The organism is Methylotenera sp. L2L1, assembly GCF_000744605.1.
Classification (GTDB): Bacteria; Pseudomonadota; Gammaproteobacteria; order Burkholderiales; family Methylophilaceae; genus Methylotenera.
The window spans coordinates 2,536,762-2,641,989 of sequence record NZ_JQMG01000001.1 but is presented as its reverse complement, the minus strand read 5'-3'; the positions used below and the strand labels follow the sequence as shown (position 1 = coordinate 2,641,989).

General features: G+C 43.4%; 76 protein-coding genes, 1 tRNA gene and 1 pseudogene. 67 read left to right on the top strand and 11 right to left on the bottom strand.

Annotation, left to right across the window (positions count from 1 at the left end):
• Positions 1-212 (bottom strand): annotated as a pseudogene (locus FG24_RS12335) (transglutaminase-like cysteine peptidase); the annotation flags it as partial.
• Between the two features lie 220 nt (positions 213-432).
• Here FG24_RS12335 and FG24_RS12330 point away from each other — a divergent pair.
• From FG24_RS12330 to galE, 10 genes are all read left to right on the top strand, one after another.
• Complete coding sequence (locus FG24_RS12330; RefSeq protein ID WP_036303737.1) at positions 433-621, top strand: hypothetical protein; 189 nt, start codon at positions 433-435, stop codon at positions 619-621.
• Complete coding sequence (locus tag FG24_RS12325) at positions 618-926, top strand: hypothetical protein (protein WP_036303734.1); 309 nt, start codon at positions 618-620, stop codon at positions 924-926. The genes FG24_RS12330 and FG24_RS12325 overlap by 4 nt, the downstream gene beginning before the upstream one ends.
• Before the next feature lie 85 nt (positions 927-1,011).
• On the top strand, positions 1,012-1,251 hold the full coding sequence (locus FG24_RS12320; RefSeq protein WP_081880991.1) for a VCBS domain-containing protein: 240 nt from the start codon (positions 1,012-1,014) through the stop codon (positions 1,249-1,251).
• A 45-nt stretch (positions 1,252-1,296) separates the two neighbouring features.
• Positions 1,297-1,674 (top strand): hypothetical protein, encoded by a 378-nt coding sequence (locus tag FG24_RS12315; protein ID WP_036303731.1) that lies wholly within the window; start codon positions 1,297-1,299, stop codon positions 1,672-1,674.
• Positions 1,671-2,060 (top strand): VCBS domain-containing protein, encoded by a 390-nt coding sequence (locus FG24_RS12310; RefSeq protein WP_036303730.1) that lies wholly within the window; start codon positions 1,671-1,673, stop codon positions 2,058-2,060. Before FG24_RS12315 ends, FG24_RS12310 begins: the two co-directional genes overlap by 4 nt.
• Positions 2,061-2,245: 185 nt before the next feature.
• Positions 2,246-2,845: a VCBS domain-containing protein gene (locus tag FG24_RS12305; RefSeq protein ID WP_036303728.1), complete on the top strand. Its 600-nt coding sequence runs from the start codon at positions 2,246-2,248 to the stop codon at positions 2,843-2,845.
• Positions 2,846-2,946: 101 nt separating this feature from the next.
• Positions 2,947-16,824: a VCBS domain-containing protein gene (locus FG24_RS12655; protein WP_036303726.1), complete on the top strand. Its 13,878-nt coding sequence runs from the start codon at positions 2,947-2,949 to the stop codon at positions 16,822-16,824.
• Positions 16,825-17,412: 588 nt separating this feature from the next.
• A complete protein-coding gene (locus FG24_RS12295) occupies positions 17,413-19,254 on the top strand; it encodes a TolC family outer membrane protein (RefSeq protein WP_432205669.1) in 1,842 nt (613 codons plus the stop codon).
• 267 nt (positions 19,255-19,521) lie between these two features.
• Positions 19,522-19,608 (top strand) — tRNA-Leu (locus tag FG24_RS12290).
• Positions 19,609-20,235: 627 nt separating this feature from the next.
• Positions 20,236-21,255 (top strand): UDP-glucose 4-epimerase GalE, encoded by a 1,020-nt coding sequence (gene galE / locus FG24_RS12285; RefSeq protein ID WP_036303723.1) that lies wholly within the window; start codon positions 20,236-20,238, stop codon positions 21,253-21,255.
• Between the two features lie 102 nt (positions 21,256-21,357).
• Here galE and FG24_RS12280 read toward each other — a convergent pair whose 3' ends face one another.
• Complete coding sequence (locus FG24_RS12280) at positions 21,358-22,791, bottom strand: DUF839 domain-containing protein (RefSeq protein WP_036303721.1); 1,434 nt, start codon at positions 22,789-22,791, stop codon at positions 21,358-21,360.
• A 298-nt stretch (positions 22,792-23,089) separates the two neighbouring features.
• On the opposite strand from FG24_RS12280, the gene FG24_RS12275 reads away from it, so the two are divergent.
• The 14 genes from FG24_RS12275 (at position 23,090) to FG24_RS12210 (ending at position 36,125) form a co-directional block, all read left to right on the top strand.
• Positions 23,090-24,481 carry an undecaprenyl-phosphate glucose phosphotransferase gene (locus FG24_RS12275; protein WP_036303719.1) on the top strand — a complete coding sequence of 464 codons (1,392 nt, stop codon included), beginning with the start codon at positions 23,090-23,092 and terminating at the stop codon, positions 24,479-24,481.
• Between the two features lie 187 nt (positions 24,482-24,668).
• Positions 24,669-25,208, top strand: coding sequence for a DUF4114 domain-containing protein (locus tag FG24_RS12270; protein ID WP_051901553.1), 540 nt, complete (start codon positions 24,669-24,671; stop codon positions 25,206-25,208).
• Between the two features lie 191 nt (positions 25,209-25,399).
• Positions 25,400-26,539, top strand: a complete 1,140-nt coding sequence (locus FG24_RS12265; protein WP_036303716.1) for a sugar phosphate nucleotidyltransferase — start codon at positions 25,400-25,402, stop codon at positions 26,537-26,539.
• Between the two features lie 108 nt (positions 26,540-26,647).
• Positions 26,648-27,100 (top strand): type II secretion system major pseudopilin GspG, encoded by a 453-nt coding sequence (gene gspG, locus FG24_RS12260; RefSeq protein ID WP_036303715.1) that lies wholly within the window; start codon positions 26,648-26,650, stop codon positions 27,098-27,100.
• Positions 27,101-27,110: 10 nt separating this feature from the next.
• Positions 27,111-28,292 carry a type II secretion system F family protein gene (locus FG24_RS12255; protein WP_036303713.1) on the top strand — a complete coding sequence of 394 codons (1,182 nt, stop codon included), beginning with the start codon at positions 27,111-27,113 and terminating at the stop codon, positions 28,290-28,292.
• A complete protein-coding gene (locus FG24_RS12250) occupies positions 28,289-30,040 on the top strand; it encodes a GspE/PulE family protein (protein WP_081880989.1) in 1,752 nt (583 codons plus the stop codon). The genes FG24_RS12255 and FG24_RS12250 overlap by 4 nt, the downstream gene beginning before the upstream one ends.
• Positions 30,021-30,836 carry a hypothetical protein gene (locus tag FG24_RS12245; RefSeq protein ID WP_051901552.1) on the top strand — a complete coding sequence of 272 codons (816 nt, stop codon included), beginning with the start codon at positions 30,021-30,023 and terminating at the stop codon, positions 30,834-30,836. Before FG24_RS12250 ends, FG24_RS12245 begins: the two co-directional genes overlap by 20 nt.
• Positions 30,833-31,381, top strand: coding sequence for a hypothetical protein (locus tag FG24_RS12240; protein WP_036303712.1), 549 nt, complete (start codon positions 30,833-30,835; stop codon positions 31,379-31,381). Before FG24_RS12245 ends, FG24_RS12240 begins: the two co-directional genes overlap by 4 nt.
• A gap of 4 nt (positions 31,382-31,385) precedes the next feature.
• Entirely contained in the window at positions 31,386-31,955 is a 570-nt protein-coding gene (locus tag FG24_RS12235) for a hypothetical protein (protein ID WP_051901551.1), read from the top strand.
• Entirely contained in the window at positions 31,955-32,587 is a 633-nt protein-coding gene (locus tag FG24_RS12230; RefSeq protein ID WP_051901550.1) for a hypothetical protein, read from the top strand. The genes FG24_RS12235 and FG24_RS12230 overlap by 1 nt, the downstream gene beginning before the upstream one ends.
• 12 nt (positions 32,588-32,599) lie before the next feature.
• Entirely contained in the window at positions 32,600-34,666 is a 2,067-nt protein-coding gene (locus FG24_RS12225; protein ID WP_081880988.1) for a secretin N-terminal domain-containing protein, read from the top strand.
• Positions 34,663-35,169, top strand: coding sequence for a type II secretion system protein (locus tag FG24_RS12220; RefSeq protein ID WP_036303710.1), 507 nt, complete (start codon positions 34,663-34,665; stop codon positions 35,167-35,169). The genes FG24_RS12225 and FG24_RS12220 overlap by 4 nt, the downstream gene beginning before the upstream one ends.
• A 52-nt stretch (positions 35,170-35,221) precedes the next feature.
• Positions 35,222-35,632 (top strand): type II secretion system protein, encoded by a 411-nt coding sequence (locus FG24_RS12215; RefSeq protein ID WP_051901549.1) that lies wholly within the window; start codon positions 35,222-35,224, stop codon positions 35,630-35,632.
• Positions 35,619-36,125, top strand: a complete 507-nt coding sequence (locus FG24_RS12210; protein ID WP_088178475.1) for a type II secretion system protein — start codon at positions 35,619-35,621, stop codon at positions 36,123-36,125. The genes FG24_RS12215 and FG24_RS12210 overlap by 14 nt, the downstream gene beginning before the upstream one ends.
• Positions 36,126-36,218: 93 nt before the next feature.
• On the opposite strand, the gene FG24_RS12205 is transcribed toward FG24_RS12210, so the two are convergent.
• Positions 36,219-36,731, bottom strand: coding sequence for a hypothetical protein (locus FG24_RS12205; RefSeq protein WP_036303705.1), 513 nt, complete (start codon positions 36,729-36,731; stop codon positions 36,219-36,221).
• A gap of 232 nt (positions 36,732-36,963) precedes the next feature.
• Entirely contained in the window at positions 36,964-37,551 is a 588-nt protein-coding gene (locus tag FG24_RS12200; protein ID WP_235189777.1) for a lytic transglycosylase domain-containing protein, read from the bottom strand.
• Between the two features lie 153 nt (positions 37,552-37,704).
• Here FG24_RS12200 and epsA point away from each other — a divergent pair, with 153 nt between their 5' ends.
• On the top strand, positions 37,705-38,556 hold the full coding sequence (gene epsA / locus FG24_RS12195; protein ID WP_081880987.1) for an XrtB/PEP-CTERM-associated transcriptional regulator EpsA: 852 nt from the start codon (positions 37,705-37,707) through the stop codon (positions 38,554-38,556).
• Positions 38,557-38,606: 50 nt separating this feature from the next.
• Here the strand turns inward: epsA and FG24_RS12190 are convergent, their stop codons facing one another.
• Positions 38,607-39,344, bottom strand: coding sequence for a DsbC family protein (locus FG24_RS12190; RefSeq protein ID WP_036303701.1), 738 nt, complete (start codon positions 39,342-39,344; stop codon positions 38,607-38,609).
• A 547-nt stretch (positions 39,345-39,891) separates the two neighbouring features.
• Between FG24_RS12190 and FG24_RS12695 the strand changes: the two genes are divergently transcribed.
• The 32 genes from FG24_RS12695 (at position 39,892) to FG24_RS12950 (ending at position 87,682) form a co-directional block, all read left to right on the top strand.
• Entirely contained in the window at positions 39,892-40,752 is an 861-nt protein-coding gene (locus FG24_RS12695) for a PEP-CTERM sorting domain-containing protein (protein WP_036303700.1), read from the top strand.
• 107 nt (positions 40,753-40,859) lie between these two features.
• Entirely contained in the window at positions 40,860-42,377 is a 1,518-nt protein-coding gene (locus FG24_RS12180; protein WP_036303699.1) for a hypothetical protein, read from the top strand.
• Positions 42,378-42,567: 190 nt separating this feature from the next.
• Positions 42,568-53,511 (top strand): filamentous haemagglutinin family protein, encoded by a 10,944-nt coding sequence (locus FG24_RS12175; protein WP_036303698.1) that lies wholly within the window; start codon positions 42,568-42,570, stop codon positions 53,509-53,511.
• Between the two features lie 127 nt (positions 53,512-53,638).
• On the top strand, positions 53,639-55,318 hold the full coding sequence (locus FG24_RS12170) for a ShlB/FhaC/HecB family hemolysin secretion/activation protein (protein WP_051901548.1): 1,680 nt from the start codon (positions 53,639-53,641) through the stop codon (positions 55,316-55,318).
• 64 nt (positions 55,319-55,382) lie between these two features.
• Positions 55,383-57,059: a DUF2341 domain-containing protein gene (locus FG24_RS12165; protein ID WP_036303697.1), complete on the top strand. Its 1,677-nt coding sequence runs from the start codon at positions 55,383-55,385 to the stop codon at positions 57,057-57,059.
• Between the two features lie 28 nt (positions 57,060-57,087).
• Positions 57,088-57,498, top strand: coding sequence for an ExbD/TolR family protein (locus FG24_RS12160; protein WP_036303695.1), 411 nt, complete (start codon positions 57,088-57,090; stop codon positions 57,496-57,498).
• A 4-nt stretch (positions 57,499-57,502) separates the two neighbouring features.
• Positions 57,503-57,907 carry an ExbD/TolR family protein gene (locus FG24_RS12155; RefSeq protein WP_036303694.1) on the top strand — a complete coding sequence of 135 codons (405 nt, stop codon included), beginning with the start codon at positions 57,503-57,505 and terminating at the stop codon, positions 57,905-57,907.
• Positions 57,907-58,611, top strand: coding sequence for a TonB C-terminal domain-containing protein (locus FG24_RS12150; protein ID WP_036303693.1), 705 nt, complete (start codon positions 57,907-57,909; stop codon positions 58,609-58,611). The genes FG24_RS12155 and FG24_RS12150 overlap by 1 nt, the downstream gene beginning before the upstream one ends.
• An 18-nt stretch (positions 58,612-58,629) precedes the next feature.
• Positions 58,630-60,393, top strand: a complete 1,764-nt coding sequence (locus FG24_RS12145) for a putative porin (RefSeq protein WP_235189776.1) — start codon at positions 58,630-58,632, stop codon at positions 60,391-60,393.
• A 16-nt stretch (positions 60,394-60,409) separates the two neighbouring features.
• Positions 60,410-61,105, top strand: coding sequence for a hypothetical protein (locus FG24_RS12140; RefSeq protein ID WP_036303692.1), 696 nt, complete (start codon positions 60,410-60,412; stop codon positions 61,103-61,105).
• A gap of 247 nt (positions 61,106-61,352) precedes the next feature.
• Entirely contained in the window at positions 61,353-62,468 is a 1,116-nt protein-coding gene (locus FG24_RS12135) for an HAF repeat-containing PEP-CTERM protein (protein ID WP_081880986.1), read from the top strand.
• Between the two features lie 110 nt (positions 62,469-62,578).
• Positions 62,579-63,253, top strand: a complete 675-nt coding sequence (locus FG24_RS12130) for a CAAX prenyl protease-related protein (protein WP_036303691.1) — start codon at positions 62,579-62,581, stop codon at positions 63,251-63,253.
• On the top strand, positions 63,253-64,449 hold the full coding sequence (gene epsL / locus FG24_RS12125; RefSeq protein WP_051901546.1) for an XrtB/PEP-CTERM-associated polysaccharide biosynthesis outer membrane protein EpsL: 1,197 nt from the start codon (positions 63,253-63,255) through the stop codon (positions 64,447-64,449). The genes FG24_RS12130 and epsL overlap by 1 nt, the downstream gene beginning before the upstream one ends.
• A gap of 131 nt (positions 64,450-64,580) precedes the next feature.
• On the top strand, positions 64,581-65,174 hold the full coding sequence (locus FG24_RS12120; RefSeq protein ID WP_036303689.1) for a PEP-CTERM sorting domain-containing protein: 594 nt from the start codon (positions 64,581-64,583) through the stop codon (positions 65,172-65,174).
• Between the two features lie 155 nt (positions 65,175-65,329).
• Complete coding sequence (locus tag FG24_RS12115; RefSeq protein ID WP_036303688.1) at positions 65,330-66,349, top strand: EpsD family peptidyl-prolyl cis-trans isomerase; 1,020 nt, start codon at positions 65,330-65,332, stop codon at positions 66,347-66,349.
• A 49-nt stretch (positions 66,350-66,398) separates the two neighbouring features.
• Positions 66,399-67,469, top strand: a complete 1,071-nt coding sequence (locus tag FG24_RS12110; protein ID WP_235189775.1) for an SLBB domain-containing protein — start codon at positions 66,399-66,401, stop codon at positions 67,467-67,469.
• Positions 67,470-67,477: 8 nt separating this feature from the next.
• Positions 67,478-68,878 (top strand): chain length determinant protein EpsF, encoded by a 1,401-nt coding sequence (gene epsF / locus FG24_RS12105; RefSeq protein WP_036303687.1) that lies wholly within the window; start codon positions 67,478-67,480, stop codon positions 68,876-68,878.
• 10 nt (positions 68,879-68,888) lie between these two features.
• Positions 68,889-69,770 carry a chain length determinant protein tyrosine kinase EpsG gene (gene epsG, locus FG24_RS12100; RefSeq protein WP_036303686.1) on the top strand — a complete coding sequence of 294 codons (882 nt, stop codon included), beginning with the start codon at positions 68,889-68,891 and terminating at the stop codon, positions 69,768-69,770.
• A gap of 9 nt (positions 69,771-69,779) precedes the next feature.
• Positions 69,780-70,688 (top strand): exosortase B, encoded by a 909-nt coding sequence (gene xrtB, locus FG24_RS12095; RefSeq protein ID WP_051901545.1) that lies wholly within the window; start codon positions 69,780-69,782, stop codon positions 70,686-70,688.
• Complete coding sequence (gene epsI, locus FG24_RS12090; protein ID WP_036303685.1) at positions 70,685-71,383, top strand: exosortase-associated protein EpsI, B-type; 699 nt, start codon at positions 70,685-70,687, stop codon at positions 71,381-71,383. The genes xrtB and epsI overlap by 4 nt, the downstream gene beginning before the upstream one ends.
• A gap of 86 nt (positions 71,384-71,469) precedes the next feature.
• Positions 71,470-72,990: a hypothetical protein gene (locus tag FG24_RS12085; protein ID WP_036303683.1), complete on the top strand. Its 1,521-nt coding sequence runs from the start codon at positions 71,470-71,472 to the stop codon at positions 72,988-72,990.
• Positions 72,980-74,518 (top strand): lipopolysaccharide biosynthesis protein, encoded by a 1,539-nt coding sequence (locus FG24_RS12080; protein WP_036303681.1) that lies wholly within the window; start codon positions 72,980-72,982, stop codon positions 74,516-74,518. Before FG24_RS12085 ends, FG24_RS12080 begins: the two co-directional genes overlap by 11 nt.
• A gap of 11 nt (positions 74,519-74,529) precedes the next feature.
• Complete coding sequence (locus tag FG24_RS12460) at positions 74,530-75,600, top strand: nitroreductase family protein (protein WP_051901544.1); 1,071 nt, start codon at positions 74,530-74,532, stop codon at positions 75,598-75,600.
• Positions 75,601-75,647: 47 nt separating this feature from the next.
• The gene (locus tag FG24_RS12070; protein WP_036303679.1) at positions 75,648-76,886 is read left to right on the top strand and encodes a polysaccharide pyruvyl transferase family protein; all 1,239 of its coding nucleotides are present in this window, start codon (positions 75,648-75,650) and stop codon (positions 76,884-76,886) included.
• Positions 76,883-77,878: a glycosyltransferase gene (locus FG24_RS12065; RefSeq protein ID WP_036303677.1), complete on the top strand. Its 996-nt coding sequence runs from the start codon at positions 76,883-76,885 to the stop codon at positions 77,876-77,878. Before FG24_RS12070 ends, FG24_RS12065 begins: the two co-directional genes overlap by 4 nt.
• 30 nt (positions 77,879-77,908) lie before the next feature.
• On the top strand, positions 77,909-79,024 hold the full coding sequence (locus FG24_RS12060; RefSeq protein ID WP_036303675.1) for a hypothetical protein: 1,116 nt from the start codon (positions 77,909-77,911) through the stop codon (positions 79,022-79,024).
• A gap of 18 nt (positions 79,025-79,042) precedes the next feature.
• The gene (locus tag FG24_RS12055) at positions 79,043-80,239 is read left to right on the top strand and encodes a glycosyltransferase family 4 protein (protein WP_051901543.1); all 1,197 of its coding nucleotides are present in this window, start codon (positions 79,043-79,045) and stop codon (positions 80,237-80,239) included.
• Positions 80,236-81,354 carry a glycosyltransferase family 4 protein gene (locus tag FG24_RS12050; protein WP_036303674.1) on the top strand — a complete coding sequence of 373 codons (1,119 nt, stop codon included), beginning with the start codon at positions 80,236-80,238 and terminating at the stop codon, positions 81,352-81,354. The genes FG24_RS12055 and FG24_RS12050 overlap by 4 nt, the downstream gene beginning before the upstream one ends.
• Entirely contained in the window at positions 81,351-82,481 is a 1,131-nt protein-coding gene (locus FG24_RS12045; RefSeq protein WP_235189774.1) for a glycosyltransferase family 4 protein, read from the top strand. Before FG24_RS12050 ends, FG24_RS12045 begins: the two co-directional genes overlap by 4 nt.
• Positions 82,478-82,840, top strand: a complete 363-nt coding sequence (locus FG24_RS12040; protein WP_051901542.1) for a VanZ family protein — start codon at positions 82,478-82,480, stop codon at positions 82,838-82,840. Before FG24_RS12045 ends, FG24_RS12040 begins: the two co-directional genes overlap by 4 nt.
• Positions 82,841-83,006: 166 nt before the next feature.
• Positions 83,007-84,506, top strand: coding sequence for a choice-of-anchor I family protein (locus tag FG24_RS12035; RefSeq protein WP_036303672.1), 1,500 nt, complete (start codon positions 83,007-83,009; stop codon positions 84,504-84,506).
• A gap of 557 nt (positions 84,507-85,063) precedes the next feature.
• Entirely contained in the window at positions 85,064-87,682 is a 2,619-nt protein-coding gene (locus FG24_RS12950) for a methyl-accepting chemotaxis protein (protein WP_036303670.1), read from the top strand.
• A 110-nt stretch (positions 87,683-87,792) separates the two neighbouring features.
• Here the strand turns inward: FG24_RS12950 and FG24_RS12025 are convergent, their stop codons facing one another.
• Positions 87,793-88,104, bottom strand: a complete 312-nt coding sequence (locus FG24_RS12025) for an ArsR/SmtB family transcription factor (protein WP_036303666.1) — start codon at positions 88,102-88,104, stop codon at positions 87,793-87,795.
• A 112-nt stretch (positions 88,105-88,216) separates the two neighbouring features.
• On the opposite strand from FG24_RS12025, the gene FG24_RS12020 reads away from it, so the two are divergent.
• On the top strand, positions 88,217-89,323 hold the full coding sequence (locus FG24_RS12020; RefSeq protein ID WP_036304368.1) for an NADH:flavin oxidoreductase/NADH oxidase: 1,107 nt from the start codon (positions 88,217-88,219) through the stop codon (positions 89,321-89,323).
• A 169-nt stretch (positions 89,324-89,492) separates the two neighbouring features.
• On the opposite strand, the gene FG24_RS12015 is transcribed toward FG24_RS12020, so the two are convergent.
• Complete coding sequence (locus FG24_RS12015) at positions 89,493-89,861, bottom strand: Mth938-like domain-containing protein (RefSeq protein ID WP_036303663.1); 369 nt, start codon at positions 89,859-89,861, stop codon at positions 89,493-89,495.
• A gap of 121 nt (positions 89,862-89,982) precedes the next feature.
• Here FG24_RS12015 and FG24_RS12010 point away from each other — a divergent pair, with 121 nt between their 5' ends.
• The 7 genes from FG24_RS12010 (at position 89,983) to FG24_RS11985 (ending at position 96,052) form a co-directional block, all read left to right on the top strand.
• Positions 89,983-91,230 carry a pyridoxal phosphate-dependent aminotransferase gene (locus tag FG24_RS12010; protein WP_036303661.1) on the top strand — a complete coding sequence of 416 codons (1,248 nt, stop codon included), beginning with the start codon at positions 89,983-89,985 and terminating at the stop codon, positions 91,228-91,230.
• Entirely contained in the window at positions 91,227-92,537 is a 1,311-nt protein-coding gene (locus tag FG24_RS12005) for a homoserine dehydrogenase (RefSeq protein ID WP_036303659.1), read from the top strand. The genes FG24_RS12010 and FG24_RS12005 overlap by 4 nt, the downstream gene beginning before the upstream one ends.
• Positions 92,538-92,559: 22 nt before the next feature.
• Complete coding sequence (locus tag FG24_RS12000; RefSeq protein WP_036303658.1) at positions 92,560-92,844, top strand: GIY-YIG nuclease family protein; 285 nt, start codon at positions 92,560-92,562, stop codon at positions 92,842-92,844.
• Between the two features lie 125 nt (positions 92,845-92,969).
• Entirely contained in the window at positions 92,970-94,397 is a 1,428-nt protein-coding gene (thrC, locus tag FG24_RS11995) for a threonine synthase (RefSeq protein WP_036303655.1), read from the top strand.
• Between the two features lie 60 nt (positions 94,398-94,457).
• A complete protein-coding gene (locus tag FG24_RS12595; RefSeq protein WP_081880985.1) occupies positions 94,458-94,724 on the top strand; it encodes a GIY-YIG nuclease family protein in 267 nt (88 codons plus the stop codon).
• 51 nt (positions 94,725-94,775) lie between these two features.
• Entirely contained in the window at positions 94,776-95,570 is a 795-nt protein-coding gene (locus tag FG24_RS11990) for a thymidylate synthase (protein ID WP_036303653.1), read from the top strand.
• Complete coding sequence (locus FG24_RS11985) at positions 95,570-96,052, top strand: dihydrofolate reductase (RefSeq protein ID WP_036303650.1); 483 nt, start codon at positions 95,570-95,572, stop codon at positions 96,050-96,052. Before FG24_RS11990 ends, FG24_RS11985 begins: the two co-directional genes overlap by 1 nt.
• Positions 96,053-96,165: 113 nt before the next feature.
• Here FG24_RS11985 and FG24_RS11980 read toward each other — a convergent pair whose 3' ends face one another.
• The 3 genes from FG24_RS11980 to zwf form a co-directional block, all read right to left on the bottom strand.
• A complete protein-coding gene (locus FG24_RS11980; protein WP_036303648.1) occupies positions 96,166-98,406 on the bottom strand; it encodes an arginine/lysine/ornithine decarboxylase in 2,241 nt (746 codons plus the stop codon).
• A 135-nt stretch (positions 98,407-98,541) separates the two neighbouring features.
• Positions 98,542-99,117, bottom strand: a complete 576-nt coding sequence (dcd, locus tag FG24_RS11975; RefSeq protein WP_036303647.1) for a dCTP deaminase — start codon at positions 99,115-99,117, stop codon at positions 98,542-98,544.
• A 157-nt stretch (positions 99,118-99,274) separates the two neighbouring features.
• Positions 99,275-100,780, bottom strand: a complete 1,506-nt coding sequence (gene zwf / locus FG24_RS11970; RefSeq protein ID WP_036303646.1) for a glucose-6-phosphate dehydrogenase — start codon at positions 100,778-100,780, stop codon at positions 99,275-99,277.
• Between the two features lie 156 nt (positions 100,781-100,936).
• On the opposite strand from zwf, the gene pgl reads away from it, so the two are divergent.
• Complete coding sequence (gene pgl, locus FG24_RS11965; protein WP_200876895.1) at positions 100,937-101,659, top strand: 6-phosphogluconolactonase; 723 nt, start codon at positions 100,937-100,939, stop codon at positions 101,657-101,659.
• A gap of 105 nt (positions 101,660-101,764) precedes the next feature.
• Here pgl and apbC read toward each other — a convergent pair whose 3' ends face one another.
• Positions 101,765-102,853 carry an iron-sulfur cluster carrier protein ApbC gene (gene apbC / locus FG24_RS11960; RefSeq protein ID WP_036303645.1) on the bottom strand — a complete coding sequence of 363 codons (1,089 nt, stop codon included), beginning with the start codon at positions 102,851-102,853 and terminating at the stop codon, positions 101,765-101,767.
• A 236-nt stretch (positions 102,854-103,089) separates the two neighbouring features.
• On the opposite strand from apbC, the gene metG reads away from it, so the two are divergent.
• The gene (gene metG, locus FG24_RS11955) at positions 103,090-105,162 is read left to right on the top strand and encodes a methionine--tRNA ligase (protein ID WP_036303644.1); all 2,073 of its coding nucleotides are present in this window, start codon (positions 103,090-103,092) and stop codon (positions 105,160-105,162) included.
• The last annotated feature ends 66 nt before the right edge of the window (positions 105,163-105,228 follow it).

Here is a 105,228-nt window from a genome sequence, read left to right as displayed (position 1 = left end):
GCATTTCTCAGTGTTGTGATGAGTTGTTGTAATTCCACGAAGTCATCGTGGGCTTCATCACCATATTTCTGCTTGGCTAGCGTGGCGAGTTTGTTAGCGTCATAGCCTTCTGCCGAAATATAGTGAAAGCATAGTGGCAAAAACATCATCATCACAACGATGCATAATCGCAACTTTTGTGTGCCTAATGTTTTATTAATGATAGCAGTCACTCATGCTCCAAAATGTAATGTCAGATTGACATTAATGCCCTGAAATATCATACCTTAACTACCATTGATTCTTGAAACTTTAAGGACGCTTGATGCTTTTTAAAGTGATTGGTGACATATTGGCCATTGGTACAATATGCTTTCGCTATTTCAAGGTGTTTAATGTTAAGTAACGCATAAAAGCTTAACCGTAAGCTCTAATATTTCTTAGGATATTAACATGGCATTAATCGGCAAAATCATCGCAATCACAGGTACTGCGACATTAATTTCAAATAACGGTAATCAGCGTGACTTGAGATTAGGTGACAACATTCAAACTGCGGATACCATTAAAACTGGTGCAGGTGTTGAGGTGGAGTTGCAGTTGGCCAACGGTCAAGTAATCCATATCGGGCTGAGCAGTTGATCGCTTTTGCAGATGAGCTTGTTGAGGCCTTTGTGCCTGCATCTCTGGATAGTTCGGTGAATGTGGCCACGATAGATACTGTTGTTAAAGCGATTGAAGAGGGTAAAGATATTAGTGAGGTGTTGGAAGAAACTGCCGCAGGTCCTGGTGGCTCTTCTAATAGCTATGGTTTTGGGTTTGTTGATCTTCTGAGAATTAACGACGATCTTAATAATTTTAGATTTGCTTATGAATTTGGCTCTGCAACTCCTATTGATACAGCATTGTCGGCAATAGTTTTGCAGATGTTATTAATCGCAAGATGAAATACTGTGGCGGTGAACGACAAGCATCACAGAAGACGCCGCCCGAACACGGTGAGCGGCACAGTGCTCAGCAACGACACGGTCGGTGCAGACAGCAACGCGACCCGATCAGCGCCTACAGTGCAACCTAACGTACGGCAGTCTGGTGTTGAACAGCGACGGCACTTACAGCTACACACTGAACAACGCCAACCCAGCGGTGAACGCGCTCAACAACGGTCAAACCTTGATCGACAGCTACACCTACACGCTGACCGATGGCGACGGCACGACAACGACAGCCGTGCTCAACATCACCATTAACGGCAACACCGATGGCGCCTAGCGTCAGTATCCTGACACCAACGGCCTTGCGGCTGGCGACAGCACCTTGCCTGAGACCGCAGGCGCGACGGCAGGTAGCTTCAGTGTCAGCACCCCGGGCCTCGCCAGCATTAGCGTAGGCGGCACCACCGTGACCGAAGCACAACTCGGCAATCTTGGCAGCAGCCCAGTCAGCATCAACACTGGCGAAGGCACCCTGATCCTGACTGGCTACAATGCCGGCACAGGCGTCGTCAGCTACACCTACGACCCGAACGTACAAAGCGTCAACGGCGATGTCACCGATAGCATCGCGATTAGCGTGACCGACGACCTAGGCGCCACCAGTCCGATCAATAACCTCGACATCGTGATCACCGACAGCAGCCCAGTGGCGGTGAACGACAGCGCCAGCATCACAGAAGACGCCCCCCGAACACGGTGAGCGGCACAGTGCTCAGCAACGACACGGTCGGTGCAGACAGCAACGCGACCCCGATCAGCGCCTACAGTGGCAACCTAACGTACGGCAGTCTGGTGTTGAACAGCGACGGCACTTACAGCTACACACTGAACAACGCCAACCCAGCGGTGAACGCGCTCAACAACGGTCAAACCTTGATCGACAGCTACACCTACACGCTGACCGATGGCGACGGCACGACAACGACAGCGTGCTCAACATCCATTAACGGCAACACCGATGCGCGCCTAGCGTCAGTATCCCTGACACCAACGGCCTTGCGGCTGGCGACAGCACCTTGCCTGAGACCGCAGGCGCGACGGCAGGTAGCTTCAGTGTCAGCACCCCGGCCGGCCTCGCAGCATTAGCGTAGGCGGCACACCGTGACCGAAGCACAACTCGGCAATCTTGGCAGCAGCCAGTCAGCATCAACACTGGCGAAGGCACCCTGATCCTGACTGGCTACAATGCCGGCACAGGCGTCGTCAGCTACACCTACGACCCGAACGTACAAAGCGTCAACGGCGATGTCACCGATAGCATCGCGATTAGCGTGACCGACGACCTAGGCGCCACCAGTCCGATCAATAACCTCGACATCGTGATCACCGACAGCAGCCCAGTGGCGGTGAACGACAGCGCCAGCATCACAGAAGACGCCGCCCCGAACACGGTGAGCGGCACAGTGCTCAGCAACGACACGGTCGGTGCAGACAGCAACGCGACCCCGATCAGCGCCTACAGTGGCAACCTAACGTACGGCAGTCTGGTGTTGAACAGCGACGGCACTTACAGCTACACACTGAACAACGCCAACCCAGCGGTGAACGCGCTCAACAACGGTCAAACCTTGATCGACAGCTACACCTACACGCTGACCGATGGCGACGGCACGACAACGACAGCCGTGCTCAACATCACCATTAACGGCAACACCGATGGCGCGCCTAGCGTCAGTATCCCTGACACCAACGGCCTTGCGGCTGGCGACAGCACCTTGCCTGAGACCGCAGGCGCGACGGCAGGTAGCTTCAGTGTCAGCACCCCGGCCGGCCTCGCCAGCATTAGCGTAGGCGGCACCACCGTGACCGAAGCACAACTCGGCAATCTTGGCAGCAGCCAGTCAGCATCAACACTGGCGAAGGCACCCTGATCCTGACTGGCTACAATGCCGGCACAGGCGTCGTCAGCTACACCTACGACCCGAACGTACAAAGCGTCAACGGCGATGTCACCGATAGCATCGCGATTAGCGTGACCGACGACCTAGGCGCCACCAGTCCGATCAATAACCTCGACATCGTGATCACCGACAGCAGCCCAGTGGCGGTGAACGACAGCGCCAGCATCACAGAAGACGCCGCCCCGAACACGGTGAGCGGCACAGTGCTCAGCAACGACACGGTCGGTGCAGACAGCAACGCGACCCCGATCAGCGCCTACAGTGGCAACCTAACGTACGGCAGTCTGGTGTTGAACAGCGACGGCACTTACAGCTACACACTGAACAACGCCAACCCAGCGGTGAACGCGCTCAACAACGGTCAAACCTTGATCGACAGCTACACCTACACGCTGACCGATGGCGACGGCACGACAACGACAGCCGTGCTCAACATCACCATTAACGGCAACACCGATGGCGCGCCTAGCGTCAGTATCCCTGACACCAACGGCCTTGCGGCTGGCGACAGCACCTTGCCTGAGACCGCAGGCGCGACGGCAGGTAGCTTCAGTGTCAGCACCCCGGCCGGCCTCGCCAGCATTAGCGTAGGCGGCACCACCGTGACCGAAGCACAACTCGGCAATCTTGGCAGCAGCCCAGTCAGCATCAACACTGGCGAAGGCACCCTGATCCTGACTGGCTACAATGCCGGCACAGGCGTCGTCAGCTACACCTACGACCCGAACGTACAAAGCGTCAACGGCGATGTCACCGATAGCATCGCGATTAGCGTGACCGACGACCTAGGCGCCACCAGTCCGATCAATAACCTCGACATCGTGATCACCGACAGCAGCCCAGTGGCGGTGAACGACAGCGCCAGCATCACAGAAGACGCCGCCCCGAACACGGTGAGCGGCACAGTGCTCAGCAACGACACGGTCGGTGCAGACAGCAACGCGACCCCGATCAGCGCCTACAGTGGCAACCTAACGTACGGCAGTCTGGTGTTGAACAGCGACGGCACTTACAGCTACACACTGAACAACGCCAACCCAGCGGTGAACGCGCTCAACAACGGTCAAACCTTGATCGACAGCTACACCTACACGCTGACCGATGGCGACGGCACGACAACGACAGCCGTGCTCAACATCACCATTAACGGCAACACCGATGGCGCGCCTAGCGTCAGTATCCCTGACACCAACGGCCTTGCGGCTGGCGACAGCACCTTGCCTGAGACCGCAGGCGCGACGGCAGGTAGCTTCAGTGTCAGCACCCCGGCCGGCCTCGCCAGCATTAGCGTAGGCGGCACCACCGTGACCGAAGCACAACTCGGCAATCTTGGCAGCAGCCCAGTCAGCATCAACACTGGCGAAGGCACCCTGATCCTGACTGGCTACAATGCCGGCACAGGCGTCGTCAGCTACACCTACGACCCGAACGTACAAAGCGTCAACGGCGATGTCACCGATAGCATCGCGATTAGCGTGACCGACGACCTAGGCGCCACCAGTCCGATCAATAACCTCGACATCGTGATCACCGACAGCAGCCCAGTGGCGGTGAACGACAGCGCCAGCATCACAGAAGACGCCGCCCCGAACACGGTGAGCGGCACAGTGCTCAGCAACGACACGGTCGGTGCAGACAGCAACGCGACCCCGATCAGCGCCTACAGTGGCAACCTAACGTACGGCAGTCTGGTGTTGAACAGCGACGGCACTTACAGCTACACACTGAACAACGCCAACCCAGCGGTGAACGCGCTCAACAACGGTCAAACCTTGATCGACAGCTACACCTACACGCTGACCGATGGCGACGGCACGACAACGACAGCCGTGCTCAACATCACCATTAACGGCAACACCGATGGCGCGCCTAGCGTCAGTATCCCTGACACCAACGGCCTTGCGGCTGGCGACAGCACCTTGCCTGAGACCGCAGGCGCGACGGCAGGTAGCTTCAGTGTCAGCACCCCGGCCGGCCTCGCCAGCATTAGCGTAGGCGGCACCACCGTGACCGAAGCACAACTCGGCAATCTTGGCAGCAGCCCAGTCAGCATCAACACTGGCGAAGGCACCCTGATCCTGACTGGCTACAATGCCGGCACAGGCGTCGTCAGCTACACCTACGACCCGAACGTACAAAGCGTCAACGGCGATGTCACCGATAGCATCGCGATTAGCGTGACCGACGACCTAGGCGCCACCAGTCCGATCAATAACCTCGACATCGTGATCACCGACAGCAGCCCAGTGGCGGTGAACGACAGCGCCAGCATCACAGAAGACGCCGCCCCGAACACGGTGAGCGGCACAGTGCTCAGCAACGACACGGTCGGTGCAGACAGCAACGCGACCCCGATCAGCGCCTACAGTGGCAACCTAACGTACGGCAGTCTGGTGTTGAACAGCGACGGCACTTACAGCTACACACTGAACAACGCCAACCCAGCGGTGAACGCGCTCAACAACGGTCAAACCTTGATCGACAGCTACACCTACACGCTGACCGATGGCGACGGCACGACAACGACAGCCGTGCTCAACATCACCATTAACGGCAACACCGATGGCGCGCCTAGCGTCAGTATCCCTGACACCAACGGCCTTGCGGCTGGCGACAGCACCTTGCCTGAGACCGCAGGCGCGACGGCAGGTAGCTTCAGTGTCAGCACCCCGGCCGGCCTCGCCAGCATTAGCGTAGGCGGCACCACCGTGACCGAAGCACAACTCGGCAATCTTGGCAGCAGCCCAGTCAGCATCAACACTGGCGAAGGCACCCTGATCCTGACTGGCTACAATGCCGGCACAGGCGTCGTCAGCTACACCTACGACCCGAACGTACAAAGCGTCAACGGCGATGTCACCGATAGCATCGCGATTAGCGTGACCGACGACCTAGGCGCCACCAGTCCGATCAATAACCTCGACATCGTGATCACCGACAGCAGCCCAGTGGCGGTGAACGACAGCGCCAGCATCACAGAAGACGCCGCCCCGAACACGGTGAGCGGCACAGTGCTCAGCAACGACACGGTCGGTGCAGACAGCAACGCGACCCCGATCAGCGCCTACAGTGGCAACCTAACGTACGGCAGTCTGGTGTTGAACAGCGACGGCACTTACAGCTACACACTGAACAACGCCAACCCAGCGGTGAACGCGCTCAACAACGGTCAAACCTTGATCGACAGCTACACCTACACGCTGACCGATGGCGACGGCACGACAACGACAGCCGTGCTCAACATCACCATTAACGGCAACACCGATGGCGCGCCTAGCGTCAGTATCCCTGACACCAACGGCCTTGCGGCTGGCGACAGCACCTTGCCTGAGACCGCAGGCGCGACGGCAGGTAGCTTCAGTGTCAGCACCCCGGCCGGCCTCGCCAGCATTAGCGTAGGCGGCACCACCGTGACCGAAGCACAACTCGGCAATCTTGGCAGCAGCCCAGTCAGCATCAACACTGGCGAAGGCACCCTGATCCTGACTGGCTACAATGCCGGCACAGGCGTCGTCAGCTACACCTACGACCCGAACGTACAAAGCGTCAACGGCGATGTCACCGATAGCATCGCGATTAGCGTGACCGACGACCTAGGCGCCACCAGTCCGATCAATAACCTCGACATCGTGATCACCGACAGCAGCCCAGTGGCGGTGAACGACAGCGCCAGCATCACAGAAGACGCCGCCCCGAACACGGTGAGCGGCACAGTGCTCAGCAACGACACGGTCGGTGCAGACAGCAACGCGACCCCGATCAGCGCCTACAGTGGCAACCTAACGTACGGCAGTCTGGTGTTGAACAGCGACGGCACTTACAGCTACACACTGAACAACGCCAACCCAGCGGTGAACGCGCTCAACAACGGTCAAACCTTGATCGACAGCTACACCTACACGCTGACCGATGGCGACGGCACGACAACGACAGCCGTGCTCAACATCACCATTAACGGCAACACCGATGGCGCGCCTAGCGTCAGTATCCCTGACACCAACGGCCTTGCGGCTGGCGACAGCACCTTGCCTGAGACCGCAGGCGCGACGGCAGGTAGCTTCAGTGTCAGCACCCCGGCCGGCCTCGCCAGCATTAGCGTAGGCGGCACCACCGTGACCGAAGCACAACTCGGCAATCTTGGCAGCAGCCCAGTCAGCATCAACACTGGCGAAGGCACCCTGATCCTGACTGGCTACAATGCCGGCACAGGCGTCGTCAGCTACACCTACGACCCGAACGTACAAAGCGTCAACGGCGATGTCACCGATAGCATCGCGATTAGCGTGACCGACGACCTAGGCGCCACCAGTCCGATCAATAACCTCGACATCGTGATCACCGACAGCAGCCCAGTGGCGGTGAACGACAGCGCCAGCATCACAGAAGACGCCGCCCCGAACACGGTGAGCGGCACAGTGCTCAGCAACGACACGGTCGGTGCAGACAGCAACGCGACCCCGATCAGCGCCTACAGTGGCAACCTAACGTACGGCAGTCTGGTGTTGAACAGCGACGGCACTTACAGCTACACACTGAACAACGCCAACCCAGCGGTGAACGCGCTCAACAACGGTCAAACCTTGATCGACAGCTACACCTACACGCTGACCGATGGCGACGGCACGACAACGACAGCCGTGCTCAACATCACCATTAACGGCAACACCGATGGCGCGCCTAGCGTCAGTATCCCTGACACCAACGGCCTTGCGGCTGGCGACAGCACCTTGCCTGAGACCGCAGGCGCGACGGCAGGTAGCTTCAGTGTCAGCACCCCGGCCGGCCTCGCCAGCATTAGCGTAGGCGGCACCACCGTGACCGAAGCACAACTCGGCAATCTTGGCAGCAGCCCAGTCAGCATCAACACTGGCGAAGGCACCCTGATCCTGACTGGCTACAATGCCGGCACAGGCGTCGTCAGCTACACCTACGACCCGAACGTACAAAGCGTCAACGGCGATGTCACCGATAGCATCGCGATTAGCGTGACCGACGACCTAGGCGCCACCAGTCCGATCAATAACCTCGACATCGTGATCACCGACAGCAGCCCAGTGGCGGTGAACGACAGCGCCAGCATCACAGAAGACGCCGCCCCGAACACGGTGAGCGGCACAGTGCTCAGCAACGACACGGTCGGTGCAGACAGCAACGCGACCCCGATCAGCGCCTACAGTGGCAACCTAACGTACGGCAGTCTGGTGTTGAACAGCGACGGCACTTACAGCTACACACTGAACAACGCCAACCCAGCGGTGAACGCGCTCAACAACGGTCAAACCTTGATCGACAGCTACACCTACACGCTGACCGATGGCGACGGCACGACAACGACAGCCGTGCTCAACATCACCATTAACGGCAACACCGATGGCGCGCCTAGCGTCAGTATCCCTGACACCAACGGCCTTGCGGCTGGCGACAGCACCTTGCCTGAGACCGCAGGCGCGACGGCAGGTAGCTTCAGTGTCAGCACCCCGGCCGGCCTCGCCAGCATTAGCGTAGGCGGCACCACCGTGACCGAAGCACAACTCGGCAATCTTGGCAGCAGCCCAGTCAGCATCAACACTGGCGAAGGCACCCTGATCCTGACTGGCTACAATGCCGGCACAGGCGTCGTCAGCTACACCTACGACCCGAACGTACAAAGCGTCAACGGCGATGTCACCGATAGCATCGCGATTAGCGTGACCGACGACCTAGGCGCCACCAGTCCGATCAATAACCTCGACATCGTGATCACCGACAGCAGCCCAGTGGCGGTGAACGACAGCGCCAGCATCACAGAAGACGCCGCCCCGAACACGGTGAGCGGCACAGTGCTCAGCAACGACACGGTCGGTGCAGACAGCAACGCGACCCCGATCAGCGCCTACAGTGGCAACCTAACGTACGGCAGTCTGGTGTTGAACAGCGACGGCACTTACAGCTACACACTGAACAACGCCAACCCAGCGGTGAACGCGCTCAACAACGGTCAAACCTTGATCGACAGCTACACCTACACGCTGACCGATGGCGACGGCACGACAACGACAGCCGTGCTCAACATCACCATTAACGGCAACACCGATGGCGCGCCTAGCGTCAGTATCCCTGACACCAACGGCCTTGCGGCTGGCGACAGCACCTTGCCTGAGACCGCAGGCGCGACGGCAGGTAGCTTCAGTGTCAGCACCCCGGCCGGCCTCGCCAGCATTAGCGTAGGCGGCACCACCGTGACCGAAGCACAACTCGGCAATCTTGGCAGCAGCCCAGTCAGCATCAACACTGGCGAAGGCACCCTGATCCTGACTGGCTACAATGCCGGCACAGGCGTCGTCAGCTACACCTACGACCCGAACGTACAAAGCGTCAACGGCGATGTCACCGATAGCATCGCGATTAGCGTGACCGACGACCTAGGCGCCACCAGTCCGATCAATAACCTCGACATCGTGATCACCGACAGCAGCCCAGTGGCGGTGAACGACAGCGCCAGCATCACAGAAGACGCCGCCCCGAACACGGTGAGCGGCACAGTGCTCAGCAACGACACGGTCGGTGCAGACAGCAACGCGACCCCGATCAGCGCCTACAGTGGCAACCTAACGTACGGCAGTCTGGTGTTGAACAGCGACGGCACTTACAGCTACACACTGAACAACGCCAACCCAGCGGTGAACGCGCTCAACAACGGTCAAACCTTGATCGACAGCTACACCTACACGCTGACCGATGGCGACGGCACGACAACGACAGCCGTGCTCAACATCACCATTAACGGCAACACCGATGGCGCGCCTAGCGTCAGTATCCCTGACACCAACGGCCTTGCGGCTGGCGACAGCACCTTGCCTGAGACCGCAGGCGCGACGGCAGGTAGCTTCAGTGTCAGCACCCCGGCCGGCCTCGCCAGCATTAGCGTAGGCGGCACCACCGTGACCGAAGCACAACTCGGCAATCTTGGCAGCAGCCCAGTCAGCATCAACACTGGCGAAGGCACCCTGATCCTGACTGGCTACAATGCCGGCACAGGCGTCGTCAGCTACACCTACGACCCGAACGTACAAAGCGTCAACGGCGATGTCACCGATAGCATCGCGATTAGCGTGACCGACGACCTAGGCGCCACCAGTCCGATCAATAACCTCGACATCGTGATCACCGACAGCAGCCCAGTGGCGGTGAACGACAGCGCCAGCATCACAGAAGACGCCGCCCCGAACACGGTGAGCGGCACAGTGCTCAGCAACGACACGGTCGGTGCAGACAGCAACGCGACCCCGATCAGCGCCTACAGTGGCAACCTAACGTACGGCAGTCTGGTGTTGAACAGCGACGGCACTTACAGCTACACACTGAACAACGCCAACCCAGCGGTGAACGCGCTCAACAACGGTCAAACCTTGATCGACAGCTACACCTACACGCTGACCGATGGCGACGGCACGACAACGACAGCCGTGCTCAACATCACCATTAACGGCAACACCGATGGCGCGCCTAGCGTCAGTATCCCTGACACCAACGGCCTTGCGGCTGGCGACAGCACCTTGCCTGAGACCGCAGGCGCGACGGCAGGTAGCTTCAGTGTCAGCACCCCGGCCGGCCTCGCCAGCATTAGCGTAGGCGGCACCACCGTGACCGAAGCACAACTCGGCAATCTTGGCAGCAGCCCAGTCAGCATCAACACTGGCGAAGGCACCCTGATCCTGACTGGCTACAATGCCGGCACAGGCGTCGTCAGCTACACCTACGACCCGAACGTACAAAGCGTCAACGGCGATGTCACCGATAGCATCGCGATTAGCGTGACCGACGACCTAGGCGCCACCAGTCCGATCAATAACCTCGACATCGTGATCACCGACAGCAGCCCAGTGGCGGTGAACGACAGCGCCAGCATCACAGAAGACGCCGCCCCGAACACGGTGAGCGGCACAGTGCTCAGCAACGACACGGTCGGTGCAGACAGCAACGCGACCCCGATCAGCGCCTACAGTGGCAACCTAACGTACGGCAGTCTGGTGTTGAACAGCGACGGCACTTACAGCTACACACTGAACAACGCCAACCCAGCGGTGAACGCGCTCAACAACGGTCAAACCTTGATCGACAGCTACACCTACACGCTGACCGATGGCGACGGCACGACAACGACAGCCGTGCTCAACATCACCATTAACGGCAACACCGATGGCGCGCCTAGCGTCAGTATCCCTGACACCAACGGCCTTGCGGCTGGCGACAGCACCTTGCCTGAGACCGCAGGCGCGACGGCAGGTAGCTTCAGTGTCAGCACCCCGGCCGGCCTCGCCAGCATTAGCGTAGGCGGCACCACCGTGACCGAAGCACAACTCGGCAATCTTGGCAGCAGCCCAGTCAGCATCAACACTGGCGAAGGCACCCTGATCCTGACTGGCTACAATGCCGGCACAGGCGTCGTCAGCTACACCTACGACCCGAACGTACAAAGCGTCAACGGCGATGTCACCGATAGCATCGCGATTAGCGTGACCGACGACCTAGGCGCCACCAGTCCGATCAATAACCTCGACATCGTGATCACCGACAGCAGCCCAGTGGCGGTGAACGACAGCGCCAGCATCACAGAAGACGCCGCCCCGAACACGGTGAGCGGCACAGTGCTCAGCAACGACACGGTCGGTGCAGACAGCAACGCGACCCCGATCAGCGCCTACAGTGGCAACCTAACGTACGGCAGTCTGGTGTTGAACAGCGACGGCACTTACAGCTACACACTGAACAACGCCAACCCAGCGGTGAACGCGCTCAACAACGGTCAAACCTTGATCGACAGCTACACCTACACGCTGACCGATGGCGACGGCACGACAACGACAGCCGTGCTCAACATCACCATTAACGGCAACACCGATGGCGCGCCTAGCGTCAGTATCCCTGACACCAACGGCCTTGCGGCTGGCGACAGCACCTTGCCTGAGACCGCAGGCGCGACGGCAGGTAGCTTCAGTGTCAGCACCCCGGCCGGCCTCGCCAGCATTAGCGTAGGCGGCACCACCGTGACCGAAGCACAACTCGGCAATCTTGGCAGCAGCCCAGTCAGCATCAACACTGGCGAAGGCACCCTGATCCTGACTGGCTACAATGCCGGCACAGGCGTCGTCAGCTACACCTACGACCCGAACGTACAAAGCGTCAACGGCGATGTCACCGATAGCATCGCGATTAGCGTGACCGACGACCTAGGCGCCACCAGTCCGATCAATAACCTCGACATCGTGATCACCGACAGCAGCCCAGTGGCGGTGAACGACAGCGCCAGCATCACAGAAGACGCCGCCCCGAACACGGTGAGCGGCACAGTGCTCAGCAACGACACGGTCGGTGCAGACAGCAACGCGACCCCGATCAGCGCCTACAGTGGCAACCTAACGTACGGCAGTCTGGTGTTGAACAGCGACGGCACTTACAGCTACACACTGAACAACGCCAACCCAGCGGTGAACGCGCTCAACAACGGTCAAACCTTGATCGACAGCTACACCTACACGCTGACCGATGGCGACGGCACGACAACGACAGCCGTGCTCAACATCACCATTAACGGCACAAATGATGCCCCTGTAATAGACCTTGATGCAAATAACTCCACATCAACTGGTGTGAATTTTGTTACTACATATACTGAAAATGGTGCTGGTATCTCTATTGCTGATACTGATATTGCAATCACGGATGTTGACTCTACCAATTTAGTGAGTGCAGTGATTACATTAACTAATATGCAAGCTGGTGATGTACTTGCTGCAGGCGGGTTACCTGCAGGTATTGCTAGCAGCATTGTAGGTAATGTGGTGACATTAAGCGGCAATGCTACTTTGGCTAATTACCAATCAGCAATTCGTGCGATTACTTTTGCAAACACAAGCGATGCACCAAATACAACTCCTAGAAATATTACTGTGGTTGTCAATGACGGATTTGCGAACTCGAACACAGCTACTGCCACTATTAATGTTATTGCTGTGAATGATGCCCCAGTTGGTGTGGCAGACGTGTTTAACGGCGCTAACAGTGTGTTGGAAGGAGCGACTGTTGTTCGCGGCAATGTGTTGGCGAATGATACCGATGTGGATTCGGCACTTGCTAATTTAACAGTCGCTCAATTTGCTACAAATAGTGGGTCTTCTGCTACAACTGCAAACGGTACGAGTTCAATTACTACGGCATTAGGCGGTACTGTCGTGATGAATGCTAACGGTACATTTACTTATACTGCGCCAACACGTAATCATAGTGATGCAAGCCCTGATGTAGATAGTTTTGTGTATAAAGCATCTGATGGTGGTCAAACTTCAGCTTGGACCACAGTCACAATCAATATTGCTGATTCATCACCAGTAGCTAATAATGATTTGGACAGTGTTGGTATCGGTGGTACGACCACAGGGAATGTGATTACTGGTGCGGGCGGTATTGCTTCTGGTGGTGCTGACTCATTCCTTGATGCACCAACAAGATTATCCACCGTGACATATGGTGGTGTTACATACACAGTTGGTGTAGGTGGGCAGACAATCAATACCGCAAATGGAACTCTTGTGATTCAGCAAGATGGTAGTTATACCTACAATTCCAGTTATCAAACTATTTCAGTGGCGGCTTCTCCAGGAAACACTGGTGCGACCATTGCACAATGGAACACCTCTGGTGTTCAATTATACGGCTTTGAATCTACTAACGGACAGAGAGCTACATTATATGGAGGTAGCAGTGGAAACACATTTGGTAACTATCAAAATATTATTTTGGCTAACCTTAGCTCTGGATCAGGGCAAGTAACCTATAGCAATCCAAGTGGGACTACCAACGATGGCTTGGGAGTTGAGTCAGGAGGGGGAATAAATACTAATGACAATGGCAGAATAGAGCAGAATGAAAGCCTAGTGTTGGATATTAACGCTATGTCTAACTCCGCTATTGTGACACTTACCAATCTGACAAGTGGCGAGAGCGCTATCTGGCGTGCTTACAATGCATCAGGACAATTGGTTGATAGTGGTACTATTTCTGGAAGTAACGCAAATAGTAGTATTGTGACTGCAACGATTACAGCATCTTCAAGTTATCAGTATCTCGTATTTAGTTCAGGAGCTAATGGTACTCACTATCGTATTAACGGTTTAACTGTACAGCCAGATTTAACTAGCGTTACACCTGATGTATTCAATTACACTTTGATTGATGGTGATGGCACGTTATCTAATACTGCAACGTTATCAGTTAGTACGGACACTACGATTACTGCAACAGCAGATTCTGCTAGTGTTTATGAATCGGGCCTTAGCACTGGTACGCAAGCTGGTGTGCTTGCAACCACAGTAACAGGAAACTTGCTTGCCAATGATGCAGGTATTTCATCTAGCACTACAATCACAAGCATTAACGGCACAGTAGCTTCAGGCGGGACGATTACCTTGACTAACGCGACGGGTACCTTAGTTGTGAACGCTTCTACAGGCGCTTATACCTACACCTTAAATGCGGCCACCACTCAAGGTGTGAATGACACGCCGACATTTAATTATGTGCTAACCGATAGCGTTACTGGCCGAACAGCTAATGCTAATTTAGTGATTAATATTGTTGATGATGCACCTGTCGGTGGCAGTATTACTGAAACGCTACAAGCGGCTACTAATGCACTTACCTTTAACGTGGTAATCGTGTTAGACCGTTCAGGCAGTATGGCACAAGATGGGAATGGTCTATGGTCTAATCAATCAGGCTATGATGCAACTACTAACCGCATGGAGATTGCTAAAGCTGCGATTGCTCAATTGGTTGATCGTTATGATGGACTAGGAAATGTCAACGTTAAGATTGTTAGCTTTGCATCTGATGCGGTTGAAAGTGAATGGTACATTGATGATGTAACTGGGGCTGTGCGCTATGTCGATAGTATTCAGGCTGGCGGTGGTACGCAATACTCAACCGGATTAAATGAAACAATGTCTGGGTTCACGAAACCAGTAGCAGATAAGACATTGTTCTATTTTATTACTGATGGTTTGCCAAACTCTGGTTATGAAGTTGATGCAACTTTACAAACACAGTGGCAAAACTTTGTCAGCGCTAATGGAGATATCTCCTTTGGTGTTGGTATTGGCACCGCATCACTAAGTGCAATCACGCCAATTGCATACCCTAATGTGGATGCTAACGGGAACGGCACTGAGGATTATGCGATTCGTGTTGATAACCCGGCTGAGCTAGCAGATACCTTACTTGCAACGGTTGATGGTGGTGTTGTTGTTGGAAGCTTGTCTGTACTTTCAGGTAGTGGAACTAGTGGTTTCCTACTAGGAGCAGATGGCGGAAGGCTGAACAGTATTGTTGTGGATGGCGTTACTTATACCTATAGTGCAAGTGGCCCAAGTAGCATTAGCGTGCAAACTAACAAGGGCGGTGAGTTGACTGTGGACTTCCTCTCAGGTGAGTACAATTATCAGTTATTGCTCAATAGAACGGTACAAAATGAGCAAGAAATATTCTTCGTAACCGCGATTGATGGGGATGGAGATACTAGAAGCATTAACCTCAACATCAATTTAGATTATGTTGCAAACTTAGACCCTAATGCAGATACGATTCTTACCAATGTCGTAACAGGAACTCCAATTAGTGTTTCTGCTGATGCGTTACTTCATAACGACAGTGTGAGAGGTAGCGGTGGAATCACAAGTACGCAGAATGCGGTGAATGGCACGGTAAGTGGTACAGGTACTGTACAGTTCACCGCGAATGCGGTGGCGGCTAAGACGGTACAGGTTGTGACAGAGGCACCTTTTGATTCAACGTCGCAAACACAGAATACTACGCGCGAGAATGCGGTAGATTTAACAGACCGCAGTCGATTTGGCACGCTAATTTCTGGTACGCCAGCATGGGCTGTGGATGCTGTGGGCGGTAGCTCTATCGTGTTTAGCGGTGTGCTTGATAACAGTGGAAGCACTCGAGATGTTGATTACGTTAAAGTCAAAATGTATGCAGGGGAGCGCGTGTTTATTGATGTTGATAATCAAACTCAAGGAGTTAACGCATTTGTTGAGTACTTTGATGCTAACGGTGTTCTGCAAACATTTACTGTGACAACAACAGGTACAGGGACTACGCTAGCTCCTAATGGCTACTTCACAGCACCTGTGACTGGTGAGTTTTTTGTTCGCGTGCAAACCGTTGGTACGACAGACACCAATTACAACTTAGTGCTGACACTGACAGATATTGTTGGTCCGATGACGGAAAGTGGTAAGTTTGAATACACTGTTACTGAGGATGGTGTTTCCAGTTCAGCAACTGCTAGTGTTTACAATGTAGTGGGTACCACCATTACTGGTGGAGATGGGGATGAGATCTTAATCGGCGGAGCTACTAACGATACGCTGATAGCCGGTGCTGGTAATGATGTCCTTATCGGCGGCAGTGGGAACGACACGCTGTTGGGCGGAGCAGGCGCTGATCGTCTTGAAGGTGGAATCGGTAACGATACGCTCAGTGGAGGCACCGGTAACGATGTGTTGATAGGCGGTGTTGGTAGTGACACATTAACTGGTGGTCTTGGCGCAGATGTATTTAAATGGTCGCTTGCAGATGTAGGCACAGCTGGCACACCGGTGGCGGATGTTGTGACTGATTTTGATACAACCGTTGATGGCGATAAGTTAGATTTACGTGATCTGCTGCAAGGAGAGATTGGTGAGGGTGTAGGCGCTAATTTAGAAAACTACCTCCATTTCGAAAAAGTGGGCGCTGATACAGTTGTTCATATCAGCAGTAATGGTAGTTTTAATAATGGCTATAACCCAACAGCTGAAGTGCAGACGATTACCTTGCAAAATGTTGATTTAGTAGGTTCTTACACTAATGATCAACAGATTATTCAAAATCTTATCGACAATCAGAAGTTGATTACAGATTAATCATGCGATAGCACCGTTATTTATTTGTAATTAGATTTAACTTTTAACCTTTGGTGACGTAATGTTACCAAAGGTTTTTTTATGCCTATTTGTCGAAATATCATCACAATTTATGTAATTTAATGGTTGATCATGTAGATTTTAATTACCTTAAGTGTTGAAAAGTAGACGGTTTTGATGGTTGAGATGTCGGTTGAGTGTTGATTTTTAAAGGTTAAAACGCTAATTTTAAGTTTATGTAAATAAATATATATTGCATGTTTAAATTGTAAATTCTTGTAATGTAGTTGGGTATTTTAATGTAAATGATTGATAGTAATCATTCTTTTATGTAATATTTGCGCTCTAAATAGTTCTCAACGGCCAATGTTGTAAAAATTGATTTGGCTTTAGCTTCCTATTTTTAAAATCTGGTATGTTTTTTGCTGTTAAATCCACATGTTTTAAATTAGAGATTTTTGAAGCATGGCGTGTAAGACATGCATAGCGAAAGTAGTGTTTTAGAATTGGGGAAATGTTTTGAATCAGAAGTTTAAGTATAAATTAATTCATTTATTGTTAATAAGTCTAAGTGTAATGACAGCCACTATGGCAAATGCTGCAGAGCCATTAATTAGCTTAAAAGATATGGTTGAAAAAACAATTACTTCAAATCCTGAAGTTCAGGCCAGATACCATAAATTTTTAGAAGCAGGTTACGAACAAGACACTGTTCGCGGGGGCTTTTTACCACAAGCTGATGTGGTGTCTACTTATCGCAAACAAGAAGAGCTTGTAAGAAACACTGGTAATACACAAATACCACGCATGAATAACGAGTTGGTATTAAGACAAATGATTTTTGATGGTTTCGCAACCAGCAGTGAAGTAAAGCGTCTAGGTCATGCTAGTCGAGTTCGCTACTTTGAATTGCAAAGCACGATGCAGACTACAACCTTAGAGTTTATGCGTGCGTATCTGGATACATTACGTTATCGAGAGTTAATGCAGTTTGCAAAAGATAACTATGTTATCCATAAGCAAATGTTTGACCGCATTCAAGAGCGTGTGAATGCAGGTGTTGCTCGTAAAGTTGATTTGGAACAAGCGAGTGGTCGTTTAGCGTTGGCTGAAGCTAACTTGCTGACTGAAACTACCAATATGCACGATGTGACCGCTAGATTACAGAGATTGTATGGTGAATTGCCACCTGAAACCTTAGAGGTGCCGACCATTTCTAGTGCTGGTGTAGAGCCTAGCTCAGAAGAGGCATTAAAGCTAGCATATAAACAAAATCCAGACTTGTTATCAACCATTGAAGATATTCAAGCTAAAAAGAATGAGATTAAGACAAATGAGTCTCGCTACTATCCTAGGTTAGATTTACAAGCACGTAAAAACTTAGGCACAAGTTCTGACGGACGTTATAGCAATAGTGCTGCAGATTTGCTTGAATTAACCATGAATTTCAATTTATTCAACGGTTTCTCTGATAAAAATTCGATTAGCACTGCGGCTCAAAAACTTAACGGCGCACAAGATATACGCGATAAAGCGTGTATTGATACTCGTCAGATTGTGTCTATTGCATATAACGATATTAAGCAGTTAACAGAACAGCGCATTTACAGAGGGCAGCATAAAGCATCTATTGAGAATGCACGTGAGGCATATCGTAAGCAATATGATATTGGTCAACGTACTTTGTTGGATTTATTAGATGCTGAGAATGAATACTTTCAAGCAAAGCGTAGTTTGACAAATACTGAGTATGACTTGCAATTAGCTTATGCAAGAACCTATGCCGGCCAAGGTGAGTTGTTAAATAAAATTGGCGCAAGACGTGGAAATTTGCCTGAGTATGCACGTGAAGAGTATTTGGATAACGAAAACGTTTGCCATGCAGTCGCACCAGTCCAAATTCAAATAGATAAAGCTGCTTTGGTGGCGGATGCTAAGCCATTAGCTAATATATACCCATCAATGGCTAAACCTGTCTCACCTGTTGCAGTGCCTGCCGTGGCGCCCGTTGCAGCTCAAGCTTGTAATGTTCAAGGCATTACCGATCGTGTGAACGACTGGGCTAGTGCTTGGCGTCAAAAAGATGCAGATCGCTACTTACGATTTTATGCAGATAAATTTTCACCCGAGCCACCATTGGACAAAGCCGCATGGGAAAAGCAACGTCGTCAACGTCTTAGCTCTAACGGTAAGATCGGCTTGAAAATTGAAGATTTACAAGTCAGTTGTGATGGCGATACTGGAAAAGCTACTTTTAAACAGGTGTACACTTTAACGACGTTTAAAATTAAAAAAGTGGCAGATACCTCTTGTGAAGTTTGTAATATGCAGCGTACCCCAACTATTGCTTATCAAGATAATACTAATAAAGAGTTACAGTTCCAAAATGAAAGTAGTGATTGGAAAATTACACGCGAGCTAGTTAAGTAATTTTAGTTGCTCAAGTCATTTAGTTTGAAATAGTTTAAAAGTCAAACAATAGATCAAACAAAGCGCACCCTAATGATATTAGCGGTGCGCTTTGTTTTTTTGAGCTTACTGGGCGTGGCTAGGCACGGTTTTTTGGAGTTGCATGTGTAAAAATACTATTGAAAATGCAAATTTAGAAAAATAATTAAAAAATGATGAAATATTTCTGCAAAATTTTCAGTAATTGTTATAGAATACGCACCGTTGTTTGTTCTACACCTTCCATCCGCCCGGGTGGTGAAATTGGTAGACACAAGAGACTTAAAATCTCTCGCGCGTAAGCGTGTGCCGGTTCGACTCCGGCCCCGGGCACCAAATTAATAATTGAAATAATTTCTATTTAAATAGAATATTAATTGCGTTTCAATTTCTTCCTGTTTTTTTATTTTTTTACTCTGCAGTGTGGCAAAGTTGTGGCAGAGAAATAATCTATTTTTTAGTATCAAATTAAGTATCGATAAGTCTCGACAAGTTAAATAAATTTTTAACTAGTACCTCCTGCTATTTCGCGATTAGTAAATTATTGCGCTATCTAAGATTAAGGCAGTTGGCTATAACTCTGCTTTTAAGTCGATTAGTTGCTGGCCCTGAAGCAGATGTCAGGAACAACTAAGCGGGCGACACTTATAGGCACTGGCCACGGACAATAAGAGTTGTTGATTAGGTGTTACAGCCAGTCGTCACCGATCTTACATATCGATATATTGATTATATTAAGATAAGCCCAAAGAAAACTATCTTACTTTGGCCAATGTGGTGCCCGCCCTAGTTTGACTTGGGTTAAGGCCTAATTGTGTCTAGCGACCCCTCATCAATTTACTATTGGCTATATTTGAATTAAAAAAACTGTTGTCAATAGTCTTATATGACTATAGAAAAAAATATTTCCGTATAACTACTTGGGTAATGTCTAAATCATCATAAACAAAATGAATTTACATTATGGCTATTTTGATTACTGGTGGTGCAGGCTACATCGGCTCACACACTTGTTTGCAAATGATAGAAGCAGGGTATGAAATTGTAGTTGTAGACAATTTATCAAATAGTAGAATTGAGTCAATTAATCGAATAGAGAGAATTTCGGGAGTAAGAATCAGATTTGTTCAAGCCGATATTCGCGACAAAGCAGCAATGCGAATGGTTTTTGAAAGATATGATATATCAGCAGTAATACACTTTGCAGGCCTCAAGGCGGTAGGGGAGTCTAATCAGAAGCCGCAACTCTATTATGATAATAATGTAGTTGGTAGTTTGAACTTATTTGAAGTAATGAATGAATTCAATGTTAAAACTATTGTTTTCAGTTCTTCTGCCACTGTATATGGCGATCCTCTTTCTGTACCGATTAAAGAGCATTTTCCGCTTACTGCAACTAATCCGTATGGGCGAACAAAGTTGATGATCGAAGATATTTTACGTGATTTACATGCAGCCGATAATACATGGCGAGTTGCGTTACTACGATATTTTAATCCCATCGGTGCACATAGTAGTGGCTTGATTGGTGAAGATCCTAACGGGATACCAAACAATTTATTACCATACGTATCTCAAGTTGCAGTTGGACGTTTACCTTCACTGCGTGTGTTTGGTAACGACTATGCTACACATGATGGTACAGGCGTAAGAGATTATATTCATGTGGTTGATTTGGCTGACGGGCACGTAGATGCAGTTGACTACTTGTTAAAAAAAGAAGATTTCATCACATTGAATTTAGGCACTGGCAAGGGATTTAGTGTGTTGGATGTGGTGCAGGCTTTTTCAAAAGCAAGCGATAAATCTATTCCATATGAATTTTTACCAAGGCGCATGGGCGATGTGGCGATCAATTATGCTGATACGAAACTAGCGATGGAGCTATTGGGATGGAGCGCAAAAAGAAGCTTGGACGAAATGTGTAACGATACTTGGAAGTGGCAATCAACTAACCCCAATGGCTATGACAAGGTTAAGTAACTTAATCTAACTAAAGTATAAAGTTGAGTCCAATACTGCCAGTGATTTATTGCATGAAACTCTATTTGTGACCATTTCCCATCACAATAAACACAAGCTGGGTTATTTATTAAGTTTTGGTGTAGGGCCTGTTAACAAATAAACTTGACCGCCTTCTACCAATTCACCTTTAATTGCATAGTGTGCTTGAGTTACACCTATATAATATTTTTTGCCATCCCGTCTTCCAATAACTTCAGTAACGTCAATAATGCCTGAGTTTTCCTCATCTTGAGTGAGAAACTTGGGCGCACCTGGGATGAAGCGACTACGATCAGATTCAAACGCTTGGGTCCAAGTGTTAGCTACAAGATCAAATTTCCAGATTTTGCTAATATAGGCGTTGTTGCCAGAATCTTCCTGAATCATGATGTTACCTTCGGTATCAACTGTCATGTTGTCGAAGTTTCTAGCGGTTTCGCCATCAGTGCCGAGAAGCGTTGCGGAGTCTTTTACCATTGAAATAGTGCCGCCAGACATATTTTTGTTGAAGTCCAGTTTGTATAATTTAGCAGAACCGCCTGCAGCAGTACCTGTTGTTGCAAAATAAAATGTATCAACATCTGCCCAATGACCATCTTCTGGACGTGCGAAACTTGTAATATCTTTAGTATTGCTTTCAACTTGTAGAGCAGCACCTGTTTGGTCATAATTGACAGGTTCAAGTGTGAAGGTACCGTTGATTGCTTCTGATTCAGTTATGACGGCGTTGACTTTAACGCCGTATAAATGACCATTAGTTAAGCCAGCTTTGTCTATCTCGTTGCCAGTATTGGTTTTAGTACCTTTATATATGTAAACATGACCTGGTGTTGAATCATTTGTGCCAATTACGATGGTTTGGTCGCCAGAGTATGGGTTTGCCAAGTTGTTTTCAAACGAAAAATTACCCATGCGTGGTAATTCATAGGCAGTGCCTTTGTTAGCACCACTCGCAATAAACGCGTATGCGCGGCCTTCTGAACCATTCTCTTCACCATTCATCATGATGCGTGATTGTGTTCCCAACCCTGTGCTTGCATTATAAAAAGCAGATACTGCTGGCAAGTCGCCAGAACATAGACGTGCAAAGCTTTTAGCTGTGCCTGTTGCTGCTTGGTAACCAGTACCACTCCATATTTGGTGGTTAACAGCCAAGTCATTACCGCTGACTAGAGCTAATGTATTTTTATTGATCTTAAACTCTGAAACAAATGCTCCGGTCGCACCGTGCGAGCGAACTGCACCTAATCCAGGCCCTAACTCGTGGTTCATTAATAATGTGAACGTGTCATCACCGTTGTCATATGCGCCTAAGCCATCTGGGATGCCAACCATTTTGAATCCGTTTGTGGCTTGATCGCCAACTGTCATTATTGAAGTTACCTCCCAGCCTAGGGCTGTAGGGGTAATGTATGGTGTTTGTGAGCTAGTTGGGCCTTGTGCAGCAAGTGTAATATTTACATTGAATAAAAAAGACAAGTTGATTACAAATGCTATTAAATTAATTTTCAACATTTTCTTTTCCGGAAATATATGACAGTGAGCGTTTAGTTTAGGTAAGTGCCTAATTTTAAGCGAATACTTATTAAGCGAATACTTAGCTCAGAAATTTAAATAGTTAAATCATGATTAACTAGTTTTGTTTCAAATGGTTTGAGTCTAATAGGCCGATAGGCTCATAGCCAGATTGGCTGATTAAGATATTGTTTTTAATAGACACTTCACAACACATTTTTAACACAAAATACATATTAACGTCATATTTGTAATCTACATTGTGTATCTTTAGTGAGACATACTTTAAGCATACACAATGAGATTCCAGCAGCAACTAAGTTTTAACAAGGCGCTAAATTTTCATACGTTAATCAAAATATTGATTGATCCAGTGTTAATGATTGCCACGTTGTTGTTTTTTGCAGTTTATTATGAAGATAAACTAACGTCGCAATACGTGGTTCTTTCAATTATGTTGTTTGCTTTGAGTTTTCCTGGATCATGGCAGAAAGCTAGCAGTTTTTATGAGGAGATTGCTAATACCATTGGTCAATGGATTGTTGTGGTTGGTATTTTACTGTTTTTTGGATATGCCACGAATTATTTGAACCAATACCCACAGCAAATCGTATTGCTGTGGGTATTGGTTACTCCGGTAGTGCTGATTTCTGCGCATCTTTTGGTATCTAAGTATTTGACTAGCCAATATTTTATCGAGAGTGTTAAAAGAACAGCAGTGATTATTGGTGTGAATGAGTTAAGTCATCAACTACACGATAGGATTAATAGTAGTGCTGAATTAGCTATCCAAGTGAAAGGTTTTTTTGATGTTGTGTCAGAAAATAGCTTCTCCCAACTTCAGGTAACTGGAAATCAGTTAATAGGTTCTGTTACTCAGTTACCTAGTTACGTAAAATTAAATAAGATAGATCTTATATACATCGCTTTACCTCCGTCACTTCATGAGGAAATACTTACTGTCTTAGATGATTTAAAAGATACTACGGCATCAATTTATTTCGTTCCCAATTTTTTTATAGCTGATTTGATTCAGGCTCGTATTGATGATATTGATGGCATGCCAGTGGTTGCTGTTTGTGAAACGCCATTTTCCGGATTTAATGGTATTGTCAAAAAGGTAAGTGATTTAGTTTTGGCTAGCATTATTCTCTGTTTGATTTCCCCAATATTAATATTATTGAGTATTGGTGTTAAATTGAGCTCACCAGGCCCAGTACTCTTTATGCAAAGACGATATGGCTTGGATGGACATGAAATTGTTGTATACAAATTCAGATCGATGACCGTGACTGAAGATGGTGAAAAAGTCACGCAAGCTAAAGTGAACGATAAAAGAGTGACAAAGTTCGGAAAATTTATACGTAAAACATCATTGGATGAATTGCCACAATTTATTAATGTACTGCAAGGGCGAATGAGTATTGTAGGGCCTCGTCCTCATGCCGTAAGCCATAATGAAATATATCGTAAAGTGATTAAAGGCTATATGGTGAGGCATAAAGTAAAACCTGGTATTACTGGCTGGGCTCAGGTGAATGGGTTTAGAGGCGAAACGGAATCAGTTGATAGCATGAAGTCTAGAATAGAATATGACTTAGACTATCTGAAAAAATGGTCATTATCGTTAGATATCAAAATTATTCTCAAAACAGTATTGCTGGTCTTTAGGGATTCAAAAGCCTATTAATTAAAGATTAATTTTGTATCTACTGCGTTTTGTCACAATCTCACAACCCATTAGGGTTAATCTAGTCTGTATGGACTAGATTTCACCCTCTTTTAAACTATCCCTGTAACAATAGGTAGATATTCTGCATGCATGTTTTTGTAATTATTAATTAAGGACATTCAGCGTGAGACTATATTATTTCGTTGTGACATTAGCATTGATGTTTTTGGCCAGCCCGGTATTTGCGAGTGAGAAAAAGCAAAATGTATTTAAAGCCCCAACTGCGAGCAGCTTGTATGTTGCTAGTGCTGGTGAGGTTGTTGTGACTTTTCTTTCTAAATCAGCAGCATACTCAAGTAACCTTTTTTTGGAAGGGTCATCTACAGCAATTTTCAATAACCAAACTGCAGTAAGCGGGCAGCAGTTTTCCTTAGGTAGTTTTAAAGCTGGTACAGAGCTTGTATTTAGATTGTTTGTAAATAACACTGGATATAGTTTTTACAATGGGGAAAGAAAAAATAACCCAGACAATAAGTTGCATACTGCATATAAGAAGTCTGGTCATCATTCAATGATTGTAGGATTTGAAGATACTTTTAAAGGTGGCGATAAAGACTATAACGACGTTATATTTTTAGTGAATAACGTCACGATTCGACCAGCAGTGCCGGAGCCTGAAGTATCTGCATTGATGCTTCTTGGATTGCTTATGTTAGGTACCTCTAGACTTAAGAAGGCAAAGTAATTGACTTGATGAATGAAATAAAGCGGCCTAATTAGCCGCTTTTTTATTTTGATATGGTGTTGTTGTTTAATAGTAAACCGTCATAAACGCTTAATAATTCACATCTATAGTTTTTATGTTGTTTCAAATAGATTGCCATTCTTATCACGTGAATGATGAGTTAACTCTACAAGTTTAAGAAAGATTTAATAATGAAAGCTTTGATCTTAGCCGCAGGTAAGGGAACTCGGGTTAGACCGCTAACTTATGAGCTTCCAAAACCAATGATTCCGATTTTGGGTAAACCTGTGATGGCTTACTTGATTGAGCATTTAGCTAAACATCAAGTGAATGAAGTGATGGTCAATGTTAGTTATCTGCATGAAAAAATCCAGCAGTATTTTGGCGATGGGCAACGGTTTGGTATTGAAATTGGTTACTCGTTTGAAGGGGATATCAGTAATGGGAAGATTATTCCAAGCCCAGTTGGTTCTGCTGGTGGTATGCGCAAAATCCAAGATTTTGGGAAGTTTTTCAATGAAACGACAATAGTGATATGTGGTGATGCAATTATTGATTTAGACATCACAGCTGCCGTTGCAGAACATCGTAAGAAAGGTGCATTGGTAAGTTTGGTTGCGAAAGAAGTGCCGATGGATAAAGTTTCCGGATACGGCATTGTCGTCACGAATGATGATGGGAAGATTATCTCATTTCAGGAAAAGCCAAATCAATCTGAGGCGCGATCTAACTTGGCAAGTACGGGAATTTATATTTTTGAGCCTGAAGCATTGGATTTGATTCCATCTGGAAGTACGTTTGATATTGGGTCTGACTTGTTCCCGCTACTTGTAGATAAAAATTTACCGTTTTATGCAATTAATCATCAATTTAACTGGATTGATATTGGATTGGTTTCTGATTATTGGGAAGTGATGCAGCAGGTAATGCAAGGTGAAGTGCCATCTATGAGTATGCCAGGTAAACAAGTTAAGCCTGGTATATGGGTAGGTTTGAATGTCTGTGTGGACTGGGAAAATACAAAAATACAGGGGCCAGTATATATTGGTTCTGGTACACGTATTGATAAAAGCGCCGAGATAATTGGGCCAACTTGGATTAGTAATGGCTGCCATGTACAACGCGGTGGGAAAGTGAAGAAAAGCGTATTGTTCGAGTACACAAGAGTTGGGCAAGACTATAGTTTTGATGAAATGATTGTGTGTGGTGAGTATTGCGTAGACAGGCATGGAAGAATGATGCATGTAGATGACGATACTTGCGATTTGATTTGGTCGGATGCAAGAGAAAAGGTCATTTACCCGATGAATTATGCACAAGCTAGAATCTAGCTACTACTATATAGATTGATTTGTGACAAAAGTGTCATAAAACTGAAACTCTATTGAAAACAATATTCACTAGAATTGACATACAAATTACATTGTGTGCATTCTATTATGATAAATCTAGATAAGTCTGAGGATTCCAAACTTTACAACCAGCACTCAAGATGTAGCGGTTTTACGTTGCTTGAGCTATTGGTTGTGATGGTGATTATTGGTTTGCTTGCTGGTTATGTCGGGCCAAAATATTTTGAGCAAATTGGTAAGTCTGAAACTAAGACTGCACGTGCGCAAATTGACTCACTTGGTAAAGCGTTAGATCAGTACAGAATTGAAGTGGGTCAATATCCAAGTTCTGAGCAAGGTTTAGCAGCGCTCAATAAAAACCCCAGTAACGATCCTAAATGGTCTGGTCCTTACCTTAAAAAAAGTGTACCTAACGACCCTTGGAATAAGCCTTATCTTTATAAGTATCCGGGTGAGCATGGTGACTATGATCTTTATTCGCTAGGCAAGGATGGTCTGCAAGGCGGCGCTAAAGAGTCTGAAGACGTTGTGAGTTGGTAGCTGTGTCTGAATGAACTATCAAGTTAAAGCGCTGAAGGGAAGGGAAATTGTGCTTTTAAGCATATCGGCTATCCATGCTGATGATGCCTTTGCCCAAGTTCAGGCTAGAGGTTACACGCCAATAGTAGTTCAAACAAAAAAACACACTTTGTCTGAAGGTGTTAATAAAAAATTTCCACTTGAATTATTTAGTCAAGAGTTACTTGCACTGCTGGAAGCCGGGCTCAACCTTGTCGAAGCGATTGAGACTTTAGCTGAAAAAGACCAAGGTGGCGAAGTTAAGCGAACGTTAGATACATTGCTGCAAGCGCTATATCAAGGTCAAACATTCTCATCAGCATTGGAAATGCAATCAGCAGTATTCCCTGTACTTTATATTGCCACTGTTCGTGCAAGCGAGAAAACTGGTGATTTGCCAGAGGCGCTAGGTCGATATGTAAGTTATGAGCAGCAGTTGGGGTTGGTCAAGAAAAAGATTGTTTCTGCATCGATATACCCAATTTTACTGATGGGTGTTGGTGGACTAGTGATTTTGTTTTTGCTTGGTTTTGTCGTGCCTAAATTTAGCAGAATCTATGAAGGTACTGGTGATAACTTACCTTTTTTATCACAAGTGTTACTTGCATGGGGTTTGTATCTAGAAAACCATGGTAAAGAGCTGTTGATGATGACGTTCATTAGTCTAGGTGCTTTGGGATATGGCCTATCTCAGGCAGCAGTGAGAAAGTGGATGATACAAATCATTTGGCGTATACCTACACTAGGTGATCGTCTTAGGGTTTTTCAATTGGCGCGATTCTACCGCACGTTAGGAATGCTGTTAAAAGGCGGCACATCAATCATAGTCGCCATGGAGTCCGTCGCTGGTTTACTTGATGCGTCTTTGCAGCAAAAGATGAAACAGGCTTCTTCTGCTATTAAAGAGGGGCAAACTATTTCTCTAGCGATGGAGCAAGCTGGATTAACGACACCTATTGCCTTACGCATGCTGAGAGTAGGAGAGCGTGGAGGGAAAATTGGTGAAATGATGGAAAGGATTGCCTCTTTTTATGATGACGAACTGGCACGTTGGATAGACTGGTTTACCAAGCTTTTTGAGCCAATTCTTATGTTGCTGATAGGTTTGGTGATTGGTGTTGTAGTTTTGTTACTCTACATGCCAATTTTTGAGTTGGCGGGAAATATACAATGACCAACTTATCAGTTATCGAGCAGGATTATTTTGCCAATACTCACTTTACAGAAAATGATGCTGCTAAAGTGACAATCAGTGCGGATCAAATCCGCCAAGCAAAATTAATTGCAACAGCTCAGCAACGACGTATTGTGGAAGTATTGGAAGAGCTCACTGGTTATGCGCATGATGTGTTCCTCGATGCGTTAAGTCAATCGCTACATTTCACATCGATACAGATGAAAGAGCTGCATGCTTTAAGTGTGGCGTTCGATATTATTCCATTCCAAAATGCTCAACATAAAGAGTGTTTAGCCTTTTATCCTATTGCAGATAGCTCAACACAGAGTCTGATATTAGTGTTTGCAGACCCTTTTAACGAAAGCTTGCAAGAATGGGCGATTGAACATATCAAGCAGCCATTTTCATGGCATTTGGCACATCGTAATGATATAGCAGCATTTCTAGCTAAGCATGAGGAAACGATGCGCGCTATGGATGGATTGCATGAAGATGCACATACATCAGAGGCTGATTTGGATGAGGCTGTTGCCAACCTGTCATTAAAATCAATTAATGAAGACACCAATCCAATTATTAAGCTAATAAACTCTACGCTTTACGATGCATTAAAGGTAGGCGCTAGTGACATACATTTGGAGAGTTCTAATGCTGGGCTTTCAGTAAAGTACAGAATTGATGGTGTCATTACTGGTATTGGTGGTATGCAAGGCCTTGAAAATGCTGATCAAGCAATATCCAGAATCAAAGTCATGGCTCAGCTTGATATTGCAGAGCGCAGAACACCTCAGGATGGTCGATTTAAGGTGATTGTCCAAGGTCGGGATGTGGATTTTCGTGTTTCTATTATGCCAAGTGTATTTGGTGAAGATGCGGTTTTGCGTGTACTTGATAGAAAAGCGCTCTCTGAAGAGGCGCAAGGCTTAAGCCTGCAGGCGTTAGGGTTTGATAAAAAAATCATCACTCAGTTTCGTCGTTTAGCGAGTGAGCCATACGGTATGGTGCTAGTGACTGGACCTACTGGCAGCGGTAAAACCACTTCACTTTATGCGGCGATATCTGAAGTGAATACTGGGCATGACAAAATAATTACAATTGAAGACCCCGTTGAGTATCAGTTACCAGGCGTACTACAAATTCCAGTGAATGAGAAAAAAGGGCTAACGTTCGCTCGCGGTCTACGCTCTATCTTACGGCATGATCCTGACAAGATAATGGTCGGTGAAATTAGGGATTCTGAAACAGCGCAAATTGCCATTCAGGCAGCACTTACAGGCCATTTGGTCTTTACAACGGTTCACGCCAATAACGTGTTGGATGTGATTGGCCGCTTTATTCATATGGGGGTTGATCCATATAACTTTGTATCTGCGATGAACGGCATTATGGCACAGCGTTTAATACGTGCAATCTGTACTCATTGTGCAGAAGATTATCAGCCAGACGAGCAGCTTTTAGAGGATTCTGGCATTACGCCATTGATGAAATCAACGATGAACTTTAAGCAGGCGAAAGGCTGTGGGCACTGTCGTGGCACTGGCTACCGCGGTCGTAAGGCGATTGCAGAGTTACTTATTCTAAATGATGAGTTGCGCGAAATGATTGTTGCGCGCGAACCTATCAGGAAATTAAAAGAAGCAGCTAAACGAAGTGGTATGCGCACGATGCGTGAGGCGGCAATTGAGGCTGTTGGTAACGGACTTACAACTTTGCAGGAGATCAATCGTGTCACTTTTATCAGTTAATCAACTATTAGCGGTGTTAGGGACGGATAGTGTCGCCGTTGTTAGTCGATTAAGAGGTTTACATAATCGAATACTTGATCAGCAGCATATGAACTTTATTCAAGAGTCGGAAGAAATAGCATGGAATCGAGCGGTTATTAAGCTTGATGGGATGCTAGCCTCAATGCTGGTTAAACCAAAGGCAAAGCTCCAAATTACTTTGGCAAGTGATTTTGTGAGGTATTTATCGCTACCCCCGCAGCAAGTGGCTATGAGTAAGTCTGAAAAAACTGCCTATGCAATAGCTTCCTATCGAGATGTCTATGGCGCAGTGGTTGATGAGTGGGAAATTAAATTACATGATGCGCCAAACCATATAGGTACGATTGCTGCTGCGATTGATAAAAAACTATTAGATGCTCTCAAGCAGATTTCAAAAAAGTATCAATTAAACTTAATCAGTGTTCAGCCATACCTAATGACCGTTTTTAACAGCTTATCTAGTCAGATAGCTAAAACCAATGGGTATCTGGTAATCGTGGAGTTTAAACGATTATTGTTGATTAATTTGAATCAAGGTAATTGCCAGAATGTGCGTACTTATCCACTTGCAAACGGTTGGCAAATAGAATTTAAAAGCCTAATGATGCGCGAGTTGTTTTTGGCGGAAACCAATCATCGTGAAATATTAGTATATGCACCTACCCAAAAAAATATTGCGATTAACGCGATAGAAGGCTGGCAGATAAAGCGTATTAGTACCTTAAAAAATACATTGAAAAACTATCAGTTTGCAATGCTTGAGGCCTCGGTATGAGCTTAAAGCTAGAGCTGGAATTTATTGATCACTCACCATTTTCATTTGCCCGCTTAACTTGGCTTGGTTTAACTATTTTTCTTGCTGGAGTATTGCTACTGTTTTTCACATGGCAACTTTATGAAAGCAAGTTAAATGCGCGCAATGCTGCTGTGTTAAGACTGACCGATCTAAATGAAAAAGATCATAAAGCGGCACAGGTGACTACTGTGCGTAAGGACATACCACTAGAAACAAAAAAACAGATTAAAGCAACTGTGGAGGCTTTAACGATACCTTGGAATGAATTGTTAGTTGCTGTAGAAAAGTCTGATATACAAGATGTTGCAATTTTAAGTTTAGAACCAAACCGAAAAAAAGAGCAAGTCATCTTGAGTGGGGAGGCTAAAAACTTGCAGGCTGTCATTGATTATATTAACCGACTAGAAGAGCAAGTTATGTTGTCGAAAGTATATCTCCAAAAGCATAGTGTGGATGAAGTTAGTACATCTAAGCGGACAAGGTTTACTTTGATAGCTCAGTGGAACTCAGCAGAAGTGCAATAGCACCATGAGAAAATTAAACACATCTTACTTGAATTGGGTATCCAACTATTGTGCAAAAAGCTTGGGTATATGGGGCTTGTTAGGGCTTACTTTAGGTGTTTTCAGTCTACTAATTTATCTGACTAAAATGATGGATGTAGATAAAGAATTAAATCTAGCTTTAGCTCAGTACAACCAGTTACAGACTAATAAGCCTGTGCCGGCTCAAACCATAGCTGCTCCTGCAGTGACTACAGAGCAAGAGGTTATTGATTTTTATCACTCATTTCCGACTGGTGCAAGCTTATCTAAGTTACTCGGACAGATTGATGATAGTGCAGTAAAGCAAAGGCTTGTTCTGAATCGTGGTGATTACAAACTGATACAAACTAAAGAAGGCAAGTTGACTCGTTACGAAATAGTGCTACCAGTGATTGGAAAGTATTCACAGATTCGCCAGTTCTTAGTCGACATACTATACAAGATACCCACAATAGCAGTTACCGATATGCAGATTAAGCGAGAAAGCTCTATCTCGCCAATGGTTGAAGCTAGGGTTGTGTTTGTTTTATTTTTGCAAAGTGATCAGTGGTAATGGCTAACATTGCTTCCGATACAAAAGTGAAAAAGACTAACAAGTTTTTGATGTTGGTTTTATTCATCACTTTAGCTACAACCGTGTGGACAGCACTGCAAGAAGATGAACCCGTAGATGATATCACCGTTTCAAAACCCTCAAGACCGCACCGAGAGGTATCTGTCAGCAATGAATCAACAGCTAATAGGCATCAAAAAAGTGCGGGCTCAGCCGTGAGCGTTTCATCAAGTAATGAAACGCTTATTCCTTGGCATAAATTGAAGCGTGAACCATTATCTGCCAGACCTTACGATTTATTTAAAGTACATTCATGGGTGGAAATCCCAGTTGTAAAGAAAGTTAAGCCACAACCGCCTCCGCCTCCAGTTGCACCACCTGCACCGTTTACGTATGTTGGAAAACTTGAAGACTCTCCAAAAGGAACACAAGTATTTTTGATGTCAAACGGCAAACTTTACGCTGTAGTGCAGGGTGAAAAGATAAACCAGCAATGGCGATTTGAATCGGAAGATGCAAATGTGCTGCGACTAAATTACCTACCACTTAATTTGGTTCAAATATTATCAAAATCTGCAAAGCCCTTAGCTTCAGCAGAAAAACCACTCGCTATCGCTGAGTTGATTCAGTAAAAGGACTTACGCATGACGTTTAGCAATAAAGTGTATTCATCTCAGCATACTTATCGGGCTTGTTTTTTTGTCATGGTGTTCATGACGCAGCTATCAAGTTGTGCATTTGCACCTTGGGAAAAATCGATTGATAAGCTTAAAACACCTGAAGCACAAGTGGCTGAAATGAGAAAAGAGGCGAGTAATCACCCTGAAGCAAGTATAAAGCGTAAAAATCTATTAGTCACACAAGAGTTAGCAGCTACAAAACTGCTTGTTCAAGCAGAGCAAGCTAAATCAAAAGGCTTATTTACAGAGGCCATTGGCCTTTATGATCGTGTACTAGGATTTTTGCCAGAGGATTCGGGTGCCTTAAATGGAAAGATTGCCGTTGAGCGCGAGGTTGCACAACTCAAAAGACTAGATCAGGCTTCACAGTTAATTGAGAGTAACAAGCTCGAAGTTGCTAGAGAAATCGTGCGAGATATTCTAATAGAAAATTCTCAGCATGCTAAGGCAATAGAATTACAGCAACAAATTAACCAAAAATCGGCATCTACTAAAAGCAAACCAACAGAGCTTAAGCCTCAGTTTAATAAGCCTGTTACGTTAGAGTTACGCGACGTAAATATTAAGGTAGTGTTTGAAGCATTGTCGCGAGCAACTGGCATTAATTTTATTTTAGATAAAGATATTAAGCCCGAAACAAAAGCGACTATTTTTATTAAAAAAGCAAGAATTGAAGATGCCATTGAAATGGTGCTTTCAAGCAACGGTTTGCAAAAAAAAGTTTTATCAGAAAATACTGCATTGGTGTTTCCGAGCACGCAAGCTAAGTTAAAAGATTATCAAGACTTGATGATTCGCAGTTTTTATTTTTCTAACACCAGCGCAAAGCAAGTGTCAGCAATGTTAAAAACAATGCTTAAAACAAAAGATATTTTTGTAGATGAGCGACTCAATATGTTGGTGATGCGTGATACACCTGACGTGATACGAATTGCAGAAAAATTAGTTGCTGCAAATGACTTAGAAGAGCCTGAGGTGATGCTAGATATTGAAGTGTTAGAAATTAGCCGCAGTCGATTGCAAGAGTTAGGTGTTGATTTCCCAAATCGCATCAGTGTAAATAGTCTTATTCCTATCACAACGGTTACTTCAGCAACTGGAGTGCTAGCAAGTTCTACTGTTAATACCTCAACACAATTAACTTTAGAAGGGTTGATGAACCTTAATAAAGGTAGATTAGATGTGTCACCCAATCCTGCGGTTAACTTTAGAAAAGTGACTGGTGATGTCAATTTACTATCAAACCCTAGAATTCGTGTTAAGAATAACGAAAAAGCTAAGATTTTAGTGGGTGATAAAGTGCCCATCATTACCACTACCTCTACTGCCAACGTTGGCATTTCAGAGAATGTCCAATATGTTGATGTCGGCTTAAAGCTTGATGTTGAACCGAGAATTACACTGAATAATTTTGTGAATATTAAAATTGGCTTAGAGGTTAGTTCTTTGGGCGAAAAAACAACCACCAAAAATGGTGCTACGGTTTATACCATTGGTACTCGCAACGCTAGTACTGTTCTACGCCTAAAAAATGGTGAAACACAAATACTGGCCGGCTTAATTTTAGATGATGAACGAAAAAGTGCGAGTAAATTGCCCGGTTTAGGTGATATTCCGTTACTTGGTCGATTATTTTCAAATCAGGAAGATAAGAAAAGTAAAACCGAAATCGTTTTGGCAATTACGCCAAGGGTGATTGGTAATGTCAATCTGCCTCAAGCTGAGGTTTCTGAGTATTGGTCTGGTACTGAAAATTTAATTACAGATAAACCACAGTCGGTAATGCCAACAGGTTCTGGCGCTTTAACGCCTAAAGAGCAATTTAGAGAAAGAATCAGGCAGCAGCAATTAAAGGCAAACCCTGATGGCCAACCAGAAGCATCTTTAGCAACAGAACAAGAGCCAGCACAAGATATACAGAATGTTGAGTCTGGTACTGTTGAGGGCTTAGCATTGCCAGGAACGGCTGATAATGTTCAATCGGCTGTAGAGTCAGTAGCGCCTCCTGCAACATCTCCAGCAGCACCATGAGCGCTTGTTTGAAATCAATGACTAAAGGCTTTACATTGATTGAGCTGGTGGTAACAGTTGCTATTGTTGCTATTTTAGCCAGTGTGGCCATGCCTATGCTGCAGATAACAGTGCAACGGGTCAAGGAAAGTGAGTTACGCTCAAATCTACGCCAAATTCGCGATGCGATTGATGCATACAAAAAAGCGGTGGATGAGGGCCGTATTTTGAAAAGTGTTGAGCAAACAGGATATCCACCAAGTTTAGAGGTTTTGGTGGATGGTGTTGTTGATGTTAAAAGCCCTGATAAATTTAAGATAAAGTTCTTACGCAGAATACCGATAGACCCAATGATCTCTAAGAGTAAGTATGTAACTAGCGATGGTCACGCAGCAGAGCATGGCTGGGGATTACGCAGTTATGCCAGTGAGTTTAATAACCCGGCTGAGGGTGAGGATGTATTTGATGTGTACTCCAAGAGTCAGCAACTAGGTATTAATGGCATACCTTATTCACAATGGTAAAAATCATGTTTGCAATCATTAGTATTAAAAATATACTCGGCATTAAAACAATATGAAGTCATGTTTTTATCAACAGCTAAAAGGTTGTTATGCCAAAGGTAAAGGGTTTACTTTAGTAGAGTTGTTGGTCGTATTATCTATTTTGGCATTATTGCTGACACTTGCTGTGCCTAGATATTTTATTGGTATAGACCGTGCTAAAGAAGCCGCTTTACAGCAAGACCTGAATACCTTACGAGAAAGTATTGATAAATTTTACGCAGATACAGGACAGTACCCTGAGTCTTTAGAGAGCTTAGTAGAGCGGAAATACATCCGTAAATTACCGATAGATCCAATTACCGGTAGCGATGCAACTTGGGTATTATTAGCACCAGAGCCGCCATTGGTTGGTAATGTTTATGATATTCATAGTGGCTCTACAGGCATAGCAAAAGATGGTAGCAAATATGCCGACTGGTAATAGACTAATACAATGTAACAAGAAGCATTCGGGCTTTACTTATATTGGTGTACTAATGTTGGTGGCAGTCTCTGGCATTGGTTTGGCTGGTGTGGGCATTGTTTGGCATCAGGATGCACAACGTGAGCGTGAAAAAGAACTACTTTTTATTGGTGAAGAGTTTCGTCATGCAATTGGTAGTTATTACGAGAGCACGCCTGATAGCGTTAAGCAATACCCAAAGAAATTGGAAGATTTACTCTTGGATAATCGTTTCCCAGTGACTAAGCGACATTTACGTAAGGTATACACAGACCCTTTTTCCTCTGATGCTGATTGGGGGCTAATGATGCAACAAGATCAAATAGTTGGGGTTTATAGCCTATCTGAATTAGTACCAATTAAAACAACAGGATTTTTGCCGCAGTATGAAGCTTTTGGTTCAGCAAAAAAATATAGCGAATGGAAGTTTATATATACAGTAGGCTCAGAGTCTTTTCTTGGTACTAATTAATCGATTACAACATTAATTGATTCTGAAAAACGTGTGTATGTCCGTTTGATTGTTCTAGCCATTGCACATCACCTAAAAGTTAGGTCGATGTGTCTACGTTTTTAAGGCAAGACCAAAGGATTTGGAGCCACGCACTCGGGCACAAGCCATCTTGAGCATGGACCGTAGAAGCATAGCAAGTAAGCTCAATTTTGCCTCGGCATCCAGTTTGCTGTAAACCTTCACCTCACGTTTACTTGCATCTGCCAACTCCTGGTACGCTTGCTGAAGTTGCTGCTTATGGTGAGAAGATAGTGCCGAGTAGATGTTCTCGGCATCGGTAGCGGACAGTTTGTAGTTTGGACGATGGGCGAACCGATTGCGCAACTTACCGAACGCCGAAAGTGGTGCCTTGAGGTCGGCGTGTAAGCCTGCAATGCATGCGAGTAAAACTTTCGTCTCGTAGTCAGCGTTGAGGTCCTTCGAATACTTCTCGTATTGCGGAAGGGCGGCTTCGAGAAACTGCTCGATCCAGTGCTCAATATGAATGTGCGCGCGTATCACGAGGCCAAGATCGTCTTGGCTGTTTATTGCATCGTAGAATTGATCGTCGGAGAGTTTGTTCATGGCATCTAACAGTAATTATAGAAACGGTATGTCATTCTAAAATGATTCTAGACTAGTTAAAATTTAATATTAAGGTTTTATGAACGTCAGCATGGGTACTCTGTTGATACGGGAACTAAGCAGACTTGCAATGTTGGGGTTAAAGGGCCGTTAGGCGTCCAGATTGAATGATGGGCTTATTGACAGAGTAAATGTAATTAAGAAGAGCAGCACTTTTTACTACTAAACTTGCTTATGAATATTCGCGATAAAGCTTTAGTACTTTTGGTACATAGTTTATTGTTTCTTTGTAGGGCGGTATCTGCCCCCTATATTTCATGACTGCGCCTGGTCCTGCGTTATATGCCGCTAGCGCTAGCATTAAATCCCCATTAAACAAGTTCAGTAGTTCGCGTAGGTATTTTGCGCCAGCTAAAATATTCTGCTTTGGATCGTGTTTATCAATTACCTTAAAGCGATGTGCTGTGGCTGGCATAAGCTGCATAAGGCCATAGGCGCCTTTTTTTGAACGTGCACTAGGGTTATGTCTAGATTCAACCGCAATGACTGCATGAATCAAAGCTGGTTCTATTGATGTTTCATGTGCAGCACTGATGACTTCAGTGCTGTATGGGAGGTTGGATAAGTTACTAGAGGCCGGTGGTGTAAGTTCATAAGCTAGTGCAGGTTCTTCAATTTTAAGTGTGTAGCGCAGGTTTAATTGTGTATTACTAATCTGAATTTCATCTGATTGCTCTAAGTTGATTAAAACATCTGCAACTGCAGCGTTAATGACCATTAGGCACAAAGCAGAAAATGTCACTAATAATATATTTTTCATATAGTTATTATTCATTAGAAATGTGACACCTTTTAGAATGTCTCAGTAGTTACTTTTTATTAAGTAGTGAATAAATTCTATGGAAATTATTTTACAAAACTGTAAGAAAAGTACTATCTGGTTTTAATCAAACTGTCATTTAACTAGTTGAGAATGCTTTATGTTAAAAAAACTAGAAGAACCGTCATTAAAACTAATCTAAATTTTGATGCATCAGCAAGCGCCAAAGACGACTTGAGTAACGAGCAGCGTTCTGTTTTTATGGACGTCATTACTGAGTCGTTGCGTGTTTCTCAGCGCATACATCTATTTAATTGGCTACAAGGTGAGTTTCAATATTTGCTTGGACATGAGGTGATGATTTTTGGTATTCGGTCATCTGATACTGACTCATATCATTTTGAGTATTTTACGAGTACGCGTTATTTTAATCAGACTCAATTTTCTAGTGTGATAGAGCATGAATCTGGTTTAATACATCAAGCATTAGACTGTTGGAAGAAAATCACTTTACCTTTATTTGTTTCCAATGAAGTAGAGCCAATGGAAGATGGTCATTGTTCAGTGGTAAATTTTGACGAAGACGCGCTAAAAGAGTCTGAGTTGAAAAGTTTTGTGCTGCATGGGTTTGGTGACAGTAACAGCAAAATATCTAGCGTAGTGATACTTGCTAGATTACACAAACCACCTAGTGGCAATACAGCGCGCATCTTTGAATTGATTATGCCAAATCTGCATTGTGCCTTGATTAGGGTAACAAGCCATCGAGGTAACACGGTATTTGATAACAGCAATATTGCCAGCATTATCACCAACCGAGAATCAGAGATATTGCAGTGGCTACATATGGGTAAAACTAATTGGGAAATATCATCTATTCTCGATATCAGCCCGCTGACAGTAAAAAACCATGTTCAAAATATCTTACGCAAGCTTAATGTGCAGAATCGTAGTCAAGCGGCAGTTAAGGCTGCAAAAGTTGGCTTAATTAAAATGTTGAAATAAAACCTGCAATTGCAGGTTTTATTTTGCCACAACAACTTTACTCTATTTTCCTACTTACTTTCTTTGATGGCAGCTACAAGCTCTTGTGGTGCTTGCGTCTGCTTACCGTTATTCATGTAAATGGTTGGGGTTCCAGCAACACCTAAATCATCAGCCAGTTTTTCATTTGCGGCTAATGGGTTTTCACAGTTTGCTTTTACAGGCGCAATGCCTTTTACCATCCAGTTGCTCCATGCTTCATTTTTGTCTTTCGCGCACCAGATAGACTCAGATTTAGCAACTGCGTCAGGATGTAATTCTTTAAGGGGGAATAAAAAGATATAAGCGGTGTAATCACTAATGCCCATCTTTTCTAGTCCTTGTTCTAGCGTTTTGCAGAAAGGACAGTCTGGATCTGAAAACACTGCAAACTTATATTGACCATTGCCTTTTTTAATCTCAATCGCATTTTTAAACGGCAGGCTATCAAACTTAATCGTCGTTAATTCTTGTAAGCGTTCAGTCGTTAAATTTCTTTTTGTTGCATCCTCTACTAACGACCCTCCAACCATCACGTAAGAAACGGTCTTATCTACATAAAAGATATTACCGTTTGCATAAACCTCATAAACACCTGCTAGTGGAGATAGTTTAATGCTCTTGGCATTTAGCGGTGGCGTTCTTTTCTCTAAATTCATTTTAATCGCGTTGATGTCATCGGCTTCACTTGCATTAGCTAGTAATGATGATCCGCCAAATAATAAACCTACCGATAAAAGTGATGCTAATGCTTTCTTTGAAAAAGTCATACAGGTCCTTTGTACGTTGTAAAAAATGGAGTTGTGGTTAATTCAATTTTTGCATCGTACTTTTAAAAAGTGACGCTAATGTGACTTTGTAGGTGTGTATTAACTTTTATTTACAAAAAAAATGAATGCCGCTCACTACACATTTTGATTAGTGTGGCATTACCTTATCTCTAAATATCTATCAGTGTTGCTAAAAATCTAGATCTAGTCCTTTAGAACTAGTAATGCAGAAAATGCATGTCATCTAATTAAACCATCATCCTATTCCGTGCTAACCAAGTTTGTTTAAACGAATTTTGAATGTTTTTCGAATCATGAAAAAAAGATGTTTTTGTAAGCCGATAGGACTAGTTTCAAAAACATATTGAACATATTCATTGAATAACATAGCAACAGTCGCGAAAAGGTGTTGCGCTGATTTATAGCAGATTGATGTTTTATAGACACAGAAGTTTGAATCATCGCTGCTTTAAGTAGCAAAGAATTTAAGTGGTTTGTTTAGTAATAGATGTAATTATTTTTTAATGACTTTTAAAGGGGTATGGAAATGAATTTTAAATTGAAAACTTTAGTAGCTGCATTGGCATTATCAGCAGTTGCTACATCAGCTAATGCTGCTATTTCTTCTGGCGCTAGTAACGGTAACTCTGAATTCGTATTTAGTGCATGGGATTCAGTAGCAGGTGTTGGTTATACCTACGATCTGAACTGGGACAAAGCTTTCACAGATGTTGTAGGTATTGATCAAGCAACGACAGTTACAGGTAATGCACTATTAGCAGCTAATGCAGTAGTGCAGTCTTCACTAATCGGTACAAATGGTATTATTTTTGATGGCGCCTTGACTGGTTTGCCATTTGCAAGTGCTTCAAATGTGCAATGGAACTTGGGTGCATTTGACAATGCAGGTCGTACTCGCCTACTGATGACTCAAGGCGACTCTGGATTGCCATTTGTTTCAACTAACAACCAAGTAAAAGCGGCAGTTACCTTATTCGGTGCCTACACACCGGCAACAAATGGCTTTATTACAGCGCCTGCAGATGATACTTATGCTGTAACAAACGACACAAACGGCAATGCTTACGCTGGTAGTGCTACATTTGGTGGTAATAATTTTAACGGTAACCTTGCTGATACATCAAGCTTCTTAGGTGCTAGTGCAAATATGTACTTCCTTGCCCCAACTACTCAGGCTTCAAGCGCTGCACAAGCTTTACAACAACAACTCTTCTCTTTTGACGGTAAAGCTATCGTTGCAAAAACATACTTGCAAGGCAATGAGTGGCGCCTACAAGTAGCAGCAGTACAAGCTGTGCCAGAGCCAGAAACTAACGCAATGATGTTAGCTGGTCTGGGTTTAATGGGCTTTATCGCTCGTCGCCGTCGTAACAATTTAGCTAAGTAGTTTTAGTAATTTCTGCTGCCCTTAATCTTTTTTAAAAAGCATTAAGGGTTAGCTGCAAAACGTTTTTATTTCGATATTTTATTAAATATATTTAAGGGAATTAAATCATGAAATATACAAAAATCGCAGTTGCATGTGGTTTAGCATTAGCTACAATGTCAGCACAGGCTGCTGGCCCAACAATCCCAGCTGGTACTAAAGTAGTGTTTTTGTCAGGTGCATCAGCACCAGATAACTTTTTAGCTGATATTGCTTCAAGCATGATGACTGGTGTGACTGCAATTCGCAGCAACGATTCAGGTATCTTGCACCGTGCTTACTTGGGTAAAGCTGCTGCTGGTATCCCAGGCGTTGCTGTTGGTACAGATGTTTTATTCATCAAACGCTCTAAAGGTGGTTCAGTATTTGGTGTAGATCCAGTTGCACGTGCAGCACGTATTGAAACTTTAGATTTGAACAACTGCGTTGCTGGTGCGGCACCATATGCATGGTCATGCGGTACTAAAGGTATTGACCCAGGTGTAGTTGGCCACGAAACTGCAGCTAACACAGGTTTAGTGGCTGACTTTGGTGTATCAGATGTTGAGCCAGCATTGTTCCAAGAGCCGTACAATACTGAAAATGGCCAACCTGCTTTAAGTTCAGCAGAGTTAGGTGTTTTATCTAACAAACCAGTCAATCAAATCATGATGGGTATTGTGGCGACTGATGCTGTTGCTGCTACAACACATATCAGCCGTGCACAATACGGCGCTATGTTGGCTGGTAAGTTAGATACTTGGGAACAAGTAGATGGCACAACAGATCCAGTGGTAGTTTGCCGCCGTGTAAATGGTTCTGGTACGCAAACTTCATATAACGCGTTCTTTACTGGTTTCCCATGTAACACTTCAACTGGCGGTTTTGCTGATACACCTCCAGCAACTGTAGAAAACAGTTTCGGTTTTGACGGTGCTCACGCTGGTACAGCTGCAGATCCATTTATTATCGACCCAACAGCTGGTTTAACCATCATCGAGAACTCAGGTTCTGGTGATGTCCGTAACTGCTTAAAAGCAGCTCAAGCTGGTACAGACTTCACAGTAACTGGCTCAAACAACCAACGATATAAAGTGTTGTTTTCAGCAGTTGGTGGCGCATCTAAAGCAATTGGTGTTTTATCTTTAGATAGCTACAACAATGCTAATACTGCTGGTTCTGGCTTCACATTCCGTCATTTAGATGGTGCTGGTACATTTAACGGCGCTACTCAAACATCATCTGCTGGTGCAACTGGTATTGCTCCATCAAAAGCTAACTTGTTAGCTGGTAAATATGACTTTGTGGTTGAGCTTTCAATGCAAGCACGTAATGCAGCAGTAACTAATGTCAATGGTGATGTTGTTGCACCTATCACTACTGATTCTGTAAAAAATTCTTTCTACAATGAGTTTGTAAAACGTGCTGGTTCTACTAAGTACACAGGTAATGACGGCGTTGCAGTTGCTCCATTCCCAACTACAGTACCAAACGCTTTTGCATCATTACCACAGTATGCTAGCTACGCAACTAAACCAGCTTATGTGTCTAAGTTCTCACGTAACGGTAACACTTGCGCACCGTTAGTAAGCTTCCCAGCTTTGTAATTTGAATCAATTGCGTGTGAATCACATGTGATTTGAGTAGCCCTTCCCTGAATTCAGGGGAGGGCTTTTGTGTTTTCGATGAGCATCGCTTGTCGAGAGCCTTTTGATTAATTTAGAGATTTAGTTAAAAAGGTTGTCGCGAAGCATTTTTAATCGACATGAACTTTTGTTTGGTAAAGGATTTACGGATATGAATAGCGGAATTTATCGTCTTATTTTCAACAAATCACGCGGCTTGTGGATGGCTGTGGGTGAGCATGTACGTAGTCATCAATCAGGAAAAAGTGGTAAAGATAAAGTTAGCAAAAAATCTCTTGGCAACGCGCATGCGTTAAATTCTAAAGCTGCTTGTCTCTACATTTTATTATTAGGGACTAGCACTACTGGCTTTATGGGTGTTGCGTTTGCAGACCCAAATTTGCCTGCAAATACGATTCCTACAGGCTTAAATGTTGTGACAGGAAACATTACGATACACGCGCCAGTTATAAATCCAGCCAATATCAATGGTCAGTTACTTAATATTGATCAAGCTAGCCTCAAAGGCATTATGAGCGGCACCAATTTTAATATTGGTAATGCGAGTGCAGTCAATTTCAATCATACAGCTGGTTCAGGTTCAGCAACGCTTATTCGTATTAATGGGCCGAAAAGTATTATCGAAGGTGCACTTAACTCGCCTAAAGGTGCTATTTATCTCATTAACCAAAATGGTATTTTGTTTGGTAATGGTGCACGCGTTGACGTAAATGGTTTGGTCGCTTCAACCTTGGATATTAAAGATAGTGACTTTCTGAGTAATCTTGGGCACCTTGGTGCTTATGTCAACGACGGTAGAGCTGCATACGTATGGGGTGGGGATGCGGCTGGTTATGAAAATGCGTTAATACAGGTAGAACCTGATGCGCATATTAAAGCTGCTCTAGGCGGATCTGTGATGTTGTTTGGATCTAAAGTCATCAACCAAGGCAGCATACAAGCGACTGAAGGCCAAATTGCAATGGCAGCAGGTAATAAAGTGTATTTGTCTGTTGCACCTAATTTAAACGCGGGCTCTTCAGAAGGTGTTTATAACTATACTCAAGATTCGCCTTATAGAGGTTTGGCTGGTGTTTTAGTCGAGGTGGACTCACCCGATTATATTGTCGACCAAAAAGATACCAATGGTAATGTTGTGACAGATGCAAATGGTGACCCTTTAAAAGTCAAACTTACTGGTGAAGTAATCAACGATACGATGGGCCGAATTCTTTCTCAGCGCGGCAATGTCACGATGGCTTCATTTTTAGTTAATCAGAATGGTCGAGTTACCGCCACTTCATCTGCTACTCAAAAAGGTTCAATCCGACTATTGGCTCGTGATACCACCGTTGCTGGTTTTGCATCTATCGAACCAAGTACCACCGAAGAACCAATAGATTTTGCAACAAGGCTTCAACAGAATGGCACAGCGACAGCGACAAAAAATACCATTATTAATGGTAGTCGTACTGGCAAGCTAGGAGTAGGTGCTAATAGTGTTACTACTGTCCTTGCAGAAGATAGTGCCGCACTTGCTAAAGCAAATGAAATTTTTGCAACGACACAAGCAGGAGTGCCTGCAACTAAAGTTGGTGAAAAGTCTTATGTTGACACAGTGTTGAGTGCTGTTAACGTTAAAGGCTCTACACTCACTGACGACCAAGTATTTAACGCGCCCACGATAGAGGCGGTTGGTCACCAAGTAACGATTGGTGATAACGCTAAAATTGTTGCGCCTGGTGGATTTATCAATATTTCTGCGCAAAAGTTTGGGCAAGGCTTTAATGTAGGCGGTGCAGGTACACCCATCGATACAAAAGACGCTGAATCTCGTTTGTTCCTTGGCAAAAACACGCTGATTGACGCTGCTGGTTTGAAAAACGTGGCAGTGGATATGGAGCGTAACTTTGTTGAAGTATTACTCACTTTGACTGATTTAAAAGATGACCCCATCAACCGAGATGGGTTTTTGTATAGAGAAAAAGTTTGGTTTGATATTCGCAATACGCCAGACTCTCGCGTAGCTGATCTAGCTGGCTTTGTGAAGCAAGTGCCACGTTCACTTGGTGAAAAGCTGGCAACAGCCGGTGCAGTAAGTTTAAAGTCTGAAGGTGATTTGATTCAGAGCAGTAGTTCGACAGTAGATGTTTCTGGAGGCTCACTCAAATTTAATAGTGGTTGGAATAAAGAGAGCTGGGTCGTTGCTCAGGATGGTAAAGCATATGCGCTGGGTGATGCGCCTGTAGATACTTTATTTACTAGATTTTTAGGCGGAACCAATACGCGAAAATTGCAAGAGGCTGGGTACACGGAGGGCAAGGCTGCAGGTAAGTTGACCATTGATACTTATGATTTGGCTTTAGATGGGCAAATATCAGGTGGTGCGACTTATGGTGAACATCAGCGTGAATCTAAAAACTTGGGCGGTACCTTAGATATTCATGTGATGACACCAACAGGTGCTGGTGGGCATGACGTCAACGTAGGGAATACAACAACGCTTAATGCTAACTTTAGTGCTACAGATGCACTGCCAGCATCACGTATCAATACTGTAGAAGTTGATGCAGCGATGCTTAACCGAAGTGGTTTTGAAGATATTTCAATCAGCACTGCAGCTAATGTGAAAGTAAACGCTGCGATTAAAGTTGCAGATGGTGGTAAATTGTCACTGTCAGGTCGCGATGTGGAGGTTAATCAGGATATTATTGCTAGGGGCGGTAGTATTGCATTGAAAAGCTCTTTTACCGAGGGCACTGTCATTGCAGATGATACTCATATCAAAGTATCAGATGGCGTTACCTTAGATGTATCCGGTAATTGGGTAAATGATAAATTAGCTGGCTCTGTTAAAGGACGTGTACTCACTGATGGTGGTAAGGTTTCAATCAACTCTGGTGATGAGGTTAAGCTAGGCAGCGGTAGTCTGGTTGATGTATCTGGTGGTGGATGGTTGCAGCAGGGCGGTAATTTAGTAAAAGGTGATGCCGGTAGCATCGATATTGCTACTCAAGTTGGGCAAGGTGGCCAAGATAACCCTTTTACGTATGTTGCACCTGAATTGAACGGTGAGTTACGTGGCTTTGCAATGGGAACAGGTGGTGACTTATCAATTACTGCGCCATTTATTACGGTTGGAAATACTGGTCTTGGTGATCCTAGAGAATTTTTAGCAACGCCTGATTTATTTCAGAATAGTGGTTTCGCAAGTTTTAACCTCACTGGTCGCGATGGTGTTTTAGTGCGTACCAATACTAATGTTGATGTAATCGCCAAGAATTATTTTCTCAATAGAGGCTACGAGCTTAAAGCCAGTGGCGGACATGTTCATGATTTATCTATGATCACTGTTCTGCCTGATTATATGCGTAGCTCTACCAGCCTAGCTTTGTCCACCCAATCTACTAATGTTGATTTACCCTCTGACGCGTTTGCAGCTAGCGGTGTTTCAAGGGGCAGCATAGTAGTAGAAACAGGTGCCAGCATAAAAGTCGATGCCAATGGTATGCGAACAAATTCAGATGGTGAAAAGTTACCACCCAGTATCGCGCTTTCAGCTTGGGATAATCAACTATATGTTGATGGTACATTACAGGCTTTAGGTGGTGATATTTCACTGACGATGAACGGTGATCCAACAGCGAATAGTGACCCTGGATATAACGCCGCACAGGCAATATGGCTGGGTGAGAATGCAAAGTTGGTAGCATCTGGATATACGCGTACGTTACCCTCTGGTAGTTTGTTGAGGGAGGGTGTTGTCTACGACGGTGGCCATATTACATTGGACGCTAAAAAAGGTTATGTGGTTGCTGAAGCTGGGTCAATCATGGATGTTTCTGGGACATCAGCAGTATTTGATGTGAAAAACCTGAATCGATATACACCAACTAAAGTAGCGAGTAATGGCGGAGATATTTCGCTGAGCGCACGTGAGGGGATGTTGATAGATTCAACATTAAGTGCATCATCGCCTGATGGTTTAGGTGGTAGCTTAGACATTAGCTTAACACGTGGTGGCTCACGTACTATTGGTCTTATATCCGCTATATACCCAGGTACTGCACCAAGTATTGATAACGGATTTACTGGTAATCTGCCAGACCAGCTATGGTATGTAGATTTGAGTCAAGGCGGTACGTTTGTTTCAAATACTTTATCTGTTGGTGACTCAATACAGCAATCAGCGGCAGGTCTTGCAAAAATATCAGCAGATAACATGATGAATGCTGGCTTTAGCGATGTTGCACTAAAGTCTGAACATGGCGTGAGATTTACGGGCGATGTGGATTTAGCCGTATCGCGCAGCTTAAGCTTGAACGCTAGGGTAATTGAAGCCACTGATGGCGCTACTGTTAAATTAAGTGCACCGAATGTGGTGATTGCAAATGATGTTGAGACTAAACCTTTAAGACCTAATAGTGAGTATCAGGCAACTACGCCTGTGGCGGGCACTGCTAATCTGACTGTTAATGCTAATTTGTTGGATTTAAAAGGTAAATTTTCCCTCTCTCGTTTTGCAACTACAGCACTTAACAGCACTGGTGATATTCGAATGACTGGTGTGAGCGACCCGAATGTCTCTGTTGGTGGGCTGAGTCAGCCGCCAGTGGGGCAGTTGCTAACGACAGGCGAACTTAGCTTTAATGCGCGTCAAGTTTATCCAACGTCACTTTCAGATTTCACAGTCACGGTAAATGGTGCTGGTAGTAAAGTCAGCTTTAATAAAATCAACCCCAATGATAGTTACGATAAAGTATTGTCTGCTGGCGGAAAGCTCACGGTTAACGCAGAAACAATCGATCAAAATGGGGTGATACTCGCGCCTTTTGGCACTATTTCTTTAAATGCCAGTGATACGCTTAACCTGAACTCAGGTAGTGTGACTTCGGTTTCAGCGCAGGGGGCATTAATACCATTTGGATATACCGATAGAGATGGTCTCGATTACTTATACGATTTTGGACCCAATAGTCAGCAGTTCACTGCCCCACCAGAGCGTGTAGTAAAGCTCAATGCGCCAAATGTTAATCAGAATGATGGCAGTACAGTGGATGTAAGCGGTGGCGGAGATTTATTTGCTTATGAATGGGTGCCTGGGATTGGCGGTAGCAGCGATGTTTTAGCTAGCAATGCCAATCAGAGCGCTTTTGGCAAAGATGCTAAAGATACGTGGGCGATCATGCCGGCTAATAACCAAACCTTCGCTAGCTTTGATGCACAATATTGGCAAGGCAGTGATATTAAAGCTGGTGATGCGGTTTATATTTCTGGTGTTCCTGGCTTGGCTGCCGGGTATTACACATTGTTGCCAGCGCGTTATGCCTTACTGCCGGGTGCAATGTTGGTGTCGTCAGTTTCAGGCCATCAAGATAGAACGGCTGGAGTATCGCAAACGCTTGTTAATGGTAGCACTCTGGTTTCAGGTCATTTGGCGGCTTATACCTCTAATGGTTATGTGCAGAGCTCTCGTACTGCTGGATTTGTGGTACGTGCAGGCACTGATGCTTACAAGTTAGCGCAATACAACACCACTAAAGCAAGTACATATTTTAAAAGTAACACACAGGCGCAGCAGGTTGCAGATGCAGGGCGACTTTCAATTGCTGCAACGAATAGCTTGGTTTTGAATGGTTTACTAAAAGCTTTACCTGGGAAAAATGGGTTAGGTGCAGAAGTTGATATTGCTGCCCCTAAATTACTTATTGTTGGTGCAGGTGAGCAAACTGGTTTGGTAACAAAAGATGGCGAGACATATCTTGCAATTGATGAGGCAACACTCACCAATTTTAATGCAGCCAGCTTGCTGTTGGGTGGTACGCGTAGCAACGGTACGTTAGATGTGGTTTCTAGCGATGTGCGGCTGAGTGAAAATGCTGATTTAGTTGGCCCGGAAGTCATATTGGCGGCAACTAATAATGTGCTGTTAGATTCAGGCGCAAACCTAAAAGGTGCAGGTGCTGGCGCAACATCAAAAGATTTAACGATAGGTGCTGTTAATGGCGCTGATGGTGACGGTGCATTGGTGAGAGTTTCTGGCGGTACAGCAACAAAGGTAACTCGTTTGAATACTGATGGTGACCGTGGTGAACTAACCGTTGAATCAGGTGCGACTGTAGAAGGCAATGGCTCGGTATTCTTAGATGCATCCAAAAAAATGGATGTAGCAGGGGATATTGAGTTTGCTGATGGCGCAGCTTTAGGTTTCTCATCAAGTCATATTAGCTTAGGCTCGCCTGATAATAATGAGGCAGTCACAGATGGTTTATGGCTGCAAAAGCCTCAATTAGACAAGTTTGTTGATGCTGGCAGCTTGTTTTTACAAAGTAAATCAACCGTCGATTTATATGGCGATGCAAGTTTTGGTAATAACAGTTTTGATCTCACGTTACAAAGTGCAGGTGTTGCTGGCTACCAAAATGCAGGCAAAACAACCACGATTACTACACGTAATTTGACCTTGGCTAATAATGATAATGCAATCTTCGTACAGCCTGCTCCAGCACTTGGTGCAAACACCGTGCCAGCATTAGGTACAGGTGGCTTAAATATTAAAGCTGAAAAGGTCGTTACTGGAAATAACACTGTTCGTTTAGCTGGTTTTGACCAAGTGGATATTGCAGCTAGCAAAGAATTGTTAGTGCAAGGCAACGCTCCGCGCGTGAGTGATTCGGCTTCTTCAAATAAACTGGTGGCAGATAAAAACTTAACTATTAATACACCACGCATTACAGCAAGTAACAAAGCCGATTACGCGATTCAAGCCACTAACGGTTTACTTAAAGTCCAAAGTGACGCAACATCTCAGCAAGCTTTGGCTGCGGCAACATCACAAGGTACGCAGCTTAAATTGAGTGGTGAGCAAGTGTTGCTAGCCAATGGTGCAACCATTGATATGCGTGGTGCTAAAACTAGTCTGGAAGCTTCGACTGGCAATGTTGTGCTAGAAGATGGTGCACGAATCTTGGCTCAAGGCAGTACTTACACGTTGAATGACCAAACAGTTGCTTTACCAGCAGGGCAGGTGTCGCTGACTTCTAAAAAAGGTGATGTTGATGTTCAGCAAGGCGCATTAGTTGATTTAACCGCAGCTGGTAATGGCGATGCTGGCAAGTTGGTGGTTTCTGCCATCAATGGTGAGGCTAAACTGGCGGGAGAAATTAAAGCAGCAACAGCCGGTGCTAAGGGCAAAAATGCAGCGGCGATTGTAGATGCCAAGGTGATTTCTGATATTAGCCGAACCATTGCTACGTTGAGTACATTTTCTGGTGAGCAAACTTATCGACTACGTAGTGGAGATTTAGAGATAGGTGTCGCAGATAATATTTCTGCGACAGAAGTAAAACTTATTGCAGATAATGGTGCGATCACAATAAATGGCAAGATTGATGCATCGGGCGATAAAGGTGGAAACGTTCAGGTTTATGCAAAAAATGATGTTACTGTTAATCGAGGCTCTCAAATTTTTGCAAAAGGGCTTGCAGATACCAATAGTACAGCAGGTAGTTTAGGTAATGGAGGTGATGTCTTAATTTCTTCCGAGACTGGGGTAGTAAAGGTTGAGTCTACCGATGCTGGTGGCTTGTCAGGCGCTCTGATTGATGTGTCTGGTGATCAAGTAGGCAGTATCAAAGGAGAAGGTGGTGAAGTCATATTCCGTGCTATGCAAACGAGCACTGACAACGCAGTATTTAATCCCGTTACCACAACTGGTAGTAGTGCAACCCTCAATGCAGTTGTAGCTGATTTTACTTTGACTCCAGGTATGGTCGTTGCATTTAAGCCAAATGTGAATGGAAGCACAACAACTAGACTAAACGTAAATTCACTAGGAGCCAGATTCATTAGAAAAGATGGCGGCAACACACTATCATCGGGTGACTTGGTAGCAGGGAAAACTTATATCGCAGTGTTTGATGGCACCAATTTTCAGTTGGTGTCATCCGCTAATCAAGCGAATGGTTCTGATGTCATAGGATCAGGCGTTAATGTTGAGGTAGGATCGACCGCTGCAGTAACAGGTGCTAGCAGGATGTTGGTTGAGGCTGTAAAGGTATATGACAAGGTTGGAGACTTTACAATTGACGCTAGAAACCGGACATTGATCGCAGCTGATACTAATGCGTTTGCGTCTCGTGCAGCTTCAATAGCTAGTGGATTCTCGCCAACTAAAGATGGTCAATCTGTTGTCATTACTCCTGGAGTAGAAGTGAGGGCATCGGGTGATTTAACCATTGATAATAACTGGAACTTAGGAAGCTCAAACATCACCAATGCTACTGCAGCACAGTCTGTTCAGGGTGGTGGCATTCTTACGCTTCGTGCAGGCAATAACCTAAAAATAGAAGGAAATATTGATAACGAAGACTTTACTGTTATCTCAACACATGCATCCCTAAGGCAGAAGCAAAATAGCTGGAGTTATCGTTTAGTTGCTGGTGCTGATACTGCTTCTGCAAATTTAGAGGCGACTAATTCAGACGGCGTGGCGGACACAAAAAATCTGATAGTTGCTGATGGTAGATACATAAGAACAGGTAAAGGTTATATACACGCAATCGCTGGAAATAATATTCAACTAGGTGATACAGGAGGTTCAGGTGCAGCTATATACACTGAGGGCCTGCATGATGATAGTAAATTCATGCCTCTGGGGTTCAACTACACTAAATTTGGTGTAGTAACTGGTAGTTTGTTGGGGGCAGAAAGAGAGCTTTATGCAGATGGCGGCGGCGACGTGCTCCTGAAAGCAGGTTCTGATATAACAGGATCCGAATCTAGTGCTGAATTTCAAGGAGTTGGAGCTTGGCTGTATCATGCTGCCTTTGAAGGAAATATAGCCAATGCTCAAGCTAGATGGTGGAGTCGGTACGATAGATTTACCAATGGGGTAGCTGCACTCAGTGGCGGTGATGTTAAGGTGGTAGCAGGTGGAGCATTAAGTAATATGCAAATTGCTGCTGCAACCAATGGACGTATGGGTGGAGATGTGAACTCTGCACCAGATATAGCTAACTTTTCTGAGCTTGGTGGTGGTGATGTCAGTATTAAAACTGATGGGTCTGTAGATCAAGTTTTATTACACGCAGGTAAAGGTACAATTAAAGTTGAGTCAGGCTCTAATATCAATGTTGCGCTTTCACTCATGAAGTCCCAAGTAGATTTAACTGCTACTGGGGATGTAGCTGTTATTAGTGCTTCTAACCCCACTATTGGAGATAGTGCGGTAAGTAGTAACAGAGTTAAATTTTATACTTACGATGAGCAAACTTCGATTAGTACTAAGTCTGTAGATGGTGATGTGACCGTTAAAGGCGATGAACACGTGTTTCCATCGAAACTTTCTGCAGTTGCTGCAAGTGGTGATGTCAATGTAGAAAAGGTAGTTTTGTACCCAGCAGCAAAAGGTAATGTGACATTGTTGGCTGGTAATGATGTCACCATCAATAGCTTGATAATGTCTGAAGTAAATCCAAATAGCTTACCAACCATCTCTACAGAGAATCTTAAGGTGGCTGTTAACCCTGTGTTAAATAGCTATCAGGATATTGCAAGCCATACAGAAGGTTTGTTGCACATGGATGACCCTGATCCTGTGCGTGTTTATGCAGAAAACGACGTAGTGTTTAAGGTGCAAAATCCTTTAGTAACACCTAAGCGCGTCGAAGTAAAAGCTGGGCATGATGTGGTTGATCCAAATATCATCGTTCAAAACCTAAAAGCAACAGATGTCTCAACGATTGAAGCTGGTAATGCTATACGTTATAACGAACCTGTGCGTAATGGTGATTCAATTGAGGCGACGGAAGCTGGGATAGAAGTTGCTGGTCCAGGAAGACTTCATTTAATCGCAGATGGCGATATTGATTTAGGCACATCAAACGGTGTTCGCTCAGTGGGTAATTTATATAACCCATATCTAAGTGAGCAGGGCGCAGATATTATGGTGCAGCCAGGGGCTGCCGCTGTAGCTGATTACAACGGCATACTGAATGCATATGTTGAGCCGTCATCGCAGTACTCTAGCGTTTACTTGCCTCTACTAAGTAAGTATATGCAAGCACTAACTGGGGATGATAGTTTGACAGCCAGTCAAGCGCTAGTTGATTTTAAATTGCTAGATAGGCAAGCGCAAACTGCATTTATCAACCAAGTATTTTTTGCTGAATTAAAGGCAGGCGGTTTGGATGCAATTAATGCAACTAGTCAAACATTTGGTGATTATTCAAGATCTGAACGTGCCATATTGCAGATGTTCCCAACATTTACTACTAACCAGAATCTGATTTCTCAGGCAGGTTCTATCATGGCTGGGTTTGGTGACATTGCTAATGAGCAGGTAACTCACCCTGGTGATTTAAGCTTATTCTATAGCCAAATCAGAAGTGAGCGTGGTGGTCGTATTGAACTGCTGGTGCCCGGTGGTTTAGTGAATGCAGGTTTGGCTGTGGCGGGTAATCTGGAAAAATCAGATACTGAGCTTGGCATTGTTTCACTGCGTGGTGGTGAGCTAGTGGCAATGGTGAGAAATGATTTCCAAGTGAATCAATCTCGCGTATTTACACTAGGTGGCAGTAACTTAATGCTTTACTCTGCTTTAGCTGATATTGATGCCGGTAAAGGTGCAAAAACATCTTCATCTACACCTCCACCAGTGATACGTATCGAGGATGGTAAGGTAGCCTATGACTACTCTGGTGCGGTATCTGGTAGCGGTATTGCCGCACTCACTGCAACAGGCGGTAAGCCTGGAGATGTTGACTTATTTGCACCTTATGGTGAGATTAATGCTGGTGAGGCAGGTATTCGCTCAGCAGGTAACATTAATCTTGGGGCTAGGGTAATTATCGGTGCAGATAATATTAGTGCAGGTGGCGTTACAACAGGTGCGCCGGTGGCCAGTACTGCTGGTTTAAGTATCAGTACTCCTGCATCAACTGATTCTGCCAATAATAGCAAACAAGGTAATCAACTTGGTGATGCTGCCAAGCAGGCAGCAAATACCAAACTTGCGGCAATGCCATCGTTAATTAGTGTTGAAGTTATCTCACTAGGTGACGAATCATCAGCAAGTAATAAGCAATCTGATGAAAGTAAAAAAGCTAAAAATTAAGCATGACATTAGTAGTCCTTATGTAACTCCCATGTAATAAAGAGTAGTTATTATCACTGCCAATAACTCATCAAGGCTAGAGCAATCACTGTTCTAGCCTTGACTACATTAAGGATTATATTTCGGCATGCGTGAGCATAATAACTATAAAAAAAGTACAGTTATTTTTAGTCTTTTGTTACTAGGGCAGGCTTTGCCTTTGTATGCAACTGAGACTCCTGATGCTATATCAGGCACTGATGCATCTTTTTCATCACCAGTAAATAATCTCGAAAATGAACTTGTTAAAGACGCTCCAGTTAAGCCTATCGACAATGAAGAAGATGCTAATTATTTTGATATCTTAGAATTTCAAGTTGAGGGTAACACTAAGCTTACTGCTGAAAAAATTGAGGCTGCAGTTTATCCGCTGATGGGTGAAAGAAAGACAATTGCAGATGTTGAAAAGGCAAGAGAGTCTTTAGAGAAAACCTATCATGAAGCTGGCTTTCTTACTGTTTTGGTTGATATTCCAGAGCAGGATGTAGATAAAAAGATTGTTAAGCTAAACGTGACAGAGGGAAAAGTAGGTCGTCTACGTGTTAAAGACTCTGATTATTATTCTTTAGGGCGAATCAAGACCTTAGCGCCATCAGTTAAAGAAGGTGAAATCCCCCATTTCCCAACGGTTCAAAAAGATATTGCAAGATTAAACCGCACCTCAGATAAACGCGTAACACCTGTCATGAAGGCAGGTAAGAATTTTGGTACGGTAGATGTTGATTTAAAGGTTGAAGATACATTACCCGTTCATGCAAATCTGGAATTGAATGATCGATATAGTCAGGATACTAGCCGTTTGCGTTTATCTGGCATGATTAAATATGACAATTTGTGGCAACGCGAACATAGCTTATCTTTAAATTTCCTAACCTCACCTGAAAATACTGATGAAGTAAAAGTCATTTCAGCAAACTATTTAATGCGCTTCGATGAAAGCGATGCATTAATGGCTTTTTATGGTGTTAGTTCTAAAAGTAGTGTCGCAACCGTTGGTGGCATTAATATTTTAGGTGACGGTAACATTCTGGGGGTGCGCCTAATAAAACCACTACCATCCGTTGATAATTATTACCACTCAATTTCATTAGGTCTTGATTACAAAGACTTTGGTCAAACAGTGGTTTTTGGGGGTAGTTTTGATACACCAATCACTTATGCACCACTTTCTGCATCTTATAACGGTACATGGCAAGAAGGTGTGACAACTACTCAAATTAACACCGGAGCCATATTTGGTTTGCGTGGTGTGGTTTCTGAAGCGTCAGAATTTACGGCTAAGAGAGTTGGCGCTAAGCCTAATTTCTTTGTCGCAAAAGCTGATTTGCAACGAACACAAAATTTACCATTTGGCTTTCAGGGGTTTGCCAAAGTTGATGGTCAATTTTCTGGATCACCTTTAATTTCAAATGAGCAATATCTCGCTGGTGGTGTTGATACTGTCAGGGGGTATTTGGAGGCAGAGGCTTCTGGGGACCAAGGATTGCATTCAACACTAGAGATTCGCACACCAACATTATTCAGAAGCGTTAGCTGGGTGCAAGATTTTAGATTGTCAGCGTTTTATGACATTTCACAATTAAGAACAATCGATCCAACCGAGGGGCAAGATAGGACATCTGTTTTATCAGGAGCGGGGATGGGGCTAAAGGTAAATACCTCTAAAGGCTTCAATATCAATCTTGATTTTGCTTGGCCGCTTAAAGATAGCTTGGCGACTAAAAAAGGTGATTTTAGAAGCCATATGCGTGTTTGGTATGAATTTTAATCGTTGATTCTAGGGTTAATGGGTTGTGGGTAGTACGGAGTAATTTATTCAAGGGACATATTGTATGAAGAAGTTGTTAATGTTGTTGGGTTTGATGATTGGACTAAGTCCATTATCTGGATTCTCTCAGTGGAATGAAGATTGGGGCTCTCAGAAGAAGATTAAGGTTGAGGCTAAAACTGCCTCCGCAGTTAGCGATTACGCAGTGGTCGTTCGCTTACATTCTGGTAACTTTGATTTTTTAAGTGCCAATATTGATGGTTCCGATTTACGTTTTATTGCTGCAGATGATAAAACTGAATTGAAACACTACATTGAAAAATATGATTCAGCGAATGAGCTTGCTGTCATTTGGGTAAAGCTACCAAAAATTGACCCAACTGATAAAGATGCTTATTTCTCACTATATTCAGGTAACGAAAAAGCAACGGCGAGTGCTGATGCAAAATCAACTTGGGATTTAAATACAGTTGCTGCATTTAACTTTGCAGAGAAGGCACTGTTTCAAGATAGTTCAAGTACCGGTCTTGTGGCAAGTGGCGAGATTGCAGTGCAAAAAGCCGCATTGATAGGTGAGGCTGCAGTTTTGACAGCAAAACCTTTTGTTATTCCCGCTAATCCGGCAGTAAAACGTCCTGCAGGTGCTGGCTACACTTGGTCAGCATGGATTAAACCTGCTAGTTTGCCACAACAAGCTACCCTGTATAACCAAAGTGATGCAGTCGTGCTGAAGATTGATGGCCTTAAGCTAAGCTTAAATGTAGGTGCAAACAATATCTCTGGCGGTGAAATTAAACCAGCTGCCTGGCAACATGTTGCGTTCACTTTAGATGGCGGTAAAGCAAATCTATTTATTAACGGTGTGTCGGCTGGCACAGGCGATGCATCAGTTGTAGATGCTGCATCTGATATCAAAATCGGCGATGGTTACACTGGTGAGATGGATCAGTTAGAGATTGCTAATGTAGCTCGTAGTGCTGATTGGTTAAAACTCACTGCTAGTTCTCAGGGCATGGATAGTCAGTTACTTAAAATAGAAGCATCAGAAGGAGATGAGGGCGAAGAAGAGGGCGAAGCAAATTACATCGGTATTTTGATCGATAGTTTAACCCTCGATGCAAAAATCGTTATCGCTATCTTGGCCGTTATGTTTGCGATCAGTGTCTGGGTCATGTGGTCTAAGGCAGCGCTTGTGTCACGAACTGATAAAGACAACAAAAAATTCTTAGCACGTTTTCAAAATGCTGGTAATGACCTGCTGAGCCTTGATAAAGGCGGGAAGTATCCACATTCGACATTATTTAAACTTTACGCTGCTGGCTTGAGAGAAATACGTAAACGTGAGGTTGCTGGTGAGTCGTTAGCATTAAGTGGGGCATCAATGGATGCAATTAAGGCAGCAATCGATGCTGATTTAGTGCGCGAAACTCAACGACAAAACTCAAGTATGGTGTTGCTCACTATCGCAATTTCCGGAGGACCTTTCTTAGGATTATTGGGAACAGTTGTTGGTGTGATGATTACCTTTGCGGCGATTGCAGAAGCAGGTGACGTGAACGTGAACGCTATTGCTCCAGGTATTGCAGCAGCTTTGCTGGCGACTGTTGCGGGTTTGGGCGTTGCGATTCCTGCGCTGTTTGGCTACAACTATCTGGCTAGCCGAATCAAAAATATCACAATTGCAATGCAGATATTTGTTGATGAATTTGTCACTCGTACAGCTGAACTGTACGGTAAATAGCCCGTAACCTTTAGAAAAATGAGCGACTATGTCTGAAGGCGTCAAAGAAGAGAATCAGTTATACGACGAGATTAATATCACTCCGATGTTAGATCTCGCGTATGTGCTGTTGGTGATATTTATCATTATGACGACAGCATCTGTGCAAGGTGTAAAAGTTGAAACACCTACCACTCAGTCAACAGCGCCATTAGCTAAACCACAAATGCGGGCAATTACGATTACTAGTGATGGCACTATTTATCTTGATGCTTACCCTGTAGACATGACCACGCTTGAGCAACGGTTGGCTGAAATGAAAAGTGGTAATCCTGAGTTACCGATTGTTTTGAAAGCTGATGCGTCTACACATTTTGATAAGGTTTCTGAAGTGTTAGGGATATGTAAAAAGCTAGACATTACTGAAGTTGGCTTAGTGACTAAAAAGCAGACAGGTTAACAACATGCAAGTACAAAACGACGCACAACCTTATGACACTATCAATATCACGCCAATGCTTGATTTGGCTTATGTGCTGCTAGTTATTTTTATTTTAATGACAACTGCGGGTGTACAAGGTTTAACCATGAACCTACCTAAGCCTTCTAATAAACCCAGCACTGAAAAGCATGATGTGAAAATCGTGCAGGTACAGCAAGGCGGTGGCGTATTGATAAACGGTGTAGGTGTTAGCCTGAGTGAGCTTGAAACGCAACTTAACGCAGCTAGATCAAAAGACCCTGAGTTTTCAGTCATGATTCGTGGTGATGCAAACGCCCCATACGCAGGCGTTATTAGTGTCATTGATTTAGTGACAAGAATGGAAATTACTAATGTCGGTCTTGTGACTGGAAAGATTGGTACGTAATGCATAACGTAGATATCAATCAAGATGATGAGCACGAGCCTAGTGCTAAGGCTATTTGGGTGAAGAGAATAGCGATTGTATTAGTCGTAATAATTGTTCTAGCGTCATTGGGTTACATGGTGAAAGGACTGTTTTCTGGCAGCTCTACCGGTAAAAAGGCAGTCACAACTATTAAGCTATTGCCAGATACACCTCCACCACCACCTCCACCTCCTAAAGAGCCACCCAAGGAGGTGCCAAAAGATCAACCTAAAGAAGTTAAAGAGGTTCCACAGCCTAAACCTGAGCAAACCCCACCAGCTGAAGTACTGAAAATGGAGGGTGCTGCTGGTGATGGGCCAAGCCCCTTTGCCGCAGGCACTGTGAATAACGAATATAAGGGTGGAGATGTAGGTACAAAAATTGGCGGAGGACCTAGTAAGTATCAGTTTGCTTGGTATACCGATTTAATTAAAAACAAAATTGAAGATGCGATGGCAAAAGATAAAGTGCTTGCCAATAGTGCTTACAAAGTAGTGGTCAAGATATGGATAGCATCTAGTGGCCGTATTGAACGATATGAGTTAGTCGGCACTAGTGGTGATTCTGAAAAAGACATGCTGCTTAAAAAAGCACTTGACGGTATGCCGCCACTTTTAGACTCACCCCCAAATGATATGCCTCAACCTGTAAAACTAAGAGTGACAGCACGCTCTGTCGGTTAAGTCTTAAAGCAGAATGAGATGATAAATTTTTTTGAAAATGAAATGGAAGTTAACATGGCACGAGTGCACCAACTCAAGGCTGGCTCAAATAAACATGGGTTTGCCTCTAGTGATCCGTCGAATCATACTCGAATGACGCATAAAACAATTTCTGTAGCGGTTGCTACCCTTTTCTTATCCACATCAATGGTTTCAGCAAGCGCAGGTGAGCGAGAGTCACTTGAGCAATTACGTTCTACTACAGTTAATCTAGTTAACTTACTTGTAGAAGAAGGTGTGTTGAGTAAAGGTAAAGCTGATGAACTGTTAAAGCAGGCGTCACAAGATGCTGCTAAGGCCAAAGAAAAAGATGCTGTGATCACCGCTAACACACAAAACGAAAACGCTGTTGATAGCGCAGTTGAAGACAAAATGGTCAGAGTGCAATATGTCCCTGAAATTGTCAAAAAAGAGATGAAAGAAGAAATTAAAAAAGAAGTCATGGCTAAGCTCAACTACAAGGCTGGTGAGCGCCTTGGTTTGCCTGATTGGCTGGACCGATTTACATTTGAAGGTGATCTCCGCCTGCGTTATCAGGCTGATAAATTTGCAGAAGATAACCCATTAACACAAGATTTTAATGCTGCAAATGGTGGCACTACATTATCAAACACGACAGAAGACCAAGAAAGAGCGCGTGTTCGTGCACGCTTGGGTGTAAAGCTTAAGGTGAATGATTGGTTAAACGGTGGCATAAGAATGACTACTGGTGGTTTGAATGATCCGATATCTCCAAACCAAACGCAAGAAGCCGCCAGTGCTAAGTACACTGTTAGCTTAGATCGTGCATATATGAATGCACAGGTGACACCATGGCTAAATGTAGTAGGTGGTCGCTTTGAGAACCCGTTCTTTTCAACTGATTTAGTTTGGGATCCTGATCTTGCATTTGATGGTGTAGCGGCAAGTTTCACGCCTAATATTAATGATAGCTGGTCTGCGTTTGCTACTTTGGGTGCTTTTCCGCTTGATGAAATTGAAGGGTCGGAAACAAATTTAGCTAAAGGCAAATGGATGTATGGTTCACAAGCTGGTATTAAATGGACGTCGGCGAATAAATCATCCGTTAAATTTGGTGTGGCCTTGTATGAGTTTGATAATGTAGAAGGTGTATCAAATGGTACTCAAGGACTAGATGACTTTCCTCCATATGATGCGACGATTCCTGTTTATCGCACTAAAGGGAACTCTGTATTTGACATTAATCGATCCACCACACCGGGAGCAGGTCAAACACAAGATGAAATAGCAAAATACGGACTACTCTCTAAATTTCGCAATATAAACTTAACTGCTCAATTAGACTTGGCTACGTTTGACCCTGTACATATTACCCTTACAGGGGATTATGCAAGAAATATTGGCTATGACAAAAGTGAGATTCTTAAAAGAATTGGTACTGCAGGCTTGACTGAGTTTGGTTTTGATAAAAAACAAGTAGATGCTTATCAAGTTAGGCTTGCCGTTGGTATGCCAACCACTTTCAAAGCGCATGACTGGCAAGCTTTTGTCGCTTATAAACGATTGGAGGCAGATGCGGTTTTAGATGCCTATACAGATTCAGATTTCTATCAAAGTGGCACCAATGCAAAAGGTTGGATTATTGGCGGTAGTTATGGCTTGGATAAAAATACTTGGTTAACTGCAAGATGGTTTAGTGCAGATGAAATTAAACCTAGAGTTGCATCAGGGAATCCATTATCAATCGATGTATTGATGCTTGACCTTAATGCCAAGTTTTAATTGATTGGAGATAATAATGAAGCTGATGATAAATCCTAAAGTAGTTTGGTTGCTTGTTGCATCATTGGCAATTGGTTTTGTTTATCCAGATAATGCCAATGCAGCAGAAAAAAAAGATAAAGCTGCCAGACGTGCTCAGCAGATGGTACAAAAAGCTAAGCAAGAGATGGAGGCTGAAAAAGCGAACATGCAAGCACAGTTTGAGCTACAAAAAAAAGAGCTGGAAGATCAGGTTAAAACTAATGATGAACAGTTGCAAAAACGTAGCGCATCTCTGGGAGCAACACAGCGCAAACTAGGCAGTGTGGAAACTGAGTTAGCTAAAACCAGTGCAGATAAAGTTGCTCTTGAAAGCAAGTTGTTAGAGATGCAAACTTTACTAGAGGCTACACAACAAAACTTAGCCGATCTTACATTGCAACATAAGCAAGCACAAACTGATCTTCAGGTAAATGATAGTCAGCGAAAAAAATTATCGACTAATCTTGCCAGCAGTAATCTTTCACTACGCACGTGCGAGCAAAAAAATAGCAATTTACATCAATTTAGTACAGACCTGATTGATATCTATGATAAGCCCGGTATTTACACTGCCGTGATGAGAGATGAGCCATTTTTTCAGCTAAAAAGAGTAGAGTTGGAAAACATTTTGCAGCACCAACAAGATAATGTTGATGAAGAAAAAGTGGTCATTCATAAATCTTCTTATTAAGAAAATCAATCAACTTTTAGTCATTGCTTGATATTTGTTTGCGCTAACTAAACCGTATGTTTTTGTGAGCTTATTAGCTTCAATAGTTTTATAGATAAACAGTTGCATAGATTAGATGTATGTTTAAGTTAAATGACTAAACCTCTTGGTTCATTCGGCTTATAGTATCTTCATTAATTGGTAACCATAGCGCTTGCGGTTGAAGTTAAGATTGAATTTGTAATTATTCAATTTTAAGAACTAAATCATGAGTGTTAATTATTTTATCTATACGTCTACTTTGTTGGGATTAATGATATCTCAGCCTGTCGTAGCTACTCCCACATACGAAATCACAGACCTCGGTACGTTAGGGGGTAACCACAGTTATGCATTTGGACTTAACGACTTAGGTCAAGTAGTCGGGTACTCATATATGCTGGGTGATTACGTTAGGCATGCTTTTATTTATGAAAATGGCAAGATGACTGATCTCGGAACACTAGGTGGAACAGATAGCTTTGCTTACGATATCAACAACAATGGTCAGGTTGTAGGAAGCTCGTACACATCAAGTGATGATATATATGGCCACGCATTTCAATATAGCAACGAAAGTATGAGAGATCTAGGTACATGGGGTTATAGCGATACTAACCTCAGTGCCATCAATGAAGCTGGGCAGTCTGTAGGTAGCGCTTACACGCAATGGTTTTCATCATCATCGGCATACCTTAACGATAATGGTAATTTCCAAGGTTTGGATTCTTTGGGCGGCCGTGTAAACGGTGCGAATGATATTAATAATTCCGGTCAGATTGTTGGATATTCATATACAGCAGATGATAAAGAACAGCACGCAACTCTTTACAACGGGACAGATATCGTTGATCTTGGTACTTTAGGAGGCACTTATAGCTGGGCGTCAGGTATTAATGACTCAGGGCAGATTGTAGGCGCCGCTTATTTAGCAAACAATGATGGTTATCATGGTTTTATCTATCAAGACGGCGATATGGTTGATATTGGCACTTTGGGCGGAAGGTTCAGTGGGGCAAATGAAGTCAACAATCATGGCGTTGTTGTTGGTTATGCTAATACTTTAAACGATGATAACCACGCTTTCATTTACGAAAATGGCATCATGACAGACCTTAACGCACTTAATGGTATTGCTGGTACTGGGTGGACATTGACTGACGCACAGGACATAAACAACCGAGGCCAGATTGTAGGCTATGGATATAACTCGCAATGGCAGACGCGCGCTTTTTTATTAACTCCTGTTCCAGAGCCAGAGGTCTACGGTATGTTGTCCGCCGGGATAGGTTTGATCGGTTTGGTTTTACGTCGCCGAAAAATTAATCAGTTTAAATTATGTTAATTTTTATTATGCTCAGTACCTTAGCGTGATTTTGAATCTAAAACTATAAAATAGAAATAATCCCGTCATATTTGTTGCGTAGCATATGTATTGACTTAAAAAGTGAATACATGACAAATCAAAATCACATCATCCCAAGAGTTTTACCCTTTGCCATTTACATTTTGTTTTTAGCAGTAGGAGACTATTTAACACCACTGTTTAATAGTTTAGGCATGGATGCTAAATGGCTCTATGCTGTAAAAATTCTTACAGTATTTGCTTTAATGATTAGCTATAGACGTTGTTATGTAGAGCTAAGCATTTTTCCAAAAATGACACACTTAATCTACGCTGCAAATGCTGGTTTAGTCGTGTTTTTAATTTGGGTGTTGCCTTATCCTACATGGGCTACATTAGGTGGTGATGTACAAGGGTTTAACCCTAGTGAAGGCCAAGAACAGCTTGATGTCATTTTATGGATTTCTATACGGCTATTTGGGGCTGCTATGATTGTTCCCGTCATGGAAGAGTTATTTTGGCGATCTTTTCTGATGCGCTGGCTTGATAATCATGCATTTCTCAATGTTTCTCCTGCAAGTGTTTCTTTTTTTGCGATTGTCACAAGTTCTATTCTATTTGGTTTAGAGCATCATCTTTGGCTTGCTGGGCTATTTGCAGGTCTTGTTTATGCGATTTTATACAAAATTTCTAGAAATTTATGGGTACCCATTTTTGCGCATGCTGTGACTAATGGGTTCTTAGGCATGTGGATTGTGGCAACTGGAAATTGGCAGTATTGGTAATGATTAAGCAAGATTACAGATCAATACTAGCTGGCTCTCTAATGTGTATTGCTGTATCGGCATTTGCTGAAGGTATGATCGATATCAAACCCTACGTAAGCACAAATGTTAGTTATGATGACAATGTGTTTAGGTTTCCTTCGGCAGAGCAGGCAAATGCTGCGTTCGGCTCGTCGGACATGTCAGATGTCGTAAAGCGAGTCGATTTGGGTGTAAACGTTAATGTTAAGTTAAGTAGGCAAAATATAACGTTAGTATCCAATATCAATGAGAGTCGATATAACCGATTTTCCATCCTAGATAATGTTGGTAAATCAAACAAACTAGGCTGGAATTGGCGCCTTGGAAACAAGCTTTATGGAGAGATTAGTGCTAGTCAGAATGATGCTATTTCAGGCTTTAATGAAATCAAGCAGCCAGTTAAGAATTTAAGAGAAACAAGTCGTAAAAGTATGGTGACCCACTGGAATTTTTATCCAAGCTGGACGCTGGACTTTACAAAAGAGGATATTAAAACTGAGAATGAGTTAATCAGCTTCAGTGGTGCTGATAGGAACGATGATGTTTCTGAAGTAGGTGTACATTATCAAAATCCACTTGGTACAGAACTAGGCTTGGCTTATCGTGTACAAGATTCAGATTTTCCGAACAGAACATCCTCTTTTTTTGGTGATGAAAGTACAAAGAAAGATATTATCGTCACCGCAACTTGGCTGCCTAGTGTAAAAACTAAAATATCAGCAAGACTATCGCAGGTTGATATCAAATATAAAAATACCCCACAACGGGATTTTAGTGGCTTAAGTCAGCGTTGGAATCTAGATCACATGCTTACAGCTAAAACATCCGTCAATCTTACAGCCTATCAAGATGTATCACCGGTTGATAATGTGTTATCAACTTATCTAGAAACCAAAGGTTTTGGAGTTAATCAGGTTTGGAATGCAACGAGTAAAATTGCAGTTCGTGCTGGGCTTGGTTATGAAGAAAGAGATTACCTCGGTAACACAGGACTTTTGTTAGTGGACGGCAATCGTTACGACGAATCAAAATTAGCCAATTTATCCTTAATCTATACTCCAACCACCAAATCTGTATTACAAATACAATATCAAGGTGAGCATCGCACATCAACAATTACAAATTTTGGCTACAAATACAATAACGTCAATTTGTTAATGCGTTACGATTTTTAAGCAAAAATTTGCATATCATTTTAATTGGTCAGCCTAGTCCGAATGGAGTGGGTGGAATCAACCTTTTGTCATTCAAGCCATGAATAATTAGTGCATGTAAAACATACTTACTTATTGATAAAGGAAATGACATGAGAAAAGCTGCATTTTTATTGGCAATGCTGTCTTTGCCATCGTTAGCAAATGCTAACTTAGTGACTAATGGTTCTTTTGAGGCTGATGTACAAGCTAATGGTTCTTGGGGTATCTATAACAATCTAACAGGTTGGGTTGGTGTTAATAATGTCGAGTTGCGTAACAATGTTTCTGGCGTAGCGTCCGATGGGGTTAACTATGTTGAATTAGATACTAATGCCAATAACTCAATTTTTCAAATGGTTAGCACAACAGCTGGTTCTATTTATGATTTGTCTTTTGACTATTCGCCACGTGAAGGTGTTACTAGTCAATCTAACCCAATTAAAGCGTTTTGGAACGGTTCATTATTATCACAAATCACTGGTAGTGGTATTGGTAAAAATGGCAATAACTGGTACACCATTAGCTTTTCAGTGATGGGCACAGGTAGCGACAAACTTTCTTTTGCCGCCACTGGTTTAAGTGATGGTTTTGGTGGCAGTTTAGATAACGTTAGCTTGGTTCCAGAGCCGGGTATTTGGAGTTCATTATCAGCAGGTTTGATGCTGATTGGGTTCATGGCGTTCCGTCGTAAAACTAAATCTTAATAAGATTTCACAAATAAAAGGGCTGCTAAATATTGATTTAGTAGCCCTTTTGTTATGCCTGCATTATTCATCATAAATATTACGCATATCTGACATATTAAAGTCATATTAAATTCTTATAGTGATATCACTTTAGATATAAATGAGAGATTAATATGCGGTTCATAAAACAATACTTGTTGCTGACATTGGTAGTTACGACAGTTTTAACTTCAGCTTGCGGAAAAAAAGATCAATCTGAAGAAGGTAAATTAGAAACTCAAGTTGTGGCTAAAGTAAATGGTGATGAAATTTCAATTCACCAAGTTAATTTTCAGCTTGCTCGAATGGGGCAGGTAAGTGAAGCGCAAAGCAAACAGGCTTCTGAACAAATATTAACTAGATTGGTTGATCAACAGTTGCTAAAACAACAAGCGTTAGAAGCAAAGCTTGATCGCTCTCCAGCGATTCTACAGGCGCTTGAGTCATCTAAAGATGAAATATTGGCACAGGCATATTTGGATCAATTAATGACTAAAGCGGTTAAACCAACAAAAGATGAAATCGACACTTTTTATCAAGAACACACAGAGTTATTTGCTAACCGCAGAATTTATCGTCTGCAAGAGCTTGTGATTGATGTCAGTAAAGATAAGTTTTCTGATGTTCAAGATGGAATTAAAGATATAAAAAATATCAGTGAAATTGCCGCTTGGCTCAAAGTGAAAAACTATCCATTTACAGCAAACAGCAATGTAAGAGCCGCTGAGCAATTGCCATTAGATATGCTTAAAAAGCTACAGTCGCTCAAAGATGGTGATTTCATGCTTGTACCTACTGAACGTTCGCTTAACGTTTTACATTTGGCAGCATCACAATTGACACCAATCTCACGTGAGAATGCAACGCCATTTATTGAGCAATATTTCTTAAATCAAAATAAATCAAAACTTGCTAAAAAAGAAATGGACTTACTTAAATCAAAAGCAAAAGTTGAGTTTGTAGGTGCATTTTCAGAGATGAAGAAATTTGACGCAACTGTGCCAGCTTCAAATGCGCCAGTGTCAAAAAGTGTTAATGCTGACAAAGAGTTAACTAAACCTGACGCAGGTTTCAAAGCAGCATCAAAAGTTGATGCTGCCGTTAATCAAAGTACTCATCAAAAGAACATAGAAAAAGGCATATCAGGTCTGTAGCTTTATCACAACCTACCAGTTGCTAAATCTTAAGAGAGTTAAAGTCTATATGTACAGTGATAAATTGTTGATATTAAGAAAGTTTGTTAAGTACTTTTTAACGCTCATGATGGTAATGTTTACTGGTTCATGGCTACTAGTAGCCTCTGCCGAGGAGGCGAACTATCTACTTGGCCCTGGTGATGTGCTTAAGATTGCAGTTTATAACAATCCAGATTTAACACTTGAAACACGTATATCAGAAGCGGGGAAAGTAAGTTTCCCGCTTATTGGTGAGGTTGAGCTTGCAGGCATCACCTCTTCGGGCGCAGAGAAGAAGATTGCAGATTTGCTTGAGAGTGGCGGCTTTGTTAAGCAGCCACAAATTAACATTTTAGTCGTTCAGTTTCAAAGCAAAATGGTTTCTGTGCTTGGTAGTGTTTATAAACCAGGTAGATATCCATTAGATCGCGCTACAAACCTTGTTGACTTACTAGCGCTTGTCGGCGGTGCCACACAAGATGGGTCTGATATTGTCACTATTGTTGGTAAGTCTGGTAAAGCTGAGTATGACCTGCACAATATCGTCTTCAAAGGAGATGGTGTACAGAATGTGCAGTTAAAAGGCGGTGAAATTGTTTATGTACATGCCAGAGATGTTTCAGTCATGGGGCAAGTCAACCGACCAGGTAAGTATGCTGTTGTAGGTGGCGTTAGAACTGTTGCTGATTTCTTAAGTGTGGCGGGTGGCGCTAATCCATCTGGCTCGGATACTGCAACTGTGACAACTGTGAGAGATGGAAAAATAAACCGTTTCGAAGTAGATATTGATAGCCTTTTCCGTACTGGTGACAATGATTTAAATGTTCCACTGATGAGTGGCGACAGTATTTATGTTCCACGCGCACCTATGGTTTACATCTATGGTGAAGTACAGCGCCCCGGTTCGTTCCGCTTGGAGCGTAATATGACGGTAATTCAGGCGCTTGCGCAAGGTGGCGGCCCAACTGCACGTGGCTCCCAACGTAACATTAAACTGCACAGACGTAACGTTGATGGTGTGATAGAGAAATTATCTCCAGCAATGACTGACGCTCTTAAACAGGACGATGTACTTTACGTTCAAGAAAGCCTGTTCTAGGAACCCATATGAATTTCACTCAGTTTCTACTTATTCTAAAAGCAAGATTCAGGATTATCCTGATTACATTTGGTATCACCGTATTAACAACGCTTGTGATTAGCTTGTTGTTGCCTAAGTCTTACACAGCAACCACATCATTAGTGCTTAATTACAAAGGGATGGACCCTGTCACTGGTTTGGCATTACCTGCACAGTTAATGCCGGGTTATATGGCTACGCAAATGGACATTATTACCAGTCGTAATGTGGCAATGAAAGTGGTAGACAAACTAAAGTTTACTGAAAGCGATGCTGCAAAAGAACAGTTTAATCAAGCCACTGAAGGTGCTGGCGATATCCGTGCTTGGTTTGCTGACTTATTGCTGCAAAAACTTGATGTAAAACCAGCGCGTGAAAGCAGTGTGATTGAAATATCGTTTAGTGGCTCAGATCCTGAGTTTTCTGCTGCAGTCGCTAATGCATTTGCTGATGCCTACCAGCAAACTAATATTCAACTTAAAGTTGAGCCAGCACAAAAGGCTGCAGAGTTTTTGGGCGAGCAAACTAAAGCATTACGAGAAAATCTTGAAGCAGCCCAAGCTAGACTTTCAAAATATCAACAGGAAAAAGGGCTGACCAGTGTCATGGGTAACTTGGACGTTGAGAGTGCGCGCCTTAATGACCTTTCATCACAGTTGGTAATGGCCCAGTCGCAAACCTATGAAGCCACCTCTCGTCAGCAACGAACTCGCGGTAATGGCGATGAGTCTCCAGACGTTGCAGCTAACCCTGTTGTGCAGAATCTAAAAATTGATATTGTGCGCGCAGAGTCTAAACTCTCTGAACTATCACAACGTGTAGGTTTAAGTCATCCTCAATATCAGTCTGCTCAAGCAGAACTGAGTAACCTTAAAAGCCAGTTGTTGGAAGAGACTATTAAGGCCACTCGCACTATTGGTGGTACCGCAAATATTCATAAACAACGCGAAGCTGAAATTAGAGCCGCATTAGCTGCACAAAAAGCCAAGGTTTTGGAGTTGAATCTTTCACGAGACCAGCAGTCCGTCCAGCAGCGTGATGTTGAGAACGCACAGCGTGCATTAGATGCCGCCAGCCAACGACTTACTCAAACCACGCTTGAGGGCAATGTGAATCAAACTGATGTTGCAGTGCTTAACCCAGCCATCGCACCACAAAAGCACTCAAGCCCCAAAATTATGTTGAACATTATGCTGTCAATATTTTTAGGTGCGATGTTAGGTATTGGCTTTGGATTAATCGCTGAGATGATGGATAGAAGAGTTCGTAGTCGAGAAGATATTAGTGAGCTGCTAGAAATACCTGTTTTTGCTTTGATTCAAGATAACCCAAGCAAAACTAGTAAGAATTTTATGGGTTTATTTAATAATCCGTTCAAGACAGCTTAAGGAAATATCTATGCAAAATACCATGCACAATATAGTAGATGTACCTTTAGCTTCTCACCCAGCACGCGAAAGTTCTATCGGCAGATTGTTATTGCATCTTGGGAAAATAACCCCTGCAGATGCTGAGAATATTTTATTCGCTCAACAAAAGCAGGGTTTACGTTTCGGGGATGCAGCGTTGAAGTTAGGTTTAATTACCGAGGCTGATATTCGGCAAGTATTAGCACTACAGTTTGATTATCCATACTTGCAGCCAGGGCAGGGCAATTACAGTGCTAAGCTTGTTGCTGCCTATCAGCCTTTTACCCAACAAGTTGAGGCTTTAAGAGCGCTACGCAGCCAGTTGATGATGCGATGGTTTAGTGAAGGCTATAAGTCGCTTGCTATCGTGAGTGCTAACGATGATGAGGGCAGCAGTTATCTTGCTGCTAACTTAGCAATCGTTTTCTCGCAATTAGGCGAGAAAACGTTATTGGTAGATGCTAATTTACGTAACCCTAGCCAGCATAATATTTTTAATATTAAAGAGAATCGAGGGTTGTCAGACATTCTAGCAGGACGTGCTGGCTTAGATATTGTCACTAAAGTCGACTCTTTCGTTGACCTTTCAGTGTTAGGTGCTGGTACGTTACCACCGAACCCACAAGAGCTATTAAGTCGTGCAACGTTCACTGACTTTATGAATCAAGCAATTGCTGAGTACGATGTTGTACTTTTAGATACCACTCCTGCCGCTATTACTGCCGATGCCCAGTCAACAGTCGCACGTTGTGGAGGCGCACTCCTTATTTCAAAACTTAATCATACGCGTCTTTCAGATTTAACTGCGGTGAGAGACCAAATAACGATGACTGGTGCACGTGTTGTTGGCGCAGTTATCAATGATTTCTAGGTATTTAACATGACCAGTAGCATTTTAAATCAGCGTAATGCAGTTTCAGCCAATCTAACAGAATGGTGGCCAGTTTTACTTGGTTTAATAGCGCTCTATATTCCAACTTATTATGCATTGAGTACATCACTGTGGGGTAGTGATGATCAAGCGCACGGACCAATTGTACTGATGGTTGTGCTGTTCTTAATTTGGCAAAGTCGTGAAACTTTAAAACCTAATCCAAGTGTTGAAACATGGCCAGTATTGGGTAGCTTTAGTCTTGCTTTTGGCCTTCTGTGTTATACCTTAGGGCGTTCACAAGATATATTTTTGCTAGATATTGGGTCGCAGATTCCAGTGTTGGCTGGCATCTTGTTACTAACAAGAGGAATGCCTGCACTTAAAGCAATGTGGTTTCCGTTGTTTTTTATCTTATTCATGATTCCGCTTCCAGGCGTATTTCTTGATGCGGTCACTTTACCCATGAAGATGGCAGTTTCATATGTGGCTGAAAATGTTTTGTTTTGGGTTGGCTATCCTATTGCAAGAGCCGGCGTTATTTTGCAGATTGGCCCGTATCAACTGTTGGTAGCAGATGCTTGCGCTGGTATGCACACGTTGATTTCACTGGAAGCGTTGGGGCTGTTATATCTAAACTTGGTTAAACATAACTCTTTGTTTCGCAACATCACACTCGCTATTTTAATTGTGCCGATTTCGTTCACAGCTAACGTTATACGCGTCATGGTGCTCACATTGGTCACTTATCATTTTGGCGATGAAGCCGGCCAAGGGTTTATACACGGGTTTGCTGGAATGGTCTTGTTTATGGTTGCGCTGATTTTAATCATGGGTGTTGACTCTATGTTGCAGTTGGGAGTTAAACGTTGGGATAAGCGTAATATGCGTTTGAGTGGCGGAGATTTACAGAAATGAATCGCGTATATAAAAATATAGTGATTGCAGTGTTGATGCTAAGTACATCTGGTGCAGCTTTAGCATTACGCCCTACGAAGAGAATTGCTGAAGAAGGAGCTGCGGTCAATCTTGATGTGATGATTCCAAAGCAGTTTGGAGATTGGCAAGAAGAGCCACAACGGTTTGGCCAAATTGTAAACCCACAGCAGACAGAGATGCTGAAGAAAATTTATACGCAGACGCTTGCTCGCACTTATGTCAATACTAAAGGTGATCGAATAATGCTTTCAATTGCTTATGGAGCAGATCAAAGCGACGCTAAACAGTTACATTATCCTGAGGTTTGCTACCCCGCACAGGGATTTCAGATTGTTTCTTCAAAAAATGATGAGTTAAACACTAATTTTGGCAGTATCCGCGTTAAACGCATCATGACAACGCTAGGTAATAGGAATGAGCCGTTAACTTATTGGAGTACTGTTGGCGACAAAGTGGTGATGGGCGGTAAGGAGACCAAGCTAGAGCAGTTGCGATATGGTTTTAGGGGTGAAATTCCTGATGGACTATTGTTCAGAGTTTCATCTATTAATGAAAATGCAGATCAGGGGTATTTGCTCCAGGATGTGTTTTTGAAAGACATTCTTACCGGGATGCAACCTTATAACCGCCTAAAAATAGCTGGTGTTACCTCTAACGTAACAAGCTATCCCTAGCATCGTGAAGTTGATGGTAATCATGCTTAACAAGATGATCACTCACGGTTTCGTTCATATTTTTCCAAGCTTTTATCAAGAGTCTCATGATTAAGGCTTTTAAAACTAACCAGATGAATCTAAAAACAGTATTGTTTATGCTGCTTTTAGTCATTCCAATTTCGCTTATCACTGGGTTTATCACTGCGCTAGGTGTTAAACAGTTAGATATGCTATGGATTGCTGCGTTGGGCGGCGTTGCATTACTAGCACTTAGTAACGCAACTTTAATATGGGGTGTCGCTGTGATGGCGCTGTTAGTGGTTGGTCAAGCAATGTATTTTGCTGGGTTCAATCAGGCGGTATGGATTCCTTACGGACTTGGGATGCTGTTTTTTCTTAGAATGCCCATGGTTTATGCCAATAGCCCATTTTCAAGACTAAGTATTTCTCCACCATTGGTATTTCCTGTATTGATTTTTATTGGGGCAGTCATTTTGTCGATGTTAATCAATACCTCTCAGCCATTTCAGGCTTTCCGCGCAGCTAAGAGCTACATATTTTTATGGAGTGTATTTCTCTTAATTGCCTATTTCGGTGTAAAGCTTGATACGTTAAATAAATTATGGCGTTTTTGTATCTTGGTTGTATTTATTCAGTTACCACTGGTACTTTATCAATATTTATTTGTAGCATCTAAAAGAAGCAATCTTGGTGGCTTGCATGGGGTAAGTTGGGATGCAATTGTTGGTGGTTTTGGTGGTGACCCGATGGGTGGTGGGGCATCTGGCACCATGGCATGGTTTCTTGTTTTTACATCGGTACTTTGTGTTGCACTTTATCGACGCAACCTGATAAGCAAATGGTTGTTGGCAGGAGCGCTTGTTATTAGTGCAATTTGTATCGGCTTGGCGGAAGTGAAAGTGGTTGTTTTGCTATTGCCACTTGGTATGGCTGCAATTTTTGCCCCTTATCTGAAAAAAAATCCATTTAAGGTGATGCTGGCACTACTAGTCAGCGTATTAGTAGCATTTGGCGTGCTTGTTCTCTATGGTTTTTTACGAAGTAAAACTGGTAGCTTTGATTTAGATATTATCGAAATTTTAAATGATGCTTTCTGGTACAGCCTTGATCCTAACAATATTAATTTTGTTACGGGAGAAATGGGCCGAGTAGCAAGCTTCGTTCATTGGTGGCAGGAAAATGGTTTTAACAACCCATTGCATACTTTATTTGGTCACGGGCCAGGTTCCAGTAGCTCATCTGGTGTTTTTGGGGTAGGAGAGGTTGCCCGTAAATATTCGTTTGATATTAACCGATCAACTTTAAGTATTTTTCTGTGGGATATTGGTCTGATTGGTGTATTGAGCTATCTGTTTATTATCTTTAAGGGATTATCGTTAGCCCTTAAAGCCTCAAAGCTAATAAATCTTGAACCATTTCAGGCCGCTGTATCGGAAGCCATTTTTGGTGGGTTATTGATGGTGTTAGTGATGTTGCCTTATGGCAAGGATGTCACAGAAGTTCCAGCACTTGGTGTTCTGCTGATGTTCTTTCTTGGCTATGTTTCGCAGAGCGTTAGCCAGCACAAGATTACAGCTAAAACAAAAAGCGATTATGCATACTAATCACCCATACAGTGCATATCAAGTTAGGCAAAGTCTAATCCATTTTATTTTTGGCAAGGGTGCAACTGCAATGATTGGAGTTTCGCTTTTACTACTTGTAGTACGCGCTTTGCCGGTAAATGAATATGGCGTTTATATAGCGCTACTAGCTGTATTGGAGATAACTCAGCTTGCAAGCAACTTAGGTGTTTTTGCTGCAGCATATCGTTATGTGCCAGAGCTTAGGTCGAAAAACCAAGGTTCAGCATTACACGGATTGCTACTTAGATTATCTGCTTTTCGTTTACTTACATTAATAGTAGCCGTTACTGCGATGGTTTTGTTATCTAAATCGATGGTTGAGCTGTTGAATGTAAAAGCTTATGAGCCAGTGTTTGTTTTATATGGGCTTGTCATCATTTCAGAAGGCTTTGCAAGATATATAGACATTTTGTTTGATTCCTTATTGCTGCAAAAGTATTCACAAATTGCCATTCTTGCTCGCAATGGTTTGCGTTTAATTGGCTTGGCTTTATTGATGGCTAATGTAGTTGGCGATGTGTCACTCATCAACTGGGTGAAAGTTGAATTGTTAGCAAGTTTCATCGGTGCCATTTCTTCAGTATTAATGTTATTCAAATACAGCTTGAGTTTAAAAAGAAAGTCACCTGGTCTTAAAGATAAAAATACAGGGTTAGGCAGATATCTTGGTTTTGCTGGGCCAAGTTATTTGGCGCAACTAGTTGGATTAGTTTATGGCCCTGAAACCACTAAGTTAATACTAACTAAAGTTGCAGGTGTTCTACACGTTGGAGCTTTTGGTTTTGCCGCATCTTTCACTGCAATGCTACAAAGATATTTACCAGTATTTTTATTGCTAGGCTTAGTAAGACCGTTATTTGTATCTACACACGATTTGGTTGATCGTAATAAGCGATTGAATCAACTAAGCAATATAGTCCTTAAGTTAAATTTATTTGTTTTATTCCCATTGATAGCGTTCATGGTGGCCTCTGGAGGTTCGTTAGCTAGTTTTCTTTCAGGGGGTAAGTTTCCAGAGGCTGGCAGCTATTTTGTTATTTTAATGGTGTTGCTTGTATTTCAAACTTGGCATGCAGTCTTAAGTTTAGTGACATTGGCGTTAGAAGATGGGACTTCTGGGTTGTATGGTACTTTACTTGGGCTGTTAGGGCTGTTGTTTGGGGTGGCATTCCTACCAAAATTTGGTGCTTACAGTCTTTGTGTTGGATTGGTAGTCAGTGAAGTGATGTGGTGTGGCTATGTGCTTACTTCACTTTATAAGAAAGGCTTGGAACTAAAAAGCGATTGGCTTGGTATTGGAAAAATATTTATTTTTAGCCTGATTGGATTACTCATGGCCAAGTTAATTAAGCAATTATTTGAAATGCCGCAATTTGTTGCTATTTGCATGGACATGATAATCGTTGGCACAGTTTTTACATTTTTGGCCTATTTGATTAAACCCTTTACCAGTGATGAGCGTAATCTCATCAATAAAATACTGCCACATCCAGTGTTCGTGTGGTGAATGGTCATTTTATGAAACTTTACACAGCGGTTAATCAGAACATGACGATGCGACAAATCTTAAAGAAAAAACTTAGCACTTTTCCAATCGTTTGGAATACATATCAAGCCGTTAAAGTGCAGTTTAAGCGGTTATGGCTATTAACGTACTTTTTACGTGACATTATCAATGCCTATCGGAATATGTATTGGCCATTACATCTTAAATCTAATTTGCAGCTAACATCAGAGCTTCTTTTTCAATTTCATAAAATTGAAAAAGGCCTAGTAATGCCGGGACCTAGGCGTTTTTTTGGGCAAGAACCAGCTCGTGCAGTCATCAATCTATTAAATACATGGGACTTAAAAGGTTTGCCGTTAGGTGATCCTGTTTATTTGGGTGCACTTGAAACCCTACATGCTTATAAAGAGCGTTTGCAGTCAGAGTCTTTAGACAAAAACGATAAAGTCCTGTCGTATGTTCAATCATTTTTAATCAACCATCCGACCAGAACTAGATTACTTGCTACGCCTCATCAACTAGTCAGTATGAACAGTGATATAGCAAACAATCCACATCATTTTGACGAGTTAGTTTCTATACGCAGAAGTGTGCGGTCATTTACTTCGATGGAAGTCCCACGAGAAATAATAAAGCACACCGTTGGTTTAGCTCAGCTTAGTCCATCTGCATGTAATAGGCAGCCATGTCGAGTTTATTTAATCACAGACGATATTAAAAAAAATGCATTACTAGCCTTGCAAAATGGCAATAATGGTTTTGGACACTCAATACCTGCGTTAGCCGTGATTACCTCTGATAGCGCTGCATTTTTTGATGCCAGTGAGCGACATGAGCCATATGTAGATGGTGGATTGTTTTCAATGACATTGATGTATGCCCTATCAGCGCAAGGCTTAGCAACATGCTGTCTTAATTGGTGTGTTTCACCTGATAAAGATGTAGCACTCAGAAATATACTACCTTTGGCTGATAGCGAAGTGGTCATCATGCTGATGGCTATTGGTTACCCTGAAACTGATGTATTGGTTCCAAGGTCACCAAGAAAGTCCACTGACAATGTTTTGGTTGAGGTGTTCTAAATGTCAATGATGTTTGAACTTTTTTATAAAATTCATGGTGTTCAAATATGAAATTCTATCTAGCTGGGCAAAGTAATTTTGGTAATCGCGGCTGTGAGGCCTTAGTCAGGTCAATAGTTGGACTAGTCAGGAATAAATACCAAGATGCGCATTTCTTTTGCCCATCAAGAGCGCCAAGCCTTGATGAGGTTCAATGGAAAAGTGCTAGTCAGCAGGGTGTGATTTTCACCTCAGTTCCAGAATTTCCCAAATCGCTTCAATGGTGGGCTAGAGGTTGTCGTGTACTACCAGCACTTGAGCGCTTAACAAGACCAAGACTTGCGAGCTACGATAATTGTACGCAAGATATTAGCTCATCTAACGCCATGATATTTACTGGTGGGGATAATCTGAGTTTGGATTATGGCGTAGCTTCGTTATATCACTGGGCTAACCTTGCCGAAAAAAGTATAGATGTGGGAGTTCCAGCGATTCTATGGGGTGCCTCAGTAGGCCCATTCACTGCTAAACCAGCTGTGGAACGTGAGATGGTTAAGCATTTAAAACGCTATGCGGCAATTACTGTGCGTGAGTCGGCGACTTATGAGTATTTACAAGGGCTAGGCGTGAGCGGCGTTACACAGGTTGCCGATCCAGCTTTTACGATGTTGCCAGAAGCGTTTGATGTAGCTGACCTGACTTTTGGCAATAACTCAAATATTCTAGGTTTGAATGTCAGTCCGTTAGTAAGAGGGTACAGAAAAGATGAGTCATCTAGAGCGCAACTAGATCGTGATGTTGTAGATTTCATTAGAGATGTAGTGACTAAAACTGACATGTCGGTGCTTTTGGTGCCACACGTAGATCCGTTAGATGGTTCTTCAGTTAACTCAGACTCATCATATATGCAAGGATTGCTATCCCAACTGTCGCAGTATAGCGATAGAGTCAAATTAGTGCCTCGTCACTTAAATGCGGCACAACTCAAGTATTTGATCTCACATTGCCGATTCTTTATCGGTGCTCGTACGCACGCTACCATAGGCGCGTTCTCAACTTATGTGCCCACTATCTCGATTGCATATAGTGTAAAAGCTAAAGGAATTAATAAGGACTTGTTTGGAGACACTCGCTTTGTGTTAGATACACCGTTAGTCAGTAGGGAAACTCTTCATCAATCATTGAATTTACTTATTCAGGAAGAAGTTTCAATTAAGGCGCTGTTACAAGAGAAGATGTCTGTGTTTAGGTGGAATGCGTACAAGACGGTTGACACTTTAGCTGAAATGCTAGGGGCACGTAAATGAGTGTAAAAGTGAGCATCATTATCAAGGCTCTTAATGAGCAAGATAATATTGAACGCGTATTAAGGTCTGCACTTGCTGCAGCATCTGAAGTCAACGGAGAGGTCATTCTTGCAGACTCTCTATCTACAGATGACACCATTGAAATTGCTAAAAAATTCCCAGTAAAAATCGTTCAGCTAACTAATCATCATGAGCGTTGTTGTGGAATAGGCGCTCAATTAGGATATCAATACGCTCAAGGTGAGTTTGTATACGTTCTAGATGCTGATATGGAAATAGAAATAGAATTTTTGCGCCAAGCGCTAGAGTTGATGGCAACTAACCATAGCCTTGCAGGAATAGGGGGAATACTGCAGGAAATGCATCTAGATAATTTAGAGTTTCAGGCTAGAGTGCAACGTGCGCCAGTAGACATGCAAGCAGGAGATGTTAACCATATTAGCGGTGGTGGACTATACAGGCATTCTGCCATAGATGAAATAGGTTACCTAACTAACAGGAACCTTCATTCCTACGAAGAGTTTGAGTTAGGCATACGCTTAAGAACCGCTGGTTGGCGATTGGTGCGGTTACCTATCATTTCTGTAAAACACTATGGACACACGATGCCCGCATATCGGCTACTCAGAAAACGCTGGAAATCTAGATACTCACAAGGCTTAGGTGAACTTATCAGAGCTTCTTTTGGAAAAGATCACATGTCGTTGCTGATGAGAGAAATGACTGACATAAAACTTTATTTAGGTGTCATGTTTTGGTGGATGTCACTATTAATGATACTTGTAATGGTGAGACCTTGGTCAATCATGCTGGCGATGTTCATATCGCTTTTAGCTTTGCCTTTCGTTGCTATGGTAATTAAGAAAGGAAATTTCCCACTTGGTATTTATTCTGTAGTGGCATGGCAATATCTATCGGCAGGAATGGTGCTTGGGTTGATGCGGAAGCAGATAAATCCATCAGAATCAATTGCTAGCAATGTTCTTAATTAACTTTAGCGGAATTTATAATTAAGTGCAGATATGCTGAAAAAATCTATAAAAATTTACTTACTAATAGGCTCTCTTTTTTTATGCTTTAAAGCGAGCGCAGATTCGGAAATTCTTGTTGCCAACCCACAAAGCAAAGTGAGTGTGTCTAATGTTGGGGTCAAATGGCATCCAGGACATTACATTTCTCTTTATCCTAACCAAAAAGAACCATACTATTTTTATTCTGCCATGATTGATTTGCGAGGTAACCCTAGTTTTAAAGGGGTGCAAAAGAAGTACTTTTGGAATAAGTTAGAACCAAGCTATGGTGTTTACGATTTTTCAGAAATTAGAGCCGATTTGGAAAATCTGGCAAGAATTAATAAGCGTCTAATAATAACGATTCAGGCTGAATCATTTATCACCTCAGAAAAACTTGTGCCACCTTATTTGCTTGCTAGTGAGTATGAAGGAGGGGTCTATCCCATCAACTCAGGAAAAGGTTTTAATGTTGCCTACTACAATCATCGGGTTCAAGATCGCTTGGTTGAGTTGCTCGAGGCATTAGGTAAGGAATTTGATAGCCATCCTAATCTTGAAGCTGTAAACCTTGAGGAGACCTCCCCAAGCCGAACTGAGCCAGAGTGGCACAGAGCCCATATTAAAAACTATATTAGTGGCATGCTGAGGGTATCTGCCGCTGCCAAACAGTCCTTTCCAAGCACAGTTGTTATTCAATACGTCAACTATCCAGAATCATCACTTCCTCTGATTGTAAGTACCCTGAAATCTGCTGGTATTGGTATGGGTGGACCAGATACATATCAAAATAATACACATTTGGCTAAAGGAGTTTATACCTATTACCCAAAAATATCAGGGGTAATTCCTATTGGTATGGGGGTTGATTACCATAATTACCAATCCTCCGTAGGTGGTGGCGGGCCGTTCGATAAACCTAGTGTTTCTTCTATACATCAATTTGCTGTAAGTAAACTAAAGCCAAATTATATGTTTTGGCTGCGCCGGACTAAAGAACCCTCTAATGGCTCAAACTATTGGCAAGATGTACTAAATTATTTTAATCATTTTGACTGGAAGAGTGACCCAACTGGTGGGTTAAATAACACATGCCCAATTGCTATTGCACCTTGTGACACGAATTGATAATTGAAAGCATAACAAATGATATCTAGTTCTCTTGTGATAGTAGTACCTGAGTTGCTTCCAGTTCCACCTGTACAGGGAGGAGCAGTAGAACATTGGGTGGATGAGGCTAGTCGCCGTATGTTAGCTACAGGTCGTAAGTTGACTGTTGTTTCTCGGCCAGCAGGAACTACAGGACATGATGCTATTGAATATATCGGCATTCCTTGGACGCGAATGGAGCGACTTTTTAGTCGAATCAAAGATTGTGTCACTTGGAAAAACCCGTTACGTTATCTAGCTAAAATACAGAATGTCTATTCCTATGGGCAACGTGTGGCAAAAGTAGTACGAGATTTTGATATCGTTTATTTGCATAATGAGCCCAATATTCTTCTGTTTCTGCGTAAGCGCACTGGTCAGAAGGTTGTGCTGCATATGCATAACGATCATCTATCCATGCGTCTGTTTCGTCCACTATACCGTCGGGCGTTAACAAAAGTAGACCGTGTAATTTGTGTCAGCGATTATATTCGCCGTCAGGCGGTTTCACATTTTCCTGAATATGCTGATAAATTTTCAGTTGTATTTAATGCGACTGACCCCGATATATTCAAGCCATATGGGGATGAGGCTGAATATCAGCTTAAAGACGTCATTCGGCTAGAGCAGGGAAAGAGGTATTTGCTTTATGTAGGACGATTGAGTCCTGTTAAGGGCGTGCATGTCTTGATTGAAGCTTTTAGTGAAATTCATCGAAGAATGCCAGATGTTCGCTTGATTATCACAGGCTCTTCATTCTTTGGTGGAGCCGCTAAAACAGCTTATGAACAGCAGTTGGTTGATTTGGCTGAGTCTGTGAATGGTGCAATTATTTTCACGGGCTATTTGCCGCACGAAAAATTGAAATATTTGTACTCTATAGTAGATATTATTGTCCTGCCGTCTGTATGGCAAGATCCGTGCCCTTTGGTGGTACTTGAGGCTATGTCATCTGGTACATCTTTGGTTAGTACAGCGGTTGGTGGCGTGCCTGAAGTAATGGTGAGTGGTCAAACTGGTGTTCTAGTCGAGCCAGCTAATCCAGAGTTACTTGCAACAGCTGTATGCATGACCTTAGGTGATACAACCATGCTAAAAGAAATGGAATCAAATGCTCGCCAGAAAATTATTTCTGGGTACACATGGGAGCGCTTAGTCTGCGAACTTGAAAACTTATTTGGCTCACTGAAATGATTGCTATTGTCTATCCTCAGTTCTATGGTGTCGGTGGAATTGCACGTTATTTAGATTCCTTTCTTTCTAACTTGCCGCCAGACCACCCTCAGGTATATCTGATTACCGGCGATGAAAATCGTGTCGCACGCAGTTACTCTGGTGTAGAGATTATTCATATTCCGTTCACATCCAGTCGCTTTAATCTTTTTACGTGGGGCTTGCAGGTACGAAATTTGTTAACGAGTATGTATGCAGACGGAAAAATTCAGTGGATTAACTTGCACTTTCCACCACTGATTCCAGGGCTTTTTCTACCACTGCATATACCTGTTGTACTCACCGCGCATACTACCTATCTTGGGATGTCTGGTCGGTTCTATGAAACTCAGCATTTCGAAAGTCAATGGAGCAAAACTTCTCTGGCAATCAAATCATGGATGGAGCGCCGTATTTTTGGTTTGGCCAGTAAAGTGATTACGCTCACAGAGCAAAGTCGGCAGGAAGTGCTGTCTTATGGGTTCAAAGGCCCTATAACAGTGATACCTAATGGTGCTGATGTAAAGCGGTTTACGCCAGATGCTAATGTTAAAAAAGATATTGATGTTTTATTTTGTGGGCGAATTGAATTTCGTAAGGGCAGTCGACCAATGGTGGAGGTTTGCCGTCAGTTGATTGCAAAAAAGCCTGATATTAGGATTGTTATCGTGGGATACGGTGATGATGATGTTTGGGTGAATGATGCTTTGACAGCTCACAGTGAGAATGTCTTGTTAACGGGAAAGGTGCCATTCTCTGAAACAATTGACTTTTATAACCGTAGCCGTATTTATGTTTCAACCTCATACTATGAGGGATTGCCAGGTACATGCCTAGAAGCAATGGCAATGGAGTTACCAGCCGTGGTATGGGATTTTCTTTTTTACCGTGGATTGGTCGTCGAAGGTAGTACTGGCTATTTAGCTGCGCCTAATGATTTTTCTGCGATGACAGATAAAGTTCTCAGTTTGTTAGTGCATCCTGATATTGCAACAGAAATGGGTAAAAAAGGGCGAATTTTACTTGAGTCTGAATATAGTTGGTCAAAATTAGCTCGTGATGTGTTGGATGTTTTCTCAAAGGAAGACAACCCATGACACGTCCGATTCGCGTCATGATGTTGGGTTTGCGTGGTTTTCCAAACGTACAAGGAGGGGTTGAGACCCATGCTGAACATTTATGTCCAAGACTAGCTAAGTTAGGTTGTGATGTGACGGTTTTAGTTCGTTCACCATATCAGCCTGCTGAAGTTTCCCCTATGTGGAATGGTGTGAGGTTCATACCACTTTGGGCACCTAAGTCTAAAGGGTTGGAGGCAATTTTACACAGCTTTTTAGGCGTGCTGTATGCTGCAATCAAGCGACCAGATATTTTGCATATTCAAGCTATTGGGCCCGCTATCCTTACTCTACTTGCAAGATTATTAGGACTGACCGTTGTTGTGACTCATCATGGCCCTGATTATGATAGGCAAAAATGGGGACATTTTGCGCGTACTGTTTTGCGGTTGGGTGAGCGGTGGGGGATGCGTTTATCAAATGGTCGTATTGTAATTTCAAAAGTAATCGCAGATTTGGTATATGCCAAACATGGTGTGAAATCTACGCTTATTCCCAATGGCGTTGTAATACCTGAAATACCCACGACGATGGACGCTTTGCATGAGCATGGCCTGATTCATAATAGATATATTTTATTAGTGAGTAGGCTGGTTGAAGAGAAGCGGCATCTTGATTTGATTGAGGCTTTTTCTCGTGCAGAGATAGCAGGTTGGAAGTTAGTGTTAGTAGGCGCATCAGACCACAATGATGCCTATGCTGGTAAAGTTTACGCCGCAGCTCAGCAAACGCATGATGTTGTATTAGCTGGTTTTCAGAAAGGTTTGCCGCTTCATCAGCTTTATGCGCATGCAGGATTATTTGTGTTGCCATCTTCACATGAGGGCTTGCCAATCGCAATGCTGGAGGCTTTGAGCTTCGGCTTGCCAGTGATTGCCAGTGATATTCCTGCAAATTTAGAAGTTGGTTTACCCGATGAGTGTTATTTTAGACTTGGAAATGTTAATGAGTTGGCAAAAATGATGAGAAAGGTTGTGCAAAAAACGCGTGATGACCACTCACGAGAGGCTCGACGTGAGTTTGTTGCTAGCAAGTATGACTGGAATAAGATTGCTGGTGAAACAGTTTCAGTTTACAGAAACTCAATGAAAAAGAATTCAGTATGATTGCACGTAATCATTATATTAAAGGATGGTTACCTGTCATTGCCTTTTTTTGCATGCTGGCTGCTTTGTTTATTGGCGGTGCTCAAAATGGTGCTGGCTCTTTATTTCCAAACCCTTGGGATAAGCTGGCACATGTTGTGTTCTTTTTTATGCTCACTTTGTTTTTTTCGAGTGGATTCAATTTTAGCACGTTTGTAACTGCAGTTTTGGCTTTGCTGATAGGTGTGCTGGATGAGCTTCATCAGGTTTGGTTGCCAGGTAGGTTTGCAGGTTTAGATGACTGGTTAGCTGATGTTGTTGGGGTTGGGCTAGCAATTTTCGTGATTTACTTTAAAAGACGTATTCAAAGAAGTAGATAAAGTACACAACAAAATAGTCTATTCGGACTATATGCAGTTATGTTTGAATATTCAGGATGTAACGGCGCTACATTAGGATAATACTTAGTTTTATATAGCGATGACTGAACTTAATTACTGAACTCAATTGAAGTTTAGTCACTACTTTAACTTTAAGGATTTCTCAATGAAAAACACCATGATAGCCGCGTTAGTTTCGGCACTTTTTTTACCAGCTATTGCTTCTGCCGATACCACATTTGCCGGCCTAACAAAACAATGGACATATAACCATGCTTTAACTGGCGCCGCTGGGCAGATGTCTGAAATTTCAGCTTATGACAGTGTCACTAATTCATTGTGGGTAGCAGGTGTTGCTGGCGTTGATGTACTCAACGCGACTAATGGTAGTTTAATTCAACATATTGATACAACGTCATTTGGCAGTATTAATAGTGTTGCTATTCATAACGGTATTGCTGCTTTTGCAATCGAATCCAATACGCGCACTAATGCAGGTACAATTAAATTTTTCGATACAACGACTAGAGCGCTTAGCGCTGGTGTTAACTCTGTGACTGTTGGTGCACTGCCTGACATGATTACTTTTACTAAAGATGGTAGCAAGTTATTGGTTGCAAATGAGGCTACGCCTACGGTATATGGCAACCAAGCAGCTGACCCAGCAGGTAGTGTTAGCATTGTTAATATGAGCACACGTACTGTAGAAGCGACAGCTGGTTTTGCTGGGGTTGCTCAAACTGGTAGTTATATTCGCACCAATACAGGGATGGATTTTGAGCCAGAGTATATTGCAGTAAATGCAGCGGGCACTAAAGCGTATGTTTCATTACAAGAAGCAAATGCAATGGGTGTGCTTGATCTTAATACCAACACTTTTTCTAGTGTCATTGGTCTTGGCGCTAAAGATTTCAGTTTGGCAGGTAATTATATTGACCCTAATGACCGTGATTATATTTCAGGTACATCAGGCCCGACCAAAACTGTGCTTCGTGCTAGCTCCGTAGTGGGCTTATATCAGCCCGATGGCATGGCAGCATATGAGGCAAATGGTCAAACATTCATTGTCATGGCTAACGAAGGTGATACACGTGAAGATGATGGTGATAAAGCCCGCGCCTCAACTTTGAGTGGAACAGCTAACGATATTAAGCGTTTAAATGTTTCTACTACTGATTCTGTATCTGGAAGTCTGGTAACTTTTGGTGCTCGATCATTCTCAATTAGAGATGAGGCGGGCAATATCGTTTTTGACAGTGGTAGTCAATTAGATGCTAAAGCAATTGAATTGGGTATTTATGATGACACTCGAAGTGATGATAAAGGTGTAGAGCCTGAAGGTGTCGAATTAATGGTGATAGGTGATCGCACCTATGCATTTATTGGTCTTGAGCGTACAACTAAGTCAGCAATTGGCATTTTTGATATTACTGATCCAGCAAACGCAAGCTTTATCGATATGATCGTATCTGATGGCGATATTGCACCAGAAGGTTTGGAAGGCTTCACAATGGATGGTATGCATTACCTTGCCGTAGCAAATGAAGTATCAAATACAACTACAGTCTATAGTTTGGCTGCTGTTCCTGAACCTGAAACTTATGCCATGTTATTGGCAGGTCTAGGTTTGTTAGGATTTACAGCACGCCGTCGCAAGTCACTGTAAATTTTTAAAAACATGATTGAATCATTAAAGGGTGGTTTTCTTTGATGATTCAATCAATATTTACACAGAGTCAGCACAAATTTAATAACCAGTAATCAACCTAATCAAGTCCATTCCTAATGGTCTTATAGGCAGATTTTACTCTGCCTGCATTTTCAGAACTCTTCATTCTTTAGCTTCATGGTTTTTATCCAGCTTAGCTATTTTTACTAGCCACTTTTTAACTATCTACCTTGAGTAATTGTGCTGTCGAATAAGTGATGAAGCCATTGTTGCAGAATATAGTGACGGCCTAATCGCTGATGTTCTGATATGTCTAAAATTCTATCTTTGACTGAAATATATATTAAATATTAAATTTTTATGACAATCGACATATTTCACCAATAACATTTTTATTTGACTGATAATCAGCTATTGTTGCTACTCACGTAAGCAAAATATTTGTCCTTGGGCGAATTGTGCAAATAAATAATATGATTCTTCGTCATGTCAAATTATTGTTGATGTAAATTACAGTTCTAAATAAATTCTATAAGTCATGTAAAGGTTGCCTAATGTTTTCAATTTTTATGAATTTAAGTGTTCGATCTAGATTGGGATTTAGTTATGCAGTCATTATTGGCTTAACAATCCTAATATCAATACTCTCGTATCAAGGGTTAAAAAATGTGGAATCTACATGGTCTGACTTTGAGTCTGTCACTTTACAAAAACGAAACTACATTGAAAACGCATCAACGGGTCTTAGTAACGGTATTCAATATTTTAAAAACTTTATACTCCGTGGGGATGATTATGAGCAAAAGTTTAATCAAAACATGGATGCAATTATTGAGTCTGTTGATCAATACAAAGCCGTTGGTAGCTTAACAAAAGACGAGATAAGTCTTCTGGATAATATTTATGCAGGTGTTGCAAACTATAAGCGCTCGATGAGTGAGGCAGTGCAGCTTAAAAATAACGATGTATCAATTGCTGAAATTGATGCATCTATTAAAGGTGCTGATAAGCCACTAAACCAAGCCCTTAAAGAGTTATTAAAGCTTAATAGTGAGAGTACAAAGGCATCGTCATTAGCGCTTTCTGATATTGTTAAAAGTACTATATTTGAAATTGAAATCTTCGTATTAATTGCAATTGTTATAGGAATCGCAACAGCATTATTAATTACCTATTCAATTACAGAGCCTTTAAGTCAGGCCTTAAAAATCTCACAGAATATTGCAAAAGGCAATTTAGATTCAAAAGTTAATAACTTTTACAATGATGAAACGGGAAAGTTGCTTAAAGAAATGCAACATATGGGTGGTGTAATTCAGACAATTGTTAGCGAGCTTAACCAAATGTCTAAAAAGCATGATGAGGGGGATATTGACCATGCTCTTAAGTCAGAACAGTTTGAAGGAGCATTTAGTACACTTGTGATTGGGATTAACTCGATGGTTGGTGGTCATATTGACATGAATAAGAAGGCATTATCAGTCGTCAATGAGTTTGGTAAAGGTAACTTTAATGCACCACTTGAAGTTTTTCCAGGTAAAAAAGTATTTATCAATCACACCATTGAGGAAGTGAGAGCAAATTTAAAAAGCTTAATTTCAGATGTAAATTTATTGTCAGAAGCTGCTCTTGCTGGGAATTTAAATATACGTGCTGACAATAGTAAACATCAAGGGGATTTTCGTAAAATTGTAGAAGGATTTAACGCAACTTTAGATGCTGTAGTAGGCCCTATAGGGATAGCTGCTGATTACATTAAAAGCTTTGCTGACGGTAATATCCCTGAGCCTATTACTGAGAACTTTAACGGTGATTTTAATATATTAAAACAAAATATAAATGCTTGTGCGCAGGCATTGAAATCTCTTATTACAGATACTCAAATGCTTGCTGATGCAGCTTCTGATGGCAAACTGTCAGTGAGAGCGGATACTTCCAAACATTGGGGTGACTATAAGAAAATTGTTCAGGGTGTGAATAACACATTAGACTCTGTGATTAGTCCGTTAAACGCGGCTGCTCAGTGTATGGACAGCATTGCAAGTGGCAATATTCCGAACCCCATTAATGAGGCGTACAAAGGTGATTTTATTAAGATACAAAATAACCTTAACACGTGTATTCATGCAATTAATCTTTTAATTCAGGACACTGGTAAATTAGCTGAGTCAGCAAAAGATGGAAATATTTATGTGCGTGCAGATGTCAATATGCATCAAGGTGATTTCAGAAAAATTGTCGAAGGTGTCAATAATACTTTAGCACTCATTACTGAGCCTATTATTACCATTAAACAAGCTGCTGAGTCTATTAATAATGCTGCTCAAGAGATTGCCTCAGGCAACAATGCACTGTCGCAGCGCACCGAAGAGCAAGCATCTTCGCTTGAAGAAACTGCATCAAGCATGGAGGAGCTGGCTTCAACAGTTAAACAAAATGCAAGCAATGCAATCCAAGCTAATCAGCTCGCCTTAGCTGCATCAAATGTTGCAGTTAAGGGTGGGGACGTTGTATCGGAAGTCATCAGCAGTATGAGTGCGATTAATAATAGCGCTAAAAAAATTGAAGATATTATTTCAGTGATTAATGGTATTGCATTCCAAACAAATATTCTTGCCTTAAATGCAGCTGTTGAGGCTGCAAGAGCTGGAGAACAAGGCCGTGGATTTGCCGTAGTAGCCGGTGAAGTTCGCAACTTAGCTCAACGCTCTGCAAGTGCTGCTAAAGAAATTAAAGAGCTAATTGTGGACTCTGTAACAAAAACTGCCGAAGGAACAAGGCAAGTTGAAGTGGCCGCTAATACAATGGAAGAGATTGTTGAGTCAGTGAAACGTGTCTCGGTTATTATTAGTGAAATTAGTTCCGCATCCCAGGAGCAAAGCTTAGGGATAGATCAGGTCAATACAGCTATTACAACGATGGATGAGACTACCCAGCAAAATGCCGCTTTAGTGGAAGAGGCTGCTGCTACTGCCGAGTCATTAATGGAACAGGCGCACCAAATGGTTGAAGCTGTTAATGGCTTTAAAACCTCTGCTACTGAGTTCAATCAAGTTAAGTTAAACAATACTCCTAAAATTAAATCTAAACAAAGTAGTTTAATTAAGCTCGTAAGTGTTGATTCGGCAATCAAAACTAAAAGTACTAATGCAGAAGAGTGGGAAGAGTTTTAATCTTTAAATTGCGATTTGTAAAGAAGTGGCAGGCGCCATTGTCGCTACTTTACAAATCAGTAACCAAGCAAAGCTGTTTGAGTGCAGTTAGCCTAGCCGTAGGCTGAAATTCAATCTTTTGTTACTACCCTTAAAACAGCGTTCAACACTCCTGGGTATTTTTGTTCAATTTCCTCAAGCCTCAAAGAGTTCATGTGTTCTGTACCTTCTATTAAGGTTTGAACAAGACCTGCACCTCGAAGAATTTTGAAATGATGCGACATACTTGATTTTGGACGATTCAAGTTAATTTCCCCACAGGTCAGTTTTCTACCAGCCTTTGCAAGCAGGGCAATAATTTCCAAGCGAGTAGGGTCGGCAAGCGCGTACATGATGTCTGTTAGTTCGACTTGCTCTATGGTGGGGTGTTTAATTTGTCGCATGCGTTAAATTTAACACATTCACGCTTAAAATTCTATTGTTCTATATTATTCGAACAATGATACAATGCTATTTGTTGCTTCAGTAAATCATTTAGATAAACAAAGGATCACCATGGCAGATTTATTTTCTCCGTATCAATTAAAAGGCGTTAAATTAAAGAACAGGATTGCAATTCCTCCGATGTGCCAATACATGGCTGTCGATGGCTTAGCTAATGACTGGCATAAAGTGCATTATGCTAGCTTGGCGCGTGGCGGTAGCGGGCTGGTGATTGTAGAAGCCACTGCAGTATCGCCAGAAGGTCGTATTACGCCACATTGCTTAGGGCTGTGGAATGATGATCAAGCTGTTCAGTTGCGTGAAGTAGCCGCAGCAATCAAAGCATCAGGTGCTGTTCCGGGTATTCAGATTGCGCATGCTGGACGTAAAGCAAGTGCCAATATCCCATGGGAAGGTGATGACCACATCCCCGCAGAAAATAATGATGCATGGCAACCGATTGCACCATCTGCAATCGCATTCGGTGGTGATCTTCCCCGAGTGCCAACAGAAATGACAGTGACAGAAATCAAGCGTGTGCAGAATGATTTTGTTGCAGCTGCTCAACGTGCGCTTGACGCAGGTTTTGAGTGGATAGAGTTGCACATGGCTCATGGATATCTAGGGCAAAGTTTCTTCTCACCGCATTCAAATGCCAGAACAGACGAGTATGGTGGTAGCTACGAGAATAGAGCGCGATTCAGCCGTGAGGTGTTATCGGCAGTTAGGAAGGTTTGGCCAGATAACTTGCCATTAACGGCTAGATTTGGCGTTTTAGAATACGATGGCAACGATGAAGAGACATTGAACGAATCTATTCAATTGGTGAAAGAGTGGAAGCAACTTGGGCTGGATATGTTAAGTGTCAGTGTTGGGTTCACTATTCCACAAACCAATATCCCTTGGGGACCGGCATTTCTTGCACCTATTGCTCAACGTGTTCGCAATGAAGCTAATATAGCGGTTTCGTCCGCATGGGGCTTTGGAGCACCTAGGCTTGCCGATCAAGCGATACTCAATGAAGAGTTGGATTTAGCGATGATAGGTCGCGCTCATTTAGAGAATCCAAATTGGTCATATCAAGCAGCAAAAGAGTTAGGCAAAGAAAGTCCTGCTTGGACATTGCCTCCACCCTATGCGCATTGGTTATCCAGATATAAAAGTCCGACAGCGGACTAAATAGTATTTAATTTAGGTAGAAGGGGGATTTACTTACCCCTTCGAACTTACGCTTTGTGAACTACATCTGGATTGATCGGCATGATTGAATTGAAAGGGCAAGACCTTCAATACTCTCGGAATTTGAGAATAAACGCTTAATTAAAAGCGGTCGCAGAGCTAGATTTAACTAAAGTATCAGTGCAGCAGCAACTAATCTGCCTTCACTCATTAATATATTATAGGTACGGCAGGCGGCGGCGGTTGTCATACATTCAATCGCAATGCCACTTTCAGTAAGTATTTGGTGGTTTTTAGGATGTAAAAACAAATGTGTTTTACCTGTGCCTAGTAGCACAACTTCTGGTTTTAATTTGATTATCTGTTGGAAATGATCATTATTCAATGTGTGCACATTTTCTGCATTCCAATCAAGAATAATGGTCTCTGGCATAACAATCAGGTTTTGTGAGTATCGCTGTTTGTTAATTTCAATATAGCTTTCGCTATACGCAGTAATTAGGTTGTGATTTTCAGCGGTGGTTAAATGTAGTTTCATTGCCTATTTTGCCTTTAATCTCTGAGGCTTAATTCTCTTAGCTTCATTGAATCAAAGCCTCATTCTAATGTAAACTAATGCCTTTCACTAATAAGCTTTTTTAAGCACGAATTCACGCATTATGCAGCCTTTACATAAATCTAATAAACTTAACAATGTCTGTTACGACATTCGTGGCCCTGTGCTACAGCGCGCACGCGAGATGGAGGAAGACGGTCATCACATCATCAAGCTTAATATTGGCAACCCTGCCTCATTCGGGTTTGAAGTGCCTGAAGAGATTCAGCAGGATGTGATTCGCAATATGGCGAAAGCGGGTGGCTATACAGATAGTAAAGGTCTATTCGAACCGCGCAAATCAATCATGCATTACACGCAAAGTAAGCATATCAAAGGCGTGACTGTAGACGATATCTTTATCGGCAACGGTGTGTCTGAGCTGATTGTGATGTCTATGCAAGGCTTGTTGAATAATGGTGACCAGATTTTGGTACCAATGCCGGATTATCCGTTATGGACTGCTGCGGTAACCTTGGCAGGCGGTACTGCACGTCACTATCTCTGTGATGAAGAAACCGGCTGGATGCCAAATCTTAAAGATATTGAGTCGAAAATCACAGCCAATACGCGCGGTATTGTGGTAATTAACCCTAACAATCCGACAGGTGCACTTTACCCACGTGAGATTTTAGAAGGTATTGTAGAAATTGCACGCCATCATGGTTTAGTGATTTTTGCAGATGAAATTTACGATAAAGTTTTATACGATGGTAACGAGCATACTTCGATAGCCTCGCTAGCAGATGACGTCTTGTTTGTCACGTTTAATGGCTTATCAAAGAACTACCGCACTTGCGGTTATCGTGCAGGATGGATGATTTTAAGTGGTGAGAAGAAACATGCGAAGGACTACATTGAAGGCCTGAATATGCTGGCTTCAATGCGTTTATGTGCCAACGTGCCGGGTCAATTAGCCATTCAAACCGCATTAGGTGGATATCAGAGTATTGAAGACTTAGTAGCGCCAGAGGGTCGCTTGTGTAAACAACGTGATATTGCTTATGAGCTGCTTACTGCAATCCCGGGTGTGACCTGTACTAAGCCACAGGCTGCGATGTATCTATTTCCAAGGTTAGACCCAAAAGTCTACCCAATTGAAGACGACCAAAAGTTCATCCTAGATTTATTGTTAGAAGAAAAAGTGCTATTAGTCCAAGGCACAGGATTTAATTGGAAAACGCCAGATCATTTCCGCGTGGTGTTTTTACCAAATGTGGATGATTTAACTGAGGCGATTAAACGTATTGCTAGGTTCTTAGAAAATTATAGAAAAAAGCATGAATCAAAATTAGATGGAGCAAAAGCTTGAAACAGTTAAATGTTGGGATATTGGGCTTAGGTACAGTAGGCGGTGGTACTTATACAGTTTTAAAACGAAATGCATCTGAAATTACACGCCGTACCGGTGTGGCAATTAATGTAGTGCAAGTGGCAGATCGAAATTTAGCGAATGCTAAAGCGCTGGCTGCTGATGCGGATGTGACCGATGATGCATTTGCTGTGGTAAACAACCCAGCGGTAGATGTAGTGGTCGAGTTAATTGGCGGCTATACTTTAAGCCGTGAACTAGTGTTAAAAGCGATTGCCAACAAAAAACATGTAGTAACAGCGAATAAAGCGCTGATTGCTTTGCACGGTAACGAGATTTTTGCAGCAGCAAAAGCAAACAACGTGATTGTGGCGTTTGAAGCGGCGGTGGCTGGCGGCATCCCTATTATTAAAGCTTTACGTGAAGGTCTTGGCGCTAACCGCATTGAATGGGTCGCCGGTATTATCAATGGCACGACTAATTTTATTCTGACGGAAATGCGCGAAAAAGGCCTGAATTTTGCTGATGTATTAGGCGAAGCACAGCGCTTAGGTTATGCCGAAGCTGACCCGACTTTTGACGTAGAAGGCATCGATGCTGCGCACAAGTTGACCATTATGTCTGCTATCGCTTTTGGTATGCCGATGAAGTTTGAGCAAGCTTACACTGAAGGGATTACCAAACTAGAGCAGGTCGATATCAAGTACGCTGAAGAACTAGGCTACCGTGTGAAGTTGCTTGGCATTACTAAGCGCAACGATAATGGTGTTGAGCTACGCGTACACCCGACTTTAATCCCTGAGAAGCGTTTGGTGGCTAACGTGAATGGCGCCATGAACGCGGTAGTAGTGAAGGGTGATGCCGTTGGCCCAACACTTTATTACGGTGCGGGTGCGGGTGCAGAGCCTACAGCAAGTGCTGTGGTGGCTGATTTGATGGATGTTGCACGTTTAATCGATGCAACCAGCGCGCAGCGTGTACCTTACCTAGCGTTCCAGCCAGAGCAAGTGCAAGACTTGGCAATTTTACCAATTGACGAAGTACAAAGTGCCTATTACCTACGTTTGCGTGCGAGCGATAAACCAGGTGTATTGGCTGATGTGACTAAAATCTTAGGTGATCGCAGCATCTCAATCGATGCAATGTTACAAAAAGAGCCGGACGAGAACGAAACGGAAGCGGATATCGTGATATTGACGCATATCACCATTGAGAAAAACATCAATGCCGCGATTGCCGCTATCGAAGCGCTTGAGGCGATTACCGGCAAAGTAGTGCGCATTCGTATGGAAGAACTTGCAAAATAATCACAACGAGGTTGCATAGTCTGTGCAGCCTTGTGTTTATATTTTGGCGAGTAAGAGGAATGGCACTTTGTACGTAGGTGTCACCTCTGATTTACCTAAGCGAATATGGCAGCATAAAAATGATTTGGTAGAAGGATTTACCAAAAGGTACACAGTTCACGATTTATTGTGGTACGAGCTGGCAGATGATATTGCATCTGTGATTTTGCGAGAAAAGCAGATTAAAGAGTGGAAGCTTCAATGGAAGTTAGAGTTGATTGAGAAGTTCAACCCGTACTGGAATGATTTGTACCCAAGTATTATTTAATTAGAGCCTGTCATTCCGTGCTTGACACGGAATCTAGTGGCTTAAAGCTGTTAAGTTAGAGATAGTTAATAAGACCCTAGATACCGACTTCCGTCGGTATGACGTAAGAATGTTTGAGAGATTTTATGAAATATATCAGTACGCGCGGGCAATCGCCTGCTTTAAGTTTTAGCCAAATTTTATTAGGCGGTTTAGCGCCAGATGGCGGTTTGTATCTGCCAGAAACCTACCCGCAATTCACTGATGCTGATTTAACCGCGATGCGCGGTATGTCATATGCTGATTTGGCGTTTGCCATCTTGTCACGCTTTGTCGATGATATTCCTGCCGCTGATTTAAAAGCGATTATCGATAAAACTTACCGTGCTGACGTGTATGCATTTACCCGTGCTGGTCAAAATGCTGCGGATATTACGCCAACATTAAAGCTGGAACAAAACCTATATTTGCTCAGCCTTTCTAATGGCCCTACATTAGCGTTTAAAGATATGGCCATGCAGTTACTGGGTAACTTATTTGAATATGTGCTGACGAAAGAAGGCAAAACCACCAATATTCTAGGCGCAACCTCTGGTGATACTGGCTCAGCAGCTGAATATGCGATGCGCGGTAAAAAAGGCATTCGTGTGTTTATGCTATCACCGCATAAGAAAATGAGCCGCTTCCAAACTGCGCAGATGTTTAGCCTGCAAGATGACAATATCTACAATATTGCAGTGAACGGCGTATTTGATGACTGTCAGGATATGGTGAAAGCTGTATCTAACGACGCAGTATTTAAGTCAGAATATAAAATTGGCGCAGTAAACTCTATCAACTGGGGCCGTATCGTAGCGCAAGTGGTTTACTACTTTAAAGGCTACTTTGCCGTGACGCAAAATAACAGCCAAAAGGTTAGCTTCTCAGTACCGTCAGGCAACTTTGGTAACGTATGTGCCGGTCATATTGCGCGCATGATGGGCTTGCCAGTTGATAAGCTGGTGGTTGCAACCAATGAGAACGATGTATTAGACGAGTTCTTTAAAACTGGCGTATACAGCCCACGCGGTTCAGCTAATACCTACCACACCTCTAGCCCATCTATGGATATCAGCAAGGCCTCTAACTTCGAACGCTTTGTGTTTGATTTGGTAGGGCGTGATAGCGATAAAACACGCGCCCTGTGGAGCAAGGTTGATAGCGGTGACAGCTTTGATTTGAACGCGGACGGCTATTTCGCAAAAATCGCTGATTACGGTTTTGTATCTGGTAGCAGTAATCATGTACATCGTATGCAAACAATACGCGACACTAAAGCTAAATATGACGTGGTAATTGATACGCACACGGCAGACGGCTTAAAAGTTGCATTAGAGCATTTAGATACAAACACACCAATGGTGGTGTTGGAGACTGCATTGCCGGCCAAGTTTGAAGACGCTATCGTTGAATCCTTAGGTCACGCTCCTGAGCGTCCTGCAGCATTAAATGGTATCGAAGCATTACCGCAGAAGTTTACCGTGATGGATGCTAGTGCTGCTGCTATTAAAGAGTTTATTGTTAAAAACGTTTAACCTCGTCATTCTGGCACAGGCCAGAATCTAGGCAAGGTAAATATGTAGCCGTATGTTTATATTTTAGCTAGCGGAAGAAATGGCACGCTTTATATTGGAGTTACCTCCGATTTAATCGGCCGAGTTTGGCAACATAAAAATAATGTCGTAGATGGTTTTACTAAAAAGTATGCGGTGCATCACCTTGTTTGGGTTGAGCCGCATGCAACTATGGAATCTGCCATTACTAGAGAAAAGGCACTTAAGTCCTGGCACAGGCAATGGAAAATCCGCATTATTGAGCAGATAAATCCTGAGTGGCGCGATTTGTATCATGAACTTACTTGACTGGATTCTGGCCTACGCCAGAATGACAGAGACCAGAGTGATGGGAGAAAGATGAAACAATACATAGACTTAGTGCAACACGTGCTTGAGCATGGTAATAAAAAAGAAGACCGTACCGGCACCGGTACGGTTTCTGTATTTGGCTACCAAATGCGCTTTAATTTGGCAGAGGGTTTTCCCTTACTTACTACCAAAAAAGTACATTTAAAATCTATCATTCATGAGCTGCTATGGTTCTTGCAAGGCAGCACCAATATTGCATATTTAAAAGAAAATGGCGTACGCATCTGGGATGAGTGGGCCGATGAAAATGGCAACCTAGGCCCTGTATATGGTTACCAATGGCGTAACTGGCCTAAGCCAGACGGTACGCATATAGACCAGATTACACAGGTGGTGAATGCGATTAAAAACAACCCGGATTCGCGTCGTTTAATCGTATCAGCTTGGAACGTAGCGGATGTTGATCAAATGAAACTGCCTCCTTGTCATGCATTCTTTCAGTTTTATGTTGCAGATGGAAAACTCTCATGCCAACTGTATCAGCGCAGTGCCGATATATTCCTTGGTGTACCCTTCAACATTGCCTCCTATGCCTTGCTTACCATGATGGTAGCGCAGGTATGTAATCTAAGATTAGGTGACTTTGTGCATACATTAGGTGATGCACACATCTATTCGAATCATTTTGAGCAAATGCACGAACAGCTAAAGCGTGATCCGCGTCCATTGCCAACGATGCGCATCAACTCTGAAGTAAAAGATATCTTTGGTTTTAAATTTGAAGACTTTACTTTAGAAGGCTATGACCCACACCCAGCAATTAAAGGGCAGGTGGCTGTTTAATGACGCAGTTATCAATTATTGTTGCAGTTGCGCATGATGGTGTCATCGGCGTCAATAACACCCTGCCTTGGCATCTGCCTGAGGATTTAAAGCGTTTTAGAGCCTTAACCATGGGGCATCATATCATTATGGGTCGCAAGACCTACGATTCGCTCGGGCGACTGCTGCCGGGCCGCACCACGGTTATTGTGACGCGTAATGAAAGCTACAAGGTTGAGGGTGCTCTGGTTGCTAACTCACTAGAAGCCGCCATCGCCTTATGTGAAAACGATGATGAAGTATTCTTAATCGGCGGTGCCGAGTTGTATCAAGCCGGCCTCCAACTCGCGCATAAGCTGTATATCACCGAAATTGAGCTTGACGTAGCAGGCGATGCGTTTTTCCCCAAATTAGCCTCTACCGAATGGCAAGAAACTGAACGCGAAGCACATACCTCTGAAAAAGGTTTGAACTTCAGCTACGTTACTTACATGCGGAAGTAATTTGGCATCCGTAAGTAATTATTTCTAAGTAACTGATGCGCATAGCAATGCGCATCAGTAAGTCACATAGCTGAAAGTAACAGCTTCAATTCCGTCAATCTAATTATTAGTAATTACTGTTCTACACAATCCACGTAGTAAATTGCTTTACCGTCAACCACTTGTTTCACTAAGCCATGTACGTCCGTTTCAAAGCCTGGGAAGCGTTCGTTAAATTCGCGTGCGAACTTGAGGTAGCTCACAATAATTTTGTTGAACTGCTCACCTGGAATCAATAACGGAATGCCTGGTGGGTAAGGGGTTAGCAATACAGCAGTAATGCGACCTTCAAGTTCATCAATTGCCACACGGTCAATCTTACGATGTGCCATTTTTGCGAACGCATCAGTTGGCTTCATTGCCGGCACCATGTCTGACAGATACATTTCAGTGGTGAGGCGTGCTACATCGTTAGCTTTGTATACACCATGAATTTGTGCACATAGGTCGCGCAAGCCCATGCGTTCATAACGTGGATGTTTTTGTACAAATTCAGGTAACACTTTCCACAGCGGCTGGTTCTTGTCGTAATCGTCTTTAAACTGTTGTAGTGCGGCTACCATAGTGTTCCAGCGGCCTTTGGTAATGCCTATGGTGAACATGATAAAGAATGAATACAAGCCGGTTTTTTCAACAATCACACCGTGTTCAGCAAGGTACTTGGTAACGATTGCAGCTGGAATCCCGAACTCATCGGAGAAGTCACCGTGAATATCCAAGCCTGGGGTAATGATGGTGGCTTTGATTGGGTCTAGCATGTTAAAGCCTTCTGCCAGGTTACCAAAACCGTGCCAGCCTTCGTTGGCTTTTAGCATCCATGCGTCACGCTCTTCAATGCCTTCTTCTGACAGATCGTTTGGACCCCAAACCTTGAACCACCAGTCAGTGCCCCATTCTTCATCCACTTTACGCATGGCGCGGCGGAAATCTAGGGCTTCCATGATAGATTCTTCTACCAAGGCTGTGCCGCCTGGTGCTTCCATCATAGCAGCAGCAACGTCAATACTCGCTACGATAGAGTACTGTGGGCTGGTAGAGGTGTGCATGAGGTAGGCTTCGTTAAATACGTCGCGATCCAGCTGGTTATTTTCCGCATCTTGCACCAGAATCTGCGAGGCTTGTGATAAGCCTGCTAGCAGTTTGTGGGTTGATTGCGTTGAAAACACCATAGACTCTTTACAACGCGGGCGATCTGCGCCAATGGCGTGGTAGTCACCATAGAAGTCATGGAACGTAGCGTGCGGCAGCCAAGCTTCGTCAAAGTGCAGGGTATCAATCTTGCCATCCAGCATTTCTTTGATTTCTTCTACGTTGTATAACACACCGTCATAGGTGGATTGCGTGATAGTGAGTACACGCGGCTTCACAGTTTTATCGGTTGCAAACGGGTTGCGGTCAATTTTCTTTTGTATGTTTTCCCAAGAGAATTCACTTTTTGGAATTGGGCCGATAATGCCGAAATGGTTACGTGTAGGCATCAGGAATACCGGGATTGCGCCTGTCATAATAATAGAGTGCAATACTGATTTATGGCAGTTGCGGTCTACCACCACCACATCACCTGGCGCTACGGTAGAGTTCCACACCATTTTGTTGGAGGTTGAAGTACCGTTAGTCACAAAGTACAAGTGGTCGCAATTGTAAATACGCGCGGCATTACGCTCAGAAGCCGCTACCGGGCCGGTATGGTCAAGCAGTTGACCAAGTTCATCTACCGCGTTACATACGTCAGCACGTAGCATGTTTTCACCAAAGAACTGATGAAACATTTGTCCAACAGGAGATTTTAGAAACGCTACACCTCCAGAATGACCAGGACAGTGCCATGAGTAAGAGCCATCCGCCGCATAATGCGTCAACGCTTTGAAAAATGGTGGCGGCAGGCTGTCCAGATAAGCTTTGGCTTCGCGGATAATTAAGCGCGCTACAAACTCTGGTGTATCTTCATTCATATGAATGAAGCCATGTAATTCGCGCAGTACATCGTTAGGAATGTGGCGTGAGGTGCGGGTTTCACCATGTAAGAAAATAGGGATTTCTTCGTTGCGGTGGCGAATTTCCGTTACAAATTTGCGTAGTTGCTCAATCGCTTCAGGTTTTTCTTCGATAAACTCTTCATCATCAATCGATAGAATGAAGGCTGAGGCACGACTTTGCTGCTGTGCAAAGGAGGTAAGGTCGCCGTAGCTAGTGACGCCAAGCACTTCTGTGCCTTCTTCTTCAATCGCTTTAGCTAGTACGCGGATACCTAAGCCTGATGAGTTCTCTGATCGGAAGTCTTCGTCGATGATAATGACAGGGAAACGAAATTTCATTCAAATGCCTTTAAATTATATGGTGAGGGCGACTCCGCATATGGCGCTGCCGCTTACTCTTAATACGCTTAGCTTAGCTGTTTTTCGTCAGCTTTTGGCCCGTTATATAAACTTGATGCCCCAAGGCACCAAGTATTAGATTTTTGGTAAAGTCACGCCAACTTGACCTTGATACTTGCCACCACGGTCTTTGTAGCTGGTTTCGCAAATGTCATCTGCGTCTGCTTCAAAGAACAGCACTTGCGCACAACCTTCATTTGCATAAATTTTAGCTGGTAACGGCGTGGTGTTACTGAACTCTAGTGTGACATAGCCTTCCCACTCTGGTTCAAATGGCGTCACATTCACGATAATGCCGCAGCGTGCGTAAGTTGATTTACCTAAACACACGGTGAGCACATTACGTGGAATACGGAAGTATTCCACTGTGCGTGCCAGTGCAAATGAGTTTGGCGGAATAATGCAGTAGTCTGCGTTTACTTCAACAAATGAATTTGGATCAAAGTTCTTTGGATCCACAATCGTGCTGTTGAGGTTAGTAAATAACTTAAATTCTTTTGAGCAGCGAATGTCGTAGCCATAGCTCGAGGTGCCATAAGACACCATACGCTCGCCCGCCGCATTCATTTTGACTTGATTAGGCTCAAATGGCTCGATCATGCCGTGTTGTTCTGCCATGCGGCGAATCCATTTGTCTGATTTAATGCTCATAATTGTTTAAATTGGTAGAGGTTTAAAGTGAATCGAATTATAAGGCCTAACCGCTGAATTACAATGAAAAATTGTAGGTTTTGGATTGAAAAAAAGCCTCACACTTATTGAGTAAGATATGAGGCTTCTTAAAACGCTTTTGTCAGCGAAAAACAGCTTAGCGCTTGTCGCCACCTAGCTCGATGCTGTAACGCCAGAATTGATCTTCAGACTCGAAAATCACGCTAGATTCTTGTGGGTCACGGCTACCGGCTGGGTACTGATGTACTGGTGATTTATCAGCCATCCAAGCTTTTACCACTGGGTCTACCAAACGCCATTGCGCTTCTACTTCACTGATGTGCAGGTAAAGTGATGGGTCGCCTTCCATCAAGTTGAGCATTAAAGATTCGTAAGAATCGATAGTCTCATCACCTTGTTGGCGTTGTGGTGCATCAATGCTTAATGTACGTGTTGCAACGTCCAGGCCTGGAATCTTAGATTCGATTTCCATTTTGATGCATTCGCGAGGCTGAATATTAAGCGTTAACCAGTTTTGGTGTTGGCCTTCTACCAATTGCATCGGTGCTTTTTTGAAGCGGATAGAAATAGCTGTGTTGCCTTCGTGCATGCGTTTAGCAGTACGCACGTAGAATGGCACGCCTTTCCAGCGTGGATTATCAATGAACAGTTTTAATGCTGCATAAGTTTCTGTCACGCTTTCTGTTACGCCGTCACGTGCTAACTCTTCCAAGTAGCCTGTTACGTTCTCGCCATGACCATCACCAGCTTGCACGCGGCCAGCTTTGTATTGTGCACGGAAAGCATGCTTGTTCAGCTCGTTTACTGGAATCGGGCGAATAGACTCTAGTAGCTTGATTTTTTCAGCACGAATACTCTCTGGGCTGATGTCCGCTGGTTTTTCCATCGCAACCAGTGCCAAGGTCTGTAGCAAGTGGCTTTGTACCATGTCGCGCAGGGCGCCAGTTGCATCGTAAAATGTGGTGCGGTCGCCAACGCCTAGTGTTTCGTTGTTGGTGATTTGTACGTGGTCAATGTGTTCATTGTTCCACAATGGCTCAAACATTGCGTTAGCAAAGCGCGTCAGCATCACATTTTGCAATGCAGATTTACCTAAGTAATGGTCAATACGGTAGATTTGGCTCTCTTTTAGGTATTTGGTCAGCTCAGCTTGTAGTGCTTGCGCGCTTGGCAAGTCTGTACCAAATGGTTTCTCAATTAACACACGGCGCCAGTATTTGCTTTCATCAACTAAGCCAACTTCTGCCAGTTGTGCAACAATCGGTGCAAAGTCAGTAGGGCGTACTGATAAGAAATAAGCCAAGTTTTGTGGGAATACTGACTCATCAGACAGTTTTGCTTGCAATTTATTCATCGCATCTGGATCTGTTGGTGGATTTGAATGATAGTGGTTACGTGCGATAAAACGCTCGAACACTTTTTGATCGTAACCGTTTTTGAACTTGGCATCCAACATACCTTTAACATCGGCTTGCCAGTCTTCGCGGCTTACTTCACCGCGGCCAACTGAAAGAATCACCATGTGTTCCGGTAGGCGACCAGCTGCATCTAGGCGAAACAAACCAGGCATTAGTTTGATGCGAGATAGGTTACCGCTCGCGCCAAACAGCACCAAGGTACAAGGATCTATTTTTTTTGCCATTATTTCAAACTTTCTTAAATAGGTTTTTGTAAATACTGCGGCTATTTTACATTCGTTAGATTGATTCATAATTTCGCAACTTTATGAATCACTCAGGTTAAAATAGCGCCTTTAAATGAATTAACGTAATTATACCGAAAAAGGCAGCACTGTTTTATGCAAACCACACAAACACTTGAAGTTAAATCTCTTACTTTGGCTAATAATCAGCATACACGTTGGTACCGGTTTAATTCGCAAGATGAAATCAATCAGGCGACATTAAAACGTATTCTGCAGGCTGCAGATGAGGCGATTCAAAAACACGGTAGCTTTTTAATTGTGCTAGCTGGTGGTAGTACGCCAAAAAGCGTGTATCAATTACTTGCTAAAGAAAATGCAGACTGGGCGAATTGGCATGTTTACCATAATGATGACCGTTGCTTGCCTGTAGACCACGTAGACCGTAATAGCAAAATGGCGCGTGATGCATGGTTGAACCATGTCGCGATTCCGCAAAATCAGATTCATGATATCCCTGCCGAGTTGGGTAATATTGAAGGCGCGAAAGCTTATGCACAAACCTTGGCTGGTGTACGCACGTTTGACTTGGTAATTTTAGGCTTGGGCGAAGATGGACACACCGCTAGCTTGTTCCCAAACCAAGCAGTTGATAATAGTGCAGATGCAGTGCCTGTGTTTAACTCGCCAAAACCACCTGCTGAGCGCGTGACCATTAGCCAAAATCGTCTTGATAATACAAATGGCGTGATTTTCTTGGTGACTGGTGCTGGTAAGCAAGATGCAGTGAATAACTGGTTGAATGGCGTTGCGATCCCGGCAACTCTGATTGCACCGGCTTGTGGTGTAGATGTATACAGCTTTGGTGTTGAGTTTTAATTCAATCTATCTACACATACAGCTAAAAAACTAAAGGGTAGCGCACGCTACCCTTTAAGATTTAAAACACTTCAAGTATTCGCTTAAAGTTTGTTGAAATTAACGTTATGTATTTTGGATCACAATGTTAGGGAATTTTCCGCTGTGATCTAAACTTGCATTGGCAATCTTAATTGCTGCTTTACGTGCAATTTCTTTGTAGATATTGGCTACTTTAGAATCCGGATTTGCAATCACCGTTGGCTTGCCGCTATCAGCTTGCATACGGATATCAATATCCAGTGGTAATGCGCCCAATAAATCTACGTTGTAGTCTTTTGCCATCAACTCACCACCACCAGCACCGAAGATATGTTCTTCGTGGCCACAGTTAGAGCAGATGTGCGTGCTCATGTTTTCAACAATGCCTAAAATAGGGATGCTGACTTTCTCAAACATTTTGAGACCTTTACGTGCGTCCAGCAACGCAATGTCTTGCGGTGTGGTGACGATGATCGCACCAGTGACCGGAATTTTTTGTGACAATGTCAGTTGAATGTCGCCAGTGCCAGGCGGTAGGTCAATCACTAGGTAGTCTAGATCGCGCCATTTTGTATCGCGCAGTAGTTGTTCTAATGCACCAGTCACCATCGGGCCACGCCATACCATTGGCGTGTCGGTGTCGATTAAAAAGCCAATAGACATTGCCTGTATGCCATGTGCTTCCATTGGCTCCATGCTTTTGCCATCATGGCTTTCTGGTCGGCCGCTAATGCCTAGCATTTGTGGTTGGCTTGGGCCGTAGATATCTGCATCTAGCAAACCAACGCTTGCGCCTTCCGCTGCTAGTGCTAACGCCAAGTTAACAGATGTAGTTGATTTACCCACGCCGCCTTTACCTGAAGCTACCGCAATAATGTTTTTAACATTCGGTAGCAAGCTCACGCCTTGTTGCGCTTTGTGTGCGACGATTTTGCTGCTGACATTAACCGCAACTCTGCCGATGCCTTCAATGCCTAACAGGGCTTGTGCTACGTGGTTTTGTATGTCTGCTAGAACAGATTTAGCAGGGTAGCCTAGTACGATATCTAAGCTTACATCATTGCCATCTACCTTGATGTTTCTTGCTGATTTACTGCTCACAAAGTCTTTGCCCATGTTTGGGTCTATACATAGCTTTAATGTGCTTTGAATGAGTAGTTCTGAAATTGCCATGTCGTAAATTCCTGATTTATTATTGGGTAGCGCTACAAGTTTATAACTTGAGTAATTTAATGGGTTATTTTAACTGATTGTGTGCAGCCTTGTATGTTTTACATCAAACTTTTGCATAAACTACACACCATTATTGGTTAATTTCGTATGCATACTTAAAAACAGTAATCATTGCTGTGTGAACGATGCCGCATTTGTTAGAATGTGGTTTTTAGCTCAATAGATTCATTTATCTCATGGCAACAGCAAATAATCCTCGTAAAATTCTTGTTACTTCAGCACTACCGTACGCGAACGGCAGTATTCATTTAGGCCACTTAGTGGAATACATCCAAACAGATATTTGGGTGCGCTTTCATAAAATGCAAGGTCATCATGTGCATTATGTGTGTGCAGATGACACGCACGGTACACCTATCATGTTGCGTGCTGAAAAAGAAGGCATTACACCTGAAACATTGATTGCCAATGTACACAAAGAGCATTCAGCAGATTTCTCAGAATTCTTGGTACAGTTTGATAACTATTACTCTACGAATGCGCCTGAGAACAAAGAGCTTTCACAAAGTATTTACAAAAAACTAAAAGCCGCGGGAAAAATTTCCACCAAAACTATTGAACAGTTTTATGACCCAGTCAAAAATATGTTCTTGCCAGACCGCTTTATTAAAGGCGAGTGTCCTAAGTGCCACGCTAAAGACCAATACGGCGATAGCTGTGAGGTGTGTGGTGCAACGTATAACCCGACAGAGTTGATTAATGCCTACTCTGCTGTTTCTGGCGCCGTACCAGTGCGCAAAGAGACCGAGCATTATTTCTTTAAATTATCTGAATGTGAGCAGTTTTTAAAAGATTGGACGCGCTCTGGCACCCTGCAAGGTGAAGCTGCTAACAAGATGGGCGAGTGGTTTGAAAATGGTCTCAACGATTGGGATATTTCACGTGATGCGCCTTATTTTGGTTTTGAAATTCCTGATGCGCCAGGTAAGTATTTTTATGTATGGCTGGATGCACCAATCGGCTATATGGCTAGCTTTAAGAAGTTGTGCGCAGACCAAGGGTTGGATTTTGACGAGTATTGGAAGAAAGATAGCCAAACGGAGCTTTATCATTTTATTGGTAAGGATATTTTGTATTTCCACGCCTTATTCTGGCCAGCCACTTTAGAGTACTCCGAACATCGCAAGCCTACCCAAATTTTTGCACATGGTTTCCTAACCGTGAACGGCGAGAAAATGAGTAAGTCACGCGGTACGTTTATTACTGCGCGCAGCTATTTAGACCATATCAAGAACCCAGAATATTTACGCTATTACTATGCGGCTAAATTAAACAGCACGATGGAAGATATCGACCTGAATTTGGAAGATTTCGTGGCGCGTGTGAATAGTGATTTGGTGGGTAAGTACATCAATATCGCAAGCAGAACCGCTGGTTTTATTAATAAGCGTTTTGCAGGGCAATTAAATCCATCTGCTAATAACCCTGTAGTAGCTGAAATTAAAGTCTCTGCCAACGTCATCGCTGATAGTTATACTGCGCGTGAGTACGGTAAAGCATTGCGTGAAATCATGCGTTTGGCTGATGTTGCCAATGGCTTTGTGGCTGAAAAAGCGCCTTGGGTGATGGCAAAGCAAGAAGGCCAAGATGCAGCTTTACAAGAAGTGTGTTCCGATGCATTGGAAATGTTCCGTTTATTAACCCTGTATTTGAAACCAGTGTTACCAAAACTGGCTGGCGAGATTGAGCAGTTCTTAAATATTGCACCGTTGAGCTGGGATGCTGTTGCTAGCTCCTTGTCACCGCAACATCGTATTAACGCTTATGAGCATTTGATTACCCGTGTTGAAGGTAAGCAGATTGAAGCAATGACAGAGGCGAATAAAGATAATCTACAAGCGACACCAACACCAGTGCCACACTCTCAACAGCGCCATGCAGAGCATCAGCAAGCAGCTAGTGCAGAAGCCACAGAAGCTGAATATATCAGCATTGATGATTTTACTAAGGTAGATTTGCGCATAGCTAAAATCGTGAATGCTGAACATGTAGAAGGTGCTGAAAAACTGCTTAAACTTAGTCTCGATATTGGTGAGGATAAGCCACGCCAAGTGTTTGCAGGTATTAAGTCTGCGTATGATCCTGCTAGTTTAGTTGGTCGTTTGACGGTGATGGTGGCCAATCTGGCGCCACGTAAAATGAAGTTTGGCATGAGTGAGGGTATGGTGCTAGCCGCTAGTGATGAGCGTGGTGGCCCATATATATTAAGCCCAGACAGCGGCGCGCAAGCTGGCATGCGTGTTAAGTAAATATTTATTAAACTTATTTTCCTGTTGGCAATCTACAGGAAGATTGCAATAAACTGGTAGTTGTGA

Bases quoted from the DNA above. Each gene is read 5' to 3' on its own strand.
- FG24_RS12275 (WP_036303719.1), top strand. From the start codon at position 23,090: ATGAGATTCCAGCAGCAACTAAGTTTTAACAAGGCGCTAAATTTTCAT.
- pgl (WP_200876895.1), top strand. From the start codon at position 100,937: ATGCAAACCACACAAACACTTGAAGTTAAATCTCTTACTTTGGCTAAT.
- FG24_RS12035 (WP_036303672.1), top strand. From the start codon at position 83,007: ATGAAAAACACCATGATAGCCGCGTTAGTTTCGGCACTTTTTTTACCA.
- FG24_RS12120 (WP_036303689.1), top strand. From the start codon at position 64,581: ATGAGAAAAGCTGCATTTTTATTGGCAATGCTGTCTTTGCCATCGTTA.
- FG24_RS12010 (WP_036303661.1), top strand. From the start codon at position 89,983: ATGCAGCCTTTACATAAATCTAATAAACTTAACAATGTCTGTTACGAC.
- FG24_RS12055 (WP_051901543.1), top strand. From the start codon at position 79,043: ATGATATCTAGTTCTCTTGTGATAGTAGTACCTGAGTTGCTTCCAGTT.
- FG24_RS12265 (WP_036303716.1), top strand. From the start codon at position 25,400: ATGAAAGCTTTGATCTTAGCCGCAGGTAAGGGAACTCGGGTTAGACCG.
- thrC (WP_036303655.1), top strand. From the start codon at position 92,970: ATGAAATATATCAGTACGCGCGGGCAATCGCCTGCTTTAAGTTTTAGC.
- FG24_RS12205 (WP_036303705.1), bottom strand. From the start codon at position 36,731: ATGAACAAACTCTCCGACGATCAATTCTACGATGCAATAAACAGCCAA.
- FG24_RS12015 (WP_036303663.1), bottom strand. From the start codon at position 89,861: ATGAAACTACATTTAACCACCGCTGAAAATCACAACCTAATTACTGCG.
- FG24_RS12025 (WP_036303666.1), bottom strand. From the start codon at position 88,104: ATGCGACAAATTAAACACCCCACCATAGAGCAAGTCGAACTAACAGAC.
- FG24_RS12460 (WP_051901544.1), top strand. From the start codon at position 74,530: ATGAAACTTTACACAGCGGTTAATCAGAACATGACGATGCGACAAATC.
- FG24_RS12070 (WP_036303679.1), top strand. From the start codon at position 75,648: ATGAAATTCTATCTAGCTGGGCAAAGTAATTTTGGTAATCGCGGCTGT.
- FG24_RS12065 (WP_036303677.1), top strand. From the start codon at position 76,883: ATGAGTGTAAAAGTGAGCATCATTATCAAGGCTCTTAATGAGCAAGAT.
- FG24_RS11985 (WP_036303650.1), top strand. From the start codon at position 95,570: ATGACGCAGTTATCAATTATTGTTGCAGTTGCGCATGATGGTGTCATC.
- epsL (WP_051901546.1), top strand. From the start codon at position 63,253: ATGATTAAGCAAGATTACAGATCAATACTAGCTGGCTCTCTAATGTGT.
- FG24_RS12220 (WP_036303710.1), top strand. From the start codon at position 34,663: ATGAGCGCTTGTTTGAAATCAATGACTAAAGGCTTTACATTGATTGAG.
- gspG (WP_036303715.1), top strand. From the start codon at position 26,648: ATGATAAATCTAGATAAGTCTGAGGATTCCAAACTTTACAACCAGCAC.
- FG24_RS12330 (WP_036303737.1), top strand. From the start codon at position 433: ATGGCATTAATCGGCAAAATCATCGCAATCACAGGTACTGCGACATTA.
- FG24_RS12235 (WP_051901551.1), top strand. From the start codon at position 31,386: ATGAGAAAATTAAACACATCTTACTTGAATTGGGTATCCAACTATTGT.
- FG24_RS11980 (WP_036303648.1), bottom strand. From the start codon at position 98,406: ATGAAATTTCGTTTCCCTGTCATTATCATCGACGAAGACTTCCGATCA.
- FG24_RS12060 (WP_036303675.1), top strand. From the start codon at position 77,909: ATGCTGAAAAAATCTATAAAAATTTACTTACTAATAGGCTCTCTTTTT.
- FG24_RS12045 (WP_235189774.1), top strand. From the start codon at position 81,351: ATGACACGTCCGATTCGCGTCATGATGTTGGGTTTGCGTGGTTTTCCA.
- zwf (WP_036303646.1), bottom strand. From the start codon at position 100,780: ATGGCAAAAAAAATAGATCCTTGTACCTTGGTGCTGTTTGGCGCGAGC.
- FG24_RS12175 (WP_036303698.1), top strand. From the start codon at position 42,568: ATGAATAGCGGAATTTATCGTCTTATTTTCAACAAATCACGCGGCTTG.
- dcd (WP_036303647.1), bottom strand. From the start codon at position 99,117: ATGAGCATTAAATCAGACAAATGGATTCGCCGCATGGCAGAACAACAC.
- epsA (WP_081880987.1), top strand. From the start codon at position 37,705: ATGCTTTATGTTAAAAAAACTAGAAGAACCGTCATTAAAACTAATCTA.
- FG24_RS12160 (WP_036303695.1), top strand. From the start codon at position 57,088: ATGTCTGAAGGCGTCAAAGAAGAGAATCAGTTATACGACGAGATTAAT.
- FG24_RS12165 (WP_036303697.1), top strand. From the start codon at position 55,383: ATGAAGAAGTTGTTAATGTTGTTGGGTTTGATGATTGGACTAAGTCCA.
- FG24_RS12040 (WP_051901542.1), top strand. From the start codon at position 82,478: ATGATTGCACGTAATCATTATATTAAAGGATGGTTACCTGTCATTGCC.
- xrtB (WP_051901545.1), top strand. From the start codon at position 69,780: ATGACCAGTAGCATTTTAAATCAGCGTAATGCAGTTTCAGCCAATCTA.
- galE (WP_036303723.1), top strand. From the start codon at position 20,236: ATGGCTATTTTGATTACTGGTGGTGCAGGCTACATCGGCTCACACACT.
- FG24_RS12225 (WP_081880988.1), top strand. From the start codon at position 32,600: ATGACGTTTAGCAATAAAGTGTATTCATCTCAGCATACTTATCGGGCT.
- FG24_RS12190 (WP_036303701.1), bottom strand. From the start codon at position 39,344: ATGACTTTTTCAAAGAAAGCATTAGCATCACTTTTATCGGTAGGTTTA.
- FG24_RS12215 (WP_051901549.1), top strand. From the start codon at position 35,222: ATGAAGTCATGTTTTTATCAACAGCTAAAAGGTTGTTATGCCAAAGGT.
- FG24_RS12240 (WP_036303712.1), top strand. From the start codon at position 30,833: ATGAGCTTAAAGCTAGAGCTGGAATTTATTGATCACTCACCATTTTCA.
- FG24_RS12170 (WP_051901548.1), top strand. From the start codon at position 53,639: ATGCGTGAGCATAATAACTATAAAAAAAGTACAGTTATTTTTAGTCTT.
- FG24_RS12050 (WP_036303674.1), top strand. From the start codon at position 80,236: ATGATTGCTATTGTCTATCCTCAGTTCTATGGTGTCGGTGGAATTGCA.
- FG24_RS11990 (WP_036303653.1), top strand. From the start codon at position 94,776: ATGAAACAATACATAGACTTAGTGCAACACGTGCTTGAGCATGGTAAT.
- epsI (WP_036303685.1), top strand. From the start codon at position 70,685: ATGAATCGCGTATATAAAAATATAGTGATTGCAGTGTTGATGCTAAGT.
- epsF (WP_036303687.1), top strand. From the start codon at position 67,478: ATGAATTTCACTCAGTTTCTACTTATTCTAAAAGCAAGATTCAGGATT.
- FG24_RS12020 (WP_036304368.1), top strand. From the start codon at position 88,217: ATGGCAGATTTATTTTCTCCGTATCAATTAAAAGGCGTTAAATTAAAG.
- FG24_RS12695 (WP_036303700.1), top strand. From the start codon at position 39,892: ATGAATTTTAAATTGAAAACTTTAGTAGCTGCATTGGCATTATCAGCA.
- FG24_RS12210 (WP_088178475.1), top strand. From the start codon at position 35,619: ATGCCGACTGGTAATAGACTAATACAATGTAACAAGAAGCATTCGGGC.
- apbC (WP_036303645.1), bottom strand. From the start codon at position 102,853: ATGGCAATTTCAGAACTACTCATTCAAAGCACATTAAAGCTATGTATA.
- FG24_RS12200 (WP_235189777.1), bottom strand. From the start codon at position 37,551: ATGAAAAATATATTATTAGTGACATTTTCTGCTTTGTGCCTAATGGTC.
- FG24_RS12230 (WP_051901550.1), top strand. From the start codon at position 31,955: ATGGCTAACATTGCTTCCGATACAAAAGTGAAAAAGACTAACAAGTTT.
- FG24_RS12250 (WP_081880989.1), top strand. From the start codon at position 28,289: ATGACCAACTTATCAGTTATCGAGCAGGATTATTTTGCCAATACTCAC.
- FG24_RS12080 (WP_036303681.1), top strand. From the start codon at position 72,980: ATGCATACTAATCACCCATACAGTGCATATCAAGTTAGGCAAAGTCTA.
- FG24_RS12115 (WP_036303688.1), top strand. From the start codon at position 65,330: ATGCGGTTCATAAAACAATACTTGTTGCTGACATTGGTAGTTACGACA.
- FG24_RS12085 (WP_036303683.1), top strand. From the start codon at position 71,470: ATGATTAAGGCTTTTAAAACTAACCAGATGAATCTAAAAACAGTATTG.
- FG24_RS12140 (WP_036303692.1), top strand. From the start codon at position 60,410: ATGAAGCTGATGATAAATCCTAAAGTAGTTTGGTTGCTTGTTGCATCA.
- FG24_RS12145 (WP_235189776.1), top strand. From the start codon at position 58,630: ATGATAAATTTTTTTGAAAATGAAATGGAAGTTAACATGGCACGAGTG.
- FG24_RS12255 (WP_036303713.1), top strand. From the start codon at position 27,111: ATGAACTATCAAGTTAAAGCGCTGAAGGGAAGGGAAATTGTGCTTTTA.
- FG24_RS12280 (WP_036303721.1), bottom strand. From the start codon at position 22,791: ATGTTGAAAATTAATTTAATAGCATTTGTAATCAACTTGTCTTTTTTA.
- FG24_RS12295 (WP_432205669.1), top strand. From the start codon at position 17,413: ATGGCAAATGCTGCAGAGCCATTAATTAGCTTAAAAGATATGGTTGAA.
- FG24_RS12135 (WP_081880986.1), top strand. From the start codon at position 61,353: ATGAGTGTTAATTATTTTATCTATACGTCTACTTTGTTGGGATTAATG.
- FG24_RS12180 (WP_036303699.1), top strand. From the start codon at position 40,860: ATGAAATATACAAAAATCGCAGTTGCATGTGGTTTAGCATTAGCTACA.
- FG24_RS12155 (WP_036303694.1), top strand. From the start codon at position 57,503: ATGCAAGTACAAAACGACGCACAACCTTATGACACTATCAATATCACG.
- FG24_RS12150 (WP_036303693.1), top strand. From the start codon at position 57,907: ATGCATAACGTAGATATCAATCAAGATGATGAGCACGAGCCTAGTGCT.
- metG (WP_036303644.1), top strand. From the start codon at position 103,090: ATGGCAACAGCAAATAATCCTCGTAAAATTCTTGTTACTTCAGCACTA.
- FG24_RS12130 (WP_036303691.1), top strand. From the start codon at position 62,579: ATGACAAATCAAAATCACATCATCCCAAGAGTTTTACCCTTTGCCATT.
- FG24_RS12950 (WP_036303670.1), top strand. From the start codon at position 85,064: ATGTTTTCAATTTTTATGAATTTAAGTGTTCGATCTAGATTGGGATTT.
- FG24_RS12110 (WP_235189775.1), top strand. From the start codon at position 66,399: ATGTACAGTGATAAATTGTTGATATTAAGAAAGTTTGTTAAGTACTTT.
- epsG (WP_036303686.1), top strand. From the start codon at position 68,889: ATGCAAAATACCATGCACAATATAGTAGATGTACCTTTAGCTTCTCAC.